Source organism: Beijerinckia mobilis (assembly GCF_000745425.1).
GTDB classification, from domain to species: Bacteria; Pseudomonadota; Alphaproteobacteria; order Rhizobiales; family Beijerinckiaceae; genus Beijerinckia; species Beijerinckia mobilis.
In genome coordinates, this window is record NZ_JQJH01000009.1 from 1 (window position 1) to 115,343 (window position 115,343).

At 56.8% G+C, this 115,343-nt stretch carries 105 protein-coding genes, 4 tRNA genes and 1 pseudogene (1 of these 110 running past the window's edge); 66 read left to right on the plus strand and 44 right to left on the minus strand.

The annotated features are described in order from the left end of the window. Nucleotides 1-627 (minus strand): annotated as a pseudogene (locus DL88_RS08595) (hypothetical protein); the annotation flags it as partial. 629 nt (nt 628-1,256) lie between these two features. On the opposite strand from DL88_RS08595, the gene DL88_RS08600 reads away from it, so the two are divergent. From DL88_RS08600 to DL88_RS08630, 7 genes are all read left to right on the plus strand, one after another. Then, entirely contained in the window at nt 1,257-2,828 is a 1,572-nt protein-coding gene (locus tag DL88_RS08600) for a GspE/PulE family protein (protein ID WP_084705067.1), read from the plus strand. A gap of 479 nt (nt 2,829-3,307) precedes the next feature. After that, nucleotides 3,308-4,504: a type II secretion system F family protein gene (locus DL88_RS08605; RefSeq protein WP_169741549.1), complete on the plus strand. Its 1,197-nt coding sequence runs from the start codon at nt 3,308-3,310 to the stop codon at nt 4,502-4,504. Between the two features lie 452 nt (nt 4,505-4,956). Further along, nucleotides 4,957-5,466, plus strand: a complete 510-nt coding sequence (gene gspG, locus DL88_RS08610; protein WP_245270715.1) for a type II secretion system major pseudopilin GspG — start codon at nt 4,957-4,959, stop codon at nt 5,464-5,466. A gap of 137 nt (nt 5,467-5,603) precedes the next feature. Continuing rightward, complete coding sequence (locus DL88_RS08615) at nt 5,604-6,065, plus strand: hypothetical protein (protein WP_034994771.1); 462 nt, start codon at nt 5,604-5,606, stop codon at nt 6,063-6,065. A gap of 49 nt (nt 6,066-6,114) precedes the next feature. Next, nucleotides 6,115-6,597: a prepilin-type N-terminal cleavage/methylation domain-containing protein gene (locus DL88_RS08620; RefSeq protein ID WP_169741550.1), complete on the plus strand. Its 483-nt coding sequence runs from the start codon at nt 6,115-6,117 to the stop codon at nt 6,595-6,597. After that, nucleotides 6,581-7,435, plus strand: coding sequence for a prepilin-type N-terminal cleavage/methylation domain-containing protein (locus DL88_RS08625; protein ID WP_034994777.1), 855 nt, complete (start codon nt 6,581-6,583; stop codon nt 7,433-7,435). The genes DL88_RS08620 and DL88_RS08625 overlap by 17 nt, the downstream gene beginning before the upstream one ends. Nucleotides 7,436-7,742: 307 nt before the next feature. Beyond that, a complete protein-coding gene (locus DL88_RS08630) occupies nt 7,743-8,174 on the plus strand; it encodes a CBS domain-containing protein (protein WP_034994779.1) in 432 nt (143 codons plus the stop codon). Between the two features lie 105 nt (nt 8,175-8,279). Here the strand turns inward: DL88_RS08630 and hisI are convergent, their stop codons facing one another. Together hisI and folE are read right to left on the minus strand one after the other, a co-directional pair. Continuing rightward, nucleotides 8,280-8,690 carry a phosphoribosyl-AMP cyclohydrolase gene (gene hisI / locus DL88_RS08635; protein WP_034994782.1) on the minus strand — a complete coding sequence of 137 codons (411 nt, stop codon included), beginning with the start codon at nt 8,688-8,690 and terminating at the stop codon, nt 8,280-8,282. A gap of 291 nt (nt 8,691-8,981) precedes the next feature. Beyond that, entirely contained in the window at nt 8,982-9,623 is a 642-nt protein-coding gene (folE, locus tag DL88_RS08640; protein WP_034994784.1) for a GTP cyclohydrolase I FolE, read from the minus strand. Between the two features lie 185 nt (nt 9,624-9,808). On the opposite strand from folE, the gene DL88_RS08645 reads away from it, so the two are divergent. After that, on the plus strand, nt 9,809-10,282 hold the full coding sequence (locus DL88_RS08645) for an iron-sulfur cluster assembly scaffold protein (protein WP_034995064.1): 474 nt from the start codon (nt 9,809-9,811) through the stop codon (nt 10,280-10,282). A gap of 127 nt (nt 10,283-10,409) precedes the next feature. On the opposite strand, the gene DL88_RS08650 is transcribed toward DL88_RS08645, so the two are convergent. Then, nucleotides 10,410-11,255 carry a MipA/OmpV family protein gene (locus DL88_RS08650; protein ID WP_156971010.1) on the minus strand — a complete coding sequence of 282 codons (846 nt, stop codon included), beginning with the start codon at nt 11,253-11,255 and terminating at the stop codon, nt 10,410-10,412. A 176-nt stretch (nt 11,256-11,431) separates the two neighbouring features. On the opposite strand from DL88_RS08650, the gene yidD reads away from it, so the two are divergent. The 3 genes from yidD (at nt 11,432) to DL88_RS08665 (ending at nt 14,006) form a co-directional block, all read left to right on the plus strand. Then, a complete protein-coding gene (gene yidD, locus DL88_RS19850; RefSeq protein ID WP_084705071.1) occupies nt 11,432-11,809 on the plus strand; it encodes a membrane protein insertion efficiency factor YidD in 378 nt (125 codons plus the stop codon). A gap of 212 nt (nt 11,810-12,021) precedes the next feature. Beyond that, nucleotides 12,022-13,056, plus strand: a complete 1,035-nt coding sequence (locus tag DL88_RS08660; protein WP_034994791.1) for a sulfate ABC transporter substrate-binding protein — start codon at nt 12,022-12,024, stop codon at nt 13,054-13,056. Between the two features lie 350 nt (nt 13,057-13,406). Next, entirely contained in the window at nt 13,407-14,006 is a 600-nt protein-coding gene (locus DL88_RS08665; RefSeq protein WP_034994793.1) for a nitroreductase family protein, read from the plus strand. A 46-nt stretch (nt 14,007-14,052) separates the two neighbouring features. Here the strand turns inward: DL88_RS08665 and ald are convergent, their stop codons facing one another. Further along, a complete protein-coding gene (gene ald / locus DL88_RS08670) occupies nt 14,053-15,171 on the minus strand; it encodes an alanine dehydrogenase (RefSeq protein ID WP_034994795.1) in 1,119 nt (372 codons plus the stop codon). Nucleotides 15,172-15,329: 158 nt separating this feature from the next. Here ald and DL88_RS08675 point away from each other — a divergent pair, with 158 nt between their 5' ends. The 4 genes from DL88_RS08675 to DL88_RS08690 all read left to right on the plus strand — a co-directional run bounded on the left by DL88_RS08675 (nt 15,330) and on the right by DL88_RS08690 (nt 20,386). Beyond that, a complete protein-coding gene (locus tag DL88_RS08675) occupies nt 15,330-15,833 on the plus strand; it encodes an Lrp/AsnC family transcriptional regulator (RefSeq protein WP_034994799.1) in 504 nt (167 codons plus the stop codon). A gap of 592 nt (nt 15,834-16,425) precedes the next feature. After that, nucleotides 16,426-18,597 carry an RNA degradosome polyphosphate kinase gene (locus DL88_RS08680; protein WP_034995069.1) on the plus strand — a complete coding sequence of 724 codons (2,172 nt, stop codon included), beginning with the start codon at nt 16,426-16,428 and terminating at the stop codon, nt 18,595-18,597. Nucleotides 18,598-18,601: 4 nt separating this feature from the next. After that, nucleotides 18,602-20,119, plus strand: coding sequence for an exopolyphosphatase (gene ppx / locus DL88_RS08685; RefSeq protein ID WP_051955773.1), 1,518 nt, complete (start codon nt 18,602-18,604; stop codon nt 20,117-20,119). Nucleotides 20,120-20,143: 24 nt separating this feature from the next. After that, the gene (locus DL88_RS08690) at nt 20,144-20,386 is read left to right on the plus strand and encodes a hypothetical protein (RefSeq protein WP_245270721.1); all 243 of its coding nucleotides are present in this window, start codon (nt 20,144-20,146) and stop codon (nt 20,384-20,386) included. Between the two features lie 139 nt (nt 20,387-20,525). On the opposite strand, the gene DL88_RS08695 is transcribed toward DL88_RS08690, so the two are convergent. Beyond that, nucleotides 20,526-21,074 (minus strand): L,D-transpeptidase, encoded by a 549-nt coding sequence (locus DL88_RS08695; protein ID WP_034994802.1) that lies wholly within the window; start codon nt 21,072-21,074, stop codon nt 20,526-20,528. 170 nt (nt 21,075-21,244) lie between these two features. On the opposite strand from DL88_RS08695, the gene recJ reads away from it, so the two are divergent. Continuing rightward, entirely contained in the window at nt 21,245-23,071 is a 1,827-nt protein-coding gene (gene recJ / locus DL88_RS08700; protein WP_084705072.1) for a single-stranded-DNA-specific exonuclease RecJ, read from the plus strand. Nucleotides 23,072-23,150: 79 nt separating this feature from the next. Next, a tRNA-Glu gene (locus DL88_RS08705) sits at nt 23,151-23,225 on the plus strand. A gap of 105 nt (nt 23,226-23,330) precedes the next feature. On the opposite strand, the gene DL88_RS08710 is transcribed toward DL88_RS08705, so the two are convergent. Continuing rightward, complete coding sequence (locus DL88_RS08710; RefSeq protein ID WP_034994804.1) at nt 23,331-24,266, minus strand: HlyD family secretion protein; 936 nt, start codon at nt 24,264-24,266, stop codon at nt 23,331-23,333. Continuing rightward, entirely contained in the window at nt 24,263-24,514 is a 252-nt protein-coding gene (locus DL88_RS08715) for a DUF3302 domain-containing protein (protein WP_034994806.1), read from the minus strand. The genes DL88_RS08710 and DL88_RS08715 overlap by 4 nt, the downstream gene beginning before the upstream one ends. Here DL88_RS08715 and DL88_RS20945 point away from each other — a divergent pair. Next, nucleotides 24,514-24,645 carry a hypothetical protein gene (locus DL88_RS20945; RefSeq protein WP_280949200.1) on the plus strand — a complete coding sequence of 44 codons (132 nt, stop codon included), beginning with the start codon at nt 24,514-24,516 and terminating at the stop codon, nt 24,643-24,645. The genes DL88_RS08715 and DL88_RS20945 overlap by 1 nt on opposite strands. 20 nt (nt 24,646-24,665) lie before the next feature. After that, complete coding sequence (locus DL88_RS08720; protein WP_245270724.1) at nt 24,666-24,986, plus strand: DUF3253 domain-containing protein; 321 nt, start codon at nt 24,666-24,668, stop codon at nt 24,984-24,986. A gap of 199 nt (nt 24,987-25,185) precedes the next feature. Here DL88_RS08720 and DL88_RS08725 read toward each other — a convergent pair whose 3' ends face one another. Further along, nucleotides 25,186-25,704, minus strand: a complete 519-nt coding sequence (locus tag DL88_RS08725) for a superoxide dismutase family protein (RefSeq protein ID WP_034995075.1) — start codon at nt 25,702-25,704, stop codon at nt 25,186-25,188. A gap of 48 nt (nt 25,705-25,752) precedes the next feature. On the opposite strand from DL88_RS08725, the gene DL88_RS20255 reads away from it, so the two are divergent. The 5 genes from DL88_RS20255 to DL88_RS08740 all read left to right on the plus strand — a co-directional run bounded on the left by DL88_RS20255 (nt 25,753) and on the right by DL88_RS08740 (nt 30,008). Beyond that, nucleotides 25,753-26,058: a hypothetical protein gene (locus tag DL88_RS20255; RefSeq protein ID WP_156971011.1), complete on the plus strand. Its 306-nt coding sequence runs from the start codon at nt 25,753-25,755 to the stop codon at nt 26,056-26,058. Nucleotides 26,059-26,342: 284 nt separating this feature from the next. Next, nucleotides 26,343-27,179, plus strand: coding sequence for an indole-3-glycerol phosphate synthase TrpC (locus tag DL88_RS08730; protein WP_034994810.1), 837 nt, complete (start codon nt 26,343-26,345; stop codon nt 27,177-27,179). A gap of 210 nt (nt 27,180-27,389) precedes the next feature. Continuing rightward, nucleotides 27,390-27,806 carry an SxtJ family membrane protein gene (locus DL88_RS08735; RefSeq protein ID WP_034994811.1) on the plus strand — a complete coding sequence of 139 codons (417 nt, stop codon included), beginning with the start codon at nt 27,390-27,392 and terminating at the stop codon, nt 27,804-27,806. Between the two features lie 15 nt (nt 27,807-27,821). Beyond that, a complete protein-coding gene (locus tag DL88_RS20800) occupies nt 27,822-27,965 on the plus strand; it encodes a DUF5989 family protein (protein ID WP_370736390.1) in 144 nt (47 codons plus the stop codon). A gap of 192 nt (nt 27,966-28,157) precedes the next feature. Further along, nucleotides 28,158-30,008: a carbamoyltransferase family protein gene (locus DL88_RS08740; RefSeq protein ID WP_034994814.1), complete on the plus strand. Its 1,851-nt coding sequence runs from the start codon at nt 28,158-28,160 to the stop codon at nt 30,006-30,008. 178 nt (nt 30,009-30,186) lie between these two features. On the opposite strand, the gene DL88_RS08745 is transcribed toward DL88_RS08740, so the two are convergent. After that, nucleotides 30,187-31,356 (minus strand): SGNH/GDSL hydrolase family protein, encoded by a 1,170-nt coding sequence (locus DL88_RS08745; protein WP_034994817.1) that lies wholly within the window; start codon nt 31,354-31,356, stop codon nt 30,187-30,189. 673 nt (nt 31,357-32,029) lie between these two features. Between DL88_RS08745 and DL88_RS08755 the strand changes: the two genes are divergently transcribed. From DL88_RS08755 to DL88_RS08780, 6 genes are all read left to right on the plus strand, one after another. After that, the gene (locus DL88_RS08755; RefSeq protein ID WP_051955774.1) at nt 32,030-32,788 is read left to right on the plus strand and encodes an SIR2 family NAD-dependent protein deacylase; all 759 of its coding nucleotides are present in this window, start codon (nt 32,030-32,032) and stop codon (nt 32,786-32,788) included. A gap of 269 nt (nt 32,789-33,057) precedes the next feature. Further along, nucleotides 33,058-33,657: a cold-shock protein gene (locus DL88_RS08760; protein WP_034994821.1), complete on the plus strand. Its 600-nt coding sequence runs from the start codon at nt 33,058-33,060 to the stop codon at nt 33,655-33,657. Nucleotides 33,658-33,791: 134 nt separating this feature from the next. Further along, complete coding sequence (locus DL88_RS08765; protein ID WP_034994823.1) at nt 33,792-34,268, plus strand: DUF192 domain-containing protein; 477 nt, start codon at nt 33,792-33,794, stop codon at nt 34,266-34,268. A gap of 297 nt (nt 34,269-34,565) precedes the next feature. After that, nucleotides 34,566-34,642: transfer RNA gene (locus DL88_RS08770), tRNA-Pro, on the plus strand. Nucleotides 34,643-34,676: 34 nt separating this feature from the next. Then, nucleotides 34,677-34,982: an ETC complex I subunit gene (locus tag DL88_RS08775; protein WP_034994826.1), complete on the plus strand. Its 306-nt coding sequence runs from the start codon at nt 34,677-34,679 to the stop codon at nt 34,980-34,982. 101 nt (nt 34,983-35,083) lie between these two features. Continuing rightward, nucleotides 35,084-35,160: transfer RNA gene (locus DL88_RS08780), tRNA-Arg, on the plus strand. 253 nt (nt 35,161-35,413) lie between these two features. Here the strand turns inward: DL88_RS08780 and DL88_RS08785 are convergent. Then, nucleotides 35,414-35,488: transfer RNA gene (locus tag DL88_RS08785), tRNA-Val, on the minus strand. Nucleotides 35,489-35,654: 166 nt separating this feature from the next. Next, complete coding sequence (locus DL88_RS08790) at nt 35,655-36,794, minus strand: GNAT family N-acetyltransferase (protein ID WP_051955775.1); 1,140 nt, start codon at nt 36,792-36,794, stop codon at nt 35,655-35,657. A gap of 458 nt (nt 36,795-37,252) precedes the next feature. On the opposite strand from DL88_RS08790, the gene DL88_RS08795 reads away from it, so the two are divergent. The 3 genes from DL88_RS08795 (at nt 37,253) to DL88_RS08805 (ending at nt 40,333) form a co-directional block, all read left to right on the plus strand. Next, nucleotides 37,253-37,951, plus strand: coding sequence for a phosphatidylserine decarboxylase (locus DL88_RS08795; protein WP_034994828.1), 699 nt, complete (start codon nt 37,253-37,255; stop codon nt 37,949-37,951). A 278-nt stretch (nt 37,952-38,229) separates the two neighbouring features. Beyond that, entirely contained in the window at nt 38,230-39,048 is an 819-nt protein-coding gene (locus DL88_RS08800; RefSeq protein WP_370736388.1) for a CDP-alcohol phosphatidyltransferase family protein, read from the plus strand. A gap of 538 nt (nt 39,049-39,586) precedes the next feature. Continuing rightward, a complete protein-coding gene (locus tag DL88_RS08805) occupies nt 39,587-40,333 on the plus strand; it encodes a sialate O-acetylesterase (RefSeq protein ID WP_034994831.1) in 747 nt (248 codons plus the stop codon). 81 nt (nt 40,334-40,414) lie between these two features. Here the strand turns inward: DL88_RS08805 and DL88_RS08810 are convergent, their stop codons facing one another. Both DL88_RS08810 and metC read right to left on the minus strand, forming a co-directional pair. Beyond that, the gene (locus DL88_RS08810) at nt 40,415-41,236 is read right to left on the minus strand and encodes a hypothetical protein (RefSeq protein WP_034995084.1); all 822 of its coding nucleotides are present in this window, start codon (nt 41,234-41,236) and stop codon (nt 40,415-40,417) included. Nucleotides 41,237-41,923: 687 nt separating this feature from the next. Continuing rightward, complete coding sequence (gene metC / locus DL88_RS08815) at nt 41,924-43,129, minus strand: cystathionine beta-lyase (RefSeq protein WP_034994834.1); 1,206 nt, start codon at nt 43,127-43,129, stop codon at nt 41,924-41,926. A gap of 455 nt (nt 43,130-43,584) precedes the next feature. Here metC and DL88_RS08820 point away from each other — a divergent pair, with 455 nt between their 5' ends. The 5 genes from DL88_RS08820 (at nt 43,585) to DL88_RS08840 (ending at nt 48,399) form a co-directional block, all read left to right on the plus strand. Further along, entirely contained in the window at nt 43,585-44,595 is a 1,011-nt protein-coding gene (locus tag DL88_RS08820) for an amino acid ABC transporter substrate-binding protein (protein ID WP_034994837.1), read from the plus strand. A 308-nt stretch (nt 44,596-44,903) separates the two neighbouring features. Next, nucleotides 44,904-46,115, plus strand: a complete 1,212-nt coding sequence (locus tag DL88_RS08825; protein WP_084705084.1) for an amino acid ABC transporter permease — start codon at nt 44,904-44,906, stop codon at nt 46,113-46,115. 3 nt (nt 46,116-46,118) lie between these two features. Beyond that, entirely contained in the window at nt 46,119-47,285 is a 1,167-nt protein-coding gene (locus tag DL88_RS08830; protein WP_034994839.1) for an amino acid ABC transporter permease, read from the plus strand. A 44-nt stretch (nt 47,286-47,329) separates the two neighbouring features. Continuing rightward, a complete protein-coding gene (locus DL88_RS08835; protein ID WP_156971019.1) occupies nt 47,330-48,085 on the plus strand; it encodes an amino acid ABC transporter ATP-binding protein in 756 nt (251 codons plus the stop codon). Between the two features lie 29 nt (nt 48,086-48,114). Then, nucleotides 48,115-48,399 (plus strand): hypothetical protein, encoded by a 285-nt coding sequence (locus DL88_RS08840; RefSeq protein WP_034994842.1) that lies wholly within the window; start codon nt 48,115-48,117, stop codon nt 48,397-48,399. A 139-nt stretch (nt 48,400-48,538) separates the two neighbouring features. Here the strand turns inward: DL88_RS08840 and DL88_RS08845 are convergent, their stop codons facing one another. From DL88_RS08845 to DL88_RS08855, 3 genes are read right to left on the minus strand one after another with little or no spacing between them, the layout of a single operon-like run. Then, nucleotides 48,539-48,901 carry a hypothetical protein gene (locus tag DL88_RS08845; protein ID WP_156971012.1) on the minus strand — a complete coding sequence of 121 codons (363 nt, stop codon included), beginning with the start codon at nt 48,899-48,901 and terminating at the stop codon, nt 48,539-48,541. A 6-nt stretch (nt 48,902-48,907) separates the two neighbouring features. Further along, the gene (gene murJ, locus DL88_RS08850) at nt 48,908-50,440 is read right to left on the minus strand and encodes a murein biosynthesis integral membrane protein MurJ (RefSeq protein WP_034994847.1); all 1,533 of its coding nucleotides are present in this window, start codon (nt 50,438-50,440) and stop codon (nt 48,908-48,910) included. A 60-nt stretch (nt 50,441-50,500) separates the two neighbouring features. Beyond that, nucleotides 50,501-51,508: a glycosyltransferase family 2 protein gene (locus DL88_RS08855; protein ID WP_034994849.1), complete on the minus strand. Its 1,008-nt coding sequence runs from the start codon at nt 51,506-51,508 to the stop codon at nt 50,501-50,503. A gap of 531 nt (nt 51,509-52,039) precedes the next feature. Here DL88_RS08855 and DL88_RS08860 point away from each other — a divergent pair. Then, complete coding sequence (locus DL88_RS08860; protein ID WP_245270729.1) at nt 52,040-52,930, plus strand: ChbG/HpnK family deacetylase; 891 nt, start codon at nt 52,040-52,042, stop codon at nt 52,928-52,930. Nucleotides 52,931-53,043: 113 nt separating this feature from the next. Here DL88_RS08860 and DL88_RS08865 read toward each other — a convergent pair whose 3' ends face one another. After that, nucleotides 53,044-53,643 (minus strand): superoxide dismutase, encoded by a 600-nt coding sequence (locus tag DL88_RS08865; protein WP_034994854.1) that lies wholly within the window; start codon nt 53,641-53,643, stop codon nt 53,044-53,046. Nucleotides 53,644-54,433: 790 nt separating this feature from the next. Here DL88_RS08865 and DL88_RS08870 point away from each other — a divergent pair. Beyond that, nucleotides 54,434-55,663, plus strand: coding sequence for a hypothetical protein (locus DL88_RS08870; protein ID WP_034994856.1), 1,230 nt, complete (start codon nt 54,434-54,436; stop codon nt 55,661-55,663). Between the two features lie 236 nt (nt 55,664-55,899). Here the strand turns inward: DL88_RS08870 and DL88_RS08875 are convergent, their stop codons facing one another. From DL88_RS08875 to msrB, 3 genes are all read right to left on the minus strand, one after another. After that, nucleotides 55,900-57,495, minus strand: a complete 1,596-nt coding sequence (locus DL88_RS08875; RefSeq protein ID WP_051955776.1) for an esterase-like activity of phytase family protein — start codon at nt 57,493-57,495, stop codon at nt 55,900-55,902. A gap of 347 nt (nt 57,496-57,842) precedes the next feature. Beyond that, nucleotides 57,843-59,969 carry a S9 family peptidase gene (locus tag DL88_RS08880; RefSeq protein ID WP_034994863.1) on the minus strand — a complete coding sequence of 709 codons (2,127 nt, stop codon included), beginning with the start codon at nt 59,967-59,969 and terminating at the stop codon, nt 57,843-57,845. Nucleotides 59,970-60,186: 217 nt separating this feature from the next. After that, nucleotides 60,187-60,615: a peptide-methionine (R)-S-oxide reductase MsrB gene (gene msrB, locus DL88_RS08885; protein ID WP_034994867.1), complete on the minus strand. Its 429-nt coding sequence runs from the start codon at nt 60,613-60,615 to the stop codon at nt 60,187-60,189. A 492-nt stretch (nt 60,616-61,107) separates the two neighbouring features. Here msrB and DL88_RS08890 point away from each other — a divergent pair, with 492 nt between their 5' ends. Next, nucleotides 61,108-61,524: a Ros/MucR family transcriptional regulator gene (locus DL88_RS08890; RefSeq protein WP_034994870.1), complete on the plus strand. Its 417-nt coding sequence runs from the start codon at nt 61,108-61,110 to the stop codon at nt 61,522-61,524. 404 nt (nt 61,525-61,928) lie between these two features. On the opposite strand, the gene DL88_RS08895 is transcribed toward DL88_RS08890, so the two are convergent. Both DL88_RS08895 and DL88_RS08900 read right to left on the minus strand, forming a co-directional pair. After that, nucleotides 61,929-62,354, minus strand: coding sequence for a SufE family protein (locus tag DL88_RS08895; RefSeq protein WP_034994873.1), 426 nt, complete (start codon nt 62,352-62,354; stop codon nt 61,929-61,931). Between the two features lie 399 nt (nt 62,355-62,753). Then, nucleotides 62,754-63,119: a hypothetical protein gene (locus tag DL88_RS08900; RefSeq protein ID WP_034994876.1), complete on the minus strand. Its 366-nt coding sequence runs from the start codon at nt 63,117-63,119 to the stop codon at nt 62,754-62,756. 387 nt (nt 63,120-63,506) lie between these two features. On the opposite strand from DL88_RS08900, the gene DL88_RS19335 reads away from it, so the two are divergent. The 3 genes from DL88_RS19335 to DL88_RS08915 all read left to right on the plus strand — a co-directional run bounded on the left by DL88_RS19335 (nt 63,507) and on the right by DL88_RS08915 (nt 68,959). Beyond that, a complete protein-coding gene (locus DL88_RS19335; RefSeq protein WP_156971013.1) occupies nt 63,507-65,336 on the plus strand; it encodes a PAS domain-containing sensor histidine kinase in 1,830 nt (609 codons plus the stop codon). Beyond that, the gene (locus tag DL88_RS08910; RefSeq protein ID WP_034994879.1) at nt 65,329-66,219 is read left to right on the plus strand and encodes a peptidoglycan-binding domain-containing protein; all 891 of its coding nucleotides are present in this window, start codon (nt 65,329-65,331) and stop codon (nt 66,217-66,219) included. Before DL88_RS19335 ends, DL88_RS08910 begins: the two co-directional genes overlap by 8 nt. Nucleotides 66,220-67,168: 949 nt before the next feature. Beyond that, nucleotides 67,169-68,959 (plus strand): hypothetical protein, encoded by a 1,791-nt coding sequence (locus DL88_RS08915; RefSeq protein WP_156971014.1) that lies wholly within the window; start codon nt 67,169-67,171, stop codon nt 68,957-68,959. A 337-nt stretch (nt 68,960-69,296) separates the two neighbouring features. On the opposite strand, the gene DL88_RS08920 is transcribed toward DL88_RS08915, so the two are convergent. Both DL88_RS08920 and DL88_RS08925 read right to left on the minus strand, forming a co-directional pair. Beyond that, a complete protein-coding gene (locus tag DL88_RS08920) occupies nt 69,297-69,659 on the minus strand; it encodes a hypothetical protein (protein WP_034994884.1) in 363 nt (120 codons plus the stop codon). 186 nt (nt 69,660-69,845) lie between these two features. Continuing rightward, nucleotides 69,846-70,184, minus strand: coding sequence for a (2Fe-2S) ferredoxin domain-containing protein (locus DL88_RS08925; protein ID WP_034995092.1), 339 nt, complete (start codon nt 70,182-70,184; stop codon nt 69,846-69,848). 536 nt (nt 70,185-70,720) lie between these two features. Between DL88_RS08925 and DL88_RS08930 the strand changes: the two genes are divergently transcribed. From DL88_RS08930 to DL88_RS08960, 7 genes are all read left to right on the plus strand, one after another. Beyond that, the gene (locus DL88_RS08930; RefSeq protein ID WP_245270731.1) at nt 70,721-71,767 is read left to right on the plus strand and encodes a septal ring lytic transglycosylase RlpA family protein; all 1,047 of its coding nucleotides are present in this window, start codon (nt 70,721-70,723) and stop codon (nt 71,765-71,767) included. A gap of 144 nt (nt 71,768-71,911) precedes the next feature. Beyond that, nucleotides 71,912-73,093, plus strand: a complete 1,182-nt coding sequence (locus DL88_RS08935) for a D-alanyl-D-alanine carboxypeptidase family protein (RefSeq protein WP_034994887.1) — start codon at nt 71,912-71,914, stop codon at nt 73,091-73,093. Further along, nucleotides 73,090-73,767: a dTMP kinase gene (gene tmk, locus DL88_RS08940; RefSeq protein ID WP_034994890.1), complete on the plus strand. Its 678-nt coding sequence runs from the start codon at nt 73,090-73,092 to the stop codon at nt 73,765-73,767. The genes DL88_RS08935 and tmk overlap by 4 nt, the downstream gene beginning before the upstream one ends. Before the next feature lie 18 nt (nt 73,768-73,785). Next, a complete protein-coding gene (locus DL88_RS08945) occupies nt 73,786-74,895 on the plus strand; it encodes a DNA polymerase III subunit delta' (protein ID WP_034994894.1) in 1,110 nt (369 codons plus the stop codon). Between the two features lie 104 nt (nt 74,896-74,999). Then, nucleotides 75,000-76,565, plus strand: coding sequence for a methionine--tRNA ligase (metG, locus tag DL88_RS08950; protein WP_034995106.1), 1,566 nt, complete (start codon nt 75,000-75,002; stop codon nt 76,563-76,565). A 113-nt stretch (nt 76,566-76,678) separates the two neighbouring features. Further along, complete coding sequence (locus DL88_RS08955; protein ID WP_034994897.1) at nt 76,679-77,503, plus strand: TatD family hydrolase; 825 nt, start codon at nt 76,679-76,681, stop codon at nt 77,501-77,503. Further along, nucleotides 77,500-78,297 (plus strand): MBL fold metallo-hydrolase, encoded by a 798-nt coding sequence (locus DL88_RS08960; protein WP_034994900.1) that lies wholly within the window; start codon nt 77,500-77,502, stop codon nt 78,295-78,297. The genes DL88_RS08955 and DL88_RS08960 overlap by 4 nt, the downstream gene beginning before the upstream one ends. A gap of 44 nt (nt 78,298-78,341) precedes the next feature. Here DL88_RS08960 and DL88_RS08965 read toward each other — a convergent pair whose 3' ends face one another. Together DL88_RS08965 and DL88_RS08970 are read right to left on the minus strand one after the other, a co-directional pair. After that, on the minus strand, nt 78,342-78,926 hold the full coding sequence (locus DL88_RS08965) for a tetratricopeptide repeat protein (RefSeq protein WP_034994901.1): 585 nt from the start codon (nt 78,924-78,926) through the stop codon (nt 78,342-78,344). 159 nt (nt 78,927-79,085) lie between these two features. Next, the gene (locus tag DL88_RS08970) at nt 79,086-79,553 is read right to left on the minus strand and encodes an Lrp/AsnC family transcriptional regulator (protein ID WP_034994904.1); all 468 of its coding nucleotides are present in this window, start codon (nt 79,551-79,553) and stop codon (nt 79,086-79,088) included. A gap of 105 nt (nt 79,554-79,658) precedes the next feature. On the opposite strand from DL88_RS08970, the gene DL88_RS08975 reads away from it, so the two are divergent. From DL88_RS08975 to mazG, 3 genes are all read left to right on the plus strand, one after another. Then, nucleotides 79,659-82,100, plus strand: coding sequence for a thiamine pyrophosphate-binding protein (locus DL88_RS08975; RefSeq protein ID WP_051955779.1), 2,442 nt, complete (start codon nt 79,659-79,661; stop codon nt 82,098-82,100). Between the two features lie 870 nt (nt 82,101-82,970). After that, the gene (locus DL88_RS08980) at nt 82,971-83,642 is read left to right on the plus strand and encodes a cold-shock protein (RefSeq protein ID WP_034994910.1); all 672 of its coding nucleotides are present in this window, start codon (nt 82,971-82,973) and stop codon (nt 83,640-83,642) included. Between the two features lie 185 nt (nt 83,643-83,827). Beyond that, on the plus strand, nt 83,828-84,688 hold the full coding sequence (mazG, locus tag DL88_RS08985) for a nucleoside triphosphate pyrophosphohydrolase (RefSeq protein ID WP_034994912.1): 861 nt from the start codon (nt 83,828-83,830) through the stop codon (nt 84,686-84,688). A gap of 16 nt (nt 84,689-84,704) precedes the next feature. Here mazG and DL88_RS08990 read toward each other — a convergent pair whose 3' ends face one another. Next, nucleotides 84,705-85,550, minus strand: a complete 846-nt coding sequence (locus DL88_RS08990) for an AAA family ATPase (RefSeq protein ID WP_034994915.1) — start codon at nt 85,548-85,550, stop codon at nt 84,705-84,707. 69 nt (nt 85,551-85,619) lie between these two features. On the opposite strand from DL88_RS08990, the gene DL88_RS08995 reads away from it, so the two are divergent. Beyond that, nucleotides 85,620-86,807, plus strand: coding sequence for a vWA domain-containing protein (locus DL88_RS08995; RefSeq protein ID WP_034994917.1), 1,188 nt, complete (start codon nt 85,620-85,622; stop codon nt 86,805-86,807). 23 nt (nt 86,808-86,830) lie between these two features. Here DL88_RS08995 and hflX read toward each other — a convergent pair whose 3' ends face one another. The 11 genes from hflX to DL88_RS20665 all read right to left on the minus strand — a co-directional run bounded on the left by hflX (nt 86,831) and on the right by DL88_RS20665 (nt 99,625). Next, nucleotides 86,831-88,159 (minus strand): GTPase HflX, encoded by a 1,329-nt coding sequence (gene hflX, locus DL88_RS09000; protein ID WP_051955780.1) that lies wholly within the window; start codon nt 88,157-88,159, stop codon nt 86,831-86,833. A 259-nt stretch (nt 88,160-88,418) separates the two neighbouring features. Continuing rightward, nucleotides 88,419-88,673, minus strand: coding sequence for an RNA chaperone Hfq (gene hfq, locus DL88_RS09005; RefSeq protein ID WP_034994920.1), 255 nt, complete (start codon nt 88,671-88,673; stop codon nt 88,419-88,421). Between the two features lie 363 nt (nt 88,674-89,036). Then, complete coding sequence (locus DL88_RS09010) at nt 89,037-89,897, minus strand: D-amino-acid transaminase (RefSeq protein ID WP_034994923.1); 861 nt, start codon at nt 89,895-89,897, stop codon at nt 89,037-89,039. A 133-nt stretch (nt 89,898-90,030) separates the two neighbouring features. Beyond that, complete coding sequence (locus tag DL88_RS09015) at nt 90,031-90,555, minus strand: chromate transporter (RefSeq protein ID WP_034994925.1); 525 nt, start codon at nt 90,553-90,555, stop codon at nt 90,031-90,033. Then, nucleotides 90,552-91,118 (minus strand): chromate transporter, encoded by a 567-nt coding sequence (locus DL88_RS09020; RefSeq protein WP_051955781.1) that lies wholly within the window; start codon nt 91,116-91,118, stop codon nt 90,552-90,554. Before DL88_RS09020 ends, DL88_RS09015 begins: the two co-directional genes overlap by 4 nt. Before the next feature lie 275 nt (nt 91,119-91,393). Continuing rightward, nucleotides 91,394-92,761 (minus strand): nitrogen assimilation response regulator NtrX, encoded by a 1,368-nt coding sequence (ntrX, locus tag DL88_RS09025; RefSeq protein ID WP_034994928.1) that lies wholly within the window; start codon nt 92,759-92,761, stop codon nt 91,394-91,396. A 257-nt stretch (nt 92,762-93,018) separates the two neighbouring features. Next, nucleotides 93,019-95,349, minus strand: coding sequence for a sensor histidine kinase NtrY-like (locus DL88_RS09030; protein WP_034994930.1), 2,331 nt, complete (start codon nt 95,347-95,349; stop codon nt 93,019-93,021). A 53-nt stretch (nt 95,350-95,402) separates the two neighbouring features. Beyond that, nucleotides 95,403-96,884 (minus strand): nitrogen regulation protein NR(I), encoded by a 1,482-nt coding sequence (gene ntrC / locus DL88_RS09035; RefSeq protein WP_034994933.1) that lies wholly within the window; start codon nt 96,882-96,884, stop codon nt 95,403-95,405. Nucleotides 96,885-97,006: 122 nt separating this feature from the next. Further along, nucleotides 97,007-98,122, minus strand: a complete 1,116-nt coding sequence (locus DL88_RS09040) for a two-component system sensor histidine kinase NtrB (protein WP_051955782.1) — start codon at nt 98,120-98,122, stop codon at nt 97,007-97,009. Between the two features lie 56 nt (nt 98,123-98,178). After that, nucleotides 98,179-99,198, minus strand: coding sequence for a tRNA dihydrouridine synthase DusB (gene dusB / locus DL88_RS09045; protein WP_034995111.1), 1,020 nt, complete (start codon nt 99,196-99,198; stop codon nt 98,179-98,181). Between the two features lie 67 nt (nt 99,199-99,265). Beyond that, entirely contained in the window at nt 99,266-99,625 is a 360-nt protein-coding gene (locus DL88_RS20665; RefSeq protein WP_210165291.1) for a hypothetical protein, read from the minus strand. A 12-nt stretch (nt 99,626-99,637) separates the two neighbouring features. Here DL88_RS20665 and DL88_RS09050 point away from each other — a divergent pair, with 12 nt between their 5' ends. From DL88_RS09050 to DL88_RS09080, 7 genes are all read left to right on the plus strand, one after another. Next, nucleotides 99,638-100,852: a bifunctional 2-C-methyl-D-erythritol 4-phosphate cytidylyltransferase/2-C-methyl-D-erythritol 2,4-cyclodiphosphate synthase gene (locus tag DL88_RS09050; RefSeq protein ID WP_034995114.1), complete on the plus strand. Its 1,215-nt coding sequence runs from the start codon at nt 99,638-99,640 to the stop codon at nt 100,850-100,852. Nucleotides 100,853-101,007: 155 nt separating this feature from the next. Continuing rightward, complete coding sequence (locus tag DL88_RS09055) at nt 101,008-101,718, plus strand: HAD family hydrolase (protein WP_034994939.1); 711 nt, start codon at nt 101,008-101,010, stop codon at nt 101,716-101,718. Between the two features lie 4 nt (nt 101,719-101,722). Next, complete coding sequence (locus DL88_RS09060; RefSeq protein ID WP_034994941.1) at nt 101,723-102,226, plus strand: CinA family protein; 504 nt, start codon at nt 101,723-101,725, stop codon at nt 102,224-102,226. A gap of 395 nt (nt 102,227-102,621) precedes the next feature. Further along, nucleotides 102,622-102,957, plus strand: a complete 336-nt coding sequence (locus DL88_RS09065; protein ID WP_156971016.1) for a hypothetical protein — start codon at nt 102,622-102,624, stop codon at nt 102,955-102,957. Continuing rightward, nucleotides 102,954-103,250, plus strand: a complete 297-nt coding sequence (locus DL88_RS09070; RefSeq protein ID WP_034994945.1) for a hypothetical protein — start codon at nt 102,954-102,956, stop codon at nt 103,248-103,250. The genes DL88_RS09065 and DL88_RS09070 overlap by 4 nt, the downstream gene beginning before the upstream one ends. Before the next feature lie 15 nt (nt 103,251-103,265). Then, nucleotides 103,266-104,939, plus strand: coding sequence for a PepSY-associated TM helix domain-containing protein (locus DL88_RS09075; RefSeq protein ID WP_084705075.1), 1,674 nt, complete (start codon nt 103,266-103,268; stop codon nt 104,937-104,939). Nucleotides 104,940-104,999: 60 nt separating this feature from the next. Then, on the plus strand, nt 105,000-106,238 hold the full coding sequence (locus DL88_RS09080; protein WP_051955783.1) for an MFS transporter: 1,239 nt from the start codon (nt 105,000-105,002) through the stop codon (nt 106,236-106,238). On the opposite strand, the gene DL88_RS09085 is transcribed toward DL88_RS09080, so the two are convergent. Further along, the gene (locus DL88_RS09085) at nt 106,214-108,514 is read right to left on the minus strand and encodes a heavy metal translocating P-type ATPase (RefSeq protein WP_156971020.1); all 2,301 of its coding nucleotides are present in this window, start codon (nt 108,512-108,514) and stop codon (nt 106,214-106,216) included. The two genes, DL88_RS09080 and DL88_RS09085, sit on opposite strands and share 25 nt — an antisense overlap. A gap of 177 nt (nt 108,515-108,691) precedes the next feature. On the opposite strand from DL88_RS09085, the gene DL88_RS09090 reads away from it, so the two are divergent. Genes DL88_RS09090 through arsH form a run of 4 tightly spaced genes read left to right on the plus strand, consistent with a single transcriptional unit; the run spans nt 108,692 to nt 111,282 of the window. Further along, nucleotides 108,692-109,051, plus strand: a complete 360-nt coding sequence (locus tag DL88_RS09090; protein ID WP_034994948.1) for an ArsR/SmtB family transcription factor — start codon at nt 108,692-108,694, stop codon at nt 109,049-109,051. Then, nucleotides 109,044-109,487, plus strand: coding sequence for an arsenate reductase (glutaredoxin) (gene arsC, locus DL88_RS09095; RefSeq protein ID WP_034994950.1), 444 nt, complete (start codon nt 109,044-109,046; stop codon nt 109,485-109,487). Before DL88_RS09090 ends, arsC begins: the two co-directional genes overlap by 8 nt. 17 nt (nt 109,488-109,504) lie before the next feature. Further along, nucleotides 109,505-110,560 carry an ACR3 family arsenite efflux transporter gene (arsB, locus tag DL88_RS09100; protein ID WP_034994953.1) on the plus strand — a complete coding sequence of 352 codons (1,056 nt, stop codon included), beginning with the start codon at nt 109,505-109,507 and terminating at the stop codon, nt 110,558-110,560. Next, entirely contained in the window at nt 110,560-111,282 is a 723-nt protein-coding gene (arsH, locus tag DL88_RS09105) for an arsenical resistance protein ArsH (protein WP_034994955.1), read from the plus strand. The genes arsB and arsH overlap by 1 nt, the downstream gene beginning before the upstream one ends. Before the next feature lie 117 nt (nt 111,283-111,399). Here arsH and DL88_RS09110 read toward each other — a convergent pair whose 3' ends face one another. The 4 genes from DL88_RS09110 to DL88_RS09125 form a co-directional block, all read right to left on the minus strand. Next, nucleotides 111,400-111,855, minus strand: coding sequence for a type II toxin-antitoxin system RatA family toxin (locus DL88_RS09110; RefSeq protein WP_034994957.1), 456 nt, complete (start codon nt 111,853-111,855; stop codon nt 111,400-111,402). A 114-nt stretch (nt 111,856-111,969) separates the two neighbouring features. Beyond that, a complete protein-coding gene (lipA, locus tag DL88_RS09115) occupies nt 111,970-112,947 on the minus strand; it encodes a lipoyl synthase (RefSeq protein ID WP_034994960.1) in 978 nt (325 codons plus the stop codon). Between the two features lie 80 nt (nt 112,948-113,027). Next, nucleotides 113,028-114,470, minus strand: coding sequence for a dihydrolipoyl dehydrogenase (lpdA, locus tag DL88_RS09120; RefSeq protein ID WP_034994963.1), 1,443 nt, complete (start codon nt 114,468-114,470; stop codon nt 113,028-113,030). 181 nt (nt 114,471-114,651) lie between these two features. Continuing rightward, a protein-coding gene (locus DL88_RS09125; RefSeq protein WP_034994967.1) for a pyruvate dehydrogenase complex dihydrolipoamide acetyltransferase crosses the window boundary here: on the minus strand, nt 114,652-115,343 show its 3' portion. It continues 661 nt past the right edge of the window; only the last 692 of its 1,353 coding nucleotides appear in the window; its start codon lies off the right edge, out of view — the gene reads right to left on this strand; its stop codon occupies nt 114,652-114,654.

The window sequence follows — 115,343 nt, forward strand, 5'->3', positions numbered from 1 at the left end:
CGCATCGCCTGCGGGCACGACCTTGTAGAGATCGTTCTGCTTGAGAACCACCGCATTGATGCCGGTCAGCGCCGATTCCAGCAACCGCACGAGATATTTGCGCGGAACCGGCCGTGACGATGTCAGGCTGAGCTGCCCGTTGATGCGCGGATCGATGACGTAATTGGTGTGAAGAACATCGCCAAGGATCGTCTTGACGACGGTGACCGCGTCGGCATTCTCGAAATTCAGCTGATACCCATTAGGGTCCGCCACGGCGTCGCCGGCGGTCTCGTCTCTGACTTGCGCCTCGGCATTGCCGACGACACTGCCGCGCACGATCGTCGGCCTCGGTGCCGCCCCGAGAGCGGAGGACGCACCGCCCGCTTCCTGCGAGCCGGACCGGGCCGCAAGATCCTGCGCGCCAAGACCGTGAGCCTGATCGAAGGCCGAGGGAATCTCCGGGCCGCCGACTGAATTGCATCCCGTAAGGGTCGCGGAAAGAGTCGCAGCGAGAGTCAGAAAGAGCGCAGCCTGAACCTGTGGGAAACCGGCACGACTTTGCGTAAAACTCTTCCAGACTTTGTCCAGCCCGCCCCTTAAACTCGAAAAGGCGTGCCAGCGCTTTGTGGAAGCAAAGGCTTTCACTTCGACTCCTGCATGTCGTTCGTTGCTGATCATTATAAATTATTGTTTATTGCTGTTCATGATCGTCAAAATTCCTGCACACGGATTTTTTATACGCGTGATCCTTATTTCTATGAACTCAAGCTAGACGCAAGCTGACCTCATAGACTTCTACACTCATCCGGTTCCAGGAGTTGCTACGGCAGTGATTCCACTTCATCGCTGGATAGGCTTCTCAAAAAAGAACACATATCGAGAAGTACGCGCCGCAGCGAATTTTATTACACAGGTACAGTTCCTGTCTCGATAGTAGAACCAAGCTTGGGCTGGTCATTTATTTTTGCATAATGTCAAACTTATGAAGGCAACTGACGAAACAGGATTTTTAACCGGTGTCTTTCTCCGATCCGGCCGCAATAAAGGCGCGCCCAATCCCGATGAACAGCTCCATGAAAACAATGCATCCGATTTGAATCCCTCGTAACCGTCTCCGTTCGGATCGCTCCTCTCGAAGAATTGGCCCGCACGAGGCCGGTTGCGGTTGTTTCCCGGACTGAATTGATCACAATTCCGTCGTGATAATGCCGTTCGGTCTTAAGCAGAACTTGCTCGGTGAGCGTGAAATTATCTCCGGGCTTTGCCGATGGTCCATGATGATGAAGTCAGACGAAGCCCAAAACACATTTCCCATCAAGAATTATGACAAAAGCCCTGAACTCTCGAGGCTCGGTCTGGCCGATCTGCGCGCGATGCATTCGCTGGCGGCGCAATTTTCCCCGGTCTTCCTGCGTGAAACCGGATTGTTTCCGTTTCGCGATGAAAAACATGTGATCTGGATCGCCACCGCCGATCCTTCGGCGATAGAGCCAATTGATGCCTTGCGTTTGACCTTGGGCGGCGACGTCATGCTAGTCACCGCAGCCCGCGAGGATATCGAGACCGTTCTCGAACTTGTGGCGGCTGGCCCGGGAGAAGAGGAAGAGCGGGACGAGGAAGCGCAAAATCCTGATCTCACCGCCGATGATGCGGAGAGCCTGCGCGATCTTGCCAGTGGCGCGCCCGTCGTGCAGGCTCTGGATCAGATTTTCGAACGCGCGGTAAGCTGGCGCGGCACCGATATCCATATCGAGCCGCTCAAGCGGGATTTGCGCGTTCGCATTCGGGTCGACGGCATTTTGCGCGTTTTGCCGATGAATCAGAATATTTCAGCGCGGGCGCTGGTCTCGCGCGTCAAAATCCTGAGCGGGCTGAATATTGCTGAACATCGCCTGCCGCAGGACGGAAGGGCGCGCATGCAGGTCCGTGGCCGTGAGTTCGACCTGCGCGTCGCGACCATGCCGACAATGGGCGGCGAAGCCGCGATTCTGCGTTTGCTGGAGCGCAACTCCAAACTCGTTACCTTCGACAAGATAGGTTTCAACGCCCGTGACGAGGCGGTCCTGCGCCGCCAGCTCGCGCGGCCACATGGCCTGCTCATCGTGACCGGGCCGACCGGTAGCGGCAAGACGACGACCCTTGCCGCCAGTATCGCGGAAATGAACGATGCGAGCCGGAAAATTCTGACGATCGAGGATCCTGTCGAATATGAAATTCCCGGCATCAGCCAGTCACAGGTCCGTTCCGCAATCGGCCTGACCTTCGCGAGCGCGCTGCGCGCCTTTTTGCGCCAGGATCCCGATGTCATCATGGTCGGCGAGATTCGCGACGGAGAAACGGCCAGCATCGCTTTGCAGGCGGCGCTCACGGGCCATCTGGTGCTCAGCACATTGCATACGAATAGCGCGGCGGCGGCATTGAATCGTCTGACCGATCTCGGTGTCGAGCCGTTTCTCGTCGCCTCCACGCTGACGGCGGTCATCGCCCAACGACTCGCCCGCATGCTCTGCCCGGATTGCAAGAAAGCGGCGCCGCTGACGCAGGCTGATCTCGATGCGGACCCGCGTCTCACCGGATTCGGTTTCGAGAAGGGGATGATCCTGCACCATGCTGTCGGCTGCGATCGCTGTGCGCATACCGGCTACCGCGGTCGCAGCGCCCTGTTCGAGGTGCTGGAAATCACCGAGGAGGTCCGCCGGCTGATTCTGAATGGAGAGGATGAGGGGAGCATTGTCGCGACCGCCCGGAGCCAAGGCATGCAGACCATGCTGGACGATGGTCTTGCGCGTTGCCGCCAGGGTTTCACCACCATCGATGAAGTTTTCCGTGTCGTGGCGCAATCCTGAAACAGCTGCATCTGGAAGGTTCGGCCCGCAGGCTGACAAAACCGTGAACGGGATCTTTCAACTTCCGTCATGATCGTACAGCAAGACCATGGCTAATCAGGCGAAATCTTGCGTGGCGACCTCCGGACTGTGATCCAGCCTGATGTTCGAGAGAGGAAATTAAGTGTTTCACTTGCTCGGCGCGGTCTGCAGGTCGGGAGGGAGGAACCTTAGAGCGTTTCGGATATATCCAGAAACGCTCCACTCAGAAAATGCCCTAGAGCCATTATCTCGTAACAAGTTCGGAACGGCAGGCGTAATATCCAGGTAGATGGCTTACGATTTATCGTGAGCCATGGTGTTCGGTGAAACTGCGCCGCCCTGCGTAGCAGGTGCCGAAAGGCGATGAGTCAGGCTTCGCGCCTTTTGTTATAAGCAGGAAATCCTGCTTTCCTTGCCAATTGACCCGGCATTTCGGCCCGATATCGGATGATGGGATTGTGACGGTCTATCGCTACAAGGCACTGGCGCTTGACGGGCGCGCCATCGAGGAAGAACGGGAACTCCCGGATCTCGCTGCTGTTCGCCGCGAGCTCGAGCGGCGTGGCCTGGTGCTTGTCAGCCACCGGGAGGTTCAGTCCAAAAGCGAACTCTTCTCATTTTCCGCCTCGGTAAAGCCGGCCGCCGTCACCTCATTTCTTAATGAGCTCGCGCTCTTGCTGCGCAGCGGTCTGCCTCTCATCGAGGCCCTCGATCTTTCTCTTCCGGGTTTGCCGAAGCCGCTCGCACGTGCCGTGACCAGCGTGCGCGGCGCCTTGCTTGAAGGCAAGAGTTTCTCGCAGGCGCTTCGGCAGCGGCAGGACGTTTTTGGACCGCTTTTGCCGGCGCTTGCGGAAGTCGCGGAAACCATCGGCGATCTCGATGGCATGCTGGCCTCCGTCGCCAAGCAGCGTGCGAGTGACCAGGCACTTGCCGACAAAGTCTCGGGCGCATTGCGCTACCCGGCTTTTCTCACGGTTTCGGCTGTTCTCGTTCTTTTGTTCTTCCTCCTGCAGGTCATCCCGCAATTTGACGGGGTCGTTTCCGAGGGGGCAGGGGATCCGGGTGTCCTTGTCTCGACCGTTTTCGGCATGTCCCATTGGCTGGTCGAGCGAGAGGAATGGCTGATGTACGGGGTTCCGGTCTTCATCGCCATGGGATTCCTGTTTTCGCGCAGCGTGCGTATGAAAACGGCGATCGCCAGTTTCTGCACGCGTTTGCCGATCATTCGCGGGCTTGCCGAAATGCGGCGGACGGCGGTGTTTTTTTCAACGCTCGCAATTCTCGTTCGTCAGGGCGTGCCGATGACGGAAAGTCTTCGCGTCATCGAAAATTGCCTGGGCGTCACCGTCAAACAGCGCTTCGCGCTGATCGGCGACGCCGTTCGGCAAGGCAAACGCCTCCACGAGGCCGTCGCTTCAGTCGCGCTGCTGCCGCCGGTCGCCTTGAGAATGCTCAGGATCGGCGAGGAAACAGGTGAATTGGCCAAGGTCTCGGCCGAGGCTGGAGCGCTCTATACGCTGAAACTCGAACAAAATCTGGTGCGTTTGACTGATATTATCGGTCCTGCAGCGATTCTGTTCATTGCCGGAATGATTGGCGCGATGATGGCGGCCATTATGTCGACCATCGTTGGTATCGATCAGATGGCGACATGATCCGGGCGTCGACTATCGCGGCCACGAACGATGGAAGACAATAAGACGATGCGCCGGCCTTTCTACGGAAGAGCCAACGGAATGAACCGCTATGTTTTTGTAAATACTAAAAATCTGCTGAAAGATCATATCCGCATTGGAGTTTGTTCTATATAGCTTGGTAAACAGGAATTCTTGGATGTCGAAGCTCGGACATTGAACGACCGGGCACGATTGATAGAGGTGATTGATAGGGCATCGGCTAGATAAGCCGTGACAGGTCCAGGGCGAGCGCATTGCAACCCTGGCTTGATTTCCACTGTCAAGCGATCGACATCATCTTCGACCAAGAGAGGTCCTCTGCTTTGGATCGCCTCGCCGATGATCCACCCGGCACGCCCCTCGGATCTTGGGCGAAGTAGCGTGGAATTGCTCCTCTTTCGTATGGACTGCTTGAACTGATGGACCTCCTGATGACGATAAAAGGTTTTAGCCAGCTACCCTTGTTCCGAAATGTCCTGACGACACGCAGAACGCTTTCGAAACTCGAATTGCGCCGCAAAAGCCGGCATTCCGAGGCGGGTTTCACACTTGTCGAAATGCTTGTCGTGCTGGCGATCATCGGCCTGCTGGTTGGCCTCGTCGCGCCGCGTGTTCTCGGCCAATTGTCCGAAGCGAAAGTGAAGACAGCGCATATTCAGATCGAGAGTTTCAAGAATGCCCTGGATCTCTATTTCATCGATGCGGGGCGCTATCCGACGACGAATGAAGGATTGACGGCTCTTGCCGTCCAACCGCCGGGCGTCACCAGCTGGAACGGCCCCTATCTCAAGGGCACTGGCGTTCCGCGTGACCCCTGGAACCATGCTTATCTGTATCGCTCGCCTGGCGCGAATGGACGACCCTATGACATCGTTTCGCTTGGACCGAGTGGCCATGAAGGCTCTACCGAACCCGGCAACGGAGCCGTGACCAGTTGGTGAAAACAACGCGGCCTCATCTGATAGCAAGTCTCAATGAGCATGACTCATTGAGACTTGACCCTCGGAGACTTGGCCCCCGCGACGGCCTACGGCCGAATCCCCTTGATCCCAACCTATTGGGATCAAGGAGACTTGGTATGAGAGACGATAAAGAGGCGGGTTTCGTCCTGCTTGAGATCGTGGCAGCCATGGCGATTGCCGGGATGCTGTTTGCTCTGGTGATGCCGTGGATCGTGCAAAGGACGTCGACCTTGCCTCTCGAAGCTCTTTTGGCGCGTACAGAGGCGACGTTGAGGGATACGAGATCGGCCGCCTTACTGGCGAATAGACCGGCAGCGGTTCAGTTCGAACCACAGGTCCGGCGTTTGAGTGGCAGAAGCGACAGCGTGATCTTTCCTGCCGATCTCGCGGTCACCATGACGACGGGCGGCGGCTGTGATCAAAGCGGGCGCAACGTGACTCTGATTTTTCAACCCGATGGGAGCAATTGCGGCGCCATCATCAAATTTCAGCATGGGCGCCGTGTCGTCCGTTTGCGCGTCAATGGCCTGACCGGAGCGGTGGATATCAGGAATGGGGAAGTTGCGGCGAGCCGATGAGGGCGATCGCACGGGGCTGGTCCGAGACCGCAATTTTCTCGGAGGGCGATTGTCTTTCAAACGGAAGGTTTCCGGCGGCTTCACCCTGCTTGAGGCGTTGGCCGCTCTGGCTATCGCCGCTATTTGTCTTGGCGTTCTCACGCGCGGTTTCATCGCGGCGCGCGCTTCGGCTGGGATTGGAGAGACCACCTTGCGTGGCATGATGGTCGCGCGGATTCTCGCAACGGAATGGCGCGATAACCGCCTGACTGCGCGCTCAGGCGTCAGGGACGGCTTTCGCTACCAAATCAATATTCGATCGGTTCGTCTGCGCACTCTTCCTTCGGCTTTTCCGCCGATCCCGCAATCCTCGCAACAGGATGCGAATGAGCGCAAGCCTCCTCCGCCCGATGCCGAGAATGGATCGCCACGGCTTCCCGTTGACGATAAGGGCAAGCCGATCATCAACCGGCTTCAAGCCGTCATTCAGATTACTGCTCCCAACAGACGCACTCTGCATTATGCGACCATCAAGCTTGAAACGCCTCATTGATGATCCGGCAGCGGCCAAGGTTTTGTTCCGCGGCTGGAAGCCAGTGGGAACAAGGCAACACTGCCGTAACAGGGCGGCATTCCGGCACGCTGCGAGTGGTGGGTTCACGCTCGTCGAAACGATCGTCGCATTGGCCCTGGGGGCCCTGCTGCTGTCCTTCGTCATTCCGAATCTCAATTACACGATGATTCATTGGCGCAGAGGCCAGGGGGCATCGGACTGGCAGGACCAGTGGATGCAGGCCATCATGCGGTTGACCCAGGAGCTCGATGAAGCGCTGCCTTTAATGGTGGGTGACGGAGATGCGCAAAAACTGGCGTTCAACGGCAATGCGCAATCCTTGACCTTCGTGCGGCTCACGCGCGGCGTAACCGGCGAGCAAAAACTGAAAACCATTCATATTTCGGTCGAACATGATGATGACGGCGATAAATTGCGGCAGAGCGCACAAACGTTCGATGCCGAGCATTTCTCCGATTCACAGGATCAGTCGGGTGGGATGGTCCTGTTCGAAGGTCCCTATCAGCTGAGCTTCAAGTTGGTGGAAGCGCCGGAGCCCTCAAACAGCGAAAAAAGACCACCGGTGCCAAACGAGGATGGCCCCCAGCGCGATGGATCAAGGCCCGATGCTCCAAGAGGGGATCGCGCGAGGCCGAATGGACCGCCACTCGGCCGGCAGGAATTGCCGCAGCGTATCGTCCTCAGCGCTATACCCGCTGCGCCCGGCATCAAATCGATGCCGCCACTCGTGTTGCCGATCGTGGCGCGCCGGCCCATGAAGCGCGCCGAAAACGGGCAGGACTCGCAGAACGGTCAAGATCAGCCGCCGGCACCCTGATTGCCCAGGGAAAAGGCGGTTTCGGCACGATGCCTAAGGGCAGGAGGATCGCCATGAAGATTTGCGTGAGAGGTTAGTACGGCGCGGAAATGGAGGCCTGGTACGATATAGCTGCGTCAATTTGTAGCAACTACCAAATTTTTTAATAAACCTTGCGCATGCGTTGAAATCAGGGCATGCTTATCTACATAATAGAGCGTTAAGCTCAGTTAGAGTCTGCCAGTAAGACAGATAATAAAATTTCAATACTGTTCGACAGAAGAACTTCCAAAGTTTTCGTCGTTTCACCATCCAGGGAGGATAGCGAATGACAGTCGCGCGCATACTCGCGACCAAAGGACGTGGCGTCATTGGTGTGCAGCCGCACCGGACCTTGCTCGAAGTCAGCGAAATTTTGACCAAAAATAAGATTGGTGCTGTGGTCGTCACCGACGCCCAAAGCCATCTTCTCGGCATTATTTCAGAACGTGATATCGTCAAGGCCATCAGCCGGCGGGGCCCGGAATCCCTACACGATGCGGTTTCCCTGCACATGACTTCGCAGGTCGTCACCATCACCGAGGATGAAACCGTCCACGACATTGTCAGCAAGATGAGCCGGGGACGTTTCCGTCATCTTCCCGTGCTGATGAGTGGTCGCCTCTGTGGCCTCGTTTCCATCGGCGACGCGGTAAAATACCGTCTCGAAGAAATGGAAAAAGAAAAGAACGCGATCCTCGAATATATCGCGATGGCGTAAAAATTCCCGCCGCCGAATGTACGTCATTCGGCGTCGGGCCAGGATTTTCGGAAAGGAATTCGGCGCGGGACATCCCGCCTGAAGAGTACGTGGAACGATCCTTCTTTATTCTTCAAACACCAGCCGAGCCCCATTTTCATCGGCAATGACACGCCGATAAAAACAGCTTCTGCGTCCTGTGTGACATGCACCTCCGTCACCCCCCGGCACGACGCTCAGAAGAATCGCATCCTGATCACAATCAGTATGAATGGCGTGGATCTTCTGGATCTGGCCCGAGGTATCGCCTTTGTGCCAAAGGGTTTGGCGCGAGCGTGACCAATAATAGGCCTCACCAGTATCGAGACTCAGCCGCAATGATTCTGCATTCATATGCGCAAGCATCAGGATTTTGCCGTCACGGGCGTCCAGAGTCACACAGGTTATCAGCCCATCCTTGTCGAATCGCGGCGCAAAAGCCGATCCTTCTTCCAGCTCCGTCTTGGTTTCGGCAATGGGAAAATCGGCTGCCTGCATCGTCGCAAAACCCGCTTTGGAAATTTGCCGGAAAATCCCCGTCTTTGCGAAGGCATGCCGGCAGTCAAAAATATCGGAATGGCCCCCGGCAGGGGCCTTCTACCTCTGATGCTGCAAGTGGTTTAGATGAATCCGCGAGGCTCCATCAGGAAATGGCGCAACGGGCATCAGCAAAAGCCGAGAGCGTTTCGAACATATCCGGAAACAGTCCGCTAAAAACGCCAGAGCATTCTCACGGTAATGGAATCGCGTAGCGATTCCATGTGATTGGAAAATGCTTTCGGTTTCGGATCAGACTTTACCCTGGCGGACCATTCCAAAGAAACGGACCTGTTCGGCGGGATCATCACGGAAAACGCCAGTAAATTGCGTCGTCAGCGTGGAAGTTCCGTGTTTCTGCACGCCGCGCATCGACATGCACATATGTTCGGCTTCCAGCATGATGGCGCAGCCGCGCGGCTGCAGATGCTCGTCGATGGCGCCTATGATCTGCGCCGTCAAAGCTTCCTGAGTCTGCAGCCTTTTGGCGTAAATATCCACGAGGCGCGCCAGCTTGGAAAGGCCGATAACCCCAGCCTCGGATGGATAATAGGCGATATGAGCAACGCCGAAGAACGGCACCATATGGTGTTCGCAATGAGAGGAAAACGGGATATCCCGCACCAGCACGATATTGTCGTAGCCATGCACTTCCTCGAAAACCCGGGAAAGCACGTCCGACGCATCGGCCTCATAGCCTGAAAAGAATTCTTCAAATGCCTTGACGACGCGTTTGGGCGTATCGCGCAGTCCCTCCCGGGAGGGATCATCTCCCGTCCAACGCAGGAGAACACGGACGGCAGCCTCGGCCTCTTCACGAGTCGGGCGGGCAAGGGCAGGTTTGGTCAAGGAAGAATTCGTCTGCTCAAGTAAGGACTTAACCACGTCATCCATGTGGTGCCTCCGTAAATGAGGGAAGGGCCCTGCCGTTTCGATCCAGGCATCGTGGCAGGATAATGCGGGCCTGGGATGGTATTTGCTAGGGATTTCGAACCGAAAAATTCGGGAGCTCGTTCGCCGGTTTCTCAAACCCTATATAGGATAGGTTCCTGGCCGTCACCTGAACCGAAGTGGAATCGATGCTGACCAATATTTACAACCAACAGATTCTCGATCTAGCAGGGAACATACCAAGGCTGGGGCGGCTTGAGTCACCGGACGCGACGGCCAAGGCACATTCCAAACTCTGCGGCTCGACGATCGTCGTCGATCTCAAGATGCAGGACGGCAAGGTGACCGATTTTGCGCATGACGTCAAAGCTTGCGCTCTCAGTCAGGCGGCGGCTTCGCTCATGGCGCGCAACATTCTCGGTTCGACGGGGCCGGAATTGCGGGCTCTGCGGGAGACGATGCGGGCGATGTTGAAAGCCAATGGCACACCACCCGAGGGCAAGTGGGCGGATTTCGGTGTTTTGGAACCGGTGCGCGATTTCAAGGCGCGGCACACGTCCACATTGCTGACTTTTGAGGCTGTCGTCGATTGTCTTAACCAGATCGAAGCGGCTGAAAGAAATTCCGGGACGCAAAATTCAGCCGCGGCAAATCCAGGTTAGACCGCATCCGAAGCGTCCTGAACCGAAGGGCAGGGCGCATCTCAACCGGAGCTTTAATGCTTCACAGGCGCGTTTGCATCCCGGACGGGTTTAGCTCACGCACCTCGCCCGCATCACAATAACAAGTTCAGAAATCGAAACCGATGGAATGGGCCGCCTGCTTCAGATCGAACGTATAGGCGATGATGCCGCCGGTCGTCCATTGATTGCTCGAACCGAGACGATTGGGGATCGGGCTGTCGGCTGCGCTTCCCATAAGGCGGTTATAGCCGCCGAACAGGTTGAAGCTCCACGTCGGCGTGAACTGATATTTTACCGAAAGCATGGTGCCGAGCGAAGCCAGTCCGCCATTCGCCTGATAGGGATAGACGCGGCCGTTCAATTGCGCTTCCCAGGGGGTCACCGAGAAAAAGGCGCGCATGAAAGTGTTGTTGCCGAACGCGAGACGGGGGCCGATCGATGCCGTCCATGGGCCGGAACGATAGACATAATCGATCATGACGTCGGCGACGAGGCCATTATGACCATTCACACCCTGTCGGACCTCGGCGCGTGTCCGCAGGAAATCGGCGAGCCATAATTCGCCAAAACCGCCGATTTCGAAAGTCCAGCCGATATCATGGATGCCATAGAAATTCGCATTGCCGTTGCCGAGCGACCGTTGCTCCCGCACGCGGGCAACCGGACCAAAGGCGACCGTCCCATTATTGAAGAGGGCAACGTCGAAACCATCATCCGGGGCATAGAAAGGGTCGGTTTTTCCCCACCCGAAATGGGCTGTCGGGACGGCGCGGAAACCTTTCGATCCCGGAAAGGATGGCATCATTTCAGGCCCGATACCGAGCGTGACATAAATGCTGTCAGCACTTTCCTGAGCAGCGGGCTTGGGCGGCGCGACATCCGCCGCGGAAGCGTTCCCGACTCCAGCCAGGAGGACAATGATCGCTGAGCCCAGGAATTTGCATAACGACACGGCAAGCACTCTAATCGTAAAGATTCGTCACGCAGCGCACTATGATCCCTTGAGCTGGGCAAAACCAGTGCATAATTGCAACAGGTTATGGTGATCCATTTCGAGAATCATTCGGGCCTTCCCAAGCAGGGCCTATCAATCGCTGCCTTGTTTGGGCGCCGCTGATGGAGACAGGAATGGATTGCGGATGCGGAAACCATGGGCACGAGCCGCTTTCACCCGCTCGCCCAGCGGTGTTTCTGCTGCGAAAGCTGCTGCGCCTTTATCAGCTCACACTTTCCTCACTCATCGGGCGCCAATGCCGGCATTTGCCGACCTGCTCCGCTTATATGGACGAGGCCTTGGCGCGGCATGGCTTGTGGGTCGGTTTATTCATGGGCCTCGCCCGCCTCTCACGGTGCCATCCATGGGGGACGGCGGGATTTGATCCGGTCCCGGAGCTATACGATAAGCGCATATCAGCCTTTCAGCCATGGCGGCATGGACGATGGTTTTTTGCGCCGAAGCCGGTGAAGAATTGCGGGATTGGGGACGAATCCGGAAGATCGTCCTGATGGATCTAAAGAACATTATTATTTTCAAATGGATATGTTTAATATCGAAAGAAGAGGGTCATCTGAATGAGCAGGATTTTACCTGCCATAATCCTTAAAGAAAACAGTATAACTTATTAATAATAATATATAAAATGTGAATTAATCTAATAACTTGACAATAATTGTAGAATTTATAGGGTTATGAGACTGATCCCTATCAATGGTGGTTCATGCTGCAGTTCCCAATTCGTCGTCGGCGCAATTCCCTCCGGGCCATGTTCGTTTGCCTCAGTGCTTTCGCTGCAACCTGTGCAGCCCAGGCTGAAACGGCTCTTTTAAATGTTTCCTATGATCCGACCCGGGAGCTCTATAGGGCCATCAATGAGGCGTTCATCGGAGATTGGAAGGCGAAAACCGGAGAAACCGTCACTGTCCGCGCCTCTCATGGCGGTTCGGGCGCGCAGGCACGCGCCGTCATCGACGGTCTCGATGCTGATGTCGTTACTCTCGCTCTCGCCGCCGATATCGACGCGATAGCCGCCAAGACGGGAAAACTGCCGGCCAATTGGCAAAGCCGGCTTCCGCATAATTCGACTCCTTATACTTCGACGATCATTTTCCTCGTCCGCAAGGGAAATCCAAAAGGTATCAAGGACTGGAACGATCTCGTGAAGCCGGGCATCTCGGTCATCACGCCAAACCCCAAAACCTCCGGGGGGGCGCGGTGGAATTATCTCGCCGCCTGGGGTTATGCGAACAAGGCTTTCGACGGCGACGAATCCAAGATACGCGCCTTCGTCGGTGCGCTTTATCGGAATGTTCCCGTGCTCGATACGGGTGCGCGGGGTTCGACCATCAGTTTCGCCCAGCGGGGCCTGGGTGACGTGCTGATCTCATGGGAGAATGACGCTTATCTGGCCAGCGAAGAATTCGGCAAGGATAAGTTCGATATCGTCGTTCCTTCCATTTCGGTCCTTGCTGAACCACCGGTCGCCCTGGTTGACGGCAATGTCGATCGCAAGGGGACGCGGAAGGTGGCGGAAGCCTATCTTAACTTCCTCTATCAGCCGAAGGCGCAGGCGCTCATCGCCAAGAATTTCTATCATCCTGTCGATCCGTCAGCGGCGGCTCCGGAGGATCTCGCGAAACTCGCCAAGCCGGCGACGCTGGTGACGGTCGACAAGGATTTCGGCGGTTGGACCAACGCGCAGAAAACCCATTTCGCTGATGGTGGTATTTTCGATCAGATCTACGCCAGACACTGATCGCCTATTCCTGAGCCTGTGAAGCACGACCTGTTGATACCCCGATGATCCGTTTGCCATATTGCCTTCAGAGTGATCGTGATAGCCTTCACGGGCCGGTCGCCCTCTCTCTGATGGGCAGCAGTTGGTCGAGCATGACGCATCCTCATCGATCCCCGGATCGATCTTTGGACCGGAGGGTGCGCAACTTTGTCGTCGAGGTTTTACCGCTTGAATTCGTGATGGCCCGCGAGAGGTCTTCAACCAGAACCAGGCGTGCTCAATGAGACTTGTTATATGAGCGGGCGATCGCCGCCGATCTTTCCAACGATGCCGTCTCCGCCCGGCATCGTTTTTTGTGAGATTCCATCATGACGCAAGCCAATTCCCGTAAGGCCGACCACCCGGTCGATTCCGTTTTCCTCGAGCGATGGTCGCCGCGCGCCTTCAGTCCGGAGGCGCTCCCGGAACAGGATTTGCGCACCATCTTCGAAGCGGCCCGTTGGGCACCTTCCGCTTATAATTCACAGCCTTGGCGTTTCATCTTCGCGCGGCATGGAACACCGGAATTCGACAAGATTTTGGGGCTGCTCATAGAGTTCAACCAGTCCTGGGCAAAGAATGCGCCGATCCTGGCAATTCTTCTCTCGAAGAAGACTTTCGTTCCGCCGGGCAAGACAGAGCCGGTTGCCATGCATAGCCATTCCGCCGATGCGGGCGCTGCTTGGGGGTTTCTCGCCTTGCAGGCGACGAAACTCGGTTATGCTGTCCATGCCATGACCGGTTTCGATATTCCGCGCACCGCGGTGGAATTCGAAATCCCCGATGATTATCAGGTGGAGCTTGCCTTCGTGCTTGGCCGGCGCGCCGATAAATCCATTCTGCCGGAAGCCTTGCAGGCGCGAGAAACGCCGAGCCCGCGCAATCCTCAATCGGTCTATGTGTTCGAAGGCGCGTTCAAGCCCGAATAAGCGGGGATGGGAGTTTTCCGACTCCCATCCCTTTTTGAACGAAAGGTCAGGCGGCGAGAGCCGCTACCGCCGGTTTCAGCTCGAGCTTGAGGCTTTCCGCCACGGCGGGGTGAGTCAATTGGCCGCGGTGGATATTGAGGCCGGATAAAAGACCTGGATGTTTGACTATGCCTTTGATGCCACCGGCCGCAAGCGCCAGCCCATAGGGCAGGGTGGCGTTGTTCAGCGCATGGCTTGACGTATAGGGGACTGCGCCGGGCATATTCGCCACGCAATAATGGACAATCCCATCGACGATATAGGTCGGGGCGGCATGGGTGGTCGCATGCGATGTCTCGAAACATCCGCCCTGGTCGATGGCGACATCGACCATGACTGCGCCCTGCTTCATCGTTTTGAGCATTGCCTTCGTTACGAGTTTTGGCGCGCTTGCGCCCGGCACGAGAACCGCGCCGATGACGACATCGGCGGTCTGGACTTCTTCCTCGATGGCCGTCGTCGAAGCAAAACGCGTCTTGGCACGGCCCTGAAAGAGCTCGTCGAGCTGCCGCAAACGGGGCAGTGAACGGTCGAGAATCGTCACTTCGGCGCCGACGCCTGCCGCCATGCGCGCCGCATGGGTGCCGACCACGCCGCCGCCAAGAACGAGAACCTTGGCTGGCAGGACGCCCGGTACGCCGCCAAGAAGCATGCCGCGCCCGCCGCTGTGGCGCTGTAGCGCCGAACCCGCGGCTTCGACAGCCAGACGCCCGGCGACTTCGCTCATCGGCGCCAGCAAGGGCAGGCTCACGCCATCGGGACCAACAACCGTCTCATAGGCGACCGCCGTCACGCCTGAAGCGAGGAGCCCCTTGGCCTGTTCCGGATCGGGCGCGAGGTGCAGATAAGTGAAAAGAATCTGGTTCTCGCGCAGTTTGATCCATTCGGAAGGTTGCGGCTCCTTGACCTTGACCACCATCTCGGCCTTGGCGAAAACCTCATCGGCGTTGGGGACGATTTTGGCGCCGGCCGCTTCATAGGCGGCATCCGTCGCATTGATGCCGGCTCCGGCGCCGGTCTCGACGATGACGTGATTGCCTGCCGCCACGAATTCGCGCACCGCCTCCGGCGTAAGACCAACGCGATATTCATGCACTTTGATCTCTTTTGGCACTCCGACCAGCATGTTCCGCACTCCCTTCGCTCTGAGGCTTTTCCCGCGCCTCGAATGCGTGCCATGATAGGAGGCAATTGGCGCAATTTGTGATCTTATTTCCCCTGATAATGTTGATTTTTGCTCGAAAATTGCGTCAGATGCGGAGATCACGCTGGAATCATGCATCGATGGATTTGGACCGTTTCGACCGCGCGATCCTCACCGCCCTCGTCGATGATGCACGCCTCAGTATCGTCGATCTCGCGCCACGTATTGGCCTTTCGGCAAGCGCCTGCGCGCGCCGGCTTAAGGCTTTGGAGGAACAGGGGATCGTCAAGGGCTATCATGTAGCGCTTGATCCGCATCGGATGGGCTACAAGATGACGGTGCTGGTGAGGGTGACGCTCGACAGCCAGCGCGAAAACGCCCTCGAAGCCTTCGAACATGCGGTCCGGCGTTCGCCATCCGTCATGCGGTGCCATCTTTTATCGGGGAGCGCCGATTATCTTTTGACGCTTCTCTGCCGCGACATGGAAGATTTCGAGGTCATCTATCGGACCGAATTATCGCGACTGCCGCATATCGCCCGTCTTGAATCAAGCTTCGCCATGCGCGATGTCGTGGATCGGCTTTATTCACCCTCCATGCTCGCGCCTCCGGCGCCACCACCCGCAAAACGTCGGCCGGTGTGACCATGGTAAGCGCCATCTTCGGTCACTGCGAAACGAGAGTCAGTCTGGCTGTTCGTCAAACCATGTTAAACTTTTATGAAACGCTTGAAACGGTGCTGTTCGTCACTCTGATGTCATCAAACATGATGAGGGTCGCGCCGACCCATTCGCGCCAATTCCGGATTGGAATTCCACCGGTCCGGTGAAGCCCTTTCTTAATAGACGCGGGTTCGGAAGCAGCCAGAGATCCGAAGCTTCATCCTGCAGGAGAATCGCTGTGAGCACTGAGACCGAAGGACAGGGTAACGATACCAATCCCTCCGCCAAAGGCCCCGCGTCATCGCAACACGATGGAAGCACGGCATCCTCTGTGTCGGCCAAAGCGGTCTCTGATCCCAAACCCCTTGCTGACAAGTCGCTTGCCGACAAGCCACTCGCGGTTTCGAAACCCGCAGACCCCAGACCCGCTTCGAAGGTGGGGAGCAAGGCGGCTGCTGTGCACGGCAAGGCTGCCGTTGAAAAAGCCGGCGACGAGGCTGCGCAAAGCAGTGCTTCGATCGATGACAAGCATGATGATCCGACGAGCGAGACTCCTGCCGCGGCCATCCCTGTCATGGACGAATTGGGTGAAATCGCCGATTCCCCGGCGGAGCTGGCGCAATCGCCGCTGCGCTTCATCAATCGGGAATTATCCTGGCTCGAATTCAATCGCCGCGTCCTGCAGGAAGCCTCGAACCGCAACCATCCCTTGCTTGAGCAATTACGCTTCCTCTCGATTTCCGCGAACAATCTCGATGAATTCTTCATGGTCCGTGTCGCCGGTCTGCGCGGGCAGATGCGGGAAGGGGTCTCGGCGCCGTCACAGGACGGTCTGACGCCGGCCGAGCAGCTCAGCAAAATCCGCGAGAGAGTCATGTTGCTCGCCACGGAACAGCAGCGTCGCTGGCGAGAATTGCGCCATGAGCTCAAAGGGCAACATATCCACCTCATAGAGGCGCAAGAGCTCAGCAAGGCGGAGCGCAACTGGCTCGAGCAATATTTCCTCGTCCATATTTTCCCGGTGCTGACGCCGCTCGCCGTCGATCCGGCGCATCCTTTCCCCTTCATCCCCAATTTCGGTTTCACGATCGCGCTTGAGCTGATCCATCCGGGCGGCAACAAGACGTTGCACGCGCTCATTCGCCTGCCGTTGAAGGTCCAGCGCTTTATCCATCTGCCAGATAATCTCGGCGAGGCGGGACAGCGTTTCATCGCGCTTGAAAGCGTGATCGGCCTCTTCACCGAGAGCCTGTTCCCGCGTTATCAAGTGCATGGTCATGGTGTCTTCCGCGTCGTGCGCGACAGCGATCTCGAAGTCGAGGAAGAGGCGGAAGATCTCGTTCGGCTCTTCGAGAGCGCGCTGAAAAGACGCCGGCTCGGCTCCGTGATCCACCTTGAATGCGACAGTCTCATGCCCGAAGGGCTGCGGAATTTCGTTGCGGCGGAACTCGACGTCCTGTCGGAAGAGATTTCCATCGTCGACGGCATGCTTGCCCTCAACGAATTATCGGAACTCGTGAGCCTCGACCGGCCGGATCTCAAATTTCCTCCCTATACCCCGCGTTTTCCCGAACGCGTGCGCGATAATGGCGGCGATTGCCTTCTCGCCATCCGCCAGAAGGATCTGATCGTCCATCACCCTTACGAATCCTTCGACGTGGTGGTGCAGTTCCTCAATCAGGCTGCTGCCGATCCGAATGTGGTCGCCATCAAACAGACACTTTACCGCACCTCTTCGGACAGCCCGATCGTCCGGGCGTTGATCGAGGCCGCGGAGGCCGGCAAATCGGTGACGGCTCTCGTCGAACTCAAGGCACGTTTCGACGAGGCGGCGAACATCCGCTGGGCGCGTGATCTGGAACGCGCCGGCGCCCAGGTCGTCTTCGGCTTTATCGAATTGAAGACGCATGGCAAATTATCGATGGTCGTGCGCAAGGAAGGCAGTGGGCTCATGACCTATTGCCACATCGGCACTGGTAATTATCATCCGATCACCGCGAAGATTTATACGGACGTCTCATTGTTCACCGCCGATGAGGCGATTGGTCGCGACGTCGCCCGGATCTTCAATTTCATCACCGGCTATGTGGAGCCTGTCGGCCTTGAGCGTATGTCAGTCTCGCCGATCAATCTCAAACAACGGCTGCTTCAACATATCGCGGAGGAAATCGCCTTCGTGAAGGCCGGCAAACCGGGCTCGATATGGGGCAAGTGCAACGCGCTGGTCGATCCCGAGATCATCGATGCGCTTTATGCGGCGAGCCAGGCCGGCGTCAGCGTCGATCTCGTCGTGCGCGGCATCTGCTGCCTGCGCCCTGGCGTTCCAGGTCTGTCCGAGAACATCCGGGTCAAATCGATCATCGGACGCTTTCTGGAACATGCCCGCATCTATTGTTTCGGTGGCGGCTATGCGCTGCCGCATCCGAAATCCTACGTCTATATTTCCTCGGCCGACCTCATGCCGCGCAATCTCGACCGCCGTGTCGAGACCCTGATGCCCATTCTCAATCCCACTGTGCATGAGCAGGTGCTCGATCAGATCATGGTCGCAAATCTCATCGACAATCAGCAAAGCTATCGTGTATTGCCTGACGGATCGAGCATGCGGATAACGCCGCGCAAGGGCGAAGAACTCTTCAACGCCCATTCCTACTTTATGACAAACCCGAGTCTCTCAGGCCGTGGCAAATCCCTCAAAGAATCAAGTCCGAAATCACTCTACAAAAAGCTCGAAAAGTATTCGTGATCTGATGCAGCCGCCGCCCCGGCCTCCCATTCTCGCTACCGTTTCCGAGCGGCCGGTGGCGATCGTCGATATCGGGTCGAATTCGGTCCGTCTGGTCGTTTATGAGCATCTGTCGCGTTCTCCCCGCACGATTTTCAACGAAAAATCCATGTGCGGCCTCGGCAATGGCGTCATCACGACCGGAAAACTCTCAAAAAGCGGCGTGGAAAAAGCCTTGATGGCGCTACGCCGCTTCCGTGTCCTGTGCGGCATTATGGAAGTTGGCGAAATCCACGTGCTGGCGACGGCGGCAGCGCGCGATGCCAGCAATGGCGCCGAATTTCTCGCCGCGGCGACAGAGGCGATCGCCGCACCCATCACGCTTCTGTCTGGCAGCCGCGAGGCGGAATTATCCGCTCAGGGCGTGCTTTCGGGGATTTCCAAGCCCGATGGCATCGTCGGTGATCTCGGTGGCGGCTCTCTCGAACTGGTCGATGTCAAACATCATGACATCGGTCGTGGCGCGACCCTGCCGCTTGGCGGCCTGGCCCTGATGGATGCCTCGAACCAGAATCCGCGCGAGGCCGTGAAGATCGCGCGCGCTCATCTCGCCAAATGCAAGATTCTCGACCATCTCGAGGGCCGGACCTTCTATGCCGTCGGCGGCACCTGGCGCGCGCTCGCCAAGCTGCATATGGGCCAGCATAATTATCCTTTGAACATCATGCACGGCTATACGATCTCGGCGCGTGATGCGTCCGATCTCGCAAGTCTTGTCGAGAAGGTGAATACGGATACGCTGGTTTCGATTGAATCGGTGAATGCGGCGCGCCGCCCCTTGCTTGCCTATGGCGCCGTGGTGCTCGACGAAATCATCCGAAAGGGTAACCCCAAGAAGGTCATGATTTCGACGACGGGCGTGCGTGAAGGGCTGATCTATGAAAAGCTCGACGGTAAGTCGCGCCATCTCGATCCCTTGCTCGTCGCGGCGGAGGAGTTCAATACTCTCCTGTCACGCTCTCCTCGCCACGCCGAGGAATTATGCGACTGGACCGATGTTTTCGCCCAATCCATGCCCATGGATGAAAACGATACGGAACAACGCCTGCGCCAGGCGGCTTGCCTGCTGAGTGATGTCAACTGGCGCGCCCATCCGGATTATCGCGGCGAGGAAAGTCTCAATCTCGTCGTTAATGGATCCTTCATCGGCATCGATCATCCGGGCCGTGCCTTTTTGATCCTGACGGCTTCCTATCGTTATCTAGGGCTTGAGGAAGATGTGAACCCGCATCTGCGTGGTCTCGTCTCGTCGCGTCTGCTCGACAAAGCACGCACGCTTGCTGGAGTGATGCGCGTCGCGACTGTCATTACCGGTTCCATGGGCGGAATATTGCCCCGCACTTCACTTACCTGCGTCAAGAGCAAGGTAGTCCTGAGTCTGCCGGGTGATCTGGTCGATCTCGTGAGCGAGCGCCTTCAAAATCGTCTGAAGCAATTGTCCAGGCTGATCGGCCGCGAACCGCAGATCGAAATCAAAGGGTAATGGCCCGATCTCTGCGCAAAGTGCATGATGATGAGCAAGGTTCGGGACGAACAGACGAAATTGCGGGCGGCGGCGCTAAACACCGTCGCGACATCGTCCTTCACCGTGGGAATCCTGGCGCCGATCGGCGCCACGTTCTATAATGTGAATGGACAGGTGGGGATTCCTGTCAACACCCTGGCGATCGGTGTGGCGATTTGGTTTTTCGCGGCAATCGCCTTACATTTAGCGGCAAATTTTGTTCTCAAGGGTTTGTCCGATGAATGAAACCCAGATCTTCGCCTTTGTAGTGTTGCCGATCATTGTGGCGGCGCTCGGCTGGGCAGCTGCCCTGGCCGACCGCTATTTCCGCTCGCATGGGCATTGAATCGAGTGGGTAACGCCTAGCACCTGCCTTTGCAGGTGTTCACTTCAACACCACCACCTTGGTGCCGACTTTCACCCGGTTGTATAAATCCTCAATATCCTTGTTTGTCATGCGGATGCAGCCTGAGGAAACCGCCGCGCCAATCGTATCCGGTTCGTTGGAACCATGGATGCGATAATTGCTGGAGCCGAGATAGAGCGCACGGGCCCCAAGAGGATTATCCATTCCGCCCGGCATATGTTTCGGTAAATCGGGCCGGCGTTTCAGCATTTGCGGCGGCGGCCGCCAATCCGGCCATTCGCGTTTGCGCGTCACCGTCTTCGTGCCAGACCACGAAAAGCCTTCGCGGCCGACCCCTACACCATATTCGTAAGCGCGGTCCTTGCTCAGAACATAATAAAGACGGCGTTCCTTGGTGGAGACGACGATCGTGCCTTCCTTATATTCGGGATGTTTCCACACCACGAGTTGGCGCGGAATGGCCTGTTGACGAAACAGGTTCAGAAAATCCGCTAACGGCCCGCGATCAAGAGGGTTTTCGAAAGCAGCGGCGGGCAGGGCGATGACCACGAAGAGCATGATCGCCATATGGCGCAGAGCTGACCATTTCACGCTGCGAACCCTCCGCATTCAATTCTCCCGTCGAGGTGACGCTTTTTGCCATTGAATATGGCTGCATTATGCTGGCCATTTGGCCGCAGTGCGAAGCAGCGTCGTTCATACTGGCTTTTCGGGCGCGTGGCCCCTAAATTGCCGGCGTGTTGCAGCCTGTCCTTCCCCCGTCCGAACGCCTTTTTCTCAATGTCGAGCGCTCCGTCCTGGGACGGCCCTGGCGTGACCGGCTCGACGTCCCGGGTCAAGCGCTCGCCCTCGCCATGACACAAATTCACGGCCATGGTGATCTTCTGGCGCGTGTGCTCGCCGGACGCGGCGTCGGACCGGATGCAGCCGAAGCCTATCTCGACCCTAGCCTGCGCCGGCTGATGCCGGATCCAGCAAGCCTGCTTGATATGGAACGGGCCGTCGCGCGCATTGCGGAAGCCGTGACGCGCGGAGACAAAATCGCGATTTTCGGCGATTATGACGTCGATGGCGCCGCCTCTTCGGCCTTGCTCGCGGATTATTTCACCGCTTGCGGGACACCTTTCCAGATCCATATTCCCGACCGCATTTTCGAAGGCTATGGCCCGAATGTGGAGGCAATCGAGGCGCTTGCCGCCGGGGGTGCGAGGCTTCTCGTGACCGTCGATTGCGGCACGACGAGCCACATTCCCCTCGCGGAAGCAGCAAAACTCGGGCTTGATCCGATCGTGCTCGATCATCATCAGGCTCCGGCCGACTTACCGCAGGCGGTCATCGTCAATCCCAATCGGCAGGACGATCTTTCGGGGCTCGGCCAGCTCTGTGCCGCTGGCGTCACTTTCATGATGCTGGTTGCGCTTAACCGGCATTTGCGCGGGCAGGGGTTTTTCTCGAAGGCCCGACGCGAGCCTGATCTTCTCTCCGCGCTCGATCTCGTCGCCCTCGCCACTGTCGCCGATGTCGCGCCGCTCACGGGCTTGAACCGGGCTTTCGTCACCAAAGGTCTTTCGGTGATGCAGATGCGCGGCCGTCCCGGCCTGCGCGCTTTGTTCGATATTGCTGGCGCGCGTGAGGCGCCCAAGGCCAGCCATCTCGGGTTTCTTATTGGCCCGCGGATCAACGCTGGAGGCCGCATCGGTGACGCCGCGCTTGGCGCTCGGCTCCTGATCGAAGCCGATTCCCTGAAGGCGGAAGCAATTGCCCGCCAGCTCGACCAGCTCAATCGCGAACGCCAGATGATCGAGACAGAGACACTGGAGCACGCGCTGCTTCAGGTCGAGGCGGAACGTGGAAGCGATGATGGAGCTGCCATCGTTGCATCTGCGGATGAATGGCACCCGGGCATCGTCGGTCTGGTCGCGACGCGCTTGAAGGATAAATATCGCTGTCCGGCCTTTGCCATTGCCTTCAACGAAGCGGGGATTGGCACCGGGTCAGGACGTTCCGTGGCGGGCGTCGATCTTGGCCATGTCGTGCGCGAGGCGGTGGAAGAGGGGCTTCTGGTAAAGGGGGGTGGTCATGCCATGGCGGCCGGCGTGACCCTTGTACGCGATAATCTGCAGCCATTTCGCGATTTTCTCGAATCGCGTCTGGCGGCGGGCGTCGCAGCCAACCGTCTCAGCGACGCGTTGAAGATTGATGCTGCCCTGACCGCCTCAGGCGCCCAGCCCGCCCTCATGGAAGAACTCGAAAAAGCGGGCCCCTATGGCGCGGGCAATCCCGAGCCGGTCTTCGTCCTCCCGGCACATCGCCTGCTCGATGCCTCGGTGGTCGGTAACGGCCATGTGCGTTTTCGCGCCGAAGCGGGGGATGGAGCGCGAATCGAAGGCATTGCCTTCCGTGCAGCGGGTGAACCCCTGGGCGACGCCTTGCTCGCCGGGCGTGGTGACAAAATGCATTTTGCCGGAACGCTGCTCCTCGACCGTTTCGGCGGACGCGAGCGTGTGCAGATGCGGCTTCTCGATCTGGCGCGAATTGATTCCACAAGACGCGCGACAAAATAAAGACATGACCCTTGCCAGCCGGCCAAAGCTCCCTTATACGTCCGGCATCGCGACGCCGCCGTTGCCCGGTGCGATCGCTGCGCTCTTCGTCTATCGGTTAGGACGGCACCCTTTCACGGTGCAGAGAGGGGTTCGATTCCCCTAGAGCGCGCCATTGTCGCTTAAATCCCCGCCCTTGTTTCCGTGAAAGTTTAAACAAGCCATCTGCTTGTGGGTTGGCCTTTCGGAGAGCGTCGTCTTACGTCCCCGAACGCGGGCTTCAGAACGGCAACACGTAATTCAAAAGCGCCGTCTGCCGGATCAAGACTTTACGAATAATATGGGTGGCGTTGAAATGGGCGGTGTAGATTGCCGCTGTACCGGCACTTCCTGCCGGCAATCGTTTGCCAATCTCCGCCGAATCGAGCGCGACGCGAACCGTGAATGGCGCCGACACGAATTCTGTCGGGGTTGACGCGGTTCCCGATGGAGCGCGCTGTCCGGTAGAGATCGCCTGCAACACCTCGGTGACGGTGCCGGTGAAGATCTGTCCCGGAAGGAATTTAAACGTTACTTCGGCCATTTGGCCGGATTCAATATAGCGGGCGTCGTTCTGGGCGATCTCGACGAGAATCACCGTTTCGGATGTGTCGATGAATGCCATGGCTGGCGCCGATGGGGCGACACGCGCTCCGACCCGCAGGGCGAGATTGGTCACATAGCCATCGGCGGGCGCCCGCACGACTGTCTTGTCGAGGTTCCATCGTGCCTCATCTACATCGGCCCGCAAGGCGTCGGATTCCGCCTGACGTTGCTCGACATTGAATTCAGGTGTTGCCTGCCGTCCGGCGAGTGCCTGCATCTGCTTCAACCGCAGTTCCGCAAGACTGAACTGGGCCATACGCGCCCTGAATTGTGCATCATAGGGGACCGGATCGATACGGAACAAGACATCGCCGGCCTTGAGCGGTGTGTTCGGCTTGACCGGCACATCGATCACCTCGCCCGCGACATTCGGCACGATGGCCACAGACTGGCGGCCGAGGAGTGCGGGACCCGATGGCGCTCCCCAATTCATCGGAATGAAGAAGCCCACCAGCAGAAGAATGAACACCAGAATGGGTGAGATCTTCCAAAACAGGTTGAGCCGGATAAACTTCAGCCAGACCAGCACCAGAAGCAGTGCGATATAGGCGTTGAGAAGAAAGACGATCACGGTACTGGCTCCCGCGGTACCGGTGTGTGCGCAGGCACGTCAACATAGGCCCAGATGAAGGCAAGCGGCCAGAAGATCAGTCCGAAGACGAGCGTGATCCAGCCGGCCACGGCCACGGCTTCCGCCCAGGGATGTCCTCTCTTACGCGCCACATAGCCGGGTGCGAGGCCGAGCAGCAAAAAGACGCCGATGGCGGATGCCACCGCCACCAGAAGAACGATGCCAGCGAATATGTCGAGAAAAGACAATGCTCGGCCTCCTGATGGTTAAAAAGATCCTTGGGAGAATTGCCGGTATGAAAGGCCTTTCCGGCGCATCGAGGGTTTCCGAAGGAGTTTTGTCTCAAAAGCTTGGAAACGGGCTTGAAAAACCAGCTTGAGTGGATGGCTTGGCGTATGCATGTTAGCTGCTTTCTGTTCTAAACGCGAGAAAGCTTGCCCGATGGATGCTCCCCCCAAATTGGCGGATGTGATCTTGACCTTGTGCCGCGAGGCCGGTCCAGACAAAACCATCGACCCGGAGCAGGTTGCCAGAAAGTTCGTCACCGTGGATGGTCGTGGGGCTGCAACGGCTTGGCAGACCTATTTGAATCCGGTCCGCGACAACGTTGTGAAATTGGCCCTGGAAGGCAAACTGGTGATTTACCGCAAAGGCGTGCCCGTGGAGGATCCGGCAACCTTCAAGGGCGTCTACCGTTTCGGCATTCCGGCTTCCGGCTGAGCCATTAGAGCATTTCGGATATATCCGAAATGCTCCCGGGTGTTCTCGAATGGACTATCCTGAAGACGCTTAATTCTCAGGATATGAGCTGGATAAATTCACGGCTCGATTGATCAGGGAGAATCATACGCGTCAGAGCCGTCCGGAGACTCTCCAACGGCTCTAATGTCGGGATGGAAAGTTTTTTCCAGTCACTGGATTATTTGATCACCGCACAGGCGATACGGGCTCCGGCGCCACCAATGGGTGGATGGATGTAATCGTCGGGGTTTTCGTGGATGACGAGGGCCGAACCGTCGGTGTCCAGCAGGCCGGGGCGATTCTTTTCGCCATGAAGCGATACGAAGGTGGTGAAAGTGTCGCTGAGAACGGTTCCGTCTGACGCTACATAAATATTCGGCAGATCGCCGGAATGCGTGCCTTTGGGATTGAGGAAGCCGTGTTCGAGCGTCTCATTGGCGACAGCGACATGGCCGCCGGAATTCATGAATTTAGGATCGCTGCAATCGCCCTTCGCGTGGAAATGGGAACCATGCCAGCCGGGTTTGAGGCCGTGGAGATCGTAATGGACGAGCACTCCCGCGGGGCCTTCCTGCAGAACGATTTTGCCGAGGTCCGCGCCATCCGGACCCTTGACGGGAGCGGTCAATTGGGCCGGATCGGCCGATGCCAATTGGCTGAGCAACATAAGGCCGGTGGCAATAAGCAATCCTCGCATGGGATAGTCTCCGAAGACGATTTTGCGGGCGAGGATAGAAGAGAAAAAATGCAGTGGGAAGACGCAGACGCCTTCCCGACGATTTTTGGGAAAAATTCGGTTATCGTTTTTGCTGTGCTTGCGGCCACAGCGCTGCGGCCGCGCGGAATTAAATATCGCCCCGATCACAAATCGCGAGCTCTTTTTGCAGCTGATGCAATTGCCGGTGATGATGGAGAAGAATGGCCCGGCTGTTTCCTCCAAGCGCTGCGGAATTGCGGGCCTCGGAAAGGTGTTTCTGGTGCAGCCGTGCCCGAAGCTCCAGTTTTCTGCGCCGGGCAGGATCAATTTCTGCCATCAATTTTCCTCCCTTAATGAATTTTTATGAGTCTTTAGATCGAGAATGTCTTCTCTCGAAAAAGGTTTCGGTCCGGCTTCACGTGCCTGAAAGACTTTTACCCTTTTGCGCTCCGCCCTGACCGGCCTGGATCATGCTTGTTACAAGCCCCTAGACATGACAAAAGGCGCTGATTCCATGCGATCATCGGCGTGACTCTCGGACGATCGAAGCGCAATCACGCTTTTCGCACGCGTTGGGATCATCCGGTGCCTGGTTCGCTCCCGGCTCAAAATGGTTTCCCGTTAAAAGGTTCTCGCTCATGACCGATGGCACTTCGATCGGACCCCGCCTCAAGCCGATCCTCGCCCAACGCCAGGACGATGTGGACAAGGCCAAGGCGAAACGTTCAATTGGCGGCCTCACTGGCGCTATTGGCGAGGCACCGATGACACGCGGTTTCCTTGCCGGGCTTTACGAATATTACGCGAAGCATGGGAAACCAGGTATCATCGCCGATATTCGCGGCAGTTCGCCGGTTTCGAAATCGACCCGTTCGCGCCTCGACGTCATGGATATGGCGGAAGATTATCGCGACGCCGGAGCCGCCGCCGTTTCAGCCTCTCCCGATCGCCGTTTCTTTCGCGGCAGCATCGCCGATCTCGCCACAGCCAAGGCGTCGAATCTGCCGATCCTCGCCAATGATATCGTCGTCGATCTCTATCAGGTTTACGAGGCGCGTTACGCAGGGGCGGACGCCAGCCTGCTGATCGCCAGTATTCTCGGCGATCAGCTCAAGGAATTCGTCGCGCGCGCGCAATCGATCGCTCTCGATCCTTTGGTCGAGGTCCGTAACGAGGCGGAACTCGCAATGGCGCTCGAGGCCGGCGCGAATCTGATCGCGGTCAATAATCGCGATCTTGAAACACTCGAAGTCGATCCGACTGTTTGCGAGAGGCTTCTGCCCAAGATCCCGCAAGATAGTGTGCTGGCGATCGCTTCCGGCGGCATAAAGACGCAGGAGGATATCGAGAAAGTGGCTGCCCTGGGTGCCAAGGCCGTGCGCGTTGCCACGGTGCTTCTGGAGGCCAAGGATCCTTATCTCGCCCTCCATCAATTGCTCGGGACCACGCCGCCCGATGAGGATGCGGAGGGCTGATCACCTTTTCGCCAAGCACTCCAGAACGCGAAAAATTTTTAGAGAATTTTAATGTCACACCCTCGAATGTATCGCCATCGAGGGTGTGATTTTCTTTTTGCCACGCTTGCGTTGTGAGCGCGGCCGAGGCAGTAAGGCGCCATCGGGGACAGAAAAAGTCGAAATGGTGCCTGCGCAGTGTGTGTGTGGCTCCTGCCTCAAGGAGGAAGCATGCAGCATGAACCGAGCGCGCATTTTCGCAAAATTGATCTCGGCTCAGATCGCAAATTCGGCCTTGTTTTTGGTTCTGTTTTTCTTGTCATCGGCGTTTGGCCGGTGGTGTTCCATGGCGGGTCGCTCCGTCCATGGGCGCTTGTCATCGCTGTGGTTTTTTTGGCCGTCGCACTGCTTGCGCCCCATCTCCTGGCGCCCCTGAATCGTGCCTGGTTCAGGCTTGGACTCGTTTTCAACGCGATCGTCAGCCCCATTCTCATGGCCGTGTTGTTCTTTGGCGCCATGGTGCCTTTCGCTTTGTTTCTGCGTCGAAAAGACCTTCTGCGGCGGCAGTTTCAGCCACAGATGGAAAGCTATTGGATCCTCCGTGATCCTCCCGGTCCCGCGCCGGATTCCATGAACAAACAATTTTGAGGAACGTCGATGTCGATGGTTGCGGAACTCTTTGATTTTCTTAACTCTCGCAAGAAACTCTGGCTTGTGCCTCTGCTAGCACTGTTCCTTGTTTTCGGCGGTCTGTTCGTTCTGAGCCAGGGTTCGGTCGTCGCTCCGTTCATTTACACTCTATTCTGATTTCTCGTGATCGAGGGATGGCGGGATTACAGGATTCCGTCGTCCTGGGCGCGTGGTCGCGGACTGCAGCTTGCCGACGGAAACACGAACGTATTTTCAGAATGCTCTGGCGTTTCGTACCGATTCCGACCGCATCTCCCTTATGACGCGCCAGCAGCATCAAGAGATCCATCAAGAGATCGATAAATCCTCATGATCGTGCTTGGTATTTCGGCCTTTTATCACGACAGCGCCGCCGCGCTCGTGCGTGATGGCGAGGTTATCGCGGCGGCGCAGGAAGAGCGATTCACCCGCAACAAACATGATCCCGCCTTTCCGCTGAATGCGCTGAAATATTGTCTTGATGCGGCGCGCATAGAACCCGCCCGTGTCGATCGCGTGGTCTTCTATGAAAAGCCGTTTCTGAAATTCGAGCGTCTGCTCGAAACCTATCTTGCGTTCGCCCCAAAGGGGTTTTCGTCCTTCCGCAAGGCGATGCCCTTATGGATCGGCGAGAAGCTCTTTCAACGCGATATGATCCTGCAGGAATTGAAAGCCGTGGCACCAGATCTCGCGGCGCGCGAGAAGCTGCGGTTTTCCGAGCATCATTTTTCCCATGCGGCCTCCGCCTTCTATCCTTCGCCCTTCGAGGAGGCTTTGGTCCTCACTATGGATGGCGTCGGCGAATGGACCACCACCTCGGCGGCGATCGGGCGGGGAAATGCTATTGAAATCATAAAGGAAATTCATTTCCCTCATTCGCTCGGGCTGCTCTATTCGGCATTTACCTATTATACGGGGTTCAAGGTCAATTCCGGCGAATATAAGCTTATGGGGCTCGCGCCCTACGGAACGCCAGTCTTCAAGGATCTGATCCTCGAAAAGCTGATCGATCTGAAAGCGGATGGTTCCTTCCGCCTTGATCTCGATTATTTCGACTATTGCACCGGTTTGACCATGACCAACAGGTGTTTCGATGGCCTGTTTGGTGGTCCGCCACGAAAACCCGAAGAGCAACTGACGCAGCACCATATGGATCTCGCGGCCTCTATTCAGGCGGTGACTGAGGAGATCGTCCTGCGGCTCGCAAAATCGCTGCGCGAGGAGACCGGGCAGACGAATCTGTGTCTTGCGGGCGGTGTGGCGCTCAATTGCGTCGCCAATGGGAAAGTGTTGCGCGAGGCCGTTTTCGACAGGATCTTCATTCAGCCTGCTGCTGGCGATGCCGGTGGCGCCCTCGGTGCCGCGCTTGCCGTCGCGCATCGCGAAGGGGATCTAAAGCGGACGCTGCCACAAGGTCCGACAGCACCACGCGACGGCATGAAAGGCTCCTATCTCGGTCCCGAATTCACGCAGGACGAGGTCGAACGCCGTCTCAAGGCGGCGGGGGCGGTGTTTGCCGTTGCCGCGGATGATGAAAGTCTCATCGAGCAGACAGCGCAGGCGCTTGCGGATGGCCAAGCGGTCGGTTGGCATCAGGGCCGGATGGAATTTGGTCCGCGATCACTTGGCAATCGCTCGATCCTTGGCGATCCGCGTTCGCCGACCATGCAGAAGACACTCAATCTCAAGATCAAATATCGTGAGAGTTTCCGTCCTTTCGCGCCTTCCGTCCTGCGCGAGAAAGTGTCCGACTGGTTCGAACTCGATGTCGATTCGCCCTATATGCTGCTCGTCGCCGATGTGAGGCAGGACCATCGAAAGCCGATGAGCGAGGCGGAAAAGGCTCTCTTCGGGATCGACAAATTGAACGTGCCGCGTTCCGATATTCCCGCAGTCACCCATGTCGATGATTCAGCGCGCATACAGACCGTCCATGCGGACACCAATCCGCTTTATCATGGCTTGATCAGCCGTTTCGCCGAACTCACGGGCTGCCCGGTGCTCGTCAATACGAGCTTCAACGTTCGCGGAGAGCCGATCGTCTGCACGCCGGAAGACGCTTTCCGCTGTTTCATGGGCTGTGAGATCGACCTTCTTGTTGTCGGACGTTGTATCCTGCGCAAGAGCGAACAGGATCCCGCGCTCGCCCGGGATTACAAGAACGCCTTCACCCTCGATTGAAAAAGGGAAGGCTGTTCTCGCGTCCCAAGTCATTTGTGTTGCATGGGCAGAGAGGCGGCCGGCCGTCTCTCTTGCAACGAGCAAGCCTTTGTTCCCGGCGTTGCGACAAAGACCTCAAGTCTCGGCAACAAGGGCCCACGGCGGCGCCGTGTGTCCCTCCTCACTCCGTCTCGGGATATCACTTCGCCTCCGCGGGCGCGGCAACCTCGATGCCTGCCGCCTGAATCAATTGCCCGGCACGCAGGCGATTGGCGAGAGCAGTGGGATGACCGTCGTTGGGTATATTAAGAACGAGCCCGCGCTCCTGCACGGAAGCGAGCGAAGCGTCGATGACCTTGGCTCCACTGGCCTCGAGCCGCTTGATGATGTCGTCATCCGTAAAACCAGTTCCGGCGAGATAGGCTTCCGGCACACGGAGATAAGGAATGATGGTTTCGACGCCATATTTCGTTTTCGCTTTGCGGATCGCTTCCGAGACGACGCGAATGTAAAGTTCGACGTCATCATGAGTGAGACGTTCGAAGTAAGGCGCGAGGAAGTAACGATAAGTTGCCGTATTATAGAGGAATTCATGCCACAGCATGGCGTTGCCCTCCTGGCACCGTCCAGCAAAGGCGATCCCGTCGCCTTCAAGGCGATAATGCGGCGAATGCGGTGCCCAGGACACTTTGCACGTGGTGCGCTGGGCGTGCCAGGCCGCCGTCAAAAAGAGGAATAGCCTGGGCTTTTCGCCGATGATCTCATCATAATAACCGGTCTCTACGCCGCGCAGGAATTGCTGCGGGCCATAGCCGGTAAAACCCAGATTGAGGACGCGCTGCTGCTGGCGGGTCAAAGTAGCGAATTGCTGCGGCAATGTATCGGGATCATTGAGCCCGTCGCCGAATGTATAGGAATCGCCGAAAAAGACGATTGCTGGTCCTGTCGCGGCCGAATGAGTCTCGCGAAGCAGATGGTCGTCGATCGTATAATCCACGTCATAAATCACCTCGCCACTCCAGGGCATGGTGCGTTTGGCATGGAAGACGCCGGCATGAGCCGGACCCCAGCCGATGATGGGACGCGGTACCGACCAGCCTTCCGTCATCGTGATGAGCGGGCGGCGTTCCAGGAAGATCGCCGCCGTCTCGACAAGGCTCAGTCCGACCATGATCGTCGCAACGATGAGTAACAGGTCCCGAATCCGTCCGCGTGCGAGCGTCAGCCCCACGATAGCCGCAGCCGCGAGGGAACAGAAAGTGAAGAGACGGAAATCGCGGATGAAATGATGGAGCTCGCCACGTGTCGCCACCGCGATGATGAGTATGATCAGGCCCAGGCGAAGGACATAGGAAGGCTTAATGGTCATGAAGGCAACGATCCTCACGGCTGCAGCCAGAATTTGTCAGGTCTCAAAGGGGAGGTTGGACCATGTTGGATGGGATCCAGACGGCGCTTATGAAAAGACAGAGCTATTTTTGGACGTTTTGAATCGCGCAGCGAGCTGCCGCAGATCGAAAACGCTTGGAGAAATGGGCGGAAGGTATCAACGCAATGGCCTTCAATCTCCTCATGGAAACTCCGTCGCTGAGTCTATCGGTACCATGGCGGACAGTCTTCTCTCAATCAGAGGGCGGTGAGACAAGCCGTCCGTACCAGGAAGTCCTTTCAATCCAGCCTGCGCCGCAGGCGCAGGGTCTCGGCCATCGGCGCCTGTCCATAGATGCCCGCGACATTGGTGTCGATAGATGAAGATTAATAAAAACAATATTTTAATTTGATTTGTCGGCGATATCAATCGGCGGCGAACCGCGTTGCGGTCCTGACCGTCACGCATTACCTTTGAGGGAGCGATTTTGACAGGGCGGCGCGGCATTTGCGAAACACCGGCCATATGAAAAGGCGACGCCACCCGGCGCGGGTCGATTGCCTTCAAAAATGCCGGAATCGCTTGACGCCGTCGCCTGGGTGAGTGCCGGCATTGCTTCGAAGGGCAAATGAAACTGTCGCTTTGTCGAGCAGGGTGGCGCTAGGAGGTTGAGGTGATTGTGAATCAAATTGGGGAAGCGCGAACGGCCCTGCATGAATTGATAGAGCAATCCGAAAATATCGTTGCTTTCACTGGAGCCGGTATTTCCACGGAATGCGGCGTCCCCGATTTTCGTTCGAAGGATTCGCCCTGGCTGCGTTACAAGCCAATCGAATTCGATCTCTTCATGTCGGATGTTCTGATGCGTGAGGAGGCTTGGCGCCGCAAATTCGCGCTCGATGACATCTATTCAATGGCGCAACCGGGACGCGGCCATTATGCGCTCGCCAACCTCGTGCGGCAGGGGAAGATGTCGTCGATCATCACGCAGAATATCGATAATCTCCATCAATTGTCCGGCGTCGACGACGAGCATATCATCGAACTGCATGGCAATGGCACCTATGCGACCTGCCTTTCCTGCGGCTTGCGTCATGAAATCGCGGATGTGCGCCGCGCCTTCGAAGCCTCGGGTGCCGCACCCGAATGCCGTTCCTGCGGCGGCCCGGTGAAATCGGCGACGATTTCCTTCGGCCAGGCCATGCCCGAGGAAGCCATGCAGAAAGCCCATAAGGCCACGCAGGCCTGCGATCTGTTTCTGGCGATTGGTTCCTCTCTTGTCGTCTATCCCGCTGCGGCCTTTCCATTGCTCGCCACGCAAAATCAGGCGCGCTTGGTCATTCTGAACGGCGAACCGACTCCGCTCGATTCGGAAGCAGATCTCGTCCTCAGGGGCGATATCGGCGATATCCTTGAGCCGTTTGCAAGTTGATTCGAATTGGGCTTTTCCTTATCGACGGCAATGGTATTCTATCTGAAAAGGCGTGTGATCAGCCGGCTTCCAGATGTCGTCGCTCGGGCCAATATACTGCGCTCAGCATCCCGAAGCGATCTTTTGGGACACGCTTGCAACCGGTGAAGCGGGTTGCATGATTTTTCTCTGGAATCAAAAGCTTCCAATCAGTCTTTTGAACATAACATCAGGTGTGTGGAATTGGCCGAGGCGTGACGTGGGAGGCGGGTTTGCCAGACAAGGAGCAGATGGAATCCCGGATCGCTTTGCATCCCAAATCTCTTGAGGGGATTGGGGAAACCGCCGCCTGCGCCGACCTTGTGGAAGTGACGGGACGGATCAAATGGTTCGATCTCGTCAAGGGCTATGGTTTCATTGTGGCCGACAATGGCCTTGGCGATGTTCTGCTCCATGTTACGGCCTTGCGGAAGGATGGCTATTCCAAAGCCTGTGAAGGTGCGCGTCTGGTTTGTGAAGCCACGCGCGGTTCCAAAGGATGGCAGGTCTTCAGGGTGCTGGCGCTTGAGCCGCCGGAGAGGCTGGTCGCTCCTGTTGAAGTGAGCAGTGATGGACCCCTACCGCAGAAAAGCGGCGCGCAGGAGGTTCTGCCTCTCGGCGGGTTCGAGACTGTCACCGTCAAATGGGTCAATCGGGGGAAGGGATTTGGCTTCCTGTCGCGGGGAGACGGTTCGGAGGATATTTTCGTACATATGGAAGTTTTGCGGAGAAGCAGAATCGTTAATCTGCATCCCGGCGAAGCACTATTGGCGCGTTTCGGTCAGGGACCGAAGGGATTGATCGCGATCGAGGTTCGACCTCTTGACGCACCGGCTCCCCTCCAGCATTGAACTCGCAACAATCCGCTTCGCGCTGATACGCGGTGGCTGATCAAATATCTCCGAACGAATTCCGATCTGAATTGAGAGTATTTCCAATGGCTTTGAATAAAGTGTTCATTCAGTCCAGATGGAAAATGCTCTAAATGCTCTTGTTCATAAAGCTGGCGCGCAAGCTCATCTTCGCCCTTTTTGGCGTCTTGATGCTCACCATCGGCGCGGATTTCACGAAGGCTGCCGATGATGCTTTAGAACCCCTGTCGATCACGACGGGTTCGGGTGATCATGCCTTTTCCGTCGAAGTGATGCGCACGGATCCGGATCTCGAGCGGGGGTTGATGTATCGGCGTTATCTTCCGGCTGATCGTGGCATGTTGTTCGACTTCAAAGAAGAGCGGCCGGTCATGATGTGGATGAAAAATACCTATCTGCCGCTCGACATGATTTTCATCGCCCGCAATGGCAAAGTCGTCGCTCTCGCTGAAAATGCCGAGCCTTTGTCGGAGGCGATCATCCCGTCAAGGGTCCCGGCCTATGCCGTCCTTGAGGTCAATGCAGGAACGACGCACAAGATCGGTCTCAAGATCGGCGATAAAGTGCATCACACTCTCTTTTCCCGCTGACCGTTTTCATCTTCCAGCGGCATAGACCCCCAAAAGGTGCGGAGGCAGGAGGCTTGCGGTGCTTGTTCCCGCAAATTCCCCATGCTAGAGCATCAACGGCATCTACGAACGATGTGTTACCGGCATTTGGCGGTGCCAAATGCCGGGTCGATGGGGCAGGTGGTGGGGATCTCTCCCGATACCATTTGCTTCCCTCGAATTCTGTTATTATGTGCATGATCAAGGCTGGCGGGATTAACGATTCTGCCGGGAATCGGCGTCCAGTCTCGGGAATGCAGTGTCCCGAATTCGGATTTACGGGGTATAGCGCAGTCTGGTAGCGCGGAAGTTTTGGGAACTTCAGGTCGCAGGTTCGAATCCTGCTGCCCCGACCACTCCGAAGCGGGAGCTTTGTGGAATGGAGGACGCATGAGTGTCAGGATCTATCGTCCCGCCAAGAGCGCGACACAGTCAGGAACGGCACGCAGCAAAGTGTGGCTGCTCGTTTTTGATCCGGCATCGCCGCGCAGTGCTGATCCTTTGATGGGTTGGACGAGTTCACGGGATATGAACAGCCAGATCCGGCTGCGCTTCACCACCAAGGAAGAAGCGATCGCCTACGCAGAGAAAAATGGTCTGGATTACCGCGTCGAGGAACCGAAGCCTTTCGAGCGCAAGATCGTCTCCTATTCCGACAATTTCCGGTCGACACGTTCGGGTCCGTGGACGCATTGAGCCATGGAACGATTTTCTTCCTCCCATCACGCAATGGCGTGATTTCCTGCCTTGCGATGCGTGATGGGACGATCGGGGATTGATATGCATTTTGATCTTCAGGCCCCATAGCTCAGCTGGATAGAGCAGCCGCCTTCTAAGCGGCAGGTCGCAGGTTCGAACCCTGCTGGGGTCGCCATCATTCAAACGCTTGGGATACAGACTCAAGCTGAATCCAAATCTTTCCCGAAAAATTTTGAACTTCCGTTCGTTTTTCGGCGCACACGATTCGCTTTTTGGATTCGATGGACAGAACTTCTGGCTCATCTCCGAAGCGTGAGATTGAGCCATACCGCTGAACCCACCATCACACCTTGAGTCTTATCGAAACAAAGGTTCAGGCGACAAGCCGATGGCGCGGTGGGATTCTTTTGATTTTCTATGGCAGGGAATGGTGGGCGCGACAGGGTTTGAACCTGTGACCCCTGCCGTGTGAAAGCAGTGCTCTACCGCTGAGCTACGCGCCCGATATGACTGTCCTTGTACGATTTTTTTTCGATTACGCAAGCTGGAAACATGCAAAAGTCTGGAAGCGCCTCTTAGCAAGGGGTCTTCGAACGATTTCCGCACATTGGTGCAGCGCCCCATTCGTTTTCCATCAGAGGTCATGGTCAGAGCCCGTGACCATGGGCATTACAAAGGCTTCTCATAAATTCGAAACGTCCTCGTATCGCGCGCCGGCAGGCTACGGATGAGATTGAGGACGGCATGGTTGGTTTCCAGCATCCAGCTGATCTCCATTTCTTCCACGCCGGCTCGACGGGCTGTTTCGATCGCATCGGCGAGTAGCAGGCTCACACCCAGAGTGCCGATTCGGGTGCCACGCCAGCGCCGGGCGACGCCAATCATCGGTACGCGGGACATGCGGGTGCCGCGTGCATGGATGTGCCAGAGAAGTTTGGCCCATCCGAAGGGAAGCAATTGTCCCTTGAGATCGGCCAAGGCTTCGTTGACGTTTGGAATTTGACAGAGAAGGGCTACTGGCTCGCCATGCCATTCCGCAATGCGAATCCAGGATGGTTTTGAGACGGGCAGAGTGAGATTGCCGATCATGCGCGCTTCGGCCTGGCTGACGGGCGTTGAACCCCAATTGAATTGCCAGGCATCATTATAAAGCGCGAGAATTTGCGGAAAACGCTGCCGGAGATTGAAAAATGAATGTCCATGCGTTTTCAGGGCAGCGATATCAGGAAAATGTTTCGCAAGTCTGGCCGCACGCTCGGGAAAATCGGATTCGGAAAGGCGACAGACGCAGGCGAGAAGGTCGATGGATTTCCGAAAGCCGAGCGCTTCGATCTGCGCTGCATAATAGGGAGGAGCGTGATTCGTCCGCACCACATGCGGCTGATCGTAGCCTTTGACGAGCAGTCCCGATTCATGATTGATCGTCAGGCTGAAAGGGCCCTGTAGCCGTTTGAGCCCTTCAGCCTTGAGAAATTCAGAAACCGCCCCAAAAAGCGCGCCGAAAACTTCCGCATCGTCGATCGCGTCGATGAAGCCGAAATGGCCGGTGGCATCCTGATATTTATCAAGATGAGCCTTGTTGACGATGCCAGCGATTCGTCCGACTGGAATACCGTCGCGTAAGGCGACAAAAGCCTTGATGTGATTCTCCTTCATGAAGGGAGAATGGCGTTTGTCGAATGCTTCCCGGATTTCCTTGTGCAGAAGCGCCACCCAGCGCGGATTATCGGCCTGTGCGCGATGACCAGCCTCTATAAAAGCCGTGAAATCTTTCGGCGTCCTGCATTCACGAACTTCAATGGCGCTCAAGGCGAATACCCGACATGATCAGAAATCTATCGTCGTCCTGCCGTTCCCGTGAACGGGGGGAGGAGACCAGCGACAGCCAAGCGAGGAGTTGAAACTTAAGTCACTCGACTTTCCATAGGATGAATCAATAAAGAGGATAAAAAAGGATATTTTCTCGGTGATCATCACAGAGCGGAATGAAAATATTCGGATGTGATGGGCACCTGTATGGACGACACTCTATCGCATCTGGGCCGCAGGTCGCTGCTTTTTTCACAAGGACGTTTTGCAGCAGTCAGAGAAGACCAGATCCTGAAAATTCTGGCGTATGGCCAGAGGGCATGGTTCGCGATCGTGATGAAGAAACCATCTTGATCGCTTGCTTCTGAAGGCGGCGGCGGGAAAGGTGTTTTTGCGATGAGAGATTCCAGCGTCACGCAAGGTGCGTCCTTATATAAAATCGTGCAATAGGTTTGCTCATGTCTGTTCTTGCTTCGATCCAACGCCAGGTTACGCCCATTCATCCGGAAGGCTATCCCTTCATCGGCGGTTTTGCCGTTGGCACGCTGGTTTTGAGTTGGCTCTGGAGCCCGTTGGGATGGCTCGGTCTTTTCGCGACGCTTTGGTGCGCCTATTTCTTCCGCGATCCGGCGCGTCTCACGCCGCTTGACGAATCGCTGATCATTTCGCCCGCTGACGGGGTCGTCTCCTCGGTCGGATATTTTGTACCCCCACCGGAACTCGGGCTCGGGGCGGAGCCGATGCAACGTATCTCGGTGTTCATGTCGGTCTTCGATTGTCACGTCAATCGCGCTCCGGTGAGCGGCAAGGTCACGAAGATCGCTTATCGGCCGGGTCTGTTTCTGAATGCCGATCTGGACAAGGCCAGCGTCGACAATGAGCGGAATGGAATCGTCATCGAAAATGCTTATGGCCGGTTTGGCGTCGTCCAAATTGCAGGGCTGGTTGCCCGCCGGATCGTCTGTTTCTGCGACAAGGGCACCCATCTGGCGACGGGTGAAAGGTTCGGGTTGATCCGCTTTGGTTCGCGGCTTGATGTTTATATGCCGGATGGTGTGCGGCCGGTGGTTGGCGTCGGCGCCAAGGCGGTCGCGGGGGAAACCATTCTGGCGGATCGGCAAATGGACAAGCCTCGGCCAGCCTTTCGTTATGGCTAAAATACAATCTTTCGGCTTGGGGGCGGCGTAATAAAAGGCGTGGCTGGAGCCGCTGCGCCGTCTTGAAATCCGGCTACTTTCGAGGATTCGCCTTGAGAGCTGCCTTCAAGGGCACCCTGGAAATCCTTTTGAATCACACGCCCTTTCAAACCTCCGGATTGAATTGCCCTTCAGGGCAGGGTGGAATAAGCAAGGGCGATCCGCAGGCGCGATACAGCAATCGGCGCGGTGCAATCCACAGGAGAGCGATCATATCCGATCCATTTCGATCGAGAAGCGTGAATGAGATTTCTCAGCGTCGCCGGCGGTTCCGGGCCGTGCCGGTGCGGTACATCATTCCCAATCTCGTTACACTCCTCGCTCTTTGCATGGGGTTGACCGCCATTCGCTTCGCGGTGGAAGGTGTCTTTGAAATCGCCGTGCTGGCAGTGATTGCAGCAGCCATACTGGACGGCCTTGACGGTCGTCTGGCTCGGGCATTGCGTGGTACGTCTCGTTTCGGTGCGGAACTCGATTCCCTTGCCGATTTCGTGGATTTCGGGGTGGCGCCAGGGCTCATCCTCTATTTGTGGAGTTTGCAGGGCGTCAAAAGCCTCGGCTGGTTCGCGGCCCTTGTCTTCGCCATGGCCTGTGCGTTGAGGCTCGCGCGTTTTAATGTGATGAGCGACGATCCTCATACGCCTGCCTGGCATGCCCATTTCTTTACCGGGATGCCGGCGCCTGCGGGCGCGTTGGTTGCGCTGCTGCCGCTTTATCTCCATCTGTCAGTACTTGCGATTCCGATGACGCGGGGATTGATCCCCTTCGAGATCGCTTATCTGCTCTTTGTTTCTTTCCTCATGGCCAGCCGCATCCCGCATTTTTCAGGAAAGAAAATCGGCCGGATACCGCGTGAATATGTCGTATTCGTGCTTGCGGGCATCGCCATGCTGGCTTTGCTGCTGGTCATGTTTCCGATGGAAGTTCTTGCCCTGCTGACATTAGGTTATCTGGCGACGATCCCGCTGGCCATTCGGCGCTTCAAACAATTTGAGGCCGAATCGCCACAGAATTCTGGAAATATTGTCAGGATTGAAGGCACAAACTCGCAAGGCTGAGAAGTCTTCTCAGCTCGAGCATGCCCAGTGACATACACGGCTTCATCTTTCGTCATAGGCTATCTCTCGAATCCGGTTGAAACGGGATACAGAGATATAATCATGACGCTTTGCCTCTGTTGATGAGGCGCTGGCTTTCGACCGCGCAATTCTTCTTCAATATCGAGCTTGGATGATTACGAGCGGTTTTCCCATAATTGGTTTATTCCAAATGACGACCGAGAGCTGATCCCATAGAGAAACCAGAATTACCGTTATCTTCAGTCATGAATCTTCACAAAATCGAGAGCTGAAGACTTTAGGGATCAGACTTGTCTCAACTTACCTTCTGTTGATACTTTTCGAACGAGACAATCACCCTTGCCTTTGCCGGAAGCGTGAAAGGGAAATCGTGATACCTCCATCGAAACCGAAGTATTATGCTCGAGTCATTCTCTTTTCTTTTCTTATTATCTTACTCGTCGGTTCGCTGGTTTTGAATGTCGCCTTTTCTTACTTGTTTTATAGAGGAGCTATAGAGCATAAATCGACGCTCGATTTGGCACGGGGGATTGCCAAATATATCCATATAGCGCCCCCATTCGGCCGTTTTCAGCCGAGTTTGAAATTTCAGCCCAAGCGTTCCTGCCGATTTGGAGAGAACAAAACTATTCTCGTTCTTGGCCAGAGCAATGCCGGAAATTCAGCCTACACCTTCACCAAGGCAAAAGATCCAAATGCGGCGGCTTTTTACGATGGCCAATGCTTCGCTTTGGTCGATCCCGTGCCTGGAGGTGATGGCACACGCGGCAGTCAGTGGCCCGCTTTTGCCGATGCTTTTCGGCAGCGATTTGGTCAATCGGTCACGATCATCTCTGCCGTCTGGGGTGCGACATCGATAAAAGATTGGAAAGACAATGGCTTCGAGAATTACGCCCTCAATCAGATCCGAAAGGTCAAGGCTTCGGGAGGAACGATCGACGCTGTTTTCTGGCAGCAGGGCGAGGCCGATATAGATCTCGACGGAAAAACCTATGCTGCTGACCTGCGGATCATCCTCGAGCGCATTCGTGCGCTTGGCGTCAACGCACCTATTCTGATCGCACAGACGACATTGGAAAACCATCGCGTCAATGAATCCATACGCGCGGCGCAGCGGGCAATGGCTGAAGAGCCGGGCATGGCGGCAGGACCCGATGGCGACAAAATCACCGATCGGTATGACGATGTGCATTTAGGAGCGGATGGCACCCGCGCAATGGCCGATGCCTGGATCGAGGCGGTTGCTAATTGCAAATGTTTATGATGAAGGCCTCGCAGACTTGAGAAAAGCGTGCCTTCAAAAAGCTGAGGTCGGCGATAGTCCGGGAGCTCGAAGGCTGTTTTTTTAGGAGCGCGCCATCAATTCGACCGCGAGTCCATAAATGCGGCTCCGCCCCGGTTCCGGCATGGCGGCAAGTGTTTCGAGATAAATCTGGCCTGCTTCACACATACGGGCAGATTCGATCGGTGGATCCGACATTTTTCCGTCGAGTACGGCAGAAATTTCTGCGTCGTTCAGGCCTTTTTCCCTCAACGCCTTGTCGAGCATGGCGAAATCCTCATCCCCCGGAGGGCCGTGCTCGACAGGTTGCGCCTCTCCATCGGCTACAGCCGCCAGTCCAGCCAAAGCCATATCGCCAATGAGCATCCGATGCGTGGCGGAAAAATCGAAGAATGCGCTGCTGGCATTGCCATAAAGAAAATCGACGCAGAGTTTTTCATCGGCGATGGCAAGTGCCCGCATAACATTGAGTTGCATCGCAAAAATGCGACTCAATGCTTCTGAATCCGCTTTTGACGCCAATATTCCATGCGAGAGGCGTAAAGTACGCATGGCATCAGATAGAAGCCGGTCCACATTCGGCGCTTCCCCTGTCACGACCGTGCGTTTGGCGGCATTGGTCAGAAAGGTCTCATAGTCGACGGGATAAAGCGTTTTCAGCCGGTCGAAAAAAGCCGCATATTCGGGCGCCGTTGAAAGAGCCAGGATGATGGATGCCCGGGCATTCCGCATTTCCGAGAAAAGGCGTCCTGAACTCGCTCCCGATGTTGTCTGGCTTGCCGTGACCAGCTCTGGGGGTTGCAAAGCCTGCTGCATGAAACTGAAACTCAGAAGGAGCGCAGCAACAGCGGCAAGGCCGAGCAGCACGAGCCGCAAAATATCCATTTCGGCCTCTAGAATCCCTTTATCATTAATTTTGCCCGATGCTTCGGACCATTTCATAAAGGCGGCTCGGACCAATGCCGTCAAGTACGCATTGAACGGCTTTAGTCCAAATCGATTATTGGGATGTATCGTGGGCGAGAGGCGTCTCTCCCCCACCACCTCTTACGACGCCCGCATAGCTATGCCCAGATGATTAAGTCAAATCCCGAGCGATCCAGCTGGTGGATTTGAAAAACAGAAAGCAGATAAGAAATTTGTTCGCACGCTTTATTTAGTTCCATTTTGTAACGGTACTGCGGCTCGTTTCATTTAAATCGGCTGTTCTTTTCTGAAACAGTCGATGCCTCTCGTAAGCGTTTTCCAAGAATTGGTTCGCTCGTATCATATTTCGACATGGCCTACCGCTGCTTTTTTCTTGGACTTCTGTAGCTTAAGATCGATATCAAGTCGTCCGTGACCGATCCCGCGCATCCCTGCTGTCACCGGAGATTGGTGATGATCATTTGTAATCATCATCACCAACCAAGTGACATTCATCCCGCGAACACTTGGATGCTTCACCCTGCGCCGGCGTCGTGTATCGTTGCCTATAGGTGTTATAGCTGCCTGATACAGGGTCACGATTCAGGCGGTGATCGTATCTCCGGTCTGGGCGTTGTTCATGGGGCGTTGTTCATGGGGCGTTGTTCATGGGGACGACACCTTGGTATTATGGGTGTTGAAGCGTTCGAATCCGGCGGCGAGATCCGCCTGTAAATCCTCGATATCCTCAAGGCCGATCGAAAAACGCAAGGCTGGCCCCGGCGGGTTCCAGGTCGTGGCGGTCCGATAAGTGCGGCAATCGAACGGAATGACCAGGCTCTCGAAACCGCCCCAGGAATAGCCCATGCCGAATAATTCGAGACCATCAAGCATGGCGGCCAGCGCTTCGCGCGAAGCTGGCTTGAGCAAGACAGAAAACAATCCGCTGGAACCCAGAAAATCACGTTTCCAAAGATCATGCCCGGGGCAATCGGGAAGGGCAGGATGAAGCACCTGCACGACCTCCGGTCTCTGCGCCAGCCAGCGCGCCATCGCAAGACCCTGGCGTTCCGCCTCGCGCAGACGCAATTCCAGGGTCCGCAAACCGCGCAGCGCCAGAAAAACATCCTCCGGACCTGGACACATGGAGAAAGCGTCCCAGGTTGCACGCAGCCGCGGATACCAACGCTGATTGGCGGAGACGAGGCCGAGCAGGAGATCTGAATGGCCGGAAAGATATTTGGTCCCGGCTTCGACCGCGAGATCCATGCCGCGCTCATGCGGCGGGAAGAACAGCGGGGTTGCCCAGGTGTTATCGATGATCGTGCAGAGATCATGGGCCGCCGCCACGGCTTCGATCGCGGCAACATCCTGAATTTCGAAACTTTGCGAACCTGGCGTCTCGAGAAAGACGACACTCGTATTGGGCCTTACGAGCGCTTCCAGTCCGGCGCCGATCAGAGGATCGTAATAGGTCGTTTCGACCCCCATCCGCTGCAGGATCGTGTCACAGAAATTTCGTGATGGACGATAGACCGAATCCGTCACCAGAATATGGTCGCCCGCCTTGACTGCGGTGAGCAGTGCGAGAGTGATAGCGGCGAGGCCTGTCGGCACCAGAACCGTTCCCGCCGCGCCCGCGATCTCGCTCCAGGCGGTTTCGAGCGATTGCGTGGTCGGCGTCCCCTGAGTGCCGTAGGAGAACCGTCCGCGCCGGGCCGAAAGATCCTCGAAGGTCGGATAAAGCACCGTCGACCCGCGATAGATCGGAGTATTGACATAGCCGAATTGCTCGGATGGTGTACGTCCTGCGTGAACCAGTTTTGTGCGAGATTTGAATCGCTGGCGTGTTTCTCGAGTCGTTTCGGTCATTCCTGCCTTCCAATCAGACGCATGCTCGCCAAAATTGCCTCGCGGGGATTCTTTTGCCTCGACTCATGGCATCCTCTCGAAGACCGCTCACATGAAAATTTCTATGAGTGAAAAACGGTCAAGTTTTCGTTGTAATTTTATATAAAGGGAAGAGCTTCGATGTGAAATCCCCGGGTACTCGGGCTTCACAAGCATGGACGTCTCTGTGGGAAGGGAAAAGATCTTCTGAGCATCGGCTCGCGCCCATCATTTGCCTATGAACCTCTATAGAGGTCCGCGGCACAGCCTTTCTTGGCTCGATTCATCCCGTCAGCCTATGGACTCACCTCATCATTGTCACATCTCCGGAAATTGTATCAGCTTGGCTTTGCTTCATGCGGTTCAGGATGTATGCCAGATGCGACGGGAGGTTTCGGAGCATCTTCCTGTTTCGACACATAAACTGGATCGTTCGCATGTTGAAATCCCTTATCGTAGCCGTTCTGATCGGATTCTCTCTGATGGCGGGCGCTTCCGCAGGAACGCTGGATGTCGTCAAGGGACGCGGATTTCTCAATTGTGGTTCAAATCCGGGCCTTGCCGGTTTTGGACTGCCCGACGACAAGGGAGAATGGCATGGATTCGATATCGATTTCTGCCGGGCTGTCGCGGCGGCCATTTTCGATGACCCGACCAAGGTCAAATTTCTGCCGCTGAGCAGCAAGGACCGTTTCACCGCGCTTCAATCGGGCGAAATCGATCTTCTCTCACGCAATACCAGCTGGACGCTGTCACGTGAGGTCGGTCAGGGATTTCTTTTCACCGGCATTACCTATTACGATGGCCAGGGCTTTATGGTGCATCGAAAGCTCAATGTCTCTTCGGCGTTAGAGCTTTCGGGTGCGTCCATCTGCGTGCAGCAGGGCACGACGACTGAACTCAATCTTGCTGATTTCTTCCGGTCGAATAATCTTCCCTACGAGCCGGTTACCTTTGCCACTGGCGATGAGGCGCTGAAAGCCTATGAGACAGGACGCTGCGACGCTCTGACAACCGATGCCTCGGGCCTTTACGCGCAGCGGGCCAAACTGACAAATCCGGCGGACCACGTCGTCCTGCCGGAGATCATTTCAAAGGAACCTCTTGGTCCTCTGGTCCGCCAGGGCGATGATCAATGGTTCAATCTCGTCCGCTGGGTGAATTTCGCGATGGTCAACGCCGAGGAAGACGGCGTCAATTCGAAAAACCTGGAAGAGAAGACGAAGTCCGAGAGCCCCGAAATCAAAAGGCTGCTTGGCTTCGAGGGCAATTTCGGAGAAGGGCTGGGCCTGACCCGAGACTGGATTTATCGGATCATCAAACATGTCGGCAATTACGGCGAGGTCTTCGACCGCAATCTCGGCGATGGTTCGAAATTGAAAATCAAGCGGGGAATTAACAGTCTATGGACCAAGGGCGGATTGCATTACGCGCCACCGGTTCGCTGACTTCCCGCGAGTCAGTCGGACTGCGCCCCGGATCATGAGCCTCTGGCTTTGCTTTCATGCGCATTCCGTCCTTTGGAACAAATCCCGATACAGGAGATTGAATCGCTCCTGGGCGCAGGCCAAGAAATCAAGGCCGCGCCGATTTATCGGTGTAAGCAAACCCTGGAAAATTTGCTTGGGGACGCCGCTCACTGTTTTGTAAACGCATCGACCCGAAAAGTGGTATCCACATTTCGGGTCGATGCTGTAGGGCACTCGTGTGGAAGCAATGAATGTTTCCGGTGTCAGGCGTGCCAAGATTTGGATTGATGATTGGATTTCAACCATTCTCCCTGAAACGGTCGATAACCAAAATTCTGGCGGGCAAGGGGCTCGCGGGCGAGGTTTTGGCAAGGTGGTATAATCCAGCTTGGCGCAATACGGCTGTGCAGGTTTTGTTCGTCCTCGTCTTGGCTGCCATTCTGGCCATTCTGGGCTGGAATTTGCGGGCCAATATGTTGGCACGCAATATTCCGACTGATTTTTCCTTCTGGAACGACACGGCCGGCTTCGACATCAACCAGACGCCGATCGCCTATTCTCCCTTATCAACCTATGGACGCGCCTTTTTCGTCGGCTTGCTCAACACTCTGATCGTAGCCGCGATCGCGCTCGTCCTTACGACCATCATTGGGGTCATTGTCGGCATTGGGCGGCTTGCGGAAAACCGCCTCGTCTCGCTCCTGGCGGCGACTTACGTGGAAGTTTTGCGGAATATTCCGCTGCTTCTCCAGCTCCTGTTCTGGTATAATGCCATTTTGAAGCCGTTGCCGGGGCCGCGCCAATCCCTGATCATGCCCTTGGGCGCCGTGCTCAACAATCGCGGTCTTTTTCTGCCACGGCCGAGTTTCGAGGCGGGAGCAGCAGGCGTTGCCGGTGCTCTCGCGATCGGGCTGGCTTTGGCCTATCTTGTTTGGCATTTCTCGATTCTCAAACCGGGTTGGCCGAGAAATCTCCTGATCCTTTTGCTTGCTGTCGGTCCGGCCATTGGCTTTAGCTTGCATATGCCGCCGCTTGCCTTGGATTTTCCGATATTGAAAGGCTTCAATTACGCTGGTGGATTCCGTGTATCTCCGGAATTTGTCGCGTTGCTGCTTGGTTTGAGCCTTTACACAGCGGCTTTCATCGCGGAAATCGTGCGTGCTGGCATCAATTCCGTCCCGCGCGGCCAAAGCGAAGCTGCCGCTTCCCTCGGCCTGCCGCCAGGCCTCACCATGCGTCTGATTATTTTGCCGCAAGCCCTGCGCGTCGTCATTCCGCCTCTGACGAGTCAATATCTCAATCTGGTCAAGAATTCCTCGCTGGCGGTCTTCATTGGCTATCCTGATCTCGTTCAAGTGTTCACCGGCACGGTTCTGAATCAGACCGGCGCCGCCGTGCAGGTCATTCTCATCACAATGGCCGTTTATCTCGGCCTGTCGCTCATGATCTCATTTGCCATGAATCATCTCAACCGCCGCATGGCTTTTGTGGAGCGCTAGGTCATGGCGTCCAATTCCATCGCGCCCGGCGGGACCTATCTCAGCCATAAAAATGCGCCGGTGCTTCCGCCGCCAAAACAAAAAGACGCCTGGTGGGAACGGCTGCGCAGGAGTTTCTTCGGTACGCCGCTTTCGGCTTTTCTGACTCTTCTGTCGAGCGGGCTCATCCTCTGGCTCACCCCCGATTTGCTGCGTTTCGTCCTTTTCGATGCTGTCTGGAATGCGCCGGATGGGGAGGCCTGCCGCGTTCCCGGGGCGGGAGCCTGCTGGGCATTCGTCTGGCACAAATTGCCCTATTTCATTTTCGGCTCCTATCCGGAGCATGAGCGTTGGCGCGTCGTCGTCACTCTTGTCCTTGGCGCTTTGCTGCTCGCCTGGCTTTTGTGGCCGCAAAAGATGGGAAAACATCCGGACAAGCCTTTTGCCGCAGCACTCCTGTTTCTGGTCTACCCGCTTGTCGCGCTCGTACTGTTGCTTGGGGCGCCAATATTTGGTCTTCCCATGGTCGATACGGATCTTTGGGGGGGCATTTTCCTGAGCCTCGTCGTCGCCGGCGTCGGCATTGTCGTGTCCATGCCGCTCGGCATCATTCTGGCGCTCGGACGGCGCTCCAGCCTGCCGGTCATTGCCCTTGCCAGCACTTCCTTCATCGAATTCGTGCGTGGCGTGCCTATGATCACGGTCTTGTTCATGGCCAATTTCATGCTGCCGCTATTCCTGCCGGAAACCGTGCACATCGACAGGCTCAGCCGGCCGCTCGTGGGTGTCGCGCTCTTTGCTTCGGCCTATATGGCGGAGGTCGTGCGCGGTGGATTGCAAGCCGTGCCAAAGGGACAATATGAGGGGTCTGCCGCGCTTGGGTTCACCACCTGGCAGAGTCTGCGCCTTGTCATTCTGCCGCAAGCGATCGTTCACGTCATACCGGGCATCGTGAATACGTTCATCGGATTGTTCAAGGATACGACGCTGGTCGCCATCGTCGGGATCTTCGACTTTCTGCGGACGGTCGAGACGGCGCGGCTTGATCCCGTCTGGGCCGGCCCGACGATCAGCGCAACGGGCTATCTTTTCGCAGCCCTGTTTTATGGCACGATCTGTTTCGGTATGTCGCGTTATTCGATTGGTATTGAGCGCCGCCTCGCCGAGCGCAAGAAGGGCAGGGTGGCGTAATGTCTTCCACCAATGTTCATGGTGCAAAGTCGCCGAATAGCCAGATGCCGAATAGCCAGAACTGGGATCAGGAGCTTGCCGTTTCGATCCGCGGCCTGAATAAATGGTATGGGGCGTTTCAGGTCTTGCGCGACATCAATCTCGATGTCGGCGTCAGCGAAAAAATCATTTTATGTGGACCTTCTGGGTCCGGCAAATCAACGTTGATACGCTGCGTCAACCGGCTCGAAACCTTCCAGGCGGGGACATTGACCGTCGACGGCATTGCCTTGACGGATGATCTCAAGCGGATCGAGGAAGTCCGGCGTGAGGTCGGCATGGTGTTCCAGCACTTCAATCTGTTTCCTCACCTGACCATTCTGGAAAATTGCACGCTTGCACCGATCCAGGTGCGCAAATTGTCCAAAGGGCGGGCCACGGAAATCGCAATGCATTTCCTCGAAAGGGTGCGTATTCCCGAGCAAGCCCACAAATATCCCGGCCAATTGTCTGGCGGTCAGCAGCAGCGGGTCGCGATTGCGCGGGCTCTCTGCATGAATCCGAAAATCATGCTGTTCGATGAGCCGACATCGGCGCTCGATCCGGAAATGGTGCAGGAAGTGCTCGATATTATGGTGCAATTGGCACGGGAGGGGATGACCATGTTATGCGTGACGCATGAAATGGGTTTTGCCCGCCAGATCGCTGATCGTATTGTCTTCATGGATAGCGGAGAAATCCTGGAAATCGCACCACCCAGGGAGTTTTTCACCAATCCTCGCCATCCTCGCACGAAAATGTTTCTTGGCCAGATTTTGTAAACGTGTCCTTTCGGAAGGGTAACCGCGTCATGTCCTCCCTATCGCGCTTGGTCATCTTCCTACTCTTCATCAATGCTGAAACGGCACTGGCGCAATATGCCATACAGACCAACCCGGGGCCGGCCAACGGACTCGATCATATCTATCGGTCTCTGAACGACTTACGGGATGAAGCGCGTGCGCAGGCGGGTTATCACAAGCCGCGCTGGGTATGCCATACTTCAGAATCCTGCGAATGGCAGCCGGGCTATTGGGGACCTCCTCCACCATCACGAAATCCGCCCGTGCGTATCCGCCCGCTCGACCCATGGTAATATACACGAATTCCGGGTTCTGTTCTTGTAAATCATTTGATTCCAACGATTTACAAGCATGTAGCGCTTTATTCCTTCGGAATGGTGGTATACCAAGTCCCGACGAATATGATTTACCGAGACTTGGTATAAGTCATGATTACGTGTTTAAGAACAATTTGTCGTCGATTAGCTTCATGGTAACGCGCCGCATTGCATGATAGCCGGCAGAATAAAACAAGCCTTGATGACAAGGAAGCTCGCGAAAACAAACCAGACCAACGCCGTGCACAGGATCATCGCCACGATCCACACGATTATCATTGCAAGCAATCGCATCAGCAAGTGTTCCAGGAGGATGGCGCCCGAAACGGGCGTCGATGCTTGCCATGTTCAGATGTAAATGGAAATTCTTCAATATCACGCCGGCGCGCTTGATCTTCCTGAATGTAGCCGTCTTCTGTCTGTTGGCTGGATCCGTAGGCTCTGATTTTTTGAATCGAGCGTCTGTGGATATATTCAAAACGCTTCAGGCTCTCGCACGGCGTCTCAACGAGACTCCCGCCACGCGCAGGCTGGTGATAAAGACCAGGCCGTAAAGACAGGCGCCGGCCAGGCCCAGACCGATCAGGGTGATCTCGTTTCGCAGGAATGGCAGGCGGGAGCCGAGTTCTCGCGCGTAATCCTGGAAAAAAATGGCGAAGAGTGTCAGGGCAATGGAGGCGATAAAGACACAGGCGATCGTCTTCCACAAAAGACGATCCGGCTGCATCGTCCCGCGTCGCATGGCAAGGATGATGAGCAGGGAAAGATTGATCCAGGCGCCAGCCGCAGTCGCCGCGGCGAGACCTGCCGCGCCCATGGGATGGAACAGAATGATCTTGAGACAGACATTGAGCGCCACGGCGGTGAGGGAGATCATCATCGGCGTCCGGGTATCGCCAGCCGCCTGAAAGCTTGCGAGGGCGGAGCGGATCAAAATCACCGCCAGCAGGCCGAAACCATAGGCCGCGAGCACGCGGGCCGAGGCTTCGCCATCAGCGGCAGTGAAGGCACCGCGCAGATAGACGCCGCGCATGATGAGATCGGGGATCGTGAGAAAGGCGATGCAGAAGGGCGCCGCAAGGCTAAGGGAAATGGCCATTGCGCGGTTTTGCGCATGGAGCGCGGCCTCAGGCTTGCCGGAGGCGAGGAGCCGGCTCATCTCAGGAAGAAGAACAGTGCCGGCGGCAACGCCGATGATGCCGAGCGGCAGTTGATAAAGACGGTCCGCGTAAGTGATGGCGGCAATGCCGCCAGGTAGCAGCGAGGCGATGATCGTATCGGCGAAAATCGCGATCTGCACCCCGGCCGAGCCGATCACGGCAGGTCCCAGCCGGCGCAGGAAACGGCGGACATTGATTGTGAGTTCCGGCCAAGCGGGATGTTCGAGTATGCCGGATCGCCAGGCAGCGCCGGCCGTCATGAGATATTGCAGAAGCCCTGAAACGATGACGCCGAATGCGGCGACAACGCCCGGGTTCCCGAAATGTGGCGCGATCAGATAGGTAACGATCAAGGTCACATTCATGACAATGGGAGCGGTCGCCGCGGCGACAAAGCGCCCACGTGCATTGAGCGTTCCCGATTGCAACGTCACCAATGTGATGAACAGAAGATAGGGAAAGGTGATGCGCGTCAGCGTGATCGTCAGGGAGAATTTTTCGGGATCATCACGGAAACCCGGCGCCAGCAGATCGACAAATGTCGGCATGAACAGCCAGGCCACTGCCAGAAGGATGATCTGAGAAATCAGGAGAAGCGCCGCTACCTGCGAACAGAATCGACCGGCTTCCTCTGGGCCTTGATTTTCCAGAACCTGCGAATAGCAGGGCACATAAGCAGCGGAGAAGGCGCCTTCCCCGAAAATCGTGCGGAAATGGTTGGGCAGTCGAAAGGCCACCAGAAAGGCCTCCGCCACGAGGCCGGAACCGAATGCTGCTGCAAACAGGACATCGCGCAGAAAGCCGGTTCCACGTGAGAGCAGGGTCAGGCCGCCGACGGAAAGAAGATTTTTATACATGGAGAGTCGATGTCCGGGGCAGGCTGCGGGAGCGGGAAAAGCGGAGAAAGCCGGGACTGATCAGGGCGATTCCTTTTTGGGCACGCTATCGGCGGCTGGGCTGCGAAAGCCTGAGACTTCCTGTACGAGATAGAGTGGACGCTTTTTGACCTCGGTGAAAATTCGACCGATATATTCGCCGAGAATGCCGAGCGACAGCAATTGGACGCCGGCGAAGAAGGTGATCGAGACGATCAATGAGGCATAGCCGGGGACTCTGACGCCCATAATGAGGGTTTCAGCGACGAAATAGACCGCAGTTCCAAGGGCCATCAGCGAAATGAGCGTGCCAAGATAAATCCAGACCTGAAGGGGCAAAGTGCTGAAGGACATCAGTCCATCGAGCGCAAAACGGGTCAGTTTGCGGTAGCTGAATTTTGACACACCGAAAGCGCGTTCCTCGACGTGGAACGGAACACCGATCGATTTGAAGCCGATCCAGGCATAAAGCCCTTTGGAAAAACGCGCATGTTCTCGCATCTGGCGCAGCGCCCGCACCGCCTGTGCGTCGAGCAACCGGAAATCCCCCGCGCCTTCAGGCAGCTGGGTCTCGCCGAAACGGGCAAATAATTTGTAGAATCGACGGGTGAGAAGACGCCGCATGGGACTATCGACCGTGCGGTCGATTCTTTGCCCATAGACGTTCTTGTAGCCCTGCCGCCAATATTCGACGAAAGTTCCGATCAGTTCCGGAGGATGCTGCAAATCCGCATCGATGATCACGCAGGCGTCGCCGCGCGCATGATCGAGGCCAGCGGCAATGGCAATCTCCTTGCCGAAATTTCGGCTCAAGGACACGATGGCGATTATCGGCTCGACGTCGCGCATCTCGTGCAAAACATCGAGCGTCTCATCGTGCGAACCGTCGTCGACGAAAACGATCTCGTGACTTTTGGAGCAGGTTTCGAGGATCGGAACGAGCCGTGACAGGAGCGGGCGCAGATTCTCGGCCTCGTTGAAGACCGGCACGATCACGCTCAATTCGATGAGACCTGGTTTCGTTTCTGAATGTTCTGTCGATCCAACCATCGATGGCTCCGGCCGCCGGCCCGGTCCGTGCGGTGAAAGGCTTTGAGAGGCGATTTAACCTGGAGCATTTCAGATCTCTCGAGAAACGCTCCACTCAAAATAATCTGAGCATTTTCAAAGCAATGGAATCGCTAAGCGAGTCAACTTTTTCGAAAAATGCTCTCATTGCAGGTAGATGATGGTCTTGCCCTGCACGATCCCAGCCTTTTGGGTGGATTGGTTCAGGAGATCTTAGCGGCAGGCAGTCCAATCGCAGGTCAGTCCCAGGCATCCAATCCCGCTGCGGTCCGCGATGGCCGCCGCGCGAGCAGACCCGTACCTGTGAGCTGCTTCCTTCCCCATAGAAAACCGTCGCAGTGAATTATCCATGAACACCCGCTTGCGTGCCCGAAAGGGTCAGGGGCAACCTCTTGTCGGGATTGCGCCGAGCGATGGTCACTCTTCTTGAAAACGCACCAAATTTCTTCGAAAAGTGGCCTCGTTCAAGCGCTTTCATGATCTGGTGGCAGCTGGCGGGTCAAGAGGAAAATAATGATGGCACCAAGTGGCGATGGCTTTTCTTTTACCCTCTGCGCCGATGATTATGCCCTGTCACCCGCGGTGAATCGCGGCATTCTGGAAGCCCTTGCTGCCGAACGCCTGAATGCGACGAGCGTCATGACCAATATGGCGGGCTGGCGTCTTGCCGCCCGTGATCTTATGCCGTTTCATCCTCGGATCGAAGTCGGTTTGCATCTCAATCTCACGCTCGGCAAGCCACTCGGCCCCATGCCAGGCTTTGCGCCCGGCGAAGAATTTCCACCGATCGGGCGGCTGATCCGATCGGCTTATGGCAAAGCCTTGCCGGAGGCGGAAATCCGCTCCGAAATCGCACGACAGATCGACGCCTTCACCGAAGCTTTCGGCCGGATTCCGGATTATGTCGACGGGCATCAGCATGTTCAGGTGCTGCCCGGAATCCGACTGTGGCTTATCCAATGTCTTGAGAAGAAGGGAGGCGAGGGATCTGCTCCCAAGGGCACGGCTCCAAAGCCCTGGCTCCGCAACAGCGGCGATCTTCTGCCGCGCATTTTCGCCCGCGATGGAGAGCGGTCCAAGGCCTTGATGGTGACGGCCATGGCGCAGGGATTCGCGCGATTGGCCGGAAGACATGGCTTTCTGTGTAATGACGGCTTTGCCGGCTTTTCCGCTTTCGATCCGGAAGCGGATTATGCGCATGCCTTCACGCATTTTTTAAGCGCGCCGGGAAAGCGTCATCTCGTCATGTGCCACCCGGGCTATTGCGATGAGGAACTGACGCGTCTCGATCCAGTAACGCTCACGCGGGAGAAGGAACTCGCCTTCCTGCTCTCGGAGGATTTTGCGCATCTGCTCGCGTTGCGCAAGGCACGTATGACGCGCCTCGCACCCTTGGTGGAATAGGAGCCTGAGCTTCTTCAACCTCATCCTTGAAACGGCCGCACCTTCGTCCGAGAAATTAAACATCTCTGCGAGGTCAGGTGCATCGCTTCAGGGCTCGCGGCGATGAAGACGGATCAGCCGACTGCCTTCGAGTAAAGTTCATCGACATATTCCCAGTTGACCAGGCTGTCGACGAAGGCCTTGATGTAGTCGGGGCGGCGATTGCGATAGTCGATGTAGTAGGAATGCTCCCACACGTCGCAGCCGAGGATCGGCGTCGCGCCATGGACGAGCGGATTCTCACCGTTCGGAGTCTTCGCAACGATGATCTTGCCGTCCTTGACGGCGAGCCAGGACCAGCCGGAACCGAATTGCGTGACACCGGCCTGGATGAATTCTTCCTTGGCCTTGTCGATCGAGCCGAAGCTGTCGATGATCGCCTTTTCGAGACGGCCGGGAATCGCGCCGCCGCCATTCGGCTTCATCCACTGCCAGAAGTGCAGATGGTTGTAGTGCTGGCCGGCATTATTGAAAAGGCCGGGATTCTTGCCGTAAGATTCCTTCACGATGTCTTCGAGAGACTTGCCCTCGAGACCGCTGTCCTTGAGCAGGTTGTTGCCGTTCGTCACATAGGCCTGATGGTGTTTGTCGTGATGAAATTCCAGCGTTTCCTTCGACATGAAAGGTTGCAGCGCATCATAGGCGTAGGGCAGGGGAGGAAGCGTGAAGGACATGGAGTGCTCCTGAATTTCGAATAGCGTGCAGCAGAAGGCAGAATTGGCGCATCACTCTGCCGCTCACCTATAACTAAACGGCTCCGTCCAGCACGGCAACCATTCGCTCGGCAGGAATGAGGCTGGCGCGCAGTCGGTTCCGTCGCCGACCCGATGAAATGGCCGCCTTTTCAAGCGTATGTGTTCTCTTGTGCGGATGCGAAGCAATCGACTTTCTGCAGACTTGCACAAGACATTCTTCTCATTATTTCATCCTGACGTGGAGCCCGTGTGACTTCGTATCGATCCTGCCCAATCAGAATCCGGGAAACCCCTCGATTAACGAAGGTTGCTGGGTCCCGGTGCATCATGCCTCTCCGGTTGGGATATCAATTCCCCTAGGGTTACAGCATGTGTGATCAAAGTGACTGGACGTAATGGGGTAATGCGTCCTGCTATAGACGAAGGACACATCGGAATTGGCTGATGCTTTGAAATGAATTAAGCAAAATAATAAAAATTGTTTATATTTGATTCATGGCTTGATGGATTGAGTCATGATTCCGGCTCTTGAGGAATTAAAGATCCGGCGATTGGTCATTCCATTGATGCAAATGTATTTCCTTCATCGGAAAGATTTCATTTATTCTTCTGACTTTACGCTGCCGGTTGGTCGATTCCATTGAATGGTCAAGCGCCATCTGGCGCGGACGGTTTGGGTCACGGCCCGGCCGATAGGATGCAACTTATCTCTGTGGTCGCTCGTAACATGAGGACTGCAAGGAGAAGAGGGCAGAATTGGATTGGAACTATGAGCTATGCCGTCCTCGCCGTGGGCTTTTTATTGGCTGTGACCGGAATGCTTACGGCCTACCATGGCTATGGCATTATTGAAATCGAACGTGGCTGGACCGCAGTCATTGCCGGTGTCGTGGCGCTTGCGGGTGGTCTGATCATTGTCGTGCTCGGGCTCATTCTCCGGCTTCTCGGTCAGATCAAGCAGACGTTTGAATCCGCAGCCTGGATGGAGACACCCTCCTACGGGATTCCCGTGCCTGACGAACTGCCGTTCCGGGCAGGGCTCGATCTTTCGCGTTCCGCTGCCGCCGTCGCACCTGCAATGGCCGGAGCCGCGCTTTACGAAACCATGTCGGAGCCGGTTCATGTCCGGGCACCTCTCATGCGCGAGGAATTTGAGGCGCCGCTTCACCAGGATGAAATCCTCGCCACAGAACCTTCCTATCCTGATCTTACGCCTGACATCGAAGCCGCTTTGCAGGAAGAACTGGCGCGTAGTGTGATTGCGCCTCGGCAGGATGATTGGCTCGTCAAACTTGATCTTGGGCCGGCCCCGGCCATGGCGCCGGAACCGATGGCGGAGGAAGATCTCCTGAGCGAGGTCGATGACGTGTCACGAGCCGCCGCAGCACTTGCCGCGCCGATCAATGAAGTCGGCATTCCTCAACATGAAGTGGTCCAGGACAGTCGCCTGACGGACCGATACAACATCATCCCGGACGATCTGGGAATGGACGATCTGGAAATCACCCGAAATATCGAGGCGGCTATTTTTGCGGAAATGAATGCTGAAATGCTGGCGCATGAGGATCATGGCCAAGCCGTCGATCGCGAAATTGTTGAGAACCAAGCCATAGAAACCCCGGTTCCTACCGAGCCGTTTGCGCCTGCGTGGCACGAATTGGAGCCGGAAATAGCCGAGCCCCATGAGGATATCGCCTTCTCGCCGCCACCGGAGCCGTTGCTGTTCGAATCGGAGGCAAGAGAAAGGGAAATTCCTTCATTGGAGGTCTCTCCCGAGCCCGTGGCGGAACCGGAACCGATTGTGGAAATACCGGCTGAACCAGAACCTGCGCCACCGCCACCCGAACCCGAAAAGACGATGATCGGCCGCTACGAGGCCGACGGAACCACCTATATCATGTTCAGTGATGGCTCGATCGAAGCGCATTCGGAACAGGGTGTTGCCCGCTTCAAATCAATGGCGGAACTGAAGGCCCACATGGAATCGGAGGCGACCTGAGCCAGCAACAGCGCAGGTTCTTGCCGTAATCGGTCGATGACAGTCTGCAGATAATCATCGGCCGACTTGTTTGAAAGTTGGATATATCCAGAAACGCTCCACTCAAAAAACCAGAGCATTTTCGAGGCTATGGAAATCGCGAAGCGATGCCACGCCATCGGAAAATGCTCTAATTTTCCTCGAGGAGCAGTTCGGAAACATCCGAACATGCTCTAGCCTTCCGCTCATCAATTCCGTTATTGGCGCGGCAGGAGATCAATCAGTTTCGAAATGGCTGTCGGCTTTTGCGGCACGTAGGTCGGCAATGTCACGCGATAGACGAGAACCAGCGTATCGACATTGGCTCCCGAGGCATCGGCATAGGGCTTGCCGACCATATGGCCATCCTGGGTGATGAAGTCGTTATCACTGCCCACAAAAAGGAAATAATCATTCGGTGTTTTGGGGTCCAAGGCGGACACGATACCGATGCTTTCCCATTTCTCGTAAAGATTGTTTGAATCATTCGGTAGACCGTTGTGGAGTCCGAAGCGGTTCAATTGTGTATTGTCATTGATGTCGATGAAGCTTTGATAGGTGACAGGCGTAATCGCGCTGTTCAACACGCCGAGGGGTGCGGCTGAGACGCCGGGATTATCATAATTGCTGTTCGCGAGATTGGTCGCCGCGGAAATATCGATCAGGTCGATATGGCGATAGACCGAAGTCGGATTCGTATTCGTGAATCCCGCGCTGCTGTCACGGGCAAGAACGAGAAATTGATGATCGTTGAGCGCGAAGAACTCGCTCTGTGCGGCGGTCAACAGTTTCGTCTTGGTTGTCGTCGGATCCTGGAAGAGCGGAAGCTGTACGACATATTCAGCAGTCAGCTTCGGCTTGCCGCTCAGGAAAGGCACGCGATGCTCAAGATCATAAACAAGCAAGCGGGTGTTGCGCCTCGTCGTCTTGATATTGTTGGGATCGAGATCCTGAATCAGGGCGCTTTGCAGCAGAACATAAAGCTTCGACCGGTCGGGGCTCATGGCGAGACCCTCGAAGCCCTGGTTGTTTTGACGACCGGAGACCGGATTGCCCGGAGATGGATCATAGGTCACACCGACCGGCGGGCTGTTCGCGGAAAAATTATCGACCGCCGCGCCAGAAGCATCTTTCCGTTTGGGGATAAAGGCCTCCGGCGGCCGGATCGCTTCGAGAAGATGTCCATCAAGCGTATAGTGATAAACATATGGACCATATTCGTCGCTGATCCAGACCGTACCATCGCCCGGATACACGACAGCTTCATTATCGACGGGAATCGAATTGTTCGCCTTCGGCAGTTCGGGGAAGGTGGTGCTTGCCGGAAAGATCCCTGTCGGATCCAGGCCGGTTGTCTTCGTTCCAAACGGCTTCGAAAATTTGATGGAACCCTTGTAGTCGAGAACGAGCTGGTTTTGTGCTGTCGTTGACGTGCCAGTGAAAGGCTGCAACGTGAATTCGAACTTATGAAGGCGCCCCTGGAAATCGACCGTGCCCTGCGTGTTCCATCCACGGTCCGGCAACATATAGACCGTGCCGGCAAAACTTCCGTCCCCCTTTTTGTGCCAGGCGAGGGGATCCATAGCCATGCCCGAACCCATGCCTCCAAGCGTATCGCCGAATTGATCGACCGCATTCGAAGGAATACGGGTGACGCCGACGAGACCCTTGTTGACGAAGGTCTGGCCTTCGAAGGTGATGGATTGGGCCGATGCCGTCGCGAGGCTCGCGAAGACAGTCAGGACCGAGGCGATACCGGTCGCGGAATAAGCGCGTAGGCGCCAGAAACGAGTTTGAGCAGCCAGCCCAGCCAATGTTTGATCCTTTCAAACAAGTATTCAGCGACGACGGCCGCTTGCGAATGCGCAACTCGCAGCAATACCTTCGTGTTGAACTGGAAATGCGATCGGACACCGGCATGTCATGCCGAATGAATAATCCGTCCGCTTGAGATGAATTGGCTGAGGCTAGTTCGATTCAATATCAGTAATATTACAAACATTCCGAGGCGAACTGAGCGCGTTTTGAGAAGAACGTTTCCCAAAACGAACTAGCCGCCACACAGATCGTGTGGCGGCTTTGCGTTGAAGCTCACGAATGGGGTTTGCCTTATGGAATTATTGGGCTTTGCCCGATGTGAAAATCCGATCAGCGCATTCCATCATGCTGACGGATTTTGCGCTGGCGATGCAAAGCCTGGCGCGATACAGGCCAGGGCAAATGCATATTGGATCGCGACTTCACCGAGACGGTCGAAGCGGCCGGACGCACCGCCATGGCCAGCCCCCATATTGGTCATGAGCAGAATGGGACCGCCGCCGGTCATTGTCGCACGAAGACGCGCGACCCATTTGGCGGGCTCCCAATAAGTCACGCGCGGATCGGTCAATCCTCCGAGAGCAAGGATGGGTGGATAGCGTTTGGCTGCGACATTGTCATAAGGCGAATAGCTGAGGATGGTCGCAAACGCCTCGGGATCGAGAATGGGATTTCCCCATTCCAGCCATTCCGGCGGGGTCAATGGCAGATCCGCATCAAGCATGGTGTTCATGACATCGACGAAGGGGACGTCGGCGATGATACCGGCGAAAAGCTCCGGAGCCAGGTTGACGACGGCGCCCATCAACATGCCGCCGGCACTGCCGCCCTGGGCGACAATACGCCCTTCACGCGTCAGCCCCTCCGAAACGAGATGGCGTCCCGCCGCCACGAAATCCAAAAAGGTGTTTGGCTTCCTGGCGAGTTTCCCATCCGTATACCAATGCCAGCCCTTGTCCGTGCCGCCTCTTATATGGGCAATTGCGAAAATAAAGCCGCGGTCGACAAGACTCAGTCTGCTCGCCGAGAAGGAGGCCGATGTCGGGTGGCCATAGGCGCCATAGCCATACAGCAGGACGGGTGCGGAACCATCCAGCTTTGTCTCCTTGTGGTAGAGGATCGAAACCGGGATGATCTCTCCATCCGCCGCAGGAGCAAACAACCTGCGGGTTACGTAATCAGCGGGCTCATGCCCGCTCGGCAGGATCTGCCGTTTACGCAGCACGCGCTGATGCGTGGCGAGATCGTAATCATAGACCTCTCTCGGCGTCGTCATCGAGGAATAGATGAAACGCAGAATCGCCGTATCATATTCATAATGATCGGCGAGGCTGAGATGATAGGCTTCTTCCGGGAAATTTATTGTTGTTGTAGCGTTACTCACGAAGTTGTGAATTTTGAGGTTCGGCAGTCCGTTTTCGCGTTCGAGCCAGATGAGATAATCGCGGAACAGAACGAAGGCGATGATCATCCGCCCGGCGGAATGCGGAATGAAATCCGTCCAGGATGCTTTCGCTGGCGAGGCGAGAGGAGCGGTGACGATTTTGAAGTCCTCTGCGCCATCCGCATTGGTGCGGATCAGAACCTGGTCTCCGTGATCCTCGACGTCATAACGCAAGCCAGGGCTGCGCTTTTCGATCAATTGCGGTTTGGCCTGCGGATCGGCGAGGTCGAGAAGATGGCATTCCGTGGAATCATGGTCGGAGACGCTGATGATCGCGAAGGCAGCCGATTGGCTGCGGTGGATATGCACGAACCAGGCAGGGTCGAGTTCTTCGAAGACCAGTTCATCACTCGCGCTGTCATGGCCCAGAAGATGCCGAAAGACCTGCGCCGTACGGTGGTTCGCATCGACACGGACATAATAAAAACCGCTGGAATCGCTGAGCCAGACAATTGTGCCATCGGTATTCAGCACGAGATCGGAGCGGTCGAGGCCTGTTGCCGGATCGCGGACCTTGATCGAATAAAGTTCCGACCCTTTTTCATCGACGCTCCAGGCCACGAGACGATGATCAGGAGAATGCCGGACCATTCCGAGATCGAAGAAGGTTTTGTCGTGGCCTTCCTTTTCGCCGTCGAGAAGGACGGTCTCATCCTTGCCGGACAGGTCCGTGCGGCAAAAGAGCGGATGCTGGCCTCCGGTCACATGGCGAGCGTAATAAAGAAAATCGCCATCCTTGACGGGAACTTCGGCGTCATCTTCCTTGATGCGTCCGCGCATCTCCTTGATGAGCCGTTCGCGCAATTCCTTTGTGGGAGCAAGGACGGTCTGGGCATATTGATTTTCCTCATCGATCACCCGGCGAATATCGGCGGGCAGGGCGGAAGGGTCGCGCAACACCTCCTGCCAGTTCGCGGCTTTCAGCCAGGCGTAATCATCGACGAGCGTGACGCCATGGATGGTTTTCGATTCCGGGCGTTTGTCGGCGAGCGGGGGGACGGGCGGAGCGGCTATGGTTTGGGTCATCTTTTGACAATCTATGTCCAGCGGAAGATGGAGCTTCAGAGGCCTTGATTGCGATTGCAGGCAAAGCTCGACGCATGGGAGCAAAAGGGGTGGGAAATCGCGCCGACGACATTCACCGATGAACGGAAACGCCACTGGAGCCGAGGAAGGAATGGCCTCTCCCGGCTCGGGCTACCGTCAGGTGAATGAAATACCTCCGTTCAGGGCCGTGCTGATCCTATCCTTCTTTTTTCTGGTCGAATTTGAGCGAGAGACCATTGGTGCAATAGCGCAAGCCCGTGGGTTGTGGCCCGTCCGGGAAGACATGGCCGAGATGCGCGTCGCATTTCGCACAGCGGATTTCAGTCCGGCTCATGAAATGGGAACGATCCACATGTTCCTCGATGGCTGTTTCCGAGACCGGTGCATAGAAACTTGGCCAGCCTGTGCCGGAATCATATTTGGTTTCCGACTGAAACAAGGCTGCCCCGCAGCAGACGCAAGAATAAAGCCCGGGCTTCTTCTGATCCCAATGGGGACCCGTGAATGCCGGTTCTGTCCCATGCCGCCGCGTGACTTCATATTGGGCCTGGCTCAATTGGGTGCGCCATTCTGCATCGGATTTGTTGATCTTGCCCTCGGTGGTTTCAGATGGTTTTTCTGTCATTCGAGCCTCCGGCCCCGGCCTTTATTGTCATGGGCGTAATTTTATAAATCGCAAGTGGATATTATGGTTTAGCTTGAAAACAACATAACGTGTCTGCAATTCACCTTCGTGATCTCATTGCAGGAAGTTATCTGTGAAATTATTAGGAGTTTCATGATTGAGGTCTTTTTTCAACTCGGTATCTATATATATGAGTGGTAGAAGGGATAGTGCAGCATTAATACCAAAGCTTTCCATCTTTTGGCTTACTGGATCATAAGATGGATGAAATCTTCGCTTTCACGGAAATTTTCCTCTTAATTCAGTTCAATCTATCTTAGTGCTGCTTGCGGATAGGAAGTTCTGGTTTTAGAAAAGATGAAAGTTGTCGAAAGTCGATTCGGAACGCGTCTGTATGACCTTGTCTTTGGCAGCTTGTAAGCATCTAATTTGACGCTTCTCTTCAGGCGCGCTGTATTCCGTCTGACTCAATTACTCCGGATATTTACCGCCATGAGCGAGACATCAACTTCCAATAGTTATATCGAATTGGCCGCCGATATTGTTTCGGCCTATGTAAGCAACAATTCTGTGCCAGCCAGCGATTTGCCTGCTTTGATCAACGAAGTACATTCCGCGTTGCTGCGCGTAACCGCCGGAACTGTGGTTCCACCGGTAGAAGTTCCCAAACCCGCTGTTCCCACAAAGAAATCGGTGACGAATGAATTCATCGTCTGTCTGGAAGATGGGCGGAAGTTCAAATCATTGAAGCGCCATTTACGCACACAATATAATATGTCCCCCGATGAATATCGCGAGAAATGGGGTCTTCCTGCGGATTATCCGATGGTTGCTCCAAATTATGCCAAAGCCCGGTCCAACCTCGCGAAACAAATGGGTCTTGGACAACAGCGTCGCCGCAAGCGGTGAGTACCGTGCAATAGGCACGGATATAGCCTTGTCTTTCCTATTTGACGGCGATGCAAAACTTTCCGTGGCAATGGGATGGCTTCACGGGAGGTTATAATAATCTCAATCTGCGTTTTCGAGAGTGGGCGGAGAATAGCCAAGGCTGAGCAAGTCTAATTCAGAGAAGATCATTTTCCTCGCTGGCCGCACTTTGGTTCTTCCTTGAGGATGTTCTTCTTTGCCGTGCCCTGTTCCGGGAACAGCGTGCCCGATCGCGTCATGTTCATGCGAATGAAAAGCGCATCGGATCCTCGTCGAAGCAACTCGTTTCGATCAGGATCCGATGCGCTTAAAATTGTTTATCGATGAATTGGCTGTCCGCCATTGTGGAAGCTTTATGCTTCCACAATGGGAAATCGGATCAATCAGGCAACTGCTGCAGCAGCGCGCGCATCATTCTTGATCCGCTCGACCATTGAGCGGACGCCATTCGTCCGCTGAGGCGTCAGATGTGCGGAAAGGCCGAGGTTCTGGAAGAGTTCCTGAGCGTCGATGCTTGGAATTTTCGCGGCGGGCTGGCCGGAATAAAGCGCGAGAATGAGAGCGACAAGACCGCGCACAATATGGGCATCGCTATCGCCCTTGAGGTTGAGCACGGGGGCGCCCGTTTCGTCAGTACCGATCTTGGTTTCAAGCCAGACCTGACTTGCGCAGCCCAGAACCTTGTTCTGGTCGTTGTGGGCAGCCTCGTCCAGGGGTTCCAGCGTGCGACCGAGTTCGATGAGGTAACGATAGCGGTCGTCCCACTCGTCGAGGTAGTTAAAGTTTTCAATGATCTCGTCGAGGTTCATAATGATCCACAGGCCCGAAGTTGTTCTCACGCTCATCCTTAAGGGATCTGGCGAGAGTTGCCGCAGGGAAAGAAACCAAGATAATCCTTGGCAATCTATATAACCCAGGTCTCGACGCGCGAGAGGACTGGAAATGAGCAATTGTACTCGTTCTTCTCTGGCTTCTTATTGTTTTCCTTCTCCTTTGAGAAGAAAGAACATTGATCCGATCCTGCGATAGATCGGGTATTTCCGAATGGCTCCATAAACTATGGAGCATTTCTGAAGTCATTTGAATCGCGGCGCCATGCGCTTTGCCTCATGAATGCTTCAGCCAATGTGCATGGTCTTGCACATGATTATAATAATCATGCAATCTCGCTGCCACAATAAGCGCATAGGAAGGTCCGCCGTGCGGCATCAATGCCGCTCTGCCTGTGCCCCTATTTCGAGCAGATGAGAGAGGCTTGCCCCGGTCGAGGTGCAGGTCTCTCGATGATTCCGGCAAAATTCAATCAGGGCATCGGGCGATTCGGTGACAAGTGCGCGCACGGCCTTGTCCAGAAGTCTTTTGTCGCCTGCCAACTCGTCGCGATTGCTCTGTTGAGAAGGGGAATGGGGTTGAACCGTTTCAGCGGCACCCTTTGTGACGTGTTCGGAAGGAGCGGTTCCACTCGTCTGCCGCCCGGGGTTCACCACGGAGCCCGAAATAAGCGTCTTGGGCGATGGGAAGATCGCCGAGAAGACGATTGTGAGCCAGAAAAGGACGCGGATCAGAAACATCATGCGTTATCTTCGCATGAGCCTCTTTCGGAATCGTTGCGCAATCTGATCGTCGTTGATCCTGTCAGCTGTTGCCGATGAGGCATATTCCGAATCTCATGACTTCCAACCTCTTGGGATCAGTGAGGTCCAGTGGGAAGCTGTTCCGCAGTCACAAGGCCAAGTCTCGATTATAGATTCACGAAGACCCATTTTTCAGCACGAACTTTTAACCTTAGCATCGTTTTGCTGTGGTTCAGGAAACGAGTTCTTTCATCAAAGGATTCAATTTAGCGCACCTTTAAGATCAATCTGCGACGACTCGTGAGGCCGGCCCTGATCCCTTCCCGAAGAGATGCCGGAACGGAGTATGATGCGTTGATTGTCCTGCGCAATCCTGAGATCCTTTTCATGCGATTTTTGGGCGGTTTTCTGTCGCCCTGGCTCGTATGCCGGGAGCGATCCTTCATGTTGCGGCAAGGTCTGCAATGTCTCGCCGTCATCGGCGCGACGCCTTTCGTCCTGCCGTCGCATGCTGTCTTCGATTGGGCGGAAGCGCTGGTTCTAGCCGCTCTGCTGCTGCCTTTGAGTGCACTTGTGTTCGTCGCCTTGACGGAAGTGCTCATTGGCGCGCAGACCATCGTCACACTGGGTCTCTGTCTCACATCGATTGCGTTGGCGTTGGCGGGCGCTGGTATCGGGCCGGTGGGCGCTGCGCTTTTCATTGCCGCGATCGAGGCTTTTTTGACGCTCAATCCGATCGTGATCGGCATTTGCGGTCTGTCGCTCTTCAGTGTGCTCACAGCGATGGTTCTGGTTCCTCTGCCTGTTTATGCAAGGGTAAGCGGAATTGGCGACGCAGACATTCTCTGGCTTGGCGGAAGTCTTCTTTATGCTTCAATCCTGATGCTGCACGGCGCCCTCTTGCGCAAGCGCGATGAGCGGCGTCATCTCTGTCGTGCCACACCCAATATGGCCGAAATTCTCGACAATCTGGTCGATCTAGCGGTTGTTCATGATCGTATGGGATGCGCTCGGGCCTTGAACCGGATTGGAGAACGTCTGCTCGGTATCGATGCCACTCAATTGCAAGGCCGTGGCTTTTTCGATCATGTTCATGTGCTTGACCGGCCACTGTTCCTTCAGGCACTCGCCAACGTCGATGAATCCGCTGAACCATGCCGCGCCATGGTCAGATTACGTGGTGTCGGTGAAACTCCCCCGGTTCAGGAACCATTTTTTCGATGGTTTGATGTTTCGATGAGCCAGATGCCGCCATCAGCTTTCGATGCAGAATCGCGTATGAGCGGGGCGACCTCAATTCTCGCCATTTATCACGACATAACGGAGCTGAAACAACAGGAAGAGCGATTGGTGCGGGAGAGCGCCGAGGCGCTGGCGGCGCATCAGGCGAAGGATCGTTTCCTCGCCAATATGAGCCATGAGCTGCGGACGCCGTTGAACGCCATCATCGGCTTTGCCGAGATGCTCAGCCATCCGAATCTCTGCCCCAGCGATCCCTTGAAGCAGCGTGAATATGCGACGATCATCCACGAGTCGGGCGAGCATCTTCTGCATGTCGTGAATTCCATTCTCGACATGTCGAAAATCCATTCCGGCACATTCATTCTGGAACCACAACCGCTGCTGATTGCTCCCTTGATCGAAGCCTGCTGCGACATGCTTCGCCCGAGCGCCGAAGCAAAGCAAATTCATTTCGAGCAGATCCTCGACGATACGCAGACGGAAATTCTGGCTGACAGACAGGCCTGCAAACAGATTCTCCTCAATTTGCTTTCCAATGCCGTCAAATTCACGCCACCTTCCGGCAGCGTCTCAGTCGCCATGATGGTGGACGAGCAATTTCTGTGGATCAATGTCCGTGATACCGGGATCGGTATAGAGGCAAGTGATATTTCCCGGCTTGGCGAACCTTTCTTTCAGGCCGGCGATAATCCTCGGCGCCAGGCTGAAGGTACCGGTCTCGGGCTTTCGATCGTGCAGGGACTTGTGGATCTGCACGGAGGGAAACTCGTGATTGAAAGTGAGCTCGCGAAAGGGACCAGCATGAATGTGTATCTGCCGCGCGAGGGTTGTCCTGATGACGCAATCATCACCGCGATAGAGGATACAGACGGCAGGGCAGGACGGAAGGATCAATGTCTCGACACCTCCGGACGGCGTCATGCAGCGGCAGAGATATCGATGCTCAAGGATGCAAAGGTGAGAAAAATTGCGTGAAGCCCTCGCAGCCACCGACTATGATTTCGTGATGGCCGAACCAAAAAAAAAGAAATCCGCCAATAAAAATACTGGCGCGCGAAAATCCGCGAGCCGGACCAAAAAAGCGCCAGCAGGCAGCCGTGTGAAACGCTATGCCGGTATTATTGCCGGCACACTTTCCGTTGCTGCAATCGGCGGTATCCTCATCAACGCTCTTGTTCTGCAGAAGAGCCGTCATCCGGCACCGCTATTTAGCCACAATACCACGGCTTCGAAGCGGACGGCACCGGAAACCCATTCCGTAACCGTTCCACCGCCTCCTGCCAGCGTGGCGCCGCAGCAGCAGGTGCCAGTGCCCCCGCCGGCGGAACGGGCTATCCTTGAAAAACTTGCGACTGGAGAGACGAATTCCGTTGCGGCGCCGGCGCCGACACCGGTCGTAGCGGAACCGCGCAAATCCAAAGACGAGATTGCACAATTCCTGCTCGGCAAACCGCATGAAATCAGAAAAGCCGACACGCCGGTTGCGCCGAAGGCTGACACCCATGCGGTGCACCAAAACGCGCATATCCAGACAGTGGCGAAATCGGAATCCGTCAAAAGCATTCATAATGACGGGACTCCCACCACGAAACATGACGCCAGCAAACACGCTAACGACAAGCAGACCGCAACCAAGCAGGAAGTAGGGAAGGCCGCCAAGCCCAGCAAGGCTGTTTATGCTGCCCAGAAAGCGCTGGTGAAGCTTGGTTTTGTCCTCAAGCCGGATGGCATAGCCGACACAAATACACATCATGCGATCGCCCAGTTCGAGCGCGATCGCAAACTTCCAGTCCATGGCGTCGTCAGTCCCCAACTTCTGCACGCTCTGGAAGCGGAGACGGGAGTAAAGGTGCAGTGATATTCATTTCAGGAATTCGGCAGTAGCCGATTTCCTGAGAACACCATTCCTTCATGCCTATTCTGTTGAGAAAATCAGCCTGGATTTGGATGGAATACCAATACAGGAGGGAAGGCATGTCTGCCTCCTGTCTGGCTTAATCGAATCGAAAGCGGGGGAATTGCAGGCCAGGATGGCGCATTGTCCTTCATCGTGTCTCGGCTGATCGGGTGCATATTGCGTTTGCGACCGGACAGAACCGAGAGAGGCATTTGGTACATTCCCGAATGTTAAGATTCCGGCGCCGATTGCCGTAACGATTTCTTTCCTTACTATTTGTCTTGGGCGGGAGGTTTTGTGAGCGATTTTTCGCTTCCCGCTCATATTTCTCTAAGAGGAGCAGATGCAAACTATGGCATCTGTTCTCGACGCGCTGACCACGAAGGCATTCTTCAAACATAGGTCCTGATTCTGTTCGGAGGCAATATTCCGGGCAATGCTCCGTCATCTCCATCGTAAGCAATTGACACAGATAACGCGTCCGATGGTTTGGAGCGAAGGTGAGAATGCGCGGTCACCTTGTATCAGGGATGGAATCGTTTCCATCAATATTCGTTTCTTGAATGCTTCAAGCGAAGGCGGTTTCGGATCTTTCCGAGACGTATTCCTAAAATTTCTCGTAAATGACAACGGTCCAGGAGCGTGATGATGATCACACTCCCGGCCCGATAATCTATTTTTACATTGGATCAGCACAGGCCACCTTCTGGTGGCTTTTTTATTGGAGACAACCATGTCTACAGTAACCGTCGCTACTGATGCAACTGGCAACATTGGAGCTACAAGCTACACTAAACCGCCATTTTATAGTAATTTCGCTATTGTAGGGTGGGGATCAACTCAAGGTCTGACACCTGGTACGCTGTTCTTCGAGAGCAGTTCGATCTCCGGTTTCAAGAACAGCTCTTGGATGGCTGCGGCACAACAGGCATCGAGTGATGCTTTATCGAAAGGATTGATACCCTATTGCGGCGCTCAGCGGTGGGAGGATAGTGTCATCGCTTCTCTCCCGGCGGGGGCCGTTATCTCGGATGAGTCAAACTATCCCAATATAGCGAGCGATCGGGCGGCTGGAACCCCTGTCGCATCGACAATGGATACGGATCCAGCCTATGTTGCCTGGGCGAAATGGATCATTGCCAACGCCGACAAATATTGCATGAAAATGTATGATGGCGGTACTTACCCGCAAAGCGGACGGACAGACGGTTATTCCGCCTTCCATATTTCAATGGCGATGCCGTTGGATGCGGCCGACGTTCCAAGTGATCTGGTTTTGACGCGTACGAATGACACAACCGTCTACTATGGCGACGTCTTTGCCTATTGGTACGGCAAGGCTGCAGCATTGTCTGGAGCGACAGGAGTCGCGCTATCCGATTTCACGGACGGTAATCCCTACACGGCAGACTGGGCTGATTTTAACCCACGCATCATCGCCCGCTTTGCCACTCTCTATGGCTACACGATTTCGGGTAGCACCATCGCCGATCAAGCTACCTGGATCCTGCAGCACGCAGGGAGCAACTGGGTTGACTTCCATTGCACCATGTACAGCTATTTCTTCAACGCCCTTGCTGCGGAAATCGGACGTAATACGGGCCTGTCTGCCTTGGTTATCGATCAATGTGGGTCCTGGGCCCAAAATCGCCGCTTGAATGGTGTCGATGGCCGCAAGATCGTGCGCACGATGAATTCCAAATATTATTTCGCCGGATGGGATTGCAAGACCATTCAATCCGATCGGCTGGGCCTCAAGGCTGGCCAGCATCCCATCCGGGCATTGGCCGGTCCGATCATCGCAGCGGCACGTGAACCCTACACGCGGAACGGCTCGAATATCGAGGCCCTGGACAACACGCTGACGCAGGGGATCAAGGGTAACTACCCCACCATGAGCGATTCAGACGTGTCCGAATTCGCGACGAAGATCGTTAAGCAGATTTGGGTATCCCATCTGTGGGCGCATATTTGCGGTTACTATCGGGACTTCCGCCGTGCAATTTGCGTTGTTAGTCGCGATTATTGGGATGCGGGCGACATCAGCGCGATTACAAATCTGCAGACGCTTGTTCAGGATATTTGTCCAGCCAAACCTTTCGGTCCGGCGCTTTATTATTCCGTAACTGCCGAACGTTCGCTCGAGAATACGACGCTTAAAAATGGTCCCTACGAGGTCCAATATCTGCTCGACACCGATGATTTTCAGACAATCATGAACAGCGGCAAAGCGCCCATCGGCTATTTCATATCCGATGCGGCTTTGTCCAAAGGCAATCTTCGCAATGGCGACGCCGCTGCGCCGAGTGCCTTTTTGATCGCGACCCATTCCGATCTTATCCCGTCCAGTGAACTTTCGGCGCTTCAAGCGATCGCTCCTGTTGTGACTTCCGTTGATGCTCTCGATGCCTTGACGGGGCAGCCGCTGAAATTCACTGGCGGTGTCTGCGGCTTTGGCTTCATCGCGGCTGATGGCCGTTTGATCATCGTCGCGCGGCACCCGAGCGCGGCGCAAAATGCCACATCGATAACAGGCACGATCGTCCTGAACGGGCTTGTAAACGGATCTTATACAGCAACGGAATTGTTTACGAATAGCACTGTGTCGGTGACAGTTTCTGGCGGCACCACCACGATCTCGATTACACTGTCACGCTGGGATACGCTGGTCTATGCGCTGCCTGCGGCGGCTCATAGCTGAGCGATTGAACTAGCATGTTCCGGAATTATCCGGAACGCTTCGGTAGAAAAATTAGAGTATTTTCAGATTGATGAAATCACTACGCGATAGAACTTTATCGGAAAATGCTCTGGACATTTCTATTCAACTGAAGATTCCCGAGAGTATACTCGGATATACAGACATTGCCAGCTCTTGAGAGACTGTCTATCAAGAGCTGGCGCCTTCTTTTGCAAGATCAGGCCAGCAGAACTTCAGGTGAGAGTGCATGGGAATGGTTACGAAACATTCCGATCGGAAAGCATGACCAGTTTCGCGTATTCTGTACCCAAAGCGATTTATCGAGAAATTTCCGCATTCATTCACGAAACTCGATACCGGGCAGCACACGTAAAATTGCCCGGTCCAAACGCCAGATCGGATGCGCCTTGAGCTCATCCGGCATGGCGCAGCAATCGACCGTCAGATCAATGAGCCGCTCGGCGGCATCAGGCAATTCATCTTGTAATTCCTCATAGCTTTCAATGGCATAGGATTTCAGATTGCTTGAGTCTTCCATGCCTTGCTTGTTGTAGGAGGAGACGCCACGGATCACGAAACGAATGAAGTGGATGAGGATCGTGATGAGTTCATCATCATTATCGGGCGACGCCAGAAAAAACGGCCCGTCGAGAGGTCCCGCTTTCTCGCCAGGCGTCGGAAGGATTTTGACCACAGCCATTGATTGAAATCTCTGCGCGAAAATTGGTACAACATATCATTGCGTTGATTGTTTTTACCGTTCTTGGGAGCGGGGAGCGCCTCTATTGTGAGGTTTGGAGCATGATCGCCGGAGCCATCAGAAACGGATTCTCGCTTCGCGGTGATGGGGGGCAGGCTCCGTGCAATATTGTTTACGAAGAGAGAGTCAATCGCCGTCATCCGGGAGGATCAGTTCGCTGACTGGCCGATGACCGAGCAGGTGTTCCCGCAGAATACGAAGCAGATGAGCGGGAGAAAGATGATGATAATAAACCTCATCAGGATGAACGAAGGCGAGAGGTTCGCCCGTACATTTACCGAGACAGGCACGGCGCATGCAGGAGGCCGTGCCGATCATCTGTTCATCGATTTGTTCCGATTGCATTGCCTGTCGCAATTCCTCGACAAAGGCTTCTGCTTCACCGGATTTGTTGCAGCATGGGCCAACGCAGATGATCAACCGTCGTGCTTCCGCCGGGCGGCCGAATATATCCTTCAGTGCCATAGGTTCGGTCGATCCGCGCCTGTTGTCATTGAGGACTTCTGGAAGAAGGGCCGTCTCGGCTGAGACCGTCACTGATCATTGGCGGATCCGATGTGACGATATTGGACCGATTACGATCCTGATGCACGCAGCCGATATGACCCTCAATCGGAATGTCCATCAATATATTCATGAATATATTATTGTGCAAAAGCAACGGTCATATAAGCAAGATTTGCGCCCTATTTCCCGTCCATGAAGTCTGGACGGTTTAAAAACCCTCGAATTAACCAAGAATTCGAAACCCTGTGGCAAATTTCCATCTCTGGACAATTTGGACTTCAACGTTGCCTAAATTTAAGCAAATTTAGTCATGAATTGTAAGCTTGCTTGAGCTCGGGTTTTAAACGAACTTGTGTTTCATGAGCCCGGTTTGATCCGCTGCCCGTTGCCAAAGGCAGGGGAAAGAACGAAACGCATGCGCCGCGTTTCAGGCTGAAGCAAATGAGTGCAGGATGGCGCGCGTAGACAGGACTGATCCCATGCGAAACGGACGGATGATGATTCTTACGCCCGAAACCGCCCGTTCCGACGCGAATGTGTCGCAAAAATCCCTTCAGTCCCTTTCCTTTTATGCTGGTTTCAGCGCATTCCTGCGCGGGCGGACCTTCAAAAGCGTTCTCGCCGCTGGTGGTGCCGCTTTGAGTCTTGCCGGATGTGCCCATAGTCCGCAGCCACGTGTTGCGGCGAGGTCCAAGGAATATTTTCCCTCGTCGGTTTACGGGAAGGCCAGCCCGCGCGTCATTGCCGATGGGCAGCCGATTCCGCGTGGCGGCGGTACCCGGATGGTTGGCAAGCCCTATACGGTTGCCGGCCATACTTATTATCCGAGCGACAAACATGATGCCAAAATTGGTCTGGCGTCCTGGTATGGCGACGCCTTCCATGGCCGTTTGACCGCCAATGGCGAGATCTATGACCGTGAAGCGGTGACAGCCGCCAGCCCGACGATGCCGATCCCGAGCTATGCCCGCGTCACCAATTTGCGGAACCATTATTCCATGGTCGTCCGCGTGAATGACCGCGGTCCCTTCGCTTCCGACCGCATCATGGATGTCTCGCACACTGTCGCTCGGGCGCTCGATTTCCACAAGTCGGGCACAGCCAAAGTCAAGGTTGAATATCTCGCCCCGGCGAGCCTCAACGGTTCGGACGACAAGATCTTGCTCGCGACCCTGCGGCAGGATGGGCGTCCCGCGGGGCTCGGTGGCGAGGCTCCGGTCATGGTGGCGGAAAATCCGCAACCTGCGCGCGCTGCGGTCGTTCAGCCCACGATCGTCACACCGACGATTGCGCCGCCGCGCGTCAAGCCTCTGGAAAAGGCTTCGACTCCTTCCGGCGCTCTTTCAAGGGCCGATGCTCAGGCGCTCGCGGCGCTTGCCGCGGCTTCTCTCGAAGAGCCGGTATCACGGGGCTCGAAAAGCGCGCCGCATGGCGATAAGATGAAGCCGGTACCGCCCTCCCGCCCGTTTGACCTCGCGACGATTCCCGGTGCGGGTGTGGCGATTTCGGCATCACCGAGCCGCCACGCCGCTCTTCGCTGATCTTTGTCAGGGCGTGATTATTTCTTTCAGCAGCCTGCTTCGCCGGGTCCGATTGCCAAGGGCCGTAGGAATTGGTTTTGGTGATGGGCGCAATACACCCGAACCTGCTCCAGCCTGCGATTGCTAACGATCAGGAGGCCGCTCGTGCTTTCCGTTTCGCGCCGCTTTCTCTTGATATTGACCGGCCTTGCCGCACTCACCGCAATGGTATCACCGGCGCGAACGATCGAAACCAGCGCGCCGAATGTCTTCCTGATCGACGCCGATTCCGGCGGAGTGCTGTTTGAAAAGAATGCCGATGCGGCAGTGATTCCGGCCTCCACTGCCAAGGTCATGACGGCGGAACTGGTCTTCCACGATCTGCGGGAAGGCCGCATCACACTCGACGATCAGTTTCTCATCAGTGAAACAGCTTGGCGGCAGGGCGGAGCGCCTTCCCGTGGTTCGAGCATGTACGCTGCCCTGAACAGCCACGTGCGCGTTGAGGATTTGATTCGCGGTCTGGTCATCGATTCCGGTAATGATGCGGCTATCGCGCTGGCCGAAGGTCTCGCCGGTTCCGAAGGGGCTTTTGCGACTCAGATGACGCGCCGGGCGCGCGAACTCGGGCTTGATCATTTGGTCTTCACCAACGCCTGGGGCAGAGACGATCCAGACCAGCGGGTGACGGCGCGCGATATGGCGCGGCTTGCCCGTCATGTGATCACGACCTATCCGGATTATTATAAATATTTTGGCGAGAAGGAATTCACCTGGAACAAGATCCGTCAGACCAATCGCAATCCGTTGCTGGCGATGGATTTCGGAGCCGACGGGCTTAAAACCGGCTATATAGATGCGGCAAGCGGCTATTCGGTCGTTGCATCTGCGGTGCAGAATGGCCAGCGGCTCATCCTTGCCCTCTATGGAGCGAGGACCTTCAAGGAGCGGTCCGAGGAAGCGCGCAAGCTGTTTCTCTGGGGGTTTCGGGCCTTTACCCCCAAAACTGTCTTTACAGCGAATGAAACAATCGGCACGGCGAGAGTATTCGGCGGCGCAAAAGGCGATGTGGCTCTCGCGGCGCATGAAGATGTGAAATTACTGGTGCCTGTTCTCACTGGGGAAAGATTCACCGGAAAGATCGTCTATTTGGGGCCCTTGCGGGCGCCGATCGAGGAAGGTCAGAAGGTTGCTCATCTGATTGTCAAGCGCGGCACGCTCGAAGCTGTCGACATACCGCTCTATACCGCCGAGGCAGTGCCGGAAGGTCCCCTGGCGCGTAAGGCCCTCGATGCAGGGCTCGAACTCGGCGTGGAGCTTTGGCGTAAATATGTGACCAAGCAATGAGTGCAGGCCAAAGGCCCGGATATTTCATCACCCTGGAAGGCGGTGAGGGGACCGGAAAATCGACACAGGCGCGCAAGCTGGTCAGCTTGTTCGAGGCGCGTGGCCGCAAGGCGATCGCCACGCGTGAGCCGGGCGGCTCGCCCGATGCCGAAATCCTGCGCGACATTCTTCTCTCAGGTGTCGTCAAATCGCTCGGCCCTTTTGCCGAGGCCTTGCTTTTTTCCGCCGCCCGCATCGATCATCTCGACAAGACGATCCGACCGGCACTCGCCAAGGGTATTACGGTGATCAGCGACCGGTTCTCCGATTCGACACGGGTCTACCAAGGCATTGCCGGCAATCTCGACCAGCGCAAGGTCGCCATGCTGGAGCGCGCAGTGCTCAATGGTTTCTTGCCGGACCTGACCATGATTCTTGATCTACCTCCGAAAATCGGGCTTGAGCGTGCGGCGGCGCGGCGCAGCGCGGTTGCGGATGGCGAGGCTCCGGACCGTTTCGAGGCAGAAGAATTGCAGTTTCACCGGCGCGTGCGGGAAGCCTTTCGGGCGCTTGCCGATACCGAGCCGAGGCGCTGCATATTGATCAATGCGGAGGGCTCCGAGGAGGTGGTGACGCAACGTCTCTGGGCAGCCATTGAACGGCGGCTGCTCAACGACGGCGGCGGCCTTTCCTGAAACGAGCGATAATCCGCTATGGCGACCGAGACCGACGAAAATTTCGAAGCTGATCGTCACGCAGGGACACGCCGCCCGCGCGAGACGATGGACTTGCTCGGCCATGAGGAAGTCGAGGCCGCCCTGCTCGAAGCCTATCGCAGTGGGAGGCTGCCTCAAGCTCTGCTAGTGGGCGGCACCATGGGGATTGGCAAGGCGACCTTGGCCTGGCGCCTCGCGCGCTTTTTATTGGCGCATCCAGATCCATCATCCGGGGAGGTGAAAGGCGCTGGCTCGCTGGCGCTGGCGCCGGATCATCCCGTGGCGCATCAGGTCGCGGCGCTGGCCCATCCCGATCTCGTCCTTTTGCGGCGGGAATGGAATGAACGCGGCAAGAAAGCCTACAGCGAAATTCGCGTCGATGACGTGCGGCGCACAACGCATCTTTTCCAGCAGGCGGCCGGCGCGGGCGGCTATCGTATCGCCATCATCGATAGCGTGGAGGACCTCAATAATTCAGGTGCCAATGCGTTGCTGAAATTGATCGAGGAGCCGCCGCCGCGATCTCTCTTCGTTCTCGTCAGCCATCGGCCGGGCCATGTGCTGCCGACCTTGCGCTCGCGCTGCCGACGGGTCCTCCTGAAACCCCTTGCCGCCGCCAATCTTGCCGCCATCATTCCGACGCTCGGGGCGCCGTGGAAGGATCTGGAAGCCGCGCTCGATCCTTCGCATCTGCTTTCCCTCGCCGAAGCGGCGCGTGGCTCATTGCATCCGCTGTTACGCCGCCTCGATCCAGCCGTACGCAGTGTCGAGGCGATTCTTGACCGTCTGCTCAATGCCTTGCCGCGTGTGGACTGGCGCGGCGTTCATCTGCTCGCCGATCAGGTGACGGCCGATTCCGACACCAATCTGGAAATTCTCCATCTGGCTATCCTCGATTGGCTCGACGCCCGCCTACACGCACAGGCGCGCAACGACGGCAATGAGCAGAGTGGTTCTCTTGCACCGCTTGCGGAGGTATGGGAAAAAGCAACCGATGCTCTGCGCGAGGCCGAGGCTCTCAATCTCGACAAGCGGCAACTCATTCTCACCCTGTTCACGCATCTCGCTGAAGCCGTCGAGGCGTCCGAGCATGTTCCTTTCAACTAGACCACATTACGATGGGCCAAAGCCTGGATCGTCAGAGACAGGTGAACCACCTACAACAAATTCACGCTGCTATCCGACAAGAATTCATGCTCAAGGTTGATGATATGGCTGGCCGACAACGCTTCTATCTGACGACAGCCATTCCCTATGCCAATGGCGCGCCGCATATCGGGCACGCCTACGAACGGATTGCCTGCGACGCGATCACCCGCTTCAAGCGGCTCGATGATTACGATGTCCTGTTCGTGACCGGCATGGATGAACATGGGCAGAAGATGCAGCAAACGGCGGCCCGCAACGGCATCACGCCGCAACAGCTCGCGGACCGGACAGCGGCGCAATTCGCGGCAATGGGCGAGGCGCTCGACGCGCCGACCGACGACATCGTGCGCACGACGCAACCGCGCCACCACGCCGCCACGACGGCGATCTGGGAGCGCATGGCGGCCAATGGCGATATTTATCTCTCCAAATATCCCGGCTGGTATTCTGTCCGCGATGAAGCCTTTTTCGATGAAGGCGAACTGACGGCGGGACCGAACGGGACGAAGCTCGCGCCGACAGGCGCGCCGGTCGAATGGGTCGAGGAGGAAAGCTATTATTTCCGTCTGTCCGCCTATCAGAAGCGGCTGCTCGCCCATTATGCGGCGCATCCTGATTTCATCGTGCCGGAACATTACCGCAACGAAATCGTCTCCTTCGTCGAGCGCGGCCTGACTGATCTCTCGATCAGCCGCTCGACTTTCGATTGGGGCATTCCGGTGCCGGGCGATCCGAAACACGTCATGTATGTGTGGGTCGATGCGCTGACCAATTACATCACCGCGACCGGCTTCCCCGATGAAGCCGCGCCGCGCGCCGCCTTCTGGCCAGCCGATGCTCACGTGATCGGCAAGGATATCACGCGCTTCCATGCCATCTACTGGCCGGCGTTTCTGCTTTCGGCGGGACTGCCGCTGCCGAAACAAATCGTCGTGCATGGATTTCTGTTCAATCGCGGCGAGAAGATGTCGAAATCGGTCGGCAATGTCATCGACCCGTTGCAGCTCATCGGCCAATATGGGCTCGATCCCTTCCGCTATTTCTTCCTGCGTGAGGTGCCCTTCGGGCAGGACGGCAATTATTCGCATGAGGCGATCGTCAACCGCACCAATGCCGATCTCGCCAATGATCTCGGCAATCTAGCGCAACGCTCCTTGTCCATGCTGGCCAAGAATTGCAAGGGCAGGGTGCCGCAGCCCGGCCCCTTCACCGAGGCCGACACGGCCCTGCTCGAACAATCCGCGGCGCTTGTCGGCAAGAGCCGCGCGCTCATGCAGGATTTCTCGCTACACCTTATATTGGCTGAAATCTGGCGTGTAGTCGGCGAGGCGAACCGCTATTTCGCCAGCGAGGAGCCGTGGATCAAGCGCAAGACGGATCCCGCCCGCATGGGCACCATTCTCTACGTCACGGCGGAGGTTCTGCGCCGCATCGCCATTCTGGTGCAGCCGTTCATTCCGCGTTCGGCGTCGAAATTGCTGGATCTCCTCGGCACCGCCGAAGAGGCGCGGATGTTCGCGAATGTCGAGAAAGGTCCAAACCTTGCTCCCGGCACGAAGCTGCCGGCTCCGGAACCGATCTTTCCACGTTATATAGATGCGGAAGCCGAGACGACCAAAACGCCGTGACGTGCCACCGCGCCCTGCCGTGTGAAGGCAGGGGTCGGGATCTCGCCGGACCTCATTGATCACAATCCTTGTGGTCAATAGGAAATGGCCAAAGACGGAAAAATGAGACCAGAATGCTGATCGACAGTCATTGCCATCTCGATTTCCCCGATTTCGCGCCCGAGCGTGATGCCGTCGTCGCGCGTGCGCGTGCGGCCGGTCTCAAGCGCATGATTACGATTTCGACGAGGCTCGACCGTTTCGACGAGATTCGCACAATCGCGGAGACCTATGAGGATGTCTATTGCTCGGTCGGCACGCATCCGATGCACGCCCATGAGGGCGAGGAAACGACACTGGCGCGGCTGATCGATCTCTCCGCCCATCCCAAATGCGTCGGCATCGGCGAAACTGGCCTTGATTATCATTATGACGACGCGCCGCGCGATATCGCTCTCCGGGTGTTTCGCACCCATATCACGGCGGCGCGGGAAACCGGCCTTCCGCTCATCATCCACTCACGCGAGGCGGATACGGATATGGCCGCCATTCTGACCGAAGAGATGAAGCAGGGCGCCTTCAAGGCGCTTCTGCATTGTTTCACTTCATCACTCGCGCTTGCGGAAACGGCCATCGATCTTGGCCTTTCGATCTCCTTTTCCGGCGTGCTCACCTTCAAGAAATCCGAGGAATTGCGCGCCATCGCCGATCGCTTGCCACTCGATCGCCTGCTTGTCGAAACCGACGCACCCTATCTCGCGCCGGTGCCCTATCGCGGCAAGCGTAACGAGCCGGCCTATGTCGCCGAGACCGCCAAGGTTCTCGCGGAGGTCAAGAGCGTGTCGGTGGAGGAACTCGGCTCCGTGACGACAGCAAATGCCCTGCGCCTCTTCGACAAGATGCCACCGCTCGATGATATTGCACGATCCGGCGAGAACCTTGCGGGGCAGGCGGCGTGAAGCGGCAGATCACCATTCTCGGCTGCGGCTCGTCCGGCGGCGTGCCGCGCGTGGGGCAGGGTTGGGGTGCCTGCGATCCGAACAATCCGAAGAACAGGCGGCGGCGCTGCGCCATTCTCGTCGAACAAAAAGGCGAAGACGGCGCCGAGACCCGCATCCTCGTCGATACCGGGCCGGATCTGCGCGATCAATTGCTGGGTGAAAATGTCAGCCATCTCGACGCGATCTTTCTGACGCATCAGCACGCTGATCATACCCATGGCATGGATGACGTCCGGCCATTGGTGCTTATGGCCCATAAGCGCCTTGATCTGTATATGGATGCAGCGACATCGGCCGATGTGCGGGAAGCCTTTTCCTATATTTTCGAGACCCCGCCGGGCAGCTATTATCCGCCTCTGCTCAATGAACATCGGCTGGTCGCCGGCGAGCCGGTGGAGATCGATGGCGCGGGCGGTGCCATCAAGGCGCTGCCGTTCCGGCTCGAACATGGTGAAATCGACGCGCTCGGCTTTCGTTTCGGCAATTTCGCTTATTCGCCGGATGTTGCTGGCATTCCGCCTGAAAGCGTCGGCTTTCTGGAAAATCTCGATCTCTGGATCGTCGATGCCTTGCGCTACACGCCGCACCCCAGCCATTTTTGCCTGCGCGAGACGCTGGAATGGATCGAAAAGCTCAAGCCTCGCCACGCGATCCTGACCAATCTGCACACTGATCTCGATTTTGAGCAATTACGCAGCGAATTGCCGCCCCATATCGAGCCGGCCTATGACAGGATGAAGATCGCGATTTGAGATGTTGAAATTCAAGGCAACTGTAGTTCTTGAGGTAATAAATATCAATGTTTATTATTTATAAGTATTTTGTTTACTTCTTCTAAAAAATTAGCAGCATCTCGATAGCTTGGATCATTTCCAGCTTGTTCTACAACAAAGCTTAGTCTTTCTTCTGCCTTCTTGTATTCGCCTAATTGAGCAAGAGCAATCCCGGAAAACATATAAGGAGTGAGCCAATTTGGTGTTAATTTAATTTGACCTTCACAAATATCTTCTAGCTTAGGCCATTCCTGATTTTTATATAAACTAATTATTATTCCAAATACCTCTGTTTCGTGCCCTATTGTTGTCTGGATACGTCCGCTACCTAAATTTTGACGATGCGCGCCATTAAAGTCGTAAGTATCGGAAATACCGCGCTCTGCGTTTTTAAGTTTCACTTTAAGATCTTTTTCATGTTCTTTTAATGCGAGAATATTTTTCTCTAGGCTGGAGATTTTTTCATTCTGTTGATAAATTTTATTTTCCTGCATATCTATTTTGTTAGACTGCTGGTTCATGACTGTCGCTTGTATTGAGCTTATTTTATCATTTATTATAATAATAAATAAACCTATTACGGCTGTAAATAAAAATGATGCTATCATGATCCATTTTCGCACTTGAAAGATGGTGATACAACTTGAGACAAGCGCTATAATAATACTGAAAATTGATAAAAATAAACCTATTTTATAAAGTAAATCTGGCGATTTTAAGAGGTTTTGCATAGGTGTAGCTCTTTAATATTTCTGTTCGATATAAGTCTACAGAGGCAGAGCCTGCGCATTCTTGATCTGCCCAAGCGCGAAGCTCGATTCGATCGAGGCCACGCCTTCGAGGCGCGTCAGTTTCTGCTTGAGAAAGGTTTCATAGGCGGCAAGGTCGGCGACGACGATGCGCAGGAGATAATCGCGCTGGCCGGTCATCAGATAGCATTCGACGATTTCCGGCCAGCGCATGACGGCGGCTGAGAAACGGTCGAGTTCATCCTCCCGTTGGCGCTCCAGCTTGATCGAGGCGAAGACGCTGATCGGCAGGCCGACCTTCACCTGATCCACGACGGCGACATAGCCCTTGATGATCTGCGCGGATTCCAGCAGGCGGACCCGCCGCGCGCAAGGGGAGGGCGACAGGCCGACGATTTCGCCCAGCCTTTCCGTCGTCAGGCGGGCATCCTTCTGCAGAGCGGCAAGGATTTTCCGGTCTATCGCGTCGATCTCTGACTTTGCCATCTTTCGCCACTTTCTGCAGAAGATTTAGCTTATTCAGCCAAAGAAGGGTTTATTCAAAGCTCGATTTGGCCACAATTCTTCCAGCGCGTCCATTACCTTCAAGACATGGATCCCGGGGCTTCAATCCCAGGAGCACGATCTGGAGGAGCCGCCGTGGACGAAACTATCGCCTGTCTCAAGGAACTTGAACGCAAGACTCTCTGGCTTGCCACCTGGATGATTCACAATGCCAATCATCTGCGCGACCATGCCGATGGTCTGAAAGTCGGCGGCCATCAGGCGTCTTCGGCTTCTCTCAACACCATCATGACGGCACTCTATTTAGCGGTCTTGCGGCCGGAAGACAGAGTGGCTGTGAAGCCGCATGCGAGCCCCGTCTTTCACGCCATTCAATATCTCTCCGGCAATCAAACGCTCGACAAGCTGCAGAATTTTCGCGGTTTCAAAGGCGCCCAATCCTATCCCTCGCGCACGAAGGATGTGGATGACGTCGATTTCTCGACTGGCTCCGTCGGGCTCGGCGTGGCGCAGACCCTCTTTGCCTCGCTGGTTCAGGATTATCTTCGCGCCAAGGGGCTTGGACTTGAGAGGCCGGAAGGCCGGATGGTGGCACTGATCGGCGATGCCGAAATGGACGAAGGCAATATTTTCGAGGCCTTGCTCGAAGGCTGGAAACATGGCCTGCGCAATTGCTGGTGGATCGTTGATTACAACCGCCAAAGCCTCGATGCAGTGGTGCGCGAAGGCCTCTGGCAGCGTTTCGAATCCCTGTTTCACGATTTCGGATGGGACATCGTCCTCCTAAAATATGGCAGCCTCCTCGAAAAGGCCTTCGCCGAGCCAGGCGGAGATAAATTGCGCGAATGGCTCGAGACCTGTCCGAACCAGCTTTATTCGGCTCTGACTTTTCAGGGTGGTGCGGCCTGGCGCAAAAAGCTTCTGGATGATCTCGGCGACCAGGGCGCCGTCTCGGCGCTCATCGATCGATATTCAGACGCGGAACTTGCGCAGGTGATGACCAATCTCGGCGGTCATGACCTGCCCGCCTTGCTTGAGGCTTTTGCGCAGGCACGGACGCATGACCGGCCGGTCTGTTTCATCGCCTATACGATCAAGGGTCATGGTCTGCCCTTGGCCGGTCACAAGGATAATCACGCTGGGCTGATGACGCCGGCGCAGGTGGAGAGCCTGCGTGAAAGTATGGGGATCAGGGCAGGGCATGAATGGGAGCCTTTCGAAGGGCTGTCTCTGCCGCAGGATATTCTTGGTGCCTTCATCAAGGCCGCGCCGTTCAATCGCCAGGGACAAAGACGGCTGCAGGCCGCGAAAATCACTGTCCCGGCACAATTGCCCGTTTCCTTGCAGGCGTCGATGTCGACGCAACAAGGATTCGGACTTCTCATGCACGAGATCGCCAAGGGCGATGGCGATTTTGCGCGCCGGATCGTGACCACTTCGCCGGATGTCACCGTCTCGACCAATCTCGGTGCCTGGGTCAACCGGCGGGGCCTGTTTGCCCGCGAGGAAATGGTCGATCTCTTTCGCAAAGAGCGGATCCCCTCGACCTTCAATTGGGATTTTTCGCCGAACGGCCAGCATATGGAACTCGGCATAGCGGAAATGAACCTGTTCCTGATGCTTTCGGCGCTCGGGCTTGCGGATTCGCTTTTTGGCGAAAGGCTTTTGCCGGTCGGGACACTTTACGATCCCTTTATCGAGCGCGGACTCGATGCGCTCAATTATGCCTGCTACCAGGATGCACGGTTTCTGGTTGTCGCGACGCCATCCGGCCTGACACTGGCACCTGAAGGCGGCGCGCATCAATCCATTGCGACACCTCTCATCGGTCTCGCACAGGATGGGCTGGCGAGTTTCGAACCGGCCTTCGTCGATGAACTGGCGACGATTCTACACTTTTCCTTCGATTATATGCAGCGTTCCGGCGAGCATGAGCCCGACGAGGCCACGTGGCTGCGCGATGCGACGGGCGGCTCGGTCTATTTACGGCTGTCGACGCGCCCGATCGAACAGCCGAAACGGCTGATCGACGAGGCGATTGCCGAGGCGATCATCAATGGCGGCTATTGGCTGCGCGAGCCTGGCCCCAATGCGCAGGTCGTCATTGCCTATAGCGGTGCGGTCGCGCCGCAGGCGATCGAAGCAGCGGGCCTTATTGGCGAAGATCGCCGGGATATTGGCTTGCTTGCCATCACTTCGGCTGACCGGCTGAATGCCGGATGGTCAGCTGCGCAGCGCGCAAGGGAAAATGGCCATCCGGGTGCTGTCAGCCATGTGGAACGGCTGCTCGCAGGTGTGCCGAGCCATTGCGGTCTGGTGACGGTTCTCGACGGCCATCCAGCCACACTAGCCTGGCTCGGTTCGGTCTATGGACACCGGACGCGCGCGCTGGGCGTGGAACATTTCGGCCAATCCGGCAGTCTCGCCGATCTCTACAAGCACTATGGGATCGACACTCAGGCCATTATCGCCGCCGCGCAAGGTGTGGCCATGGGTAAGCCGATCCGACATTTGCGCGCGATTCCGTGACGGCACCAGCTTGCCGCGCCCAAGCCAACCCCCAAACCCAAGCCGCCGAACTTGTAGATTCGGCGGCCGAAATCGCCACAGCCGGCAAAGCCCGGACCTTATGGAACTCCCACTTGTTGAAGTTCCATAATGTACCTTATGCGAATCAGACTGCACACGCTCTCTCGCCAAATTGGAAGGTTATGCGGGATTTCTTAAATCATTCCTTATGCTTCCATCAGCCGATTGCCGCCCCGGGACTGGCGCCGGGATTGAAATCGCATTTGCTCGGCGTCTCTCCATTGCCCATCTCTGTGGACCGGCTGCGGGTCTTCCACCGCACTGATGAAGACTTTCTGGATTTGCCGGCCAATTGGGCAATTTCATTCTGGTCTCGACCATCCAGATAAAAACGGTGAAATCGTCAAATTCATTTGAACCTTTTCCCGACTGAGACGTTGCAGTTGCGCGAATGATTCGATGGCGGTCGGATGAATCGTGGTCTTTCGAGCATGCGTGCTTGTCTCGTACATGGCCATGGCCTGCGATTTTGGCCGGAGATTCACAGCTATTGGGTGGTTTCGGACAATGCACCCGGCGGGTTTTCTTCGTGCTGCATCAATTAAGCTATGGCAAGCGCAGAGGAAATTCGCTATGGAAAGGCAAACACAGGGTTGATGGCATTTTTATCGCTTACCATGGCTGAAAATCAGGCTGGCACCTTTTGGTGACCGGCCTTTCGTGCTATGCTAAATCTTAACCAAGTTTGTAATTTCATTGTGAGCAGCAATTTCCGGTCGGTCCCAACGTGCAAAATGGTCGGCTGGTTTGGAAGCGGGCATTCTCCGCTTCGGGGTATGGCGAGTATAGGCGCAGATAAGCAGGCATATCATGAGCAAAGGTAGAGATTTCCGGGGTCCCAAGAAGCGTGGTTTTGATGATGATGGGCCCTCGCCCTATGATTCGCCGCGTCCCAGCCGTTCGCCGCGTCCCTCTTTCGGTGGGCCGTCTTCCGGTGGTTTCGGTGGTCCTGAACTGGCACCATCAGCACCGTCGAGCCCCCCAATCGACGCTATCGTCAAATGGTTCAAGGGCGATAAGGGTTTCGGTTTCGTTGAATTGAGCAACGGCACTGGCGATGCGTTTCTGCATATTGGTGCGTTGCAGGCCGCAGGATATGATTCCGTTCCTCCGGGCGCGAAACTCAAGGTCAATGTCGGCAACGGCATGAAGGGCGCGCAGGTCACGCGCGTGCTAGAAGTCGATACGACAGGTGCCGCCGAGCGTGCGCCCCAACGTTCGTTTGGCGATGCCGCCCCGCGTCCGCCGCGCCGTGCTCCCGATCCTTCGACCGCTGTCTCGGTCACCGGGACCGTGAAATGGTTTGATGACAACAAGGGCTTTGGCTTCGTCCAGTCGAATGATGGCGGCAAGGACGTTTTCGTCCATATCTCCATCCTCGGTTCCTCCGGTGTTCCCCACCTGACCGAGGGGCAGGCCGTGACCATGCGCGTCGTGGATACGCCTAAGGGCCGCGAAGCGCTTTCCATCGCGCTCGATTAATCGAGAAATCGAGACGGAAGTGGAGCAAGGCTTGTCTCCACTTCTTTTGCATTGCGTGTTTCTCATTCGTTGCCTGACGATTTCGGCCGCACAAGGTGCGACATCGTGCGCAGCGCGACTACAATGCAATCTGCTATAAATAACCCTGCTCTCTTGCCGCGCTTTCTTGCCGCCTTGCTCCTGATATGCAGCCTTCCCGCGACATCCGGCGCCTCCTCGACATTATGAGTGCCTTGCGCGAGCCGGAAACGGGCTGCGCCTGGGATCGTCAGCAAACCTATGCGTCGATTGCGCCTTATACGATCGAAGAAGCTTATGAAGTCGTCGATGCGATAACGCGCGGTGATCGTGGTGATCTGTGCGACGAGCTTGGAGATCTCCTGTTTCAAGTCGTCTTCCATTCCAGGATTGCCGAGGAGGAAGAGGCTTTTGATTTCGGCAATGTCGTCGAGGCGATTTCCGCCAAATTGATTCGTCGTCATCCACATGTCTTTGGTGAGCGCAAATCCGCCTCGCCTGAGGAAATCAAGGCGCAATGGCAGAAGATCAAGGCTGAGGAAAAAGCCGCACGCGCGGCTGCCAAAGCCGTTGAGCCGCAAGAAACCGGAGGAAGTGGCTCGCCAGTGGAAAGCCTCCTGGTGGATGTGCCGCTCGCCCTGCCCGGTCTGACCCGCGCCGTCAAACTCCAGGAAAAAGCCGGACGGGTCGGTTTCGACTGGAACGATGCCGCTCTGGTTCTCGACAAGCTGCGAGAGGAAACGCTGGAGATCGAGGCCGCTATTGCGGGAGGCTCAGCCTTGGAGATCAGTGGCGAGATCGGTGATCTTCTTTTCACCGTCGCCAATCTAGCCCGTCATTTGAATGTGGACCCGGAAGCCGCAATCCGCTCGACAAATGCCAAATTTGAACACAGATTTGGCTTCATCGAAACGGCATTGCACAAGGCTGGCAGAACCCTGGCGGAAGCCGAGCTCACCGAAATGGAAGCACTTTGGCAAGAGGCTAAAGCCCAAGAGGTTAAAACCAAGGAGCCGCCGGAAGCTTGAGAGCCTCCATCCTTGTTCAACGGTTGTCGCGCCGGTGAAGAAAGGCCAGACGCTCGAAGAGGTGAACATCCTGCTCGTTCTTCAACAGGGCGCCATGCAGTGGTGGAATCACCTGTTTCGCGTCGTTACCGCGCAGGATTTCAGGGGAAATATCCTCATTCAACAGCAATTTGAGCCAATCAAGCAATTCCGACGTCGATGGTTTTTTCTTGAGACCGGGCAAATCGCGCAGTTCGAAGAAAATGCGAAGGGCCTCTTCGACGAGCTGTTTTTTGATGCCGGGGAAATGGACATCGATGATGGCCTGCATCACCTCGACGTCGGGAAATTTAATGTAATGGAAGAAACAACGGCGCAGAAAGGCGTCCGGCAGCTCTTTTTCATTATTCGAGGTGATGATCACGATCGGCCGGCGTGTTGCCCGCACGGTCTCGCCGGTTTCGTAGACGAAGAATTCCATCCGATCGAGTTCGAGCAGAAGATCATTGGGAAATTCGATATCCGCCTTGTCGATTTCATCGATCAGCAGGACCGGTCGGGCGGGAGAGGTGAAAGCCTCCCAGAGCTTCCCGTGCTTGATGTAATTGGCGATGTCGGAAACCCGCGGATCTCCGAGCTGCGAGTCACGCAGACGCGAGACCGCATCATATTCATAAAGGCCTTGCTGGGCCTTGGTTGTTGATTTGATATGCCATGTCAGTAGCGGCGCATCGACCGCTCTTGCGACTTCCTCGGCAAGCACCGTCTTGCCTGTGCCCGGCTCACCCTTGATGAGTAGCGGCCTTTCGAGTGTGATCGCGGCATTGACGGCGACTTTCAGATCATCAGTGGCGATATAGGACTTTGTGCCGGTGAAACGCATGGCCTATAATTTTCCTTGAAACATTCTTGGAGACACTCATGCCGCACATCATCGGATGGCGGGACGCTCATGTTCCTTAAATTTTTCCTGAAATTGCGCGAAGCTCAAGTCCCAGTCAGCTTGCGGGAATATCTCGTTCTTCTGGAAGGCCTCGAGAAGGAGGTTACCGACAGAAGGATAGAAGATTTTTATTATCTCGCTCGTTGCTGCCTTGTGAAGGACGAGCGGCATTTTGACAAGTTCGATCGTGTCTTCTCGGCTTCCTTCAAGGGGCTGGAAACATTGGGACAGGCAGAGGCGCAAGCGGCAGAAACCGCCGAAATACCGGCCGAATGGCTGCGAAAGCTCGCGGAAAAATTTCTATCCGAGGAAGAGAAAGCGCAATTGCAGGCGCTCGGCTGGGACAGACTGATGGAAACCCTGCGCCAGCGTCTCGCCGAGCAGAAAGAACGCCATTCGGGCGGCAACAAATGGATCGGCTCCGGCGGCACCTCCCCGTTCGGCGCCTACGGCTATCACCCGGAAGGCATCCGCATCGGTCAGGCCGAAAACCGCAATTTTCGCGCGGTGAAAGTCTGGGACAAACGTGAATTCAGGGATCTCGACGGTACTGTCGAACTCGGCATACGCTCCATGAAACTCGTCCTGCGGCGGCTGCGAAAGCTCGCGCGCACTGGCGCGGCGGAGGAACTCGATCTCGACGATACGATCCGCGCGAGTGCATCACAGGGTTTTCTCGATGTGCGGCTAAGGCCGGAGCGGCGGAACGCCGCCAAGGTTTTGCTCTTCTTCGATATTGGCGGCTCGATGGATGCGCATGTGGCCGCGATGGAGGAATTGTTTTCCGCGGCGCGGAGCGAATTCAAGCATATGGATTATTTCTACTTCCACAATTGCCTCTACGAGGCGGTCTGGAAGAGCAATCAGAGGCGGCGCGAGGACCAGATCGCCACTTTCGACGTGCTGCACAAATATACCGCGGATTACAAGATCATTGTCGTCGGAGACGCCGCAATGTCGCCCTATGAGATCGTCATGACGGGTGGCGCCGTCGAACATCACAATCCCGAGCCAGGCCAGGTCTGGTTGAAACGCCTGACCGATACCTACCCCCATGTCGTGTGGCTCAATCCGACGCCGCGGGCGCATTGGCGGTATACGCAATCGATCGGCCTGATCGAACGGCTGATGAGTGGGCGCATGTTCCCACTCACCCTCGACGGCCTTGACGGCGCGATGCGCGAGCTGACCGGCTGAACAGGCCGGCAGCGAACCGCTGCTTATCGGCCTGCATATTCCATTGCGCCCTGCTCCACCACGGCCGCCCCAAAACGGCGTCGGATGGGTTCGGCCCGTTCCGGTGCGACACGGACCGATATGCGGACGGTGCCGTCGTCATCGTAGCTCTTGCCCATGACTTCCGTATGTTCATGCAGCCAATGCTGGCCTTCGCCATCCGCCGGTCCGAGCGTGATGTCGAAGAACAGGCGTCCTTGCGCCAGCCGACTCTCGATTTCGCTTTCCAGCGCCTCGATCCCCTGCCCGGTCAGCGCCGAGACGAGAATGGGCCGCCGTTCATCGCGCCGAGCATTGTTGAGCACGGTTTCGCGGCTATCATCGTCGAGCAGATCAGCTTTGTTCCAGACCTCCAGAATATGGCCTTCATCCGCCGTATCAATGCCGAGATCGCTAAGCACATTCTCAACATCGAGGCGCTGGGCCTCGGCGTCGGGATGCGAGATATCGCGGACGTGCAGAATAAGATCGGCTTCCAGCACTTCTTCCAGGGTCGCGTGGAACGCTTTGACCAGCATCGTCGGCAGATCGGAAATAAATCCCACCGTATCCGAGAGGATGACCTTGGATCCATGAGGAAGCGAAAGGCTGCGCAAGGTCGGGTCAAGCGTAGCGAAGAGCATGTTCTGCGCCAGCACTTCCGCTTTGGTCAGACGGTTGAACAGGGTCGACTTTCCGGCATTGGTGTAGCCGACAAGGGCGATGATCGGATAAGGCACGTCGCGCCGGGTCTTGCGATGCAGACCACGCGTACGCTTGACACCGGCGAGTTCCTGTTCGAGCCGGGTCATGCGCTCCTGCAAAAGCCGCCGGTCGGCTTCGATCTGCGTTTCGCCGGGACCACCCAAAAAGCCGAAGCCGCCACGCTGGCGTTCAAGATGGGTCCATGAACGCACGAGGCGTGATTTCTGATAGGAAAGATGCGCCAGCTCGACCTGGAGGCTGCCTTCCCGGGTCCGCGCGCGCCGTCCGAAAATTTCGAGGATCAGGCCGGTGCGGTCGATGACTTTCGCGGCGAAAGCTTTTTCGAGATTGCGCTGCTGGACTGGAGACAAGGCGCAGTCCATGACGACCAATTCGGCTTCGGCTGTCTTCACGGCTTCGCCGAGTTCGGCGACCTTGCCGCTGCCGAGATAGGTCGAGGGCTTGATTTCAGCGAGGCTCACCATGCGGCGATCGACGATATCGAGGTCGAGCGCCTCGGCGAGGCCGAGAATCTCATCGAAGCGCGCTTCTGGTGTTCGCGCCGCAGGCTCTGCGGAGCGGATAAGAGGGTTTGCGGGCTTTTGATTGAAATAGGGCCCGATGACCATGGCGCGTGTTCTGGTGGGGCGCCTGTCTATTCCCGGCGCGCCATTCGCGGCGCCGGAACGGGTGCTGGTAGTCACAGGAGATGGTGAAAAAGTCGAAGCGTCTATGGGGAAACTCCCGGTACGGTCATTATTATTCGCGGATCGAAGCTCCCCCGGCCCTGGAGCGTTTCGGATATTTCCAGAAACGCTCCACTCAAAAAACTAGAGTATTTTCAAAGTTATGGAATCGCAAAGCGATTCAATGTTTCTGGAAAATGCTCTAGCCGGCATTGGTTGCTTCGTCGCCCGGCTCGAACATCTGGATCGGTGCGCCGGGCATGATGGTAGATATGGCGTGCTTGTAGACGAGTTGCGAGTGGCCATCGCGGCGAAGCAGCACACAAAAATTGTCGAACCAGGTGACGACGCCTTGAAGCTTGACGCCGTTGACGAGGAAGATCGTGAGGGGCACCTTGTTCTTGCGAACGAAATTAAGAAACGTGTCTTGCAGGTTCTGCGGGCGGTCCACTGCCATTATCGGGTCCTGTTCTTGTTGTCCTGATTTCCTAACCGGAATAAAGCAAGCAATTCTTCAGGGATGACGGTTCAGCTATTAGAGCGACCTCGTGACGAAGCCGCAAGCCGCCGTTTTACCCAGTGTATAGATCTTTTTCCCTTCAGCGGGCTTTCATTGACGTTGAAAGCATCAGCCTCGAAAAGTTGCCAGTTTTTGTCAAGCTCGCGCTTTAAAATGATTGAGAGAGTACGTTTCATTTTGCTATGCCGCGTCTCTATACTCTGGAGCATTTTCGGACATCTCTGAATTGCTCTTTTTTGAAGACCGCAGATTTTTCAATGATTTTGATTGCGCGGCGATTTTCGTCAGCGATGCGATCTTCTAGTGTGTCCGAATTGCCATATCATGAAAAATCCGGCGCAGCTCGGTCGAAACCGGACCAGGCACGCCGGCTCCTATATCATTTCCATCAATATTCACGACCGGCATCACGAGGCTCAACGCGCCGGTAATGAAGGCTTCACGCGCGGCATAGGCCTCCGACAGGCTGAACCGGCGCTCTTTCAGGCGCCATCCACGCGAAGCGATTATATCGATCAGGGTTGTGCGGGTAATGCCGCGAAGGATCGAATGATCCACCGGATGCGTGTGAATCGTGCCCTCTTGATCGACGATCCAGGCATTCGATGCCGCACCTTCGGTGACGAGTCCGTCCTCATCGACGAGCCAGGCCTCTGAGGCACCTTCCTCTTTTGCCGCCTGTTTGGCGAGGACGTTGGGCAACAGGTTGATAGTCTTGATATCGACCCGTTTCCAACGCAAATCAGGCAGGCTGATGACACGGATACCTTTTTGCGCTGTGATTTCGCTTTTTTGGCGATCGACGGATTTGGCGCTGATGAGCAGGCTGGGCCGCACGCCGGGGTTCGGAAAGACATGTTCGCGCGGCGCGACGCCGCGCGTCACTTCGATATAGAGAAAACCGTTCTCGACCTTGTTTCTGACGATGACCTCACGCAAAACGCGGGCGAACGGCGCTTGCCCCATCGGCCAGTCGATCCGCAATTCCGCCAGGGAACGGTCGAGTCTTTCACAATGCCGTACTTCGTCGATGAGAGCACCGCGATGGATCTCAATGACTTCATAGACGCCGTCGCCGAAAAGAAAGCCGCGATCCTCGACGCTGATATTGGCTTCGCTCCGCGAAAGGTAGCGGCCATTGAGATAAAAGATCCGGCTCACACATGCTTTCCTGGAAGAATCAATCTTCGGCCTTGATCGGCCAAGTTGCATGTGATGGCAAGACATCCTTTCCGACAAATCTGATGCAGCTGCGAAATATGCGTCTCCTTACGACCGAAGCAATTGTCCGGGCTCAAAATCCGGTGATCCACCCGAGAAGCGCGCCACTGCCTATTCCCCATAAAGGATTGATTTTCGTGAAACTCGTCACGAGGATCATTGAGCCGGTGATGACTAGGCTCATCGAGCCGTGCCAGGCTTCTCCGGCGAGAATTGCGCCTGTCGCGAAAAGAAGCCCGACGGCGATCGGTGCCAGCGCCTTGCGGAGGATCACAAGCCCGGCATGCTGCGCGTAGCGCGCGAGTACGCGCCCCGCGGCGAATGCCAACAGGGAAGAAGGAAGAAGAAACGCAATCGTCGCCACGATGAAACCGGGGAAACCCGCGATCTGCCAGCCGAGCAGGCTGATGACGATGCAGTTTGGGCCCGGTGTCACCTGCCCCACGGCGATCAGCCGCACGAAAGTGGAAAAATCCAGCAAATGGTGAAGATCGACGAACTGCCGCTGGATTTCCGGCAGCGTGGCGGTCGCACCGCCGATCGCCAGCAGCGATGCCTCGGCGCAGGTTACCGCAATCTGTTTCAGAGCCTCGCTCATGCCTTTCTCCTGGAGAGAAGAACGGTGGCGGCGAGGCTGATGGGAACGAGACAGGCGATGGTCGGCGCGAAGGGAAAGCGGAAATAGCCGATGGCTAAAAAAACGACTGAAGCGATCGGCAGGACATGGGCGTCTGGCCAAATCGATCGCAGGATCTTCGTTGCCGTTCCGATGATCAGCCCTGCCGTTGCGGCTGCCGCTCCCGAAAGGGCGTTGTTGAGCGCAGGCATAGTGGCGAAATGATCATAGAGAGAGGCGACGCCGAGCAGGATGGTGAGAGGCATCGCGAGGAGACCCGTCAGAGCGGCAAGCGCTCCCGTCAAGCCACGGTAGCGATCACCGAGGAGGATCGCCATATTCACCGTATTGGCGCCCGGCAGGACATTGGCGATTCCCAAGAGTTCGGAAAATTCCCGATCCCCCAGCCAATGGCGTTCCTCGACGACGATCCGCCGAACCCAGGCCGCGACACCGCCGAAGCCGAGCAGGCCGATTTTCAGGAAAGCCAGGAAAAGAGCCACGCGAGAAGGGATTTTCGAGGCCTGAGCCGTGGAAGCCATCATGGTATTTTCAACGAAAGATTGGCTGAAAATTATCGAGCCGCGTCAATAAATTCTCACCTAGAGCATTTTCGATTCGGATTGAATCGCTATGCAATTCAAAATCGTTGAAAATGCTCTAACTTTTCCAAGTGGAGCAGTTCGGAAACATCCGAACATGCTCTAGAGCATTTTGCATTGATCTTGAATCGCTTCGCGATTCCATAGCTCTGAAAATGCTCTTGTTCTTTGAGTAGAGCGTTTCTGGATATATCCGAAACGCTCTAATCGATTCTCACTCAATCGATTCTCAAGGATTTCAATTTGCGATGCAGCGCCGAGCGTTCCATCCCGATGAATTCCGCCGTGCGTGAGATATTGCCCCCGAAACGGTTGATCTGGGCGACGAGATATTCGCGTTCGAACATTTCGCGCGCCTCGCGCAGCGGCAGGCTGAGCAGCTTTTCGCCGCCGGATCCATTGGGCATGGCCGGCACCAGCGCACCGATCTCGGCCGGCAGCATGTCAGCGGTGATCGCGACGGTGGGATCGCCCGCCGCAAGAATCATCAGACGTTCCACATTGTTGCGCAATTGCCGGATGTTGCCGGGCCAGTCGTGTGATTGCAAAACGGCCATGGCGTCATCGGCGATAACCCGGCGCGGCATGCCGGTCATCTGCGAAACCTGGTCCATGAAATAGGTGATGAGTTCGGCAATATCCTCGCGGCGTTCGGCCAGGGACGGAATGCGGACGGGTACGACCGCGAGCCGATGAAACAGGTCCTCGCGCAAAGCGCCATCGGTGATCGCCGCAGTGAGATCGCGGGCGCTTGACGAAATGATGCGGACATCGACATGGACCCGCGTCGAACCATTGACGCGCTGGAAGTTCTGATCGACCAGCACGCGCAGGATTTTGCCCTGCGTCTCGCGTGGCATGTCGGCAATTTCGTCGAGATAGAGCGTGCCGCCATGCGCCTCTTCCAGCGCACCAATCTTGCGCCCATGGCCGTCACCGCCTTCGGTGCCGAACAGTTCGATTTCCATCGTCTCGGGGGCGATGGTCGCCGCATTGAGTATGACGAAGGGGCCATTGGCCCGGTTCGATGCCGCATGGATCGACCGTGCCGTCAATTCCTTGCCGGAGCCTGCCGCACCGGTAATGAGGACGCGCGAATTCGATGCTCCGACACGCTCGATGGCCTGACGCAGCTGGTTGATTGCGGTCGATTTGCCGATGATCTTGTTGACCGCGCCACTGCGCGCGCGCAGATCGCTGACTTCCCGTTTCAACCGCGAGGCTTCGAGCGCATGCTGGGCGACGAGCACGAGGCGATCGGCCTTGAACGGCTTTTCAATGAAGTCGTAGGCACCGAATTTGATGGCGGAAACGGCGGTCTCGATATTGCCGTGGCCCGAGATCATGACGACCGGAAGGCTTGGATTCTGCTCCTTGATGATTTGCAGAAGCTGCAGACCGTCGAGTTTGGAACCCTGAAGCCAAATATCGAGGAACAAAAGCCCCGGCTGCCGGGCCTCGATCTGTGCCAGCGCCTCGTCGGAATTTTTCGCAGTCCGCGTCACATATCCTTCGTCCGAGAGGATACCGGAAACGATTTCGCGAATATCCGTTTCGTCGTCTACGATGAGAATGTCGCTGCCCATAATTCCGTATCTGGTTGCGGATTGAACTCAGGATTTTCACGGCGCCGAAATCCGGCCCGGTCTCGGCAGTGGCAAATCCCCTGGACACTTCCGATCGTGCGTCGATTCGTTTTCAAGACAAAACCTAAAATTGTCCTGCCGATCAAGCTTGGCATTTGAAGGCTTTGCTGTCCTTTCGATAATATTCCTGCTTTCGTAAACGCATCGCTCCCTGTTGGAGAGGGCAACAGACTATTCGGTTGTGCCTTTCGGCAGAATCAACCAAGGCTCGAAACAAGAGCGGCGCGCGTCGCCATTTCAGCACCAATCGGTACGATGAGCCTGACGCAGGCACCCGGCCCTTCCGGAGCATCCAGCAATTGCAGCGATCCGCCGTGATCCTCCAGAATTTTGGCGACGATCGGGAGACCCAAGCCGGTTCCCTCGGCGCGTGTCGTCATATAGGGCTCGAGCAGGCGATTCCTGTTCTCGCGCGGGAAACCCTTGCCGTTGTCGATAATCTCGATTTCAGCCCGCTCACGGGTGGCATCATCGGGAAGGGCCTCATCGCGCGTGACCCGCAGTTTGATGAGAATACGTCCAGGCGGTCTCGGCTTCACCGAAGAGGCTTCGGCGCTGGTACCGGGTTCGGCATTTTCTATCGATGCTTCCGCTTCCGCCGCCGCTATGCCTTCAGTCGCGTTCTTTAGGATATTCGTCACCGCCTGTGACAGGAGCCGCCGATCGAAATAGCCCATGACCGGCTCTTCCGGCATGTCCTCGTCGAAAACGATATCGGGATGCGCGACGCGCATGAGGAAGAGAACGCGCCGCAAACAATCGGAGAGATTGTCGGATTCGAGTTTGGCCTTCGGCATGCGCGCGAAGGAGGAAAATTCATCGACCATGCGTTTGATATCATCGACCTGCCGCACGATCGTATCGACACATTGATCGAAGATGTCGCGGTCCTGCGTGATTAAACGCCCGTATTTCCGCTTCAGGCGCTCAGCGGAGAGCTGGATCGGCGTCAGCGGATTTTTGATTTCATGAGCGATACGGCGCGCCACATCTGCCCAGGCGGCTGTGCGTTGCGCGGTCACGAGGTCGGTGATGTCATCGAGGGTGACGACATAGCCCTTGTCGGACCGTGCGGTCGGCTCCGAGGTAATGCTGATGTTGAACAGGCGGTCGCGTCCGCCGCGATCGAGGCTGATCTGGCCCTGCATGAGCCGGAGTGAACTGGCGCGGGCCTCGTTGAGCAGACTGGTGATTTCAGGCAGCACCGTTTCGACCGGCTGGCCGGTCACCGGGGCAAGTTCCTCGGCCCCGGCCGGCATCAGTTTTTCCGCCGAGGCGTTAAGGACCGTCACCTGCCCTTTCGGGCCAACGCCGACGACGGCGACGGGCACGCCGGAAAGAACCGCCTCGGTAAACAGGCGACGCTCGTCGATGAGATTGCTGGCGGCGATCAGCCGGTTCTGCTGCAGGCGTAGTTCGGCGATCATTTTGTTGAAGGTCTCGCCAAGCCGGGCCAGATCGCCTTCGTCGCGATAGACCGCGACCTGAACCGAGAGATTGCCCGAGGCGACCTGATCCGTCGCGGTGATCAGACGGCGGATCGGCGCCACCAATTGATTGGCGAAGGACAGGCCAAGCCAGGTTGCCGCAAGCAGCATGATAAGCGCGATCGAGACGAACATGGCCGCGAAGGCGAGCTGGATGCTGCGCCTGTGACTGTCGAAAGCATCATAGAGGGCGACGAGCTTCGACGCCTCGCGCGGAAAGGCGACACTGAACGGATCGACCGGCCGCGCGACATAGAGAAAGGTATCGGTAAAGGAAGCCACCGGCCGCAAGGCAACGAAAGTCGCGCCTTCGTCGAGGATGAGGCAAAGGGGTTCGTTCTTGCGCGCGTCCGCGAAATCGGAGGGTTCTGGTTTGACGATGGCGGTGCCGACCTTGGCGTGGGTGTCGATCCGCTCGATGACCTCGCCCTTCGAATTCATCAGCGCGGCGGCGGTAAAACCGAGAAAGCGCGCCCGCGAGGCGAAGAAATCCCGAAACAATTCACGATGGTTCTCGAATAATATGGTCTTCGCACGGTCGAGATCGGCCGCGGTCAGCAGAGCTTCCTGCAGGAGTGCCTTGCACTGCCCCTCACGGAACAGGCGTGCGGCGTCGATCGTGTTCAGCACGAAACCGCGCACATCCTGCATGAAAGAGGGGTTGAGGCTGCGCTCCAACGTTACCGAACCGACCCAGGCCATGAGCAAGGCCGGCGCCGCCGCGACGATCGAAAACAGCGTGACGATGCGAAGATGCAGTCCGGCGCCCGCCACCTTGCTGCGCCAGGCGGCGTAAAGCCTGTAGGCCTCGACGAGCACCAGACCGAACAGCAGAAAAATGCTGGCGATATTCGCGATGAACAGACCAAGCACGATATGGTCGCTCACCGCGACAGGCGTATAGCCCGCGAAGATCAGAAAGCTGCTGAGCGCAATGATCAGCGCGAGCAGAACGAAAACAGCGCCTAGAGGCGTCGTCCATCGGCGCTCGCGCTTGGAAAAACCTGGCGGGGCGTGATGCGGGGAAAGAATATCGGACATCAGGCCCCTGCGGCGTCAAACCGGACAGGGAGGATCCTTCCGGTCTCTTCAGCTCAACGTGGCGAGCGCATCAACCTTATATCGAGATCGCGGACTTTTTTGCGCAAGGTATTGCGGTTGAGCCCCAAAAGTTCCGCGGCTTTGATCTGGTTGCCGCGTGTCGCGCTGAGCGCGGCGGAGATCAGCGGATATTCCACTTCACGCAGGATGCGATGGTAGAGACCGGGAGGCGGCAATTGATCCCCGTGGGCCTTGAAGATCTCGGACAGGTGCCGCTCCATCGCCCCGGCGAGCGTGAGATTGCGATCCTGCTCCCGGGTCTTGTTGACTGCATTGGCCGTGGGCAGCGGAGGATTCGGCGAAACGAAAGTGTTCTGATCGGCGGCGAGCTCCGCATCGACCAGCTGTACCGTAATGGTTTCCTGCGGATAGAGCGCTGCGAGACGACGCGTCAGATTTTCCAGTTCGCGAATATTCCCCGGCCAGCGATAGCGCTTCATCCGCTCAAGGGCTTCGGGGTCGATGTGTTTCATCGGAAGCCCCTCGCTGGCAGCAATGGTGAAGAAATGATGCGCGAGATCGCCGATATCCTCGGTGCGTTCGCGCAGCGGCGGCAGGCGCAGTGGAACGACATTCAGCCGGAAGTACAGATCTTCACGGAATTGGCCCAGCTGGATCGAATTGCGTAGATCCTTGTTGGTGGCGGCGATGATCCGCACATTGGTCTTGATCGGCGTGCGACCACCGACGGTCGTATATTCGCTCTGCTGCAGCACGCGCAAAAGCCGCGTCTGCGCTTCCATCGGCATGTCGCCGATCTCGTCCAGAAACAGGGTGCCACCTTCGGCCTGTTCGAACCGGCCTGGCGCACGCTGGTTGGCGCCAGTGAAGGCACCTTTCTCATGGCCGAACAATTCGCTTTCGATCAAGTCGCGCGGGATTGCCGCCATATTGACGGCGACGAACGGTCCCTTCTTGCGCTTGCCGTAATCATGCAGGGCGCGGGCAACGAGCTCCTTGCCGGTTCCGGATTCACCGGTGATCATCACCGTGAGGTCGGTCTGCATGAGGCGGGCAAGCGCGCGATAGATCTCCTGCATGGCCGGGGAGCGCCCGACTAGCGGCATGCCTTCGAGATCCTCGGGCCTTTCCTCCTGAACGCGGTTCTTCGGCCCGCTCATCGCCCGGCCGACGATGGAGACGAGTTCGCGCAGATCGAAAGGCTTCGGCAGATAATCATAGGCGCCGCGCTCGGACGCCTTGATCGCCGTCATGAAGGTGTTCTGCGCGCTCATCACGATGATCGGAAGATCGGGCCTGAGCTTCTTCATCTTCGGCAAAAGCTCGAAGGCGTTCTCATCCGGCATGACAACGTCGGTAATCACGAGATCCCCGTCGCCGGACTGGACCCAGCGCCATAGGGTCGCCGCGGTCCCGGTCGCACGCACTTCATAGCCGGCTCGGGACAATGCCTGACTCAGCACCGTCCGGATCGCCGTATCGTCATCCGCAACGAGGATATTTCCGCTCGCCATGGCATGCTCCTGTTCGGGTCAACTGCGCTGAATTTTTGAGGGCAAAACCGCCCTTATTGTTTTGGATGGGTTTTGTGCAGTCGCTTGCGTGACGCCGAAGCGGCGTCCGACCAGGCTGATGCCTATCCGCGTGAAGTCCCGCGTCCGTCGCGAGGCGCGGACATGGGCATGAGCACCCGGAACGTCGTGCGATGCGGATGCGATTCACATTCGATGATTCCACCATGATCACCGATGATTTTCGCAACCAGTGCAAGTCCAAGGCCAGTTCCGGTCGCCTTGGTGGTGATAAACGGATCAAAAAGATAAGGCAGGACATCTTCCGGTACGCCCGCGCCATTGTCGCGCACACAGAATTCGAGCGGCAGGGACACGGGTGTCTTGGAACCGACCAGCTGCAGCCGGACGCCCGGCCGGAAAGCCGTCGACAATTCGATCTCGCCGTCGAGCCGCTCTTCGCCGATCGCCTCGGCGGCATTCTTCACGAGATTGAGGAGAATCTGCACCAGCTGATCGCGATTGCCGAGCACCGGCGGCAGCGAGGGATCGTAATTTTCGATGAAGCGGATGTGGCGCGCGAAACCCGCTTGCGCCACCTTCTTCACATGGTCGAGAATCGAATGAATGTTGACCGCCTCGCGTTCGATCGGCCGCTGATCGGAAAAGGCGCTCATCCGGTCGACGAGTTTGACGATCCGGTCCGTCTCCTCGCAGATCAATTGTGTAAGGGCACGATCATTGTCGTTGGCGTCGGTCTCAAGGAGTTGCGCCGCGCCGCGAATGCCGGACAGCGGATTTTTGATCTCATGAGCCAGCATGGAAGCCATGGCGGCGACGGAACGCGCGGCGCCGCGATGCGTCAATTGCCGTTCCATCTTATCGGCGATCGAGCGCTCCTGCAGCATGACGACGACGCCCTCGTCGAGATCAGGCAAGGGGGAGACGAAAATATCGACGAGACCCTCGATTTTCGGCAGGCCGAGATCGACCCTGTATTCATTAACCGCCGCGCCACGGCTGCGGACATGCTCAATGAGCCCGAGCAGCGGGGAACCAATCGGCAGAAGTTCCACCAGACGATGCTGCCACAGGGCCGTGCGGCTCATGCCGAAGAAATTTTCTGCCGCGACATTGGCGTCGCAGATGCGCCCGTCCGGCAGCACGGCGATGACCGGATGCGGCAAGGCATTCAAGAGCTTGGTGGATTCAGGTGCGATGTCGATCGGCGGCGCTGACATGGTTTCAGACGGTGCGAAAATGCCGGAATTAGCCCGGAAAATAACGGATGTAGCAGTCATGCAGCCTCCGCCCAAAAAGTGTGATGTGCAAGCGCCAGCAACAGGTTTGTAACCTCTGCGGGACGCTCGCTGGTGACGAGTTGCCGCCTGATATCGGCGGGCGCCCGGCGATAGGTAGCAAAAGCCGAAAGATGCTTGCGGGCATGCCGCAAGCCATGCTCCGTTCCATAGAGCCGAAGCAGGGTTTCGTAATGATCGATGGCGGCCTGCGCCTGTACGAGTGGTTCCGGCTCGGGCCGTAACGCGCCGGAACCAAGAAAATGTGCAATATCGCCAACGAGCCAGGGCCTGCCGACGGCGGCGCGGCCGATCATGACGGCATCGGCACCGGATTGCTCCAGCATGACACGAGCGGCAGTCGTTCCAGTACAATCGCCATTGACGACGACCGGAACGCGCACGGCCTCTTTGACCGCCCGCACGGCGGTCCAATCGGCTTTGCCGCGATAGAATTGGCAGCGGGTGCGTCCATGCACCGTCAGCATGGCGACACCTTCGGCTTCCGCAAGCCGCGCGATTTCAGTGGCGTTGCGCTCGGTTTCGTCCCAGCCGAGACGCATCTTCACGCTGACCGGCACATTGACGGCGCCGACGACGGTGCGGATCAGCATTGCCGCTTGCGCTGCGTGGCGCATCAGATGGGCGCCGGCGAAACCACCCGTCACCTTACGTGCGGGACATCCCATATTGATGTCGATCATCGCCGCGCCGGCTGCTTCCGCGCGTCGCGCCGCTTCTCCCATGGTAACGGGATCGCAGCCGGCGATCTGCACGACAGAATTTGCAATGCCCGCGCATTCCGCCTTCAGGCCGTTGTCGGCGCAGCCCTTCGCATATTCATCGCTTGAGACCATTTCGGACACGACGAGACCGGCACCGAAATGCCGGGCGAGCCGGCGCATGCCGAGATCGGTCACGCCCGCCATTGGCGCGAGAAAAGCCCTGCCCTCGATCCGCAAAGGACCGACCGACAGCGTCCCCGGCAGTAGCGGTTGAGCGTTGCTTGTCGTGCTCATGATATCAGCAATGGTCTTCATGCCCATATTATAGTCAAATCTTGCGCTGCGGCAATGTCGATTATGCTTATTTCTTTGTCAATGGCCGAGAGGAGCGTTTACCGGCATCAAGACGCATCGAAATGATTTTACGAAGATCCCCCAGAAGACTCGAGTCTTTCCAAAATCTTCGTAGCAAAGCTGTCGCAAAAGCCCAAAGACAGTTTCGATGTTTCGCAACTGTCACTCTTAAAAAATGAAAAATTTTTTCATGCTCTATGATCGCGCAGCCATCCGCATCCGATCGGGGGTTCCGGATGTGATCGGATGAGGCCGCCTCGCCTCGGTGCGCGTCGATTTCGGGGCTTAACGCCATGCCTTGGATTTTTTGCTTGAAACCTCGGCCTTTCCCGTTCTTGGTCTCGGCAATTCCTTCCCTCTTGGACATTCAACAGGTCTCATGCAGCAAAATCACGATGTGGCCATTCTGGTCGTGGCGGCCGGACGTGGGGTGCGCGCCGGAGGCGGCGACCTGCCGAAGCAATATCGCCCGCTTGCGGGCCGCAGCGTGCTGGCGCATACGCTGGAAGGCTTGGCGGAGGGCCTGCCCGCAGCGCGGATTTTGCCCGTCATCCATCGAGATGACGAAACGCTGTTCGCCACGACACGTGCTGAATTGTCCGATGCTGCATTGCGTCAACTTGCCGCGCCGGTTTTTGGCGGTGCAACGCGCCAGGAAAGCGTGCGGTCGGGTCTCGAGGCCTTGGCCGGGGCTGGTGATGCTCCGGAAATCGTGTTGATCCATGATGCCGCGCGGCCCTTTTGTTCCCCTGCCCTGATCATGCGCGCTGTCCAGGCGGCCAGAGACAAGTTGGCGGCGATCCCCGGTATTTTGCTGACCGATACGGTCAAGCAGATCGATCTTGGCGGCCCGGATGATTCCCTGATTGTCGCGACGCCGGCGCGTCAAAGCCTGCGTGCCGTGCAGACGCCGCAGGCCTTCCGTTTCAACCTGATTCTCGCCGGGCATCGTCAGGCGGCGGAGAATGGCGCCACCGATTTGACGGATGATGCCGCCATCATCGAATGGATGGGCGGCAAGGTGCATATTTTCGAGGGGGATCGAAACAATATGAAGATCACGACGCCTGACGATTTCGCCACGGCCGAAAGCCGCCTGCTATCGGATCTGCCTGATATTCGCACAGGACAGGGTTATGACGTCCATGCGCTCGGCGAAGGCGATCACGTCTGGCTCGGCGGTGTCAAAATCGCGCATGATCGCGGGCTGATCGGCCATTCGGATGCCGATGTTCTCTCCCATGCGATTACCGATGCTCTGTTCGGTGCGCTCGCCGAAGGCGATATCGGCAGCCATTTTCCCCCCTCGGACCCGCAATGGAAGGGTGCCGATTCGTCGATTTTTCTGCGCGTGGCCGCGCAGCGTGTGCGCGAACGCGGCGGCATGATCGCCCATATCGATGCCACTGTCGTTTGTGAACGGCCCAAGGTCGGGCCGCATCGTGACGCGATCCGCACGCGGCTTGCCGAAATCACCGGCTGTTCGCTCGACCGTATTGCCGTGAAGGCGACGACCTCGGAAAAACTCGGCTTCACCGGCCGTGAGGAAGGCATAGCAGCACTGGCGCTGGCGACCGTGCGGCTGCCCTTGTGAGCATCGCGCGTGAATAGTGCGCGTGGCTATTGAATGTGGATATCGACCCTGTGTTCTCGAGAAGCAGGAAAGAACACAGTGAGATCAAAAGGATGCCATCGCAAGGTCAATTGACCGCATCGTCTTCCGCTTCAAGAAACGAGGACACTCCACCTTTGGCAAATTTCCTCCAGGATCAGGTGACTCTCGTCGTTTTCGATGTCGATGGAACGCTCATCGATTCCATGGCGATCGGGGCTGAATGCTATATTGGCGCGTTTAACGACCATCTTCCCGGTGCCCGCGCCCGCGCGGATTGGGAAAATTACCGGCATGTGACGGATTCAGGCGTCGCGATCGAACTCTACCAGCGCCATTTCGGCCGCATGCCTACGACACAGGAACTTCGCTCCTTTCAGGACCTGTATGTGGAGCGGCTGAAAACACGGCTCGCGCCGCCAGCGGATAGCCTCACGGAAATCTCTGGAGCGGCACAGCTTCTTGCCGATTTGCGCAGAGATTCGCGCTTCGCGGTTGCCATTGCCACAGGTGCCTGGAAGGTCCCCATTCACCTGCGGCTTGCCGCTGCAGGCATTGACATCGGCAACTTCCCCTTTGCCTCTGCCGACGACGCCATCGAACGCCAGACGATCTTTGCGCTGGCGGCCGAGCGGGCTGGCGGGGTTTTTCGGCGGATTGTGCTGGTCGGGGACGGGATATGGGATGTCGCGACGGCCAAGTCGCTTGGCTGGTGCTTCGTCGGCATTGGAACGGGACCACAAGCGGCATCGCTGCGCGAAGCCGGGGCGATGCAGGTCGTCGAAAATTATCTCAACCTGACGAAGGTCGTCTCCTTGCTGGAAACCGCCGCTCCGCCACAGGAATGAAACCATGAGTTCTGCTTTTTCCGAAAGCCTGCTGCGCCGCGCCGAGGCATTGCTTGCACTTTACCGTGGGAAGGGCCTCATGCTCGCGACGGCGGAATCCTGTACCGGAGGCCTCGTCGCCGGATTGCTGACGGAAATCGCCGGCTCCTCCGATGTCGTGGAGCGCGGTTTCGTCACTTATTCGAACGAAGCCAAGATCGATTGCCTCGGGGTTCCAGAGGCGACAATCATCGGTTTTGGTGCTGTGAGCTCTGAAACCGCGCGCGCCATGGCGAAAGGCGCACTTGCCCATTCGCGCGCCGATGTCGCAGTCGCAATCACGGGCATTGCGGGACCCGGCGGTGGCAGTGCGGCAAAGCCGGTGGGTCTCGTCCACTTCGGCTGTGCCCGAAAGGAGCGCCCTTTGGTGCATAGGGTCAGGCGTTTCGGCGCGATCGGGCGGGATCAGGTGCGCGCCGCGGCCATCCATGTGGCGCTCGACCTGTTGTTTGAGGCTGCCGAAGATTGAAAAGCGCCTGCCCCTCTGCTCTGTAATGATTCCACGCCGGACAATGCGGCGTTTTCCTCACTCTCCGGGGTTTCTGTAAATTCCTAATCGAATGAAATAAAAGATCATTACGCCATAATTATAGTTAATATAAATCAGAATTTCGTAGTTTAGAATATTTATAATCCATTGCCATTGCAGTTTCTTGAATCAATATTCAGGAATGACCTTGTTCTCTGGTCAAGAAGACTGAGATGACAAAGATGTAACTTTGCTCATCGCCTCTCCTATTTTATTCAATAGATATCTCTGAACAGGCGAATCTATCGATTATTACCTGACACCGGAGCAATTTCTGTCTTTTCTCATCGGCCCATCACCATGCTCCCCAAGGTTTTGTCCATAAGGTTCCGTCCATGACACCAGGTGCTCTCCTTGCCATAGCGATGGCGGCTGTCTGTTTTTATCTCGGCGCGATGCGGCAGCAATGGCTGGAAAGCCCCTGGCCCCTGAAGGCAAGCCTGATCGGAACGGTCTTTTTTCTGATGATCGCCTGGAACCTGATTCACGCGTCCCTGCATGCTGGAACCGCGACCTTCGTCACCCTCAGCTTTTTCATGCTGGCCTGCCTGATCCTTCCCTGCGCTGTCTTTCTTCTCAAGGTGCCGGCGACGGCTGCGAAACAGGAAACCGGCCAAAAGCCGATCAGAAACTCCTCCCCAAAAGTAATCTCCCAAAAGAAATCCCAATGAGTGATCTCGAAAGTGATTATCGTCAGGACTGGATTGGCAAGACGAGCGCCGGTGTCCTTTTAGGGTTCGGTCTTGCGATTACGCTTGCGGGTTTCATCGCCTGGGTCGGGCCGCAGGGCCCCGACGCGATCAACAAATATCAATTCGTTCTCTGGATCGTTCCGCCGATCTGGCTCGGCACGGCCGCGGCTTGTTACTTCTTCAGCAGCGGCCTCAAGGCATGGCTCTGGCTCGGCAGCGCCAACCTGCTCGCTTACGGCATGATGGTGCTCGCACGGTCCCTCTTCCATTGATCCAGGGTGCTTGTCATGCGCAGTGAAATTCTCCGCACCTATCGAAAAGTGCATACATGGACCGGCATCATTGCGGGCTTATTCCTGTTTATCGCCTTTTATGGCGGGGCCATTACTGTCTTCCGCGATCCACTGACCCGTTGGGTCGATGCGCCTAATACCGCGGCTTCGACAGATTTCGATCGTGCTGGCGATCTCATCGCCAAGACTCTTGCTGCGCATCCCGAAGCCGCGCGTGAATTTTCGCTGCTGGTTTCCGAGAAAAGAGATGGGTCCGTCGAACCCGCCCGTGACGTCCAGCTTAGCTGGCAGAAGTCGCGGCGGGACGGTGCGCCATTCTCCGCGAGCCTCGATGCCGAAGGCGCCTTGAAAGTCGCGCAGATCCATCCCTCCGGGCTCTTTCCTTTTATCGATATCATCCATCGCACCGGCGGCTTGCCGTTCAATCGCGATATCGGCGAATGGATCATGGGTGTTGTCAGCGGCCTCTATTTCCTGGCTGTATTCGCCGGCGTGATCATCATCCTGCCCGCACTCGCACGCGAGATCTTCGCTTTACGCATCGGCCCCAATGTGAAGCGTATGTGGATGGATGTGCATAATCTCATCGGTCTGTTGAGTCTGCCCTTCCATATCGTGATCGCCCTGACAGCTTTCGTTTTCTGCCTGCATGACCTCATGCTTCCGGCTCTCGACAAAGTGGTTTTCGAGGGACGCTTGCCGGCGCTCATCAAGGCCGGCAATCCCGGTTCCCGGCCGCCCGCCGCAAATTCGCCTCCCGCGACCATGCTGCCACCGCAGGTGCTTCTTGAGAAGGTTGCGGCGCTTGCTCCAGATTTCCAGCCCACGCGCATGCAATATCGCGCCTTCGGTACGCAGACGGCGACACTCACTATCACGGGGTTCGATCCTCGCCACATGATGCGGCTTCATGGATCGGTCGTCGTGAGCCCGGTGACAGGTGATATCGTGAATGCGGAATATCTACCAGGCCATGGCGGCACCTGGGCCACCATCACATCCGCCTTTTTCGCCTTACATTTCGCCTCCTATGGCGGCACGCCGATCCATTTCAGCTATCTGCTTCTGGGGCTTGCCGGCGCGGTCCTGTTCTATTCCGGCAATCTCCTGTGGATCGAGAGCCGCAGACGCAGCGAGCGCAAGAACGGCAGCGATGTCACCCAGACGCGGGCGACACGGATCATGGCCGCCATCACGGTCGGTGTCAGCCTTGGCTGCATCGCCGGGATTTCCTCCGCCATTGTCATCGGCAAGTGGGTGAGCGGCCGGGTGATCGACCCTGATCTCTGGCACATGACCGCCTATTATGCAGTTTTTGCCGGCTGCGTGCTCTTCGCCCTGAAGCGGGGCGCAGCACGCGCCAGTGTTGAGCTTCTCCATTTCGCGGCGGTCGTCACGGCGGCGATTCCTGTAACCTGTTTCCTGGCGATGATCTTCCCCGCCCTGAAAATGGAAGCTGATCCGCAGATCAATCAAGCGGTCTTCATCGTCGGTCTGGTTGCCGCTCTGGTGCTTTTCCGTCTGGCGGGTCTCACCCAGCGGCGTGTCGAAGAGGGACCCGCAGATTCCATCTGGTCGCTCGCATCCTCACCAGAATTTCAAGTGCAGCGACGGGAAAGGCGCTTTCCAGCTCTGTCTTTGCCCTCTATTAAACTGCGGCAGCGCTGATCCTACTTATCCCGCCTATCCCGCTCTTGCGCGGGGCGGGCGCAATCTGGCCATTCTTCGATGGCTATCGGACAGGGCGCAATTCTTCCAATTGGTCCCTTTCCCGCCATGTCCGCGTCCCTGCGTCTGATCGGTGTCGTCGCCCTCACCTTTCTCGGCTTTTTCGCTGTGGGTCTGCCGCTTGCCGTGCTGCCGGCCTATATCGATCACGATCTTGGCCTCGGCGCTTTCTGGGCGGGCGTGGCGATGAGCGCGCAATATGTGGTAACGATCATCAGCCGGCCGCGTATCGGCCAATTGACCGATCGGTTCGGACCAAAACCCGCCGTTCTCTATGGTTTTGCAGGCTATGTCGTCGCGGGCCTTCTCACAATGGCCTCGGTTCCAGCCGCCTCCATGCCTTTGCTCAGTTTTCTGCTGCTTCTCGGCTCACGGCTCGCGCTTGGGCTCGGCGAAAGCTGCGTCGGCAATGGCGCCATCTTCTGGGCCATGACGCTTCTGGGGCCGAAAGAGACGGTCCGCATCATTGCCTGGAACGGCATTGCGACAAATGCCGCTTTGGCATCGAGCGCGCCGGTTGGCGCCGTGATCGCCGCAGACCACGGTCTCGGCGCCATTGGCGCGGCAACGGTCGCGGTCGCTTTCCTTGGGCTTTTGCTGGCGGGGCTGCGGCCTGGCGTCCAATCCCCGGTTTCCGGAGAGCCAGGCGGCACACCCGCGGAAGTTTTTCGAATCGTCGCGCCCTATGGGCTCACGTTGGCGCTGGCCGGCACCGGCTTCGGCGTCATCATTTCCTTCATCGCGCTTTATTTCGAAAGCCGTCATTGGCCGAATGCCGCCTTTGCCCTGACGACATTCGGACTCTCCTTCATGAGTCTGCGCCCCTTCCTCGCCCGCGCGGTCGAGCGTTTTGGCGGCGTGACTGTTGCCCGCACCGCCCTTCTCGTCGAACTCGCCGGAATGGCGCTGCTGATTGCGGCCCCTACCCCCATCCTTGCGATGATCGGCACTGCTTTGACGGGTTTTGGCTATTCCGCGATCTTTCCTTCGCTCGGCGGCGATGCGATCGGCCGGGCGCCGCCCGCCAATCGGGCGGTCGCGCTCGCGCTTTATTCCGTCTTTCAGGATGTTTCGCTCGGTGCTGTGGGTCCCATCGCTGGCATGCTCATCACCCGCTATGGCTATGGCGCGCCTTTCTGGTTCGCCTTGGCGGCGATCATCTCAAGCATTCTGATCAGCCTCAGGCTGAAACCCTTCGCTCCAAGGCCGCAGCTTCAATCGCTTTCAAGCGAACGATAGATTTCTTCCTCCTGGGCGAAGTGCAGTCTTGTGATCGCCTCCAGCCCGTAAAGCAGACGCTGAATCTCCGCACGCTGCGCCTCGCTTGGCCCATCGGCAGGGAGCGCCTTGCAGAGCGAGGTCAAATTATGAACCTGACGCCGGATCTCCATATGCACCCGGCTCATGCCGGCGAGAGCATCCGGCATGGATGTCTGTCGGCGGATCTTCGCATAGACTTCCTTATCGTCGCGCTGTTCATGCGGAAGCAGTTGCTCGTGCAGCAGAAGATCGAGTTTCGAGAGGTGTTTGCGAATATCCGCTTGCGGCAATTGCTGGAGATGATCAGCAGTCATGCGGATCTCATCGATGACGCTTGCTAGAGCATGATGTTCAGCCTCGAGCCCAAGCAAGGTTTCGGTGCTTAATCCCGCCTGTCGGCTGCCCGGCCAGATCGGCCGCCCGAGCGCGCGCAACGCATTGAGGATGACGGCGACGTCGATGATCTCCTGCAGCAATGCCCCTTCGACAGGCGCGAGATAGCCGAAGGCTGCAGCCACCATCGCGGCGATCGAGAGGCCCATGCCGGCGTAGACGCTTTGCAGAGCGATATTGCGAGAACGGCGCGCAATATGGATCGCGCTGACCAGCCGATCCAGCCGATCCACGAGAATGACGACATCCGCCGCTTCCGATGAAGCCGCGGCGCCCCGTGCGCCCATGGCGACCCCGATATCCGCCGCCGCAAGTGCCGGCGCATCATTGACACCGTCCCCCGCCATCAGGACCGGGCCGTAGGAGCGCTCTCGCGCTACAATATCCGTCTTGTCGGATGGCTTCATTTCGCTCGCGACATCGTCGACATCGAGGAAGGCAGCGACGCTGGCCGCCTGATCCACGCGGTCTCCGGTCGCGAGGACGATGCGTGCGACGCCGGCACCATGCAGATTGCGCAAGACCGTGCCGACTTCCGGCCTAACCTGATCCGCCAGCAGCAAGGCTCCGGCGATTGTGCCATTAATCGCCACCACGATGGCGGCCGTTCCATCTCGCTGGATCCAGGTCTTGATTTCCTGTGCGAAGGGCGTTTCGGCGGCATGGGCCTGCGCATAGGCGAAGCCGCCGACGGTAAGCCTGTGCCCATCGACCTGTCCGGAAATGCCGGAACCCGGCTGCTCCTTGACATCGACCGGCGTGTGGAGCGAAAGACCGCGATCGCGCGCGGCGCTGACGAGCGCCCGTGCCATTACATGCGGAGAGCTCTGGTCCAGCGATGCGGCCAGACGCAATAATTCAAGCGGATCGCGCCCGCTTTCCGATTTGATCTCGACGAGGCTGGCACGGCCGTCGGTAATCGTGCCGGTCTTGTCGAAAATGACGGTCTTGATGTTGGTAAGCCGTTCCAGCGCCCCGCCGCCCTTGACGAGAATGCCTTTCTTCGCACAGCGCGACACACCGGAAATGATCGCGACGGGAACGGCAAGCAGCAATGGACAGGGCGTGGCGACGACGAGAACCGCAAGGGCTCTGATGGGATCCCGGCTGAGCCCATAGGCAATTCCAGCGATCGCAAGCGTCGCGAAAAGAAAGACCAGCGCATAGCGGTCGGCGAGGCGCGCCATCGGCGCCTTGGCGGCCCCGGCGGCTTCAACCAGACGGATGATCCCTGCATAGGTGCTCTCGGCGGCCGTGCTCGTGGCCTGCAGGTCAAAAGGATCGCCGGCATTCGTGCTCCCGCTCATCACCGGGGCACCGGCCAAGCGGCGCACCGGCAGCGCCTCGCCGGTCAAAGCGGATTCATCGAGCACGGCCACGCCGTTTTCGATGACTCCATCCACCGGCACGACCTCGCCGCAGCGTACCAGAATGCGATCTCCGGGCAGCAAATCCGCCAGGGCAACTTCCTGCAAAGCGCCATCGGCATAGCGCGCCGCGCTTTTCGGGACGCGGCTCAGCAGCGCCGTCATTTCACGCCGAGCCCTGTTTTGCGCGAAATCTTCCAGCGCCCGCCCGCTTGAAAACATCAAAGCGATGATGATCCCGGCAAGCGATTCCCCGAGAACGAGCGCTCCACCCATGGCCAGCGCGGCAATGAGATCGAGCCCCGCCTCCAGTCTGAGCAGACCGGCGACGATGTCGACGAGCAGGATGGCCAGCACAAGCGCCGTGCCGCCGTTCCAGAGCCAGGCAGCGCCCTTCGGCTGCCCGATGAGCCAGAGGATCCCGCCGGCGATCAGCAGGCAAGCCATCAGCGGAAGGAGCAGTCGTCTCACGATGGATCCGAGCTCGTTGAGCATGTTTCGGGAATGTTCGGTTGGCAAGGGATGATTCCTTCCGACAAGCCAGAGCGGTAACGTCGCATGGCGTCGTCCGATGACACTATCATCACGAACAGATCGAACAGATTTGCGACAGGACTTGTCAGGTGAAAACGTCTGATCTACATTCATTTCAATATCTATTGAGATATCGAAATGAATGAAAGACAGGCGCTCGATATTTTTGCCGCGCTTTCGCAGGAAACCCGATTGCGGATCGTCCGCCTGCTGATAAATGCGGGACCGGATGGTCTGGCTGCGGGGTCGATCGGTGAAGCGATGGAGGCAGCCTCCTCACGCCTTTCGTTTCATTTGAGCCATCTCGAGACCGCTGGCCTCGTCCAGTCCCGCCGCGAAGGCCGTTCCATCATTTACAGCGCCGTCTATCCGACCCTTTCGGACCTCATTGAATTTCTTCTGCGTGACTGCTGCCAGGGCCATCCGGAAATCTGCACCCCGGCGCTGGCGGCGCTCTCTCCCTGCTGCGAAAAGCCGAAAGGCCCTGCCAATGCCTGATCCTGTCGCCTTCGATGTCATCATTTACCACAATCAGGATTGCGGTACGTCCCGCAATACGATGGGCCTTATCCGCAACGCCGGTGTCGAGCCGCATGTGATCGAATATCTCAAAACACCACCCTCGAGACTCATGCTGCAGCAGCTTGCGACGCGATCAGGCGCTGGTCTGCGCGGCCTTTTGCGCGCCAAGGAAAGCCTCTGCGGCGAACTCGGCCTCGACAAGGAGGGTGTGAGCGAAGAGCAGCTCCTCGATGCCATGCTGGCGCATCCGATCCTCATCAACCGGCCCATTGTCGTCAGCCCCAAAGGTGTGAAACTTTGCCGGCCGTCCGAAATGGTGGTCGATCTCCTGCCTCCGCAGCTCGGGGAATTCTTCAAGGAAGATGGTGAACGTGTCGTCGATGAACGCGGCCGTCGCGTCGCCTCCGCATAATCGACGGGGATCAGCCGATGTCATTCTTCGAACGGACCCTCACACTCTGGGTCGCTTTGTGCATTGTTGCCGGTATCATGCTCGGCCGTCTGATGCCGGATGTCTTCCAGGCGATTGGCGGCGTGGAGATCGCCAATGTCAATCTGCCGGTCGCGGTGCTGATCTGGCTCATGATCATCCCCATGCTGCTCAAGATCGATTTCGCGGCGCTGCATCAGGTGGGCCGGCATTGGCGCGGCATTGGTGTAACCCTTCTGATCAATTGGGCCGTGAAACCATTCTCGATGGCGGCCCTGGCGTTCTTCTTCATCGGCCATCTGTTCCGTCCCTGGCTGCCAGCCGACCAGATCGACAGCTATATCGCCGGTCTCATTCTCCTTGCAGCCGCACCCTGCACCGCCATGGTGTTCGTCTGGTCCAATCTGACGAAAGGCGAGCCACATTTCACTCTGAGCCAGGTGGCGCTCAACGATGTCATCATGATCGTCGCCTTCGCGCCCATCGTCGGTTTCCTGCTCGGTCTCTCCGCCATCACGGTGCCGTGGGACACGCTCTTTCTTTCCGTCGCGCTTTATATCGTCATTCCCGTCATTACGGCGCAATGGCTACGCCGCAGACTGCTCGCTTCGGGTGGCGAGGCTGCTCTGAACCTTTTGCTGCAAACACTCGGGCCACTCTCGCTTTCAGCCCTTCTCGTTACCTTGGTTCTGCTTTTCGGTTTTCAGGGCGAGCAGATCGTCAAACAGCCGCTGGTGATTGCGCTCCTTGCCGTACCGATCCTGATACAGGTCTATTTCAATGCGGCTTTGGCCTATTTGCTGAACCGGCTTGCTGGCGAGCAGCATTGCGTCGCGGCGCCTTCGGCGCTGATCGGCGCATCGAACTTTTTCGAGCTGGCGGTCGCTGCCGCAATCAGCCTGTTCGGATTTCAATCTGGTGCGGCACTCGCCACCGTCGTCGGCGTGTTGATCGAAGTGCCTGTCATGTTGTCGATCGTCTGGATCGTGAATCGGTCACGTGCCTGGTATGAGCGCGGCAGCGCTGCCAAAACGATTGCGGAGGCTCATCAGTGATGGTGCCGGATCTCCCAAACATCGATGCAACCAGTTTGCAGATCCCTGCTTTCGAAGGTCTGCGCCCGGCACAGGTCTCCAGCCATCCGCCGCGCATCCTCCTGCTCTATGGATCGCTGCGGGAGAGATCCTACAGCCGTCTCCTCACCCTTGAGGCGGAGCGTTTGCTGCGTCATTTCGGGGCGGAGACCAGAGTGTTCGATCCGCAAGGTCTTCCCCTGCCCGACGGCGCCGCGGCCGACCATCCAAAGGTTCAGGAATTGCGCGACCTTTCGCTCTGGTCCGAAGGGCAGGTTTGGACCAGTCCGGAACGCCATGGCGCCATGAGCGCCGTGCTGAAAGCGCAGATCGACTGGATTCCGTTGGCAGTCGGCTCGATCCGGCCGACACAGGGGCGCACGCTCGCCCTCATGCAGGTTTCCGGCGGGTCGCAATCCTTCAATGCGGTCAATCAGATGCGGATTCTCGGCCGCTGGATGCGGATGCTGACGATCCCCAACCAATCCTCGGTCGCCAAGGCCTATCAGGAATTCGACGAGCCAGGACGGATGAAACCCTCGCCCTATTACGATCGCGTTGTCGATGTGATGGAGGAATTGGTCAAATTCACCCTGCTCACACGCGATGTTTCACCCTATTTGACCGACCGCTATAGCGAACGCAAAGAGGCGGCGGCAAAGCTCGAGGAACGGGTTTCCCTCGGAACCATCCTCTCGGAATGAGCATCTCGTTAGAGCATTTTGTCTTTACGTTAGATCGCTAAGCGATTCCATTTACCTGAAAATGCTCTAATTTTCTGAGTGGAGCGTTTCTGGATATATCCGAAACGCTCTAGCCGTTCACGGACGACCATAAATCTCATCGGCTCTCTTTTCGAACGCCGATGAGAATTTATGAAAGGCCGCATCGAACATGCCGCCGACAAGCAGCCCGAGCGTCCGGCTTTTGAACTCATAGGCGATCTTGAACTGGACAAGACAGGACGAGCCATCGTCCTGATCGACGAAACTCCAGCGATTTTCGAGATGTTTGAACGGGCCGTCGATATATTCGACGAGGATGCGCGTGGCCTCGCGCTCGCTGGTGACCCGGCTCGTGAAGGTCTCCCGCAAGGCTTTGTAGCCGACGGTCATCTGGGCGATCTGAATCAATTCGCGTTCCGCCTCGATGCGCCGGCGCACGCGCAGATCGAGGCACATGGGCAGAAATTCCGGATATTTTTCAATATCCGTGACGAGATCGAACATTTTGTCGGCGCTGTGAAAGACGCGACGTTCAGTCTGGAAGGCAGGCATGGGCTCCTATAGAGCACTCTCTCGCGAGTGCCAAACCCCAAGCTGTCGCAGAATATGTTTACACAGCATTCTGATACAAGAGAGTCACCATTGACCAGATGGCCGGATAGCGTGTTAATATTGAAGCCTTTCCATCCGCGCCGCCTTCAGCCGCGCGAAATCCTCTCCCGCATGATGCGAGGAGCGTGTCAGCGGTGAGGCCGAGACGAGGAGGAAGCCCTTGGCTCCAGCCACTTCCGCATAGGCCGCGAATTCTTCCGGCGTCACGAAAGCCTCGACCGCGTGATGCTTGCGGGTCGGCTGGAGATATTGGCCGATGGTGAGGAAATCCACATCCGCCGTGCGCAGATCATCCATCAATTGCAGCACTTCATTGCGCGTCTCACCAAGGCCGACCATGATGCCGGATTTGGTGAAAATCGTCGGATCGAGCTCCTTCACCCGCTGCAAAAGCCGGATCGAATGGAAATAGCGCGCGCCGGGCCGGACGCTCAGATATTTCGATGGCACCGTTTCGAGATTGTGATTGAAGACATCGGGCCGCGCCTCGACGACAATTTCGAGGGCCCCATTCTTGCGCAGGAAATCCGGTGTCAGAACCTCGATCGTCGTGGCCGGGCTCGCCTCGCGGATCGCGCGGATCACCTTGGCGAAATGGTCGGCGCCGCCGTCCTCGAGATCATCGCGATCGACCGAGGTGATCACGACATGCGAGAGGCCGAGCTTCTGGACGGAATCGGCAATATGGGCAGGCTCATGCGGGTTCAGCGCATTCGGCAGGCCGGTCTTCACATTACAGAAGGCACAAGCGCGCGTGCATGTATCGCCCATGATCATGAAGGTAGCGTGTTTCTTTGCCCAGCATTCACCGATATTCGGGCAGCCGGCCTCCTCGCACACTGTGACGAGCTTGTGCTCCTTGACGATTTTCTGCGTCTCGACCCATTCCGGCGAGCCCGGAGCCTTGACGCGGATCCAGGCGGGTTTGCGGGCGACGGGCTGATCGGGACGATGCGCCTTTTCGGGATGCCGGAGCGCCGCCTCATGGGAGGGGGCGAGCGTTTCTGACGAAGCATCGGCGAAAGGCGGCATAGCGTTTCCCTGTCTTGCGGGGCGGCTGGCCCCTGATCATTGGGGCCGCGCCGTGGACGCGGCCCTGTTTCGATTGCTTTCTACATATGGATGACGCGGCCATAGGCATCAAGCACGCTTTCGTGCATCATCTCCGAAAGCGTGGGATGGGGGAAGACCGTATGTATCAGTTCTTCCTCGGTCGTCTCCAGATTCATGGCGATGACGAAGCCCTGGATGAGTTCGGTGACTTCCGCGCCGATCATATGCGCACCGATGAGCTTGCCAGTCTTGGCGTCGAAGATCGTCTTGATGAGGCCATCCGGCTCGCCAAGCGCAATCGCTTTGCCGTTGCCGACGAAGGGAAAGCGGCCGACCTTGATCTCGTAGCCCGCCGCCTTGGCCTTTTCCTCGGTCAGGCCAACGGAAGCCACCTGCGGCTGGCAATAGGTGCAGCCCGGGATCATGCTCTTGTCCATCGGATGCGGATGCAGCCCCTTGATGGCCTCGACGCAGATGACCCCTTCATGCTCCGCCTTATGCGCCAGCATCGGCGGTCCGGCGACGTCGCCGATCGCATAAATGCCAGCGACATTGGTGCGTCCGAAGCCATCGACCACGACAATGCCGCGCTCGGTTTTGACGCCGAGTTTTTCAAGGCCGATATTTTCGATATTGCCGGTAACACCGACCGCCGAAATCAGCTTTTCCGCCGAAAGCGTCGAGGTAGCACCCTTTGAATCCTCCAAAGTGGCGGTGAGGCCCGAAGCCGTCTTTTCGACCTTGGTGACCTTGGTGCCGGTGCGGATTTTAATGCCCTGTTTCTCGAATTGCTTACGGGCAAGGCCGGCGATCTCGGGATCTTCCACCGGCATGATCTGCGGCAAAACCTCGACGACCGTCACCTCGGCGCCCATCGTATGATAGAACGAGGCGAATTCGATGCCGATCGCGCCGGAGCCCATCACGATCAGGCTTTTCGGGAAGCTTTCCGGCACCATCGCCTCGAAATAGGTCCAGATATTTTTCCCATCCGGCTCGATGCCGGGCAGAATGCGCGGCCGCGCGCCCGTCGCGACGACGATGTGCTTGGCCTGGTAGGTCCCCTCACCCAGAATGCCCTTCGGCACCGGGTTTTGCGGCTGCATGATGGATTTCTTGGTCGCCGTAACGGAGACTTCGCCCACCTTGGTGATGGTCGCCTCGCCCCAGATCACATCGACCTTGTTCTTCTTGAGCAGAAAGCCGACGCCACCGTTGAGCTGGGCGGAGACGCCGCGCGAGCGCTTGACGACAGCGGCCGGATCGACACCGATCTTGCCCTCGACGATCAGACCGTAATCTTTCGGATGTTGCAGGTAATGGTAGATTTCCGCCGAGCGCAGCAAGGCTTTGGTGGGGATGCAGCCCCAGTTGAGGCAGATGCCGCCGAGATGTTCGCGTTCGACGACGGCGGTCTTGAATCCGAGCTGGGCGGATCTGATGGCGGTGACATAGCCGCCCGGTCCCCCGCCGATGATGAGAACGTCATAGGCTGCGGCCATGAAAACCTTCCTCCTGCTTGCTGGATGGCAAAGACTGCATGATGGCGAGCAAAACCCCGCAGTACCAAACAGTGCCGCGTCCGAATTGCTCGTTCCTATTGGCGCCTTGACTGGACGCGAAGACTGAGGGCGGGCACGCTACGCTTCCGAACGAAAGGCCCGGAGCGAAGCGCTTTACGGCTCAGACCAGCATCGCCATTGGGTTTTCGATCAGGCTCTTGAATGCGCCGATCAATTGCGCGCCGAGCACGCCGTCGACCGCCCGATGATCCGTCGAGAGCGTCACGGTCATCAGGGTTGCAACCGCCGGCGCGCCATTTTTGACGATAACGCGTTGTTCGCCAGCGCCGATCGCCAGGATCGTCGCATGCGGCGGGTTGATCACCGCCTGGAAGTTCTTGATGCCGAACATGCCGAGATTGGAGACGGCCGAGGTGCCGCCCTGATATTCCTCGGGCTTCAGCTTGCGGCCCTTGGCACGGGCGGCATAATCCTTCATCTCGTTGGAGATGGCCGACAGGCTCTTGGTATCCGCAGAACGGATGATCGGCGTGATGAGACCACCCGGAATCGAGACCGCAACGCCGACATCGGCATGTTTGTGGCGCAGCATGGCGCCTTCGGTCCAGGTCACATTGGCATCCGGCACCTGAATGAGCGCAAGCGCCAGACCCTTGATGATGAAATCATTGACCGAGACCTTGAATGCCGGCTTGCCATCCTTGTCCTTCGGCGCCGTGGCGTTCACCTGCTCGCGCAAAGCGAGCAGTGCATCGAGCTCGCAATCGACGGTCAGATAGAAATGCGGGATCGTCTGCTTGGCCTCGACAAGGCGGCGGGCGATGGTTTTCCGCATGGAATCATGCGGCACTT

Coding starts and splice junctions, on each gene's coding strand:
- DL88_RS08600 (WP_084705067.1), top strand. CDS start 1,257: ATGATGATGAAGTCAGACGAAGCCCAAAACACATTTCCCATCAAGAAT.
- gspG (WP_245270715.1), top strand. CDS start 4,957: ATGACGATAAAAGGTTTTAGCCAGCTACCCTTGTTCCGAAATGTCCTG.
- DL88_RS08615 (WP_034994771.1), top strand. CDS start 5,604: ATGAGAGACGATAAAGAGGCGGGTTTCGTCCTGCTTGAGATCGTGGCA.
- DL88_RS08630 (WP_034994779.1), top strand. CDS start 7,743: ATGACAGTCGCGCGCATACTCGCGACCAAAGGACGTGGCGTCATTGGT.
- hisI (WP_034994782.1), bottom strand. CDS start 8,690: ATGCAGGCAGCCGATTTTCCCATTGCCGAAACCAAGACGGAGCTGGAA.
- folE (WP_034994784.1), bottom strand. CDS start 9,623: ATGGATGACGTGGTTAAGTCCTTACTTGAGCAGACGAATTCTTCCTTG.
- DL88_RS08645 (WP_034995064.1), top strand. CDS start 9,809: ATGCTGACCAATATTTACAACCAACAGATTCTCGATCTAGCAGGGAAC.
- yidD (WP_084705071.1), top strand. CDS start 11,432: ATGGATTGCGGATGCGGAAACCATGGGCACGAGCCGCTTTCACCCGCT.
- DL88_RS08660 (WP_034994791.1), top strand. CDS start 12,022: ATGCTGCAGTTCCCAATTCGTCGTCGGCGCAATTCCCTCCGGGCCATG.
- DL88_RS08665 (WP_034994793.1), top strand. CDS start 13,407: ATGACGCAAGCCAATTCCCGTAAGGCCGACCACCCGGTCGATTCCGTT.
- ald (WP_034994795.1), bottom strand. CDS start 15,171: ATGCTGGTCGGAGTGCCAAAAGAGATCAAAGTGCATGAATATCGCGTT.
- DL88_RS08675 (WP_034994799.1), top strand. CDS start 15,330: ATGGATTTGGACCGTTTCGACCGCGCGATCCTCACCGCCCTCGTCGAT.
- DL88_RS08680 (WP_034995069.1), top strand. CDS start 16,426: ATGGACGAATTGGGTGAAATCGCCGATTCCCCGGCGGAGCTGGCGCAA.
- ppx (WP_051955773.1), top strand. CDS start 18,602: ATGCAGCCGCCGCCCCGGCCTCCCATTCTCGCTACCGTTTCCGAGCGG.
- DL88_RS08690 (WP_245270721.1), top strand. CDS start 20,144: ATGATGATGAGCAAGGTTCGGGACGAACAGACGAAATTGCGGGCGGCG.
- DL88_RS08695 (WP_034994802.1), bottom strand. CDS start 21,074: ATGGCGATCATGCTCTTCGTGGTCATCGCCCTGCCCGCCGCTGCTTTC.
- DL88_RS20945 (WP_280949200.1), top strand. CDS start 24,514: ATGCTCGGCCTCCTGATGGTTAAAAAGATCCTTGGGAGAATTGCCGGT.
- DL88_RS08720 (WP_245270724.1), top strand. CDS start 24,666: ATGTTAGCTGCTTTCTGTTCTAAACGCGAGAAAGCTTGCCCGATGGAT.
- DL88_RS08725 (WP_034995075.1), bottom strand. CDS start 25,704: ATGCGAGGATTGCTTATTGCCACCGGCCTTATGTTGCTCAGCCAATTG.
- DL88_RS20255 (WP_156971011.1), top strand. CDS start 25,753: ATGCAGTGGGAAGACGCAGACGCCTTCCCGACGATTTTTGGGAAAAAT.
- DL88_RS08730 (WP_034994810.1), top strand. CDS start 26,343: ATGACCGATGGCACTTCGATCGGACCCCGCCTCAAGCCGATCCTCGCC.
- DL88_RS08735 (WP_034994811.1), top strand. CDS start 27,390: ATGCAGCATGAACCGAGCGCGCATTTTCGCAAAATTGATCTCGGCTCA.
- DL88_RS20800 (WP_370736390.1), top strand. CDS start 27,822: ATGGTTGCGGAACTCTTTGATTTTCTTAACTCTCGCAAGAAACTCTGG.
- DL88_RS08740 (WP_034994814.1), top strand. CDS start 28,158: ATGATCGTGCTTGGTATTTCGGCCTTTTATCACGACAGCGCCGCCGCG.
- DL88_RS08745 (WP_034994817.1), bottom strand. CDS start 31,356: ATGACCATTAAGCCTTCCTATGTCCTTCGCCTGGGCCTGATCATACTC.
- DL88_RS08760 (WP_034994821.1), top strand. CDS start 33,058: ATGGAATCCCGGATCGCTTTGCATCCCAAATCTCTTGAGGGGATTGGG.
- DL88_RS08765 (WP_034994823.1), top strand. CDS start 33,792: ATGCTCTTGTTCATAAAGCTGGCGCGCAAGCTCATCTTCGCCCTTTTT.
- DL88_RS08775 (WP_034994826.1), top strand. CDS start 34,677: ATGAGTGTCAGGATCTATCGTCCCGCCAAGAGCGCGACACAGTCAGGA.
- DL88_RS08795 (WP_034994828.1), top strand. CDS start 37,253: ATGTCTGTTCTTGCTTCGATCCAACGCCAGGTTACGCCCATTCATCCG.
- DL88_RS08810 (WP_034995084.1), bottom strand. CDS start 41,236: ATGGATATTTTGCGGCTCGTGCTGCTCGGCCTTGCCGCTGTTGCTGCG.
- metC (WP_034994834.1), bottom strand. CDS start 43,129: ATGACCGAAACGACTCGAGAAACACGCCAGCGATTCAAATCTCGCACA.
- DL88_RS08820 (WP_034994837.1), top strand. CDS start 43,585: ATGTTGAAATCCCTTATCGTAGCCGTTCTGATCGGATTCTCTCTGATG.
- DL88_RS08825 (WP_084705084.1), top strand. CDS start 44,904: ATGATTGGATTTCAACCATTCTCCCTGAAACGGTCGATAACCAAAATT.
- DL88_RS08830 (WP_034994839.1), top strand. CDS start 46,119: ATGGCGTCCAATTCCATCGCGCCCGGCGGGACCTATCTCAGCCATAAA.
- DL88_RS08835 (WP_156971019.1), top strand. CDS start 47,330: ATGCCGAATAGCCAGAACTGGGATCAGGAGCTTGCCGTTTCGATCCGC.
- DL88_RS08840 (WP_034994842.1), top strand. CDS start 48,115: ATGTCCTCCCTATCGCGCTTGGTCATCTTCCTACTCTTCATCAATGCT.
- murJ (WP_034994847.1), bottom strand. CDS start 50,440: ATGTATAAAAATCTTCTTTCCGTCGGCGGCCTGACCCTGCTCTCACGT.
- DL88_RS08855 (WP_034994849.1), bottom strand. CDS start 51,508: ATGGTTGGATCGACAGAACATTCAGAAACGAAACCAGGTCTCATCGAA.
- DL88_RS08860 (WP_245270729.1), top strand. CDS start 52,040: ATGATGGCACCAAGTGGCGATGGCTTTTCTTTTACCCTCTGCGCCGAT.
- DL88_RS08865 (WP_034994854.1), bottom strand. CDS start 53,643: ATGTCCTTCACGCTTCCTCCCCTGCCCTACGCCTATGATGCGCTGCAA.
- DL88_RS08870 (WP_034994856.1), top strand. CDS start 54,434: ATGAGCTATGCCGTCCTCGCCGTGGGCTTTTTATTGGCTGTGACCGGA.
- DL88_RS08880 (WP_034994863.1), bottom strand. CDS start 59,969: ATGACCCAAACCATAGCCGCTCCGCCCGTCCCCCCGCTCGCCGACAAA.
- msrB (WP_034994867.1), bottom strand. CDS start 60,615: ATGACAGAAAAACCATCTGAAACCACCGAGGGCAAGATCAACAAATCC.
- DL88_RS08890 (WP_034994870.1), top strand. CDS start 61,108: ATGAGCGAGACATCAACTTCCAATAGTTATATCGAATTGGCCGCCGAT.
- DL88_RS08895 (WP_034994873.1), bottom strand. CDS start 62,354: ATGAACCTCGACGAGATCATTGAAAACTTTAACTACCTCGACGAGTGG.
- DL88_RS08900 (WP_034994876.1), bottom strand. CDS start 63,119: ATGATGTTTCTGATCCGCGTCCTTTTCTGGCTCACAATCGTCTTCTCG.
- DL88_RS19335 (WP_156971013.1), top strand. CDS start 63,507: ATGCGATTTTTGGGCGGTTTTCTGTCGCCCTGGCTCGTATGCCGGGAG.
- DL88_RS08915 (WP_156971014.1), top strand. CDS start 67,169: ATGGCTGCGGCACAACAGGCATCGAGTGATGCTTTATCGAAAGGATTG.
- DL88_RS08920 (WP_034994884.1), bottom strand. CDS start 69,659: ATGGCTGTGGTCAAAATCCTTCCGACGCCTGGCGAGAAAGCGGGACCT.
- DL88_RS08925 (WP_034995092.1), bottom strand. CDS start 70,184: ATGGCACTGAAGGATATATTCGGCCGCCCGGCGGAAGCACGACGGTTG.
- DL88_RS08930 (WP_245270731.1), top strand. CDS start 70,721: ATGATGATTCTTACGCCCGAAACCGCCCGTTCCGACGCGAATGTGTCG.
- tmk (WP_034994890.1), top strand. CDS start 73,090: ATGAGTGCAGGCCAAAGGCCCGGATATTTCATCACCCTGGAAGGCGGT.
- DL88_RS08945 (WP_034994894.1), top strand. CDS start 73,786: ATGGCGACCGAGACCGACGAAAATTTCGAAGCTGATCGTCACGCAGGG.
- metG (WP_034995106.1), top strand. CDS start 75,000: ATGGCTGGCCGACAACGCTTCTATCTGACGACAGCCATTCCCTATGCC.
- DL88_RS08955 (WP_034994897.1), top strand. CDS start 76,679: ATGCTGATCGACAGTCATTGCCATCTCGATTTCCCCGATTTCGCGCCC.
- DL88_RS08965 (WP_034994901.1), bottom strand. CDS start 78,926: ATGATAGCATCATTTTTATTTACAGCCGTAATAGGTTTATTTATTATT.
- DL88_RS08970 (WP_034994904.1), bottom strand. CDS start 79,553: ATGGCAAAGTCAGAGATCGACGCGATAGACCGGAAAATCCTTGCCGCT.
- DL88_RS08975 (WP_051955779.1), top strand. CDS start 79,659: ATGGATCCCGGGGCTTCAATCCCAGGAGCACGATCTGGAGGAGCCGCC.
- DL88_RS08980 (WP_034994910.1), top strand. CDS start 82,971: ATGAGCAAAGGTAGAGATTTCCGGGGTCCCAAGAAGCGTGGTTTTGAT.
- mazG (WP_034994912.1), top strand. CDS start 83,828: ATGCAGCCTTCCCGCGACATCCGGCGCCTCCTCGACATTATGAGTGCC.
- DL88_RS08990 (WP_034994915.1), bottom strand. CDS start 85,550: ATGCGTTTCACCGGCACAAAGTCCTATATCGCCACTGATGATCTGAAA.
- DL88_RS08995 (WP_034994917.1), top strand. CDS start 85,620: ATGTTCCTTAAATTTTTCCTGAAATTGCGCGAAGCTCAAGTCCCAGTC.
- hflX (WP_051955780.1), bottom strand. CDS start 88,159: ATGGTCATCGGGCCCTATTTCAATCAAAAGCCCGCAAACCCTCTTATC.
- hfq (WP_034994920.1), bottom strand. CDS start 88,673: ATGGCAGTGGACCGCCCGCAGAACCTGCAAGACACGTTTCTTAATTTC.
- DL88_RS09015 (WP_034994925.1), bottom strand. CDS start 90,555: ATGAGCGAGGCTCTGAAACAGATTGCGGTAACCTGCGCCGAGGCATCG.
- DL88_RS09020 (WP_051955781.1), bottom strand. CDS start 91,118: ATGATGGCTTCCACGGCTCAGGCCTCGAAAATCCCTTCTCGCGTGGCT.
- ntrX (WP_034994928.1), bottom strand. CDS start 92,761: ATGGGCAGCGACATTCTCATCGTAGACGACGAAACGGATATTCGCGAA.
- DL88_RS09030 (WP_034994930.1), bottom strand. CDS start 95,349: ATGTCCGATATTCTTTCCCCGCATCACGCCCCGCCAGGTTTTTCCAAG.
- ntrC (WP_034994933.1), bottom strand. CDS start 96,884: ATGGCGAGCGGAAATATCCTCGTTGCGGATGACGATACGGCGATCCGG.
- DL88_RS09040 (WP_051955782.1), bottom strand. CDS start 98,122: ATGTCAGCGCCGCCGATCGACATCGCACCTGAATCCACCAAGCTCTTG.
- dusB (WP_034995111.1), bottom strand. CDS start 99,198: ATGAGCACGACAAGCAACGCTCAACCGCTACTGCCGGGGACGCTGTCG.
- DL88_RS20665 (WP_210165291.1), bottom strand. CDS start 99,625: ATGTCCAAGAGGGAAGGAATTGCCGAGACCAAGAACGGGAAAGGCCGA.
- DL88_RS09050 (WP_034995114.1), top strand. CDS start 99,638: ATGCAGCAAAATCACGATGTGGCCATTCTGGTCGTGGCGGCCGGACGT.
- DL88_RS09060 (WP_034994941.1), top strand. CDS start 101,723: ATGAGTTCTGCTTTTTCCGAAAGCCTGCTGCGCCGCGCCGAGGCATTG.
- DL88_RS09065 (WP_156971016.1), top strand. CDS start 102,622: ATGACACCAGGTGCTCTCCTTGCCATAGCGATGGCGGCTGTCTGTTTT.
- DL88_RS09070 (WP_034994945.1), top strand. CDS start 102,954: ATGAGTGATCTCGAAAGTGATTATCGTCAGGACTGGATTGGCAAGACG.
- DL88_RS09075 (WP_084705075.1), top strand. CDS start 103,266: ATGCGCAGTGAAATTCTCCGCACCTATCGAAAAGTGCATACATGGACC.
- DL88_RS09080 (WP_051955783.1), top strand. CDS start 105,000: ATGGCTATCGGACAGGGCGCAATTCTTCCAATTGGTCCCTTTCCCGCC.
- DL88_RS09085 (WP_156971020.1), bottom strand. CDS start 108,514: ATGCTCAACGAGCTCGGATCCATCGTGAGACGACTGCTCCTTCCGCTG.
- DL88_RS09090 (WP_034994948.1), top strand. CDS start 108,692: ATGAATGAAAGACAGGCGCTCGATATTTTTGCCGCGCTTTCGCAGGAA.
- arsC (WP_034994950.1), top strand. CDS start 109,044: ATGCCTGATCCTGTCGCCTTCGATGTCATCATTTACCACAATCAGGAT.
- arsB (WP_034994953.1), top strand. CDS start 109,505: ATGTCATTCTTCGAACGGACCCTCACACTCTGGGTCGCTTTGTGCATT.
- arsH (WP_034994955.1), top strand. CDS start 110,560: ATGGTGCCGGATCTCCCAAACATCGATGCAACCAGTTTGCAGATCCCT.
- DL88_RS09110 (WP_034994957.1), bottom strand. CDS start 111,855: ATGCCTGCCTTCCAGACTGAACGTCGCGTCTTTCACAGCGCCGACAAA.
- lipA (WP_034994960.1), bottom strand. CDS start 112,947: ATGCCGCCTTTCGCCGATGCTTCGTCAGAAACGCTCGCCCCCTCCCAT.
- lpdA (WP_034994963.1), bottom strand. CDS start 114,470: ATGGCCGCAGCCTATGACGTTCTCATCATCGGCGGGGGACCGGGCGGC.